General features: G+C 43.5%; 106 protein-coding genes (1 of these 106 running past the window's edge). 57 read left to right on the top strand and 49 right to left on the bottom strand.

Annotation, left to right across the window (positions count from 1 at the left end):
- The 3 genes from EO98_RS08245 to EO98_RS08235 form a co-directional block, all read right to left on the bottom strand.
- A protein-coding gene (locus EO98_RS08245) for an SRPBCC family protein (RefSeq protein ID WP_156161073.1) crosses the window boundary here: on the bottom strand, nt 1-354 show its 5' portion. It extends 141 nt beyond the left edge of the window; only the first 354 of its 495 coding nucleotides appear in the window; the start codon lies at nt 352-354; its stop codon lies off the left edge, out of view.
- Nucleotides 355-900: 546 nt separating this feature from the next.
- Nucleotides 901-2,670, bottom strand: a complete 1,770-nt coding sequence (locus EO98_RS08240; protein WP_048138385.1) for a chloride channel protein — start codon at nt 2,668-2,670, stop codon at nt 901-903.
- Between the two features lie 254 nt (nt 2,671-2,924).
- Nucleotides 2,925-3,491: a flavodoxin family protein gene (locus EO98_RS08235; protein WP_048138384.1), complete on the bottom strand. Its 567-nt coding sequence runs from the start codon at nt 3,489-3,491 to the stop codon at nt 2,925-2,927.
- A 257-nt stretch (nt 3,492-3,748) separates the two neighbouring features.
- Between EO98_RS08235 and pta the strand changes: the two genes are divergently transcribed.
- The 8 genes from pta to EO98_RS17475 all read left to right on the top strand — a co-directional run bounded on the left by pta (nt 3,749) and on the right by EO98_RS17475 (nt 12,879).
- Nucleotides 3,749-4,750: a phosphate acetyltransferase gene (gene pta / locus EO98_RS08230; protein WP_048138382.1), complete on the top strand. Its 1,002-nt coding sequence runs from the start codon at nt 3,749-3,751 to the stop codon at nt 4,748-4,750.
- Nucleotides 4,751-4,866: 116 nt separating this feature from the next.
- A complete protein-coding gene (locus EO98_RS08225; protein WP_048138380.1) occupies nt 4,867-6,093 on the top strand; it encodes an acetate kinase in 1,227 nt (408 codons plus the stop codon).
- Between the two features lie 209 nt (nt 6,094-6,302).
- Entirely contained in the window at nt 6,303-7,049 is a 747-nt protein-coding gene (locus EO98_RS08220) for an acetate--CoA ligase family protein (RefSeq protein ID WP_235283490.1), read from the top strand.
- Nucleotides 7,050-7,433: 384 nt separating this feature from the next.
- Nucleotides 7,434-8,078, top strand: a complete 645-nt coding sequence (locus EO98_RS08215) for a hypothetical protein (protein WP_235283489.1) — start codon at nt 7,434-7,436, stop codon at nt 8,076-8,078.
- 1 nt (nt 8,079) lies between these two features.
- Nucleotides 8,080-8,928 carry a hypothetical protein gene (locus tag EO98_RS08210; RefSeq protein ID WP_156161072.1) on the top strand — a complete coding sequence of 283 codons (849 nt, stop codon included), beginning with the start codon at nt 8,080-8,082 and terminating at the stop codon, nt 8,926-8,928.
- On the top strand, nt 8,928-10,409 hold the full coding sequence (locus tag EO98_RS08205) for a HEAT repeat domain-containing protein (RefSeq protein ID WP_156161071.1): 1,482 nt from the start codon (nt 8,928-8,930) through the stop codon (nt 10,407-10,409). The genes EO98_RS08210 and EO98_RS08205 overlap by 1 nt, the downstream gene beginning before the upstream one ends.
- 332 nt (nt 10,410-10,741) lie before the next feature.
- Complete coding sequence (locus EO98_RS08200; protein ID WP_048138456.1) at nt 10,742-12,178, top strand: S-layer protein domain-containing protein; 1,437 nt, start codon at nt 10,742-10,744, stop codon at nt 12,176-12,178.
- Between the two features lie 176 nt (nt 12,179-12,354).
- The gene (locus tag EO98_RS17475) at nt 12,355-12,879 is read left to right on the top strand and encodes a transcriptional regulator (protein WP_052734451.1); all 525 of its coding nucleotides are present in this window, start codon (nt 12,355-12,357) and stop codon (nt 12,877-12,879) included.
- 97 nt (nt 12,880-12,976) lie between these two features.
- Here EO98_RS17475 and EO98_RS08190 read toward each other — a convergent pair whose 3' ends face one another.
- The 4 genes from EO98_RS08190 to EO98_RS08175 form a co-directional block, all read right to left on the bottom strand.
- Nucleotides 12,977-13,171 carry a ferredoxin family protein gene (locus tag EO98_RS08190; protein ID WP_048138373.1) on the bottom strand — a complete coding sequence of 65 codons (195 nt, stop codon included), beginning with the start codon at nt 13,169-13,171 and terminating at the stop codon, nt 12,977-12,979.
- A 29-nt stretch (nt 13,172-13,200) separates the two neighbouring features.
- On the bottom strand, nt 13,201-13,395 hold the full coding sequence (locus EO98_RS08185) for a ferredoxin family protein (protein WP_048138371.1): 195 nt from the start codon (nt 13,393-13,395) through the stop codon (nt 13,201-13,203).
- Nucleotides 13,396-13,475: 80 nt separating this feature from the next.
- Nucleotides 13,476-13,772 carry an Hsp20/alpha crystallin family protein gene (locus EO98_RS08180; RefSeq protein WP_048132462.1) on the bottom strand — a complete coding sequence of 99 codons (297 nt, stop codon included), beginning with the start codon at nt 13,770-13,772 and terminating at the stop codon, nt 13,476-13,478.
- A 222-nt stretch (nt 13,773-13,994) separates the two neighbouring features.
- Nucleotides 13,995-14,588 carry a uracil-DNA glycosylase family protein gene (locus tag EO98_RS08175; RefSeq protein WP_048138370.1) on the bottom strand — a complete coding sequence of 198 codons (594 nt, stop codon included), beginning with the start codon at nt 14,586-14,588 and terminating at the stop codon, nt 13,995-13,997.
- A gap of 350 nt (nt 14,589-14,938) precedes the next feature.
- Between EO98_RS08175 and EO98_RS08170 the strand changes: the two genes are divergently transcribed.
- From EO98_RS08170 to EO98_RS08155, 3 genes are all read left to right on the top strand, one after another.
- Nucleotides 14,939-16,189, top strand: coding sequence for a phosphoglycerate kinase (locus tag EO98_RS08170; protein ID WP_048138368.1), 1,251 nt, complete (start codon nt 14,939-14,941; stop codon nt 16,187-16,189).
- 394 nt (nt 16,190-16,583) lie between these two features.
- A complete protein-coding gene (locus EO98_RS08160) occupies nt 16,584-17,183 on the top strand; it encodes a TIGR00296 family protein (protein WP_048138363.1) in 600 nt (199 codons plus the stop codon).
- A 180-nt stretch (nt 17,184-17,363) separates the two neighbouring features.
- Nucleotides 17,364-18,584: an MFS transporter gene (locus EO98_RS08155; RefSeq protein ID WP_048138361.1), complete on the top strand. Its 1,221-nt coding sequence runs from the start codon at nt 17,364-17,366 to the stop codon at nt 18,582-18,584.
- Nucleotides 18,585-18,927: 343 nt separating this feature from the next.
- On the opposite strand, the gene EO98_RS08150 is transcribed toward EO98_RS08155, so the two are convergent.
- The 15 genes from EO98_RS08150 to EO98_RS08095 all read right to left on the bottom strand — a co-directional run bounded on the left by EO98_RS08150 (nt 18,928) and on the right by EO98_RS08095 (nt 34,394).
- Entirely contained in the window at nt 18,928-19,386 is a 459-nt protein-coding gene (locus EO98_RS08150) for an Hsp20/alpha crystallin family protein (RefSeq protein ID WP_048138359.1), read from the bottom strand.
- A gap of 99 nt (nt 19,387-19,485) precedes the next feature.
- Nucleotides 19,486-19,647, bottom strand: coding sequence for a hypothetical protein (locus EO98_RS18375; protein WP_156161070.1), 162 nt, complete (start codon nt 19,645-19,647; stop codon nt 19,486-19,488).
- 434 nt (nt 19,648-20,081) lie between these two features.
- A complete protein-coding gene (locus EO98_RS08145; RefSeq protein ID WP_048138357.1) occupies nt 20,082-23,252 on the bottom strand; it encodes a type I restriction endonuclease subunit R in 3,171 nt (1,056 codons plus the stop codon).
- Nucleotides 23,253-23,402: 150 nt separating this feature from the next.
- The gene (locus EO98_RS19400; RefSeq protein WP_255350268.1) at nt 23,403-23,525 is read right to left on the bottom strand and encodes a hypothetical protein; all 123 of its coding nucleotides are present in this window, start codon (nt 23,523-23,525) and stop codon (nt 23,403-23,405) included.
- A gap of 347 nt (nt 23,526-23,872) precedes the next feature.
- On the bottom strand, nt 23,873-24,535 hold the full coding sequence (locus EO98_RS08140; protein ID WP_048138355.1) for a hypothetical protein: 663 nt from the start codon (nt 24,533-24,535) through the stop codon (nt 23,873-23,875).
- On the bottom strand, nt 24,528-24,947 hold the full coding sequence (locus EO98_RS08135) for a DUF6884 domain-containing protein (protein WP_048138354.1): 420 nt from the start codon (nt 24,945-24,947) through the stop codon (nt 24,528-24,530). The genes EO98_RS08140 and EO98_RS08135 overlap by 8 nt, the downstream gene beginning before the upstream one ends.
- Before the next feature lies 1 nt (nt 24,948).
- A complete protein-coding gene (locus tag EO98_RS08130) occupies nt 24,949-26,271 on the bottom strand; it encodes a restriction endonuclease subunit S (RefSeq protein ID WP_048138352.1) in 1,323 nt (440 codons plus the stop codon).
- A 281-nt stretch (nt 26,272-26,552) separates the two neighbouring features.
- A complete protein-coding gene (locus tag EO98_RS08125; protein ID WP_048138350.1) occupies nt 26,553-27,650 on the bottom strand; it encodes a hypothetical protein in 1,098 nt (365 codons plus the stop codon).
- A gap of 116 nt (nt 27,651-27,766) precedes the next feature.
- Nucleotides 27,767-29,227 (bottom strand): RNA-binding domain-containing protein, encoded by a 1,461-nt coding sequence (locus tag EO98_RS08120; RefSeq protein WP_048138348.1) that lies wholly within the window; start codon nt 29,225-29,227, stop codon nt 27,767-27,769.
- 176 nt (nt 29,228-29,403) lie between these two features.
- Nucleotides 29,404-30,966, bottom strand: coding sequence for a class I SAM-dependent DNA methyltransferase (locus EO98_RS08115; protein WP_048138346.1), 1,563 nt, complete (start codon nt 30,964-30,966; stop codon nt 29,404-29,406).
- 316 nt (nt 30,967-31,282) lie between these two features.
- Nucleotides 31,283-32,269, bottom strand: a complete 987-nt coding sequence (locus EO98_RS08110) for a hypothetical protein (RefSeq protein WP_048138344.1) — start codon at nt 32,267-32,269, stop codon at nt 31,283-31,285.
- Nucleotides 32,270-32,283: 14 nt separating this feature from the next.
- Nucleotides 32,284-32,445, bottom strand: coding sequence for a hypothetical protein (locus EO98_RS18370; RefSeq protein ID WP_156161069.1), 162 nt, complete (start codon nt 32,443-32,445; stop codon nt 32,284-32,286).
- A gap of 25 nt (nt 32,446-32,470) precedes the next feature.
- Nucleotides 32,471-32,893 (bottom strand): GNAT family N-acetyltransferase, encoded by a 423-nt coding sequence (locus tag EO98_RS08105; RefSeq protein WP_048138343.1) that lies wholly within the window; start codon nt 32,891-32,893, stop codon nt 32,471-32,473.
- 555 nt (nt 32,894-33,448) lie between these two features.
- Nucleotides 33,449-33,616 carry a hypothetical protein gene (locus tag EO98_RS18365; protein ID WP_156161068.1) on the bottom strand — a complete coding sequence of 56 codons (168 nt, stop codon included), beginning with the start codon at nt 33,614-33,616 and terminating at the stop codon, nt 33,449-33,451.
- 355 nt (nt 33,617-33,971) lie between these two features.
- Nucleotides 33,972-34,394, bottom strand: a complete 423-nt coding sequence (locus EO98_RS08095; RefSeq protein WP_048138340.1) for a nucleoside 2-deoxyribosyltransferase — start codon at nt 34,392-34,394, stop codon at nt 33,972-33,974.
- A 232-nt stretch (nt 34,395-34,626) separates the two neighbouring features.
- Here EO98_RS08095 and EO98_RS08090 point away from each other — a divergent pair, with 232 nt between their 5' ends.
- From EO98_RS08090 to EO98_RS08060, 7 genes are all read left to right on the top strand, one after another.
- On the top strand, nt 34,627-35,124 hold the full coding sequence (locus EO98_RS08090; RefSeq protein ID WP_048138338.1) for a type IV pilin: 498 nt from the start codon (nt 34,627-34,629) through the stop codon (nt 35,122-35,124).
- Nucleotides 35,125-35,228: 104 nt separating this feature from the next.
- On the top strand, nt 35,229-36,242 hold the full coding sequence (gene argC / locus EO98_RS08085) for an N-acetyl-gamma-glutamyl-phosphate reductase (RefSeq protein WP_048138336.1): 1,014 nt from the start codon (nt 35,229-35,231) through the stop codon (nt 36,240-36,242).
- A 74-nt stretch (nt 36,243-36,316) separates the two neighbouring features.
- Nucleotides 36,317-36,781 (top strand): CBS domain-containing protein, encoded by a 465-nt coding sequence (locus EO98_RS08080; RefSeq protein WP_048138334.1) that lies wholly within the window; start codon nt 36,317-36,319, stop codon nt 36,779-36,781.
- Nucleotides 36,782-36,796: 15 nt separating this feature from the next.
- Nucleotides 36,797-37,984 carry a bifunctional ornithine acetyltransferase/N-acetylglutamate synthase gene (gene argJ / locus EO98_RS08075; protein ID WP_048138332.1) on the top strand — a complete coding sequence of 396 codons (1,188 nt, stop codon included), beginning with the start codon at nt 36,797-36,799 and terminating at the stop codon, nt 37,982-37,984.
- Between the two features lie 341 nt (nt 37,985-38,325).
- On the top strand, nt 38,326-39,801 hold the full coding sequence (gene pfkC, locus EO98_RS08070) for an ADP-specific phosphofructokinase (RefSeq protein ID WP_048138330.1): 1,476 nt from the start codon (nt 38,326-38,328) through the stop codon (nt 39,799-39,801).
- 212 nt (nt 39,802-40,013) lie between these two features.
- Nucleotides 40,014-41,492: an ADP-dependent glucokinase/phosphofructokinase gene (locus tag EO98_RS08065; protein WP_048138328.1), complete on the top strand. Its 1,479-nt coding sequence runs from the start codon at nt 40,014-40,016 to the stop codon at nt 41,490-41,492.
- Nucleotides 41,479-42,327: a DNA-3-methyladenine glycosylase gene (locus EO98_RS08060; RefSeq protein ID WP_048138326.1), complete on the top strand. Its 849-nt coding sequence runs from the start codon at nt 41,479-41,481 to the stop codon at nt 42,325-42,327. The genes EO98_RS08065 and EO98_RS08060 overlap by 14 nt, the downstream gene beginning before the upstream one ends.
- Before the next feature lie 75 nt (nt 42,328-42,402).
- On the opposite strand, the gene cca is transcribed toward EO98_RS08060, so the two are convergent.
- Nucleotides 42,403-43,767: a CCA tRNA nucleotidyltransferase gene (gene cca / locus EO98_RS08055; RefSeq protein WP_048138324.1), complete on the bottom strand. Its 1,365-nt coding sequence runs from the start codon at nt 43,765-43,767 to the stop codon at nt 42,403-42,405.
- Between the two features lie 482 nt (nt 43,768-44,249).
- Here cca and EO98_RS08050 point away from each other — a divergent pair, with 482 nt between their 5' ends.
- The 7 genes from EO98_RS08050 (at nt 44,250) to EO98_RS08015 (ending at nt 52,757) form a co-directional block, all read left to right on the top strand.
- Nucleotides 44,250-44,969, top strand: coding sequence for a queuosine precursor transporter (locus EO98_RS08050; RefSeq protein WP_048138322.1), 720 nt, complete (start codon nt 44,250-44,252; stop codon nt 44,967-44,969).
- A 491-nt stretch (nt 44,970-45,460) separates the two neighbouring features.
- The gene (locus EO98_RS08040; protein WP_235283962.1) at nt 45,461-48,043 is read left to right on the top strand and encodes an S-layer protein domain-containing protein; all 2,583 of its coding nucleotides are present in this window, start codon (nt 45,461-45,463) and stop codon (nt 48,041-48,043) included.
- A gap of 234 nt (nt 48,044-48,277) precedes the next feature.
- Complete coding sequence (locus EO98_RS08035; RefSeq protein ID WP_048138314.1) at nt 48,278-48,739, top strand: YqaA family protein; 462 nt, start codon at nt 48,278-48,280, stop codon at nt 48,737-48,739.
- 700 nt (nt 48,740-49,439) lie between these two features.
- A complete protein-coding gene (locus EO98_RS08030) occupies nt 49,440-50,147 on the top strand; it encodes an energy-coupling factor ABC transporter permease (RefSeq protein ID WP_048138312.1) in 708 nt (235 codons plus the stop codon).
- Nucleotides 50,144-50,485 carry an energy-coupling factor ABC transporter substrate-binding protein gene (locus tag EO98_RS08025; protein ID WP_048138310.1) on the top strand — a complete coding sequence of 114 codons (342 nt, stop codon included), beginning with the start codon at nt 50,144-50,146 and terminating at the stop codon, nt 50,483-50,485. The genes EO98_RS08030 and EO98_RS08025 overlap by 4 nt, the downstream gene beginning before the upstream one ends.
- 116 nt (nt 50,486-50,601) lie before the next feature.
- Nucleotides 50,602-51,384 (top strand): cobalt ECF transporter T component CbiQ, encoded by a 783-nt coding sequence (cbiQ, locus tag EO98_RS08020; RefSeq protein WP_048138308.1) that lies wholly within the window; start codon nt 50,602-50,604, stop codon nt 51,382-51,384.
- An 11-nt stretch (nt 51,385-51,395) separates the two neighbouring features.
- Nucleotides 51,396-52,757, top strand: a complete 1,362-nt coding sequence (locus EO98_RS08015) for an energy-coupling factor ABC transporter ATP-binding protein (RefSeq protein WP_048138306.1) — start codon at nt 51,396-51,398, stop codon at nt 52,755-52,757.
- Between the two features lie 129 nt (nt 52,758-52,886).
- Here EO98_RS08015 and EO98_RS08010 read toward each other — a convergent pair whose 3' ends face one another.
- The 4 genes from EO98_RS08010 to EO98_RS08000 form a co-directional block, all read right to left on the bottom strand.
- Nucleotides 52,887-53,720: a TIM barrel protein gene (locus EO98_RS08010; RefSeq protein ID WP_048138304.1), complete on the bottom strand. Its 834-nt coding sequence runs from the start codon at nt 53,718-53,720 to the stop codon at nt 52,887-52,889.
- Nucleotides 53,710-53,859 carry a hypothetical protein gene (locus EO98_RS18360; protein WP_156161067.1) on the bottom strand — a complete coding sequence of 50 codons (150 nt, stop codon included), beginning with the start codon at nt 53,857-53,859 and terminating at the stop codon, nt 53,710-53,712. The genes EO98_RS08010 and EO98_RS18360 overlap by 11 nt, the downstream gene beginning before the upstream one ends.
- Nucleotides 53,843-54,175 (bottom strand): hypothetical protein, encoded by a 333-nt coding sequence (locus tag EO98_RS08005; protein ID WP_048132909.1) that lies wholly within the window; start codon nt 54,173-54,175, stop codon nt 53,843-53,845. The genes EO98_RS18360 and EO98_RS08005 overlap by 17 nt, the downstream gene beginning before the upstream one ends.
- Before the next feature lie 75 nt (nt 54,176-54,250).
- Nucleotides 54,251-54,715: a phosphopantetheine adenylyltransferase gene (locus EO98_RS08000; RefSeq protein ID WP_048138452.1), complete on the bottom strand. Its 465-nt coding sequence runs from the start codon at nt 54,713-54,715 to the stop codon at nt 54,251-54,253.
- Between the two features lie 275 nt (nt 54,716-54,990).
- Here EO98_RS08000 and radA point away from each other — a divergent pair, with 275 nt between their 5' ends.
- From radA to EO98_RS07985, 3 genes are all read left to right on the top strand, one after another.
- A complete protein-coding gene (radA, locus tag EO98_RS07995) occupies nt 54,991-55,968 on the top strand; it encodes a DNA repair and recombination protein RadA (RefSeq protein WP_048138302.1) in 978 nt (325 codons plus the stop codon).
- A 66-nt stretch (nt 55,969-56,034) separates the two neighbouring features.
- Nucleotides 56,035-56,715, top strand: a complete 681-nt coding sequence (locus EO98_RS07990) for a phosphoglycolate phosphatase (protein WP_048138300.1) — start codon at nt 56,035-56,037, stop codon at nt 56,713-56,715.
- 514 nt (nt 56,716-57,229) lie between these two features.
- Nucleotides 57,230-58,180, top strand: a complete 951-nt coding sequence (locus EO98_RS07985) for a tetratricopeptide repeat protein (RefSeq protein ID WP_052734450.1) — start codon at nt 57,230-57,232, stop codon at nt 58,178-58,180.
- A gap of 173 nt (nt 58,181-58,353) precedes the next feature.
- Here EO98_RS07985 and EO98_RS07980 read toward each other — a convergent pair whose 3' ends face one another.
- The gene (locus EO98_RS07980) at nt 58,354-58,977 is read right to left on the bottom strand and encodes a transglutaminase family protein (protein ID WP_048138298.1); all 624 of its coding nucleotides are present in this window, start codon (nt 58,975-58,977) and stop codon (nt 58,354-58,356) included.
- 149 nt (nt 58,978-59,126) lie between these two features.
- Here EO98_RS07980 and EO98_RS07975 point away from each other — a divergent pair, with 149 nt between their 5' ends.
- On the top strand, nt 59,127-59,651 hold the full coding sequence (locus tag EO98_RS07975; protein WP_048138296.1) for a hypothetical protein: 525 nt from the start codon (nt 59,127-59,129) through the stop codon (nt 59,649-59,651).
- Between the two features lie 211 nt (nt 59,652-59,862).
- Here EO98_RS07975 and EO98_RS07970 read toward each other — a convergent pair whose 3' ends face one another.
- From EO98_RS07970 to EO98_RS17470, 4 genes are all read right to left on the bottom strand, one after another.
- Complete coding sequence (locus EO98_RS07970; RefSeq protein WP_048138294.1) at nt 59,863-60,387, bottom strand: GrpB family protein; 525 nt, start codon at nt 60,385-60,387, stop codon at nt 59,863-59,865.
- 90 nt (nt 60,388-60,477) lie between these two features.
- Nucleotides 60,478-61,203, bottom strand: coding sequence for a bifunctional 2-polyprenyl-6-hydroxyphenol methylase/3-demethylubiquinol 3-O-methyltransferase UbiG (locus EO98_RS07965; protein WP_048138292.1), 726 nt, complete (start codon nt 61,201-61,203; stop codon nt 60,478-60,480).
- Between the two features lie 825 nt (nt 61,204-62,028).
- Entirely contained in the window at nt 62,029-62,775 is a 747-nt protein-coding gene (locus tag EO98_RS07960) for a cyclopropane-fatty-acyl-phospholipid synthase family protein (RefSeq protein WP_200895234.1), read from the bottom strand.
- Nucleotides 62,776-62,901: 126 nt separating this feature from the next.
- Nucleotides 62,902-63,855 carry an HNH endonuclease gene (locus tag EO98_RS17470; protein ID WP_052734449.1) on the bottom strand — a complete coding sequence of 318 codons (954 nt, stop codon included), beginning with the start codon at nt 63,853-63,855 and terminating at the stop codon, nt 62,902-62,904.
- A gap of 96 nt (nt 63,856-63,951) precedes the next feature.
- Between EO98_RS17470 and EO98_RS18735 the strand changes: the two genes are divergently transcribed.
- A complete protein-coding gene (locus EO98_RS18735) occupies nt 63,952-64,188 on the top strand; it encodes a hypothetical protein (RefSeq protein ID WP_156164100.1) in 237 nt (78 codons plus the stop codon).
- 352 nt (nt 64,189-64,540) lie between these two features.
- Here the strand turns inward: EO98_RS18735 and EO98_RS07950 are convergent, their stop codons facing one another.
- Together EO98_RS07950 and EO98_RS07945 are read right to left on the bottom strand one after the other, a co-directional pair.
- Complete coding sequence (locus EO98_RS07950) at nt 64,541-64,795, bottom strand: PRC-barrel domain-containing protein (RefSeq protein WP_048132927.1); 255 nt, start codon at nt 64,793-64,795, stop codon at nt 64,541-64,543.
- Nucleotides 64,796-65,057: 262 nt separating this feature from the next.
- Nucleotides 65,058-67,469 carry a CDC48 family AAA ATPase gene (locus tag EO98_RS07945; protein WP_048138290.1) on the bottom strand — a complete coding sequence of 804 codons (2,412 nt, stop codon included), beginning with the start codon at nt 67,467-67,469 and terminating at the stop codon, nt 65,058-65,060.
- Between EO98_RS07945 and EO98_RS18730 the strand changes: the two genes are divergently transcribed.
- Together EO98_RS18730 and EO98_RS07935 are read left to right on the top strand one after the other, a co-directional pair.
- Nucleotides 67,468-67,761 carry a hypothetical protein gene (locus tag EO98_RS18730; protein ID WP_048138288.1) on the top strand — a complete coding sequence of 98 codons (294 nt, stop codon included), beginning with the start codon at nt 67,468-67,470 and terminating at the stop codon, nt 67,759-67,761. The two genes, EO98_RS07945 and EO98_RS18730, sit on opposite strands and share 2 nt — an antisense overlap.
- Before the next feature lie 324 nt (nt 67,762-68,085).
- Nucleotides 68,086-68,856: an NAD+ synthase gene (locus tag EO98_RS07935; RefSeq protein WP_048138286.1), complete on the top strand. Its 771-nt coding sequence runs from the start codon at nt 68,086-68,088 to the stop codon at nt 68,854-68,856.
- Between the two features lie 70 nt (nt 68,857-68,926).
- Here the strand turns inward: EO98_RS07935 and EO98_RS07930 are convergent, their stop codons facing one another.
- Nucleotides 68,927-70,213 (bottom strand): tRNA(Ile)(2)-agmatinylcytidine synthase, encoded by a 1,287-nt coding sequence (locus tag EO98_RS07930; RefSeq protein WP_048138284.1) that lies wholly within the window; start codon nt 70,211-70,213, stop codon nt 68,927-68,929.
- Nucleotides 70,214-70,364: 151 nt separating this feature from the next.
- Between EO98_RS07930 and EO98_RS07925 the strand changes: the two genes are divergently transcribed.
- From EO98_RS07925 to EO98_RS07870, 11 genes are all read left to right on the top strand, one after another.
- A complete protein-coding gene (locus EO98_RS07925) occupies nt 70,365-71,351 on the top strand; it encodes a transcriptional regulator (RefSeq protein ID WP_048138282.1) in 987 nt (328 codons plus the stop codon).
- 220 nt (nt 71,352-71,571) lie between these two features.
- Complete coding sequence (purN, locus tag EO98_RS07920) at nt 71,572-72,180, top strand: phosphoribosylglycinamide formyltransferase (RefSeq protein WP_048138280.1); 609 nt, start codon at nt 71,572-71,574, stop codon at nt 72,178-72,180.
- A 673-nt stretch (nt 72,181-72,853) separates the two neighbouring features.
- A complete protein-coding gene (glyA, locus tag EO98_RS07915; RefSeq protein WP_048138278.1) occupies nt 72,854-74,092 on the top strand; it encodes a bifunctional serine hydroxymethyltransferase/L-allo-threonine aldolase in 1,239 nt (412 codons plus the stop codon).
- A 25-nt stretch (nt 74,093-74,117) separates the two neighbouring features.
- Nucleotides 74,118-74,981, top strand: a complete 864-nt coding sequence (locus EO98_RS07910; protein ID WP_048138277.1) for a bifunctional methylenetetrahydrofolate dehydrogenase/methenyltetrahydrofolate cyclohydrolase — start codon at nt 74,118-74,120, stop codon at nt 74,979-74,981.
- Between the two features lie 1,363 nt (nt 74,982-76,344).
- Nucleotides 76,345-77,571 (top strand): dihydropteroate synthase, encoded by a 1,227-nt coding sequence (gene folP, locus EO98_RS07900; RefSeq protein ID WP_048138274.1) that lies wholly within the window; start codon nt 76,345-76,347, stop codon nt 77,569-77,571.
- A 2-nt stretch (nt 77,572-77,573) separates the two neighbouring features.
- On the top strand, nt 77,574-78,188 hold the full coding sequence (locus tag EO98_RS07895) for a methylenetetrahydrofolate reductase C-terminal domain-containing protein (protein ID WP_048138272.1): 615 nt from the start codon (nt 77,574-77,576) through the stop codon (nt 78,186-78,188).
- 24 nt (nt 78,189-78,212) lie between these two features.
- Nucleotides 78,213-79,091, top strand: coding sequence for a methylenetetrahydrofolate reductase (locus EO98_RS07890; protein WP_048138270.1), 879 nt, complete (start codon nt 78,213-78,215; stop codon nt 79,089-79,091).
- Between the two features lie 367 nt (nt 79,092-79,458).
- Nucleotides 79,459-80,271, top strand: coding sequence for a DUF1638 domain-containing protein (locus EO98_RS07885; RefSeq protein WP_048138268.1), 813 nt, complete (start codon nt 79,459-79,461; stop codon nt 80,269-80,271).
- Between the two features lie 249 nt (nt 80,272-80,520).
- The gene (gene cofE, locus EO98_RS07880; RefSeq protein ID WP_200895233.1) at nt 80,521-81,327 is read left to right on the top strand and encodes a coenzyme F420-0:L-glutamate ligase; all 807 of its coding nucleotides are present in this window, start codon (nt 80,521-80,523) and stop codon (nt 81,325-81,327) included.
- A gap of 273 nt (nt 81,328-81,600) precedes the next feature.
- On the top strand, nt 81,601-81,867 hold the full coding sequence (gene trxA / locus EO98_RS07875) for a thioredoxin (RefSeq protein WP_048138263.1): 267 nt from the start codon (nt 81,601-81,603) through the stop codon (nt 81,865-81,867).
- Between the two features lie 641 nt (nt 81,868-82,508).
- Entirely contained in the window at nt 82,509-82,916 is a 408-nt protein-coding gene (locus EO98_RS07870) for a DUF1699 family protein (RefSeq protein WP_048138261.1), read from the top strand.
- Nucleotides 82,917-83,009: 93 nt separating this feature from the next.
- Here EO98_RS07870 and EO98_RS07865 read toward each other — a convergent pair whose 3' ends face one another.
- Nucleotides 83,010-83,915, bottom strand: a complete 906-nt coding sequence (locus EO98_RS07865) for a DUF1638 domain-containing protein (RefSeq protein WP_048138259.1) — start codon at nt 83,913-83,915, stop codon at nt 83,010-83,012.
- Nucleotides 83,916-84,175: 260 nt separating this feature from the next.
- On the opposite strand from EO98_RS07865, the gene EO98_RS07860 reads away from it, so the two are divergent.
- The 6 genes from EO98_RS07860 to EO98_RS07835 all read left to right on the top strand — a co-directional run bounded on the left by EO98_RS07860 (nt 84,176) and on the right by EO98_RS07835 (nt 93,016).
- Entirely contained in the window at nt 84,176-85,195 is a 1,020-nt protein-coding gene (locus EO98_RS07860; RefSeq protein WP_048138257.1) for an MBL fold metallo-hydrolase, read from the top strand.
- Between the two features lie 383 nt (nt 85,196-85,578).
- Nucleotides 85,579-85,992, top strand: a complete 414-nt coding sequence (locus EO98_RS07855; protein WP_235283487.1) for a hypothetical protein — start codon at nt 85,579-85,581, stop codon at nt 85,990-85,992.
- Between the two features lie 546 nt (nt 85,993-86,538).
- Complete coding sequence (locus EO98_RS07850; protein ID WP_048138253.1) at nt 86,539-88,305, top strand: ribosome biogenesis/translation initiation ATPase RLI; 1,767 nt, start codon at nt 86,539-86,541, stop codon at nt 88,303-88,305.
- A 193-nt stretch (nt 88,306-88,498) separates the two neighbouring features.
- Nucleotides 88,499-90,691: an ATP-dependent DNA helicase gene (locus EO98_RS07845; RefSeq protein ID WP_048138251.1), complete on the top strand. Its 2,193-nt coding sequence runs from the start codon at nt 88,499-88,501 to the stop codon at nt 90,689-90,691.
- Nucleotides 90,692-91,197: 506 nt separating this feature from the next.
- Complete coding sequence (gene hisD / locus EO98_RS07840) at nt 91,198-92,499, top strand: histidinol dehydrogenase (protein WP_048138249.1); 1,302 nt, start codon at nt 91,198-91,200, stop codon at nt 92,497-92,499.
- 103 nt (nt 92,500-92,602) lie between these two features.
- Entirely contained in the window at nt 92,603-93,016 is a 414-nt protein-coding gene (locus EO98_RS07835) for a DUF1699 family protein (RefSeq protein WP_048136335.1), read from the top strand.
- On the opposite strand, the gene EO98_RS19395 is transcribed toward EO98_RS07835, so the two are convergent.
- Nucleotides 92,980-93,114, bottom strand: coding sequence for a hypothetical protein (locus EO98_RS19395; protein WP_255350267.1), 135 nt, complete (start codon nt 93,112-93,114; stop codon nt 92,980-92,982). The two genes, EO98_RS07835 and EO98_RS19395, sit on opposite strands and share 37 nt — an antisense overlap.
- Nucleotides 93,115-93,788: 674 nt before the next feature.
- On the opposite strand from EO98_RS19395, the gene EO98_RS07830 reads away from it, so the two are divergent.
- Entirely contained in the window at nt 93,789-94,196 is a 408-nt protein-coding gene (locus EO98_RS07830; RefSeq protein ID WP_048138247.1) for a DUF1699 family protein, read from the top strand.
- Between the two features lie 300 nt (nt 94,197-94,496).
- On the opposite strand, the gene EO98_RS07825 is transcribed toward EO98_RS07830, so the two are convergent.
- The gene (locus tag EO98_RS07825; protein WP_048138246.1) at nt 94,497-95,795 is read right to left on the bottom strand and encodes a TrpB-like pyridoxal phosphate-dependent enzyme; all 1,299 of its coding nucleotides are present in this window, start codon (nt 95,793-95,795) and stop codon (nt 94,497-94,499) included.
- Nucleotides 95,796-96,033: 238 nt separating this feature from the next.
- On the bottom strand, nt 96,034-97,377 hold the full coding sequence (thiD, locus tag EO98_RS07820; protein WP_048138244.1) for a bifunctional hydroxymethylpyrimidine kinase/phosphomethylpyrimidine kinase: 1,344 nt from the start codon (nt 97,375-97,377) through the stop codon (nt 96,034-96,036).
- 551 nt (nt 97,378-97,928) lie between these two features.
- On the opposite strand from thiD, the gene EO98_RS07815 reads away from it, so the two are divergent.
- The 3 genes from EO98_RS07815 (at nt 97,929) to purF (ending at nt 99,971) form a co-directional block, all read left to right on the top strand.
- On the top strand, nt 97,929-98,147 hold the full coding sequence (locus tag EO98_RS07815; RefSeq protein WP_011032293.1) for an LSm family protein: 219 nt from the start codon (nt 97,929-97,931) through the stop codon (nt 98,145-98,147).
- A 146-nt stretch (nt 98,148-98,293) separates the two neighbouring features.
- On the top strand, nt 98,294-98,464 hold the full coding sequence (locus tag EO98_RS17835; protein WP_082098527.1) for a 50S ribosomal protein L37e: 171 nt from the start codon (nt 98,294-98,296) through the stop codon (nt 98,462-98,464).
- A 49-nt stretch (nt 98,465-98,513) separates the two neighbouring features.
- On the top strand, nt 98,514-99,971 hold the full coding sequence (gene purF, locus EO98_RS07810; RefSeq protein ID WP_048138240.1) for an amidophosphoribosyltransferase: 1,458 nt from the start codon (nt 98,514-98,516) through the stop codon (nt 99,969-99,971).
- Nucleotides 99,972-100,081: 110 nt separating this feature from the next.
- Here purF and EO98_RS07805 read toward each other — a convergent pair whose 3' ends face one another.
- From EO98_RS07805 to EO98_RS07785, 6 genes are all read right to left on the bottom strand, one after another.
- Nucleotides 100,082-100,288: a YjbQ family protein gene (locus EO98_RS07805; RefSeq protein WP_255350266.1), complete on the bottom strand. Its 207-nt coding sequence runs from the start codon at nt 100,286-100,288 to the stop codon at nt 100,082-100,084.
- On the bottom strand, nt 100,242-100,343 hold the full coding sequence (locus EO98_RS19390) for a hypothetical protein (RefSeq protein ID WP_255350269.1): 102 nt from the start codon (nt 100,341-100,343) through the stop codon (nt 100,242-100,244). The genes EO98_RS07805 and EO98_RS19390 overlap by 47 nt, the downstream gene beginning before the upstream one ends.
- Nucleotides 100,344-100,561: 218 nt before the next feature.
- The gene (locus EO98_RS07800) at nt 100,562-101,998 is read right to left on the bottom strand and encodes an MATE family efflux transporter (RefSeq protein ID WP_048138239.1); all 1,437 of its coding nucleotides are present in this window, start codon (nt 101,996-101,998) and stop codon (nt 100,562-100,564) included.
- A 187-nt stretch (nt 101,999-102,185) separates the two neighbouring features.
- Nucleotides 102,186-102,515 carry a TrmB family transcriptional regulator gene (locus tag EO98_RS07795; RefSeq protein ID WP_048138444.1) on the bottom strand — a complete coding sequence of 110 codons (330 nt, stop codon included), beginning with the start codon at nt 102,513-102,515 and terminating at the stop codon, nt 102,186-102,188.
- Between the two features lie 51 nt (nt 102,516-102,566).
- Nucleotides 102,567-103,025, bottom strand: a complete 459-nt coding sequence (locus tag EO98_RS07790) for a MarR family winged helix-turn-helix transcriptional regulator (RefSeq protein ID WP_048138237.1) — start codon at nt 103,023-103,025, stop codon at nt 102,567-102,569.
- A gap of 378 nt (nt 103,026-103,403) precedes the next feature.
- The gene (locus tag EO98_RS07785) at nt 103,404-104,876 is read right to left on the bottom strand and encodes an MATE family efflux transporter (RefSeq protein ID WP_048138235.1); all 1,473 of its coding nucleotides are present in this window, start codon (nt 104,874-104,876) and stop codon (nt 103,404-103,406) included.
- Nucleotides 104,877-105,458: 582 nt separating this feature from the next.
- Here EO98_RS07785 and EO98_RS07780 point away from each other — a divergent pair.
- A complete protein-coding gene (locus EO98_RS07780) occupies nt 105,459-107,270 on the top strand; it encodes a KUP/HAK/KT family potassium transporter (RefSeq protein ID WP_048138234.1) in 1,812 nt (603 codons plus the stop codon).
- A gap of 369 nt (nt 107,271-107,639) precedes the next feature.
- On the opposite strand, the gene EO98_RS07775 is transcribed toward EO98_RS07780, so the two are convergent.
- Nucleotides 107,640-108,908: an ATP-grasp domain-containing protein gene (locus EO98_RS07775; RefSeq protein ID WP_048138232.1), complete on the bottom strand. Its 1,269-nt coding sequence runs from the start codon at nt 108,906-108,908 to the stop codon at nt 107,640-107,642.
- A 295-nt stretch (nt 108,909-109,203) separates the two neighbouring features.
- Between EO98_RS07775 and EO98_RS07770 the strand changes: the two genes are divergently transcribed.
- Nucleotides 109,204-110,202 carry a hypothetical protein gene (locus EO98_RS07770; RefSeq protein ID WP_048138231.1) on the top strand — a complete coding sequence of 333 codons (999 nt, stop codon included), beginning with the start codon at nt 109,204-109,206 and terminating at the stop codon, nt 110,200-110,202.
- A 110-nt stretch (nt 110,203-110,312) separates the two neighbouring features.
- Here the strand turns inward: EO98_RS07770 and EO98_RS07765 are convergent, their stop codons facing one another.
- From EO98_RS07765 to EO98_RS07755, 3 genes are all read right to left on the bottom strand, one after another.
- Nucleotides 110,313-110,765 carry an SRPBCC family protein gene (locus EO98_RS07765; protein ID WP_048138229.1) on the bottom strand — a complete coding sequence of 151 codons (453 nt, stop codon included), beginning with the start codon at nt 110,763-110,765 and terminating at the stop codon, nt 110,313-110,315.
- A gap of 275 nt (nt 110,766-111,040) precedes the next feature.
- The gene (locus EO98_RS07760; protein ID WP_048138227.1) at nt 111,041-111,286 is read right to left on the bottom strand and encodes a hypothetical protein; all 246 of its coding nucleotides are present in this window, start codon (nt 111,284-111,286) and stop codon (nt 111,041-111,043) included.
- Between the two features lie 247 nt (nt 111,287-111,533).
- Nucleotides 111,534-112,496, bottom strand: coding sequence for a PGF-pre-PGF domain-containing protein (locus EO98_RS07755; RefSeq protein ID WP_048138226.1), 963 nt, complete (start codon nt 112,494-112,496; stop codon nt 111,534-111,536).
- Nucleotides 112,497-113,443: 947 nt separating this feature from the next.
- On the opposite strand from EO98_RS07755, the gene EO98_RS07750 reads away from it, so the two are divergent.
- Nucleotides 113,444-114,559: a hypothetical protein gene (locus tag EO98_RS07750; protein WP_235283486.1), complete on the top strand. Its 1,116-nt coding sequence runs from the start codon at nt 113,444-113,446 to the stop codon at nt 114,557-114,559.
- A gap of 278 nt (nt 114,560-114,837) precedes the next feature.
- Complete coding sequence (locus tag EO98_RS07745; protein ID WP_048138223.1) at nt 114,838-115,251, top strand: DUF356 domain-containing protein; 414 nt, start codon at nt 114,838-114,840, stop codon at nt 115,249-115,251.
- Nucleotides 115,252-115,343: the final 92 nt, after the last annotated feature.

The raw sequence follows: 115,343 nt of genomic DNA, 5'->3' as shown, positions 1-115,343 counted from the left end.
CGGTAATGCTTCAAATCTCGCGGTTTCAAAAACAACATGTCCTTTTTCCGGAAGCCCTTCAAACTCAAAAGTGCTGATGATTCTCTCAGGTGCTGTGACCTCATGATTTACTCCATGAAACGCATACTTGTTGCCCTCTTGATCTTTCTGGATATACCGCCAGGACCCGCCGCTTTTCGGTTCAAATGTCTCCAGATTCATTGTAAAGCTTCGAGGTCCAAGCCACTGACTGTAAAGCTTCGGATCTGTGAAGGCTTTAAAAACGAGCTCTCTTGGAGCATCAAACTCCCGCGTAATGATGATCTCCTGTTTTCCTGGTTCTGCAGCAATCTTGGTAGGATTATCTGTTGTCATGTACCGATACCTCTTTATCAAAACTCATTCCTTAGTTCGTCGCCGGAACCATCTTACTCTACTCTCCTGTAAAAAAGAACCAGTCATGACGAGCTTTTCCAGCGGAGCGATTTTGTGATAGGCGCCTGCGGATCAGTAATTGTTATCCTCTTGAGATCATGTAATTAAGATAAACGCCATTAAACAAGATCTCTTCTGGAAACAGGAAGCTTGAAGCCTTTTTATGTGAAGCTTCTTTTACCCTCAAGCGCTTCACACATTAGAGTCAGTCCATGCTTTCCACATGAGTCCTCATGATACATTGAAAGACCAGAACTAAGTGTTATTTTTAGTAAAATCAGGATCCATGTATGAAAACTTAAGTATCCCTTTCAGGTCATCCGATAAAGGTCGTCTGATAATACGTTATATGGCCTACTCTGTATCCTATCCCCCTTATAATTATAAACAGCGTCCTACAAAAAAGCTACTATACTGGGGAAAGGAAGTACCTTGAAGAGATTAAATGAAACGTTTTTTGTCCGGGGCTTTTACAGGCTATTGTTTTCAGTCTGTGTCCCTGACTTTTTCCACGACTTTCTTGTTATACGAATTTACTATGTCACTCCGGGTGATGAGGCCGAGAAGTTTTGTTTTGTCCAGGCGGTCCACAACGGGGAGCCTGCCGATTTGCTTTGAGGCAAGGCGTCTGAGGACGGCTTCAAGGGTTTCGTCGGGGTAGGCGACTTCCACATCGCGAGTGGCAACATCCCCTATCTTTTTGTCGACTTCTCCGTACTTTACTTTGCTCCGGAGGTCAGAGAGTGTCACTATCCCTGAAAGTTTGCCTTTTGAATCAAGGACTGGAAAACCGGCGTGGCGGCTTGCCTGCATGAGGGCTATAAGGATACCTACATTCTTTTCTTCGGAGACGGTCTGGACATGTGTGACCATGGCATCTTTTACAAGCATGGAAACCATGATATCCACTTCCCGGCCTTTTCGGATCTTGAATCCTTTCCTGCGGAGCCCCTCCGTGAAAATGGACTCCGGATACAGGGCATTGGACATCACGTTGCTAAGCACACAGGCAAACATGAGAGGGAGGATGAGACTGTAATCCCTTGTGATCTCAAAAAGGATCAGGATGGCAGTAAGGGGAGCCCGGGCAGTCCCGGCAAAGACCGCGCCCATCCCAACCATAGCATAGGCCCCTGACTCTGCCGTCATCCCCGGAAAAAACAGGTTTGCGGCTGTCCCGAAGGCTCCCCCTAACATTGCACCTGTGAAAAGGGAGGGGACAATCGTCCCACCCGATCCTCCGGAGCCCAGGCTCAGGGAAAAGGCGAGGATCTTCAGAAAGAGCAGGATCAGCAGGATATTGAAAGTAAACTGGTTGTTCAGGGCGTCCATAATCACATCATAGCCCATCCCCAGGACACGGGGGTAAAAAAGGCCGATTACACCTACTGCAAGCCCTCCCAGGGCAGGCTTGAAGACGGGATGGAGGGGGATTCCCGAGAAAAGATCTTTTGTGTAGTAAAGCGTCCGGATCAGGATTGTAGAGACGAGCCCTGCAAGGAGTCCGAGGACAAGGTAGAGCCCTAATTCTTTGTAGGGGCTGACCAGCTGGTAGGGAGATATCTGGATAGGTTTTATCCCGAAAACAGTGCTCGAGACAAGGGTTGCAAAGACTGAAGAGATAACTATCGGAATAAAGGTCTTGGTTTCAAGTTCCCCGTAAATTACCTCTACTACAAAGACCACACCTGCAAGCGGGGCGCTGAATGCAGCTGCAATCCCGCCGGCAGCCCCGCAGCCGAGAAGGATCTGGAGCTGCCTTTCCGGGCTTTTCAGGATTCTCCCCACAAGAGCGCCTGTCCCGGCTCCGGCAAGGACTCCCGGGGCTTCCTTTCCCAGGGCACCTCCCGAACTGATAGTGATTATTGAGGTAAAGACCTCCAGAAAAGCATCCTTGAGCTTTATCCTTGCTCCGCGGAGGGTTACGGTTTCTATAAGCCCTTCAACACCGTATTTCTGTTTTATCAGGAAGTGGGTGATTAACCCCACTAGCAGCCCTCCAAGGGCAGGCGTGAGTATTACATAATAGAATGGAAGCTCGTGTAATGAGTATCCCTGCTGCATTCCAAAAAAAACGTTACTGTATTGGAGAATGCGGTCATAAACTCCTATTACGAGCCCTGTCAGGAGCCCGATTATAATGGCAATTGAGTTGACCCTGGTAGTTTCGGTGTCAAACCGGCTGATGTACTCCGTTAGCCTGGGGTATTCTTTGATGCTATGGAATCTGAATCTGGACTCTGGATCAACTTCCAAATGTTCGCGCCTCTTGGGGACTTTTTTTATGTGTCAAATATTTCCCTGAAATCTTCTTAAGCACAAAATAAATATTCGGATCTTCGGGTTTTATTCTGTTTGAAAGACCTTTGTTGTCCAAAGATTTCGAGCATTTATTTAAATGTATGTTTTCAAAATATTGCCCCAAGAGAGATCCAATCTTTTATTCAGGGAAATTTCATACTTTTCTTTTTATCTGACTTATTTTTTTAAATATGTTGCGGTTATTTCTTTTATTTTTTATAGATAAGTTCCAGGACATCACAGAGCTTTTTTGCAGTTTCGGAAACGGTTTGCATCCCGATGGTATCCTCTTCTGCCGGGTTCCACGTAATTCCGCCGAAGTGGGCATTATCGCCGACCACAATCATCCCGTGAATATGCATCCAGTCGTGGATGGCCTGAATGGTCTTTTCCTGTCCTCCGTTTCTTGAGCCTCCAACTGAGAGAGCTGCCCCGACTTTATTTTTGAGTGCAAAGTTTTTGCGGCGAAGCAGGACACTCCTGTCAAAAAGGGCTTTGAGCTGAGCAGGATAATTTCCCATATATACGGGAGCTGCAACAATTATACCGTCTGCAACTCTCATTTTTTCATAAATTTCTTCCATACTGTCATCAATCACACAGAAATCATTATCTCTGCAAGCCCCGCACGCTTTGCAGGGGGCAACTTCCTCGTTTGAGATAAAAACGGTATCGGTTTCAAAACCCCTTTCTTTTGCAACTTCGAGGGCAGCTACAATCATTTTCTCACAGTTCTGGCCCTTTCGAGGGCTGCCTGAAATTCCTATAATTTTCATTGTAATCATTCCGGAATTCTTTTATATTAATTTGTCACTTATATTCAGTACTAATTGTTTTAAGTTACCTTACCTTTGCCGTAAAAATTATTTATATCTTCATATATTTTCAGGATAAATATTTACGTACTGATATATGTCTACAACCAAAAATATATATTTTTGATTTTTATATATCTCTCTATGCATTTTACGTAAATTTATATATCAAGACCCAGCTAACTTAAACTACTCCAATTATATAGGAGGTTGGTCGATTGGTAACATTTTTAGAAAAGATTAGTGAAAGAGCAAAGAAACTTAACAAGACAATCGCTTTACCTGAAACTGAAGATATCAGAACCCTCCAGGCAGCTGCCAAGATCCTTGAAAGAGGTATTGCAAAAGTTGTCCTTGTCGGTAATGAGGCCGATATTAAGGCGCTCGCAGGAGATCTGGATCTCTCAAAAGCAAAAATTGTAGATCCTAAAACCTATGAGAAAAGAGATGAATACATTAACACTTTCTACGAGTTGAGAAAGCACAAAGGCGTCACACTCGAAAGTGCAGCCGAAATTATTAGCGATTACGTTTACTTCGCTGTTATGATGGCCAAACTCGGGGAAGTAGACGGAGTAGTATCAGGCGCTGCCCACTCTTCTTCAGACACCCTCAGACCTGCTGTCCAGATCGTGAAAACAGCCAAGGGTGCAGCTCTTGCATCCGCTTTCTTCATAATCTCTGTGCCTGACTGTGAATATGGGTCCGACGGTACATTCCTTTTCGCTGACTCGGGCATGGTTGAAATGCCGAGTGTAGAAGACGTTGCAAACATTGCAGTTATTTCCGCAAAGACCTTCGAATTGCTGGTTCAGGACGTTCCAAAGGTTGCAATGCTCTCCTACTCCACCAAGGGAAGCGCCAAGAGCCCGCTGACTGAGGCGACAATAGCCGCTACAAAGCGTGCACAGGAACTTGCTCCTGACATCGCAATCGATGGTGAACTCCAGGTAGACGCAGCAATTGTTCCGAAAGTTGCCGCTTCAAAGGCTCCCGGAAGCCCTGTTGCAGGAAAGGCTAATGTCTTTATCTTCCCTGACCTGAACTGCGGAAACATAGCATACAAGATTGCTCAGAGACTTGCCAAAGCTGAAGCCTATGGCCCTATCACCCAGGGACTGGCAAAGCCAATTAATGACCTTTCCAGGGGCTGCAGTGACGAAGATATTGTCGGTGCCGTTGCAATTACCTGTGTCCAGGCTGCAGCGCAGGACAAATAATCGGAAACGTTTCGGAAACGTTTCGGAAGCGTTTTATTAACTTTCATATATAGTATTATTCTATCCGGAAACTCTAAATGTGATTGGAAATCAATGGATTGAACTGGGGTTTACACATGAAAGTACTGGTTATAAACGCAGGGAGTTCGTCTCTCAAATATCAATTAATTGATATGAAGAATGAGTCCGCTCTTGCAGTAGGTCTTTGCGAGAGGATAGGCATTGACAACTCGATCATTACCCAGAAGAGGTTTGACGGCAAGAAGCTGGAAAAACAAACCGACCTCCCTACCCACAAGACCGCCCTTGAGGAAGTAGTCAAGGCTCTTACCGACTCTGAATTCGGTGTCATCAAAGGCATGGACGAAATCAATGCAGTCGGGCACAGGGTTGTTCACGGTGGGGAAAAGTTCACAACTTCGGCTTTGATCGACGAGGGTGTAGAAAAGGCAATCAAGGATTGCTTCGAACTGGCTCCTCTCCACAACCCTCCAAACATGATGGGAATTTCTGCCTGTCAGGAGATCATGCCCAGCACCCCGATGGTTGCCGTCTTTGATACAGCATTCCACCAGACAATGCCGGCATATGCCTACATGTATGCTCTCCCGTACGAACTGTACGAGAAGCATGGGGTCAGGAAATATGGCTTCCACGGTACCTCCCACAAGTACGTTGCCGAAAGAGCTGCCCTTATGCTCGGAAAGCCTGCAGAAGAAACCAAGATCATCACCTGCCACCTTGGAAACGGCTCAAGCATTACGGCTGTAGAAGGAGGAAAATCTGTTGAAACCAGCATGGGCTTTACTCCTCTCGAAGGGCTCGCAATGGGTACCAGGTGCGGTTCGATTGACCCGGCAGTAGTTCCCTTCATTATGGAAAAAGAAGGCCTGACAACCAGGGAAATCGATACTCTTATGAACAAGAAGTCAGGTGTGCTTGGAGTTTCCGGGCTCAGCAACGACTTCAGAGACCTCGATGAAGCAGCTTCCCAGGGTAACAGGAGAGCTGAACTTGCCCTTGAAATTTTTGCATACAAGGTCAAGAAGTTCATCGGTGAATATTCAGCTGTGCTCAACGGTGCAGATGCAGTTGTCTTCACAGCAGGCATAGGAGAAAACAGTGCAAGCATCAGGAAGAGAATCCTCTCCGGCCTGGATGGTATTGGCATAACGCTCGATGAGGAAAAGAACAAAATCAGAGGCCAGGAAATCGATATCAGTACTCCGGATGCAACAGTAAGGGTCTTTGTTATCCCGACCAATGAAGAACTTGCAATTGCAAGGGAAACAAAGGAAATCTGTGAGACCGAAGTGAAGTTACGCAGCTCAGTACCTATTTGATGGTAAAGGGAAATTTTCCTTTTCCTTTTCCTTTTATTCTGTTTCTGTTTCTGTTTCTGTTTCTGTTTCTGTTTCTGTTTCTGTTTCTGTTTCTGTTTATACAGGTCGAAAAAACGTTTTCAGCCTTAAAACAGGAACTCAAAATTTTATCACATATTTGCAAAATTAATACTCTCAAAGAATAACTGTCCTGAAGATGTCATATGATTATGAAGCAGGTAGATCTCATCTCTCCTGAGCCCGGGACAGACAGGGCTACAGCAGCTGGAATTCTTGAGGGTGCCAGAGAAAAAGGTCAGCATACACTGGGCATTGAATCCTTCGGCATCCTGAAAGCTTATGGCATCTCTACAGTGAAAACCGTTTTTGTACAGACTGAAGAGGAAGCCATTAAAGCTGCAGAGGAGATAGGTTATCCTCTTGTAATGAAGGTCATCTCTCCGCAGATTTCCCATAAATCTGATGTTGGAGGGATCAGGCTCTCCCTGCAAAACGGAGATGATGTGAGGGTTGCCTACCGGGAAATGATTGAAAGCATCCCGAAGAAAAGGCCGGATGCATTTCTTGAAGGAGTCCAGCTGCAGCAAATGCTCTCCGGAGGAAAAGAAGTAATTATCGGGATGATCCGCGATCCGACCTTTGGACCCATGTTGATGTTCGGGCTTGGCGGCGTTTATGTGGAAATCCTCAAGGACGTAAGGTTTGCCATTGCCCCGGTGAATGAAGATGAAGCCAGGGAGATGGTCACCGAAATCAAAACCTACTCTCTCCTTACCGGAGCCCGGGGCGCAAAGCCTTCGGATATTGATGCTCTGGTAGATACCATTTTAAGAGTTTCAAGGCTTGTCTGCGATTTTCCGGAAATCGAGGAATTTGAGATTAACCCCCTGATGGTTTTGGAAGAGGGAAAGGGAGCCGTGGCTGTGGACATGAGGCTTAAGTTGAAGAAAAACTAACACTTTGAAGGAAAAATTCTACTTTGAAATAAACTGGTAGTTTGAAGAAAAAAAGATTGAATTGATTACTTTTTTCAGGAGCAGTCTGTTTTCTCTTTCTTTTCTTCTTAATCTCTCCATAACATGCCTGTTTTTCGGCTCTATTCATTTACCTGTATTTTCATCTGGCCTATTTGCCTGGTTCTTTGCCCCATTCATTTACTATTTCAGCCTATTCTCTGTCCCCTGCACGGCAGATCCTCTTATTTTTTATATGCCATCTCAAATTAATTTTCGTTATCATCTGCCGGTGGTTTCAGAATTATGAGACGTCTCGGGTTCAGGTCAAACTAAAATTATAACATTTGTTTCGTACATAGTGAAGGTAGTAAATGAGGTGGTAGTATGACCCGGGAACGGAAAAGATTCATGCTGGCTGTGGGTATCCTGCTTCTTTCGAGCACTGTCGCCATCAATCTCCTGCTTGAAGACTCACCGGTGGTGATCCAGCTGGAAGGGGACACTTTCAAGGTTGTGGATATTCCGTATGTATATACTGTAAAAGAAGCATATATTCTCCTTTTTTCCGGATTTTTGGGAGGGCTGGCGCTGGCTCAGGTTCTGCCGTCCCTGGGGGTTCAGACCTCTGTTTTTTCCGTAATGGACTCTGCAGCACAGGTAAAATCTCTCAATATCACAGCGGAGGAAGCACCGGAGAAGATTTTAGAAGTCTCCCTTGAGAATGCCCCGTGTGAAGAATTCCAGCCTGCCAGGACTAACATTGACCCTACGGATGTTCTTTTGCGGGCCCTTGAAGGAGATGAAAGGAAAGCTGTTGAACTGATTGCAGCAAAAGGAGGAAGGATTCTCCAGAATGAGCTTGTGAATTCCCTTGATTTTTCCAAAGCCAAGGTCTCCAGGGTCCTTATGAACCTGGAACGGAGGGGCATAATTATAAAGAAAAAGTACGGGCTTACCAATTGCATTTCGATTGCTGATGAGCTTAAGGATAATGCCGGAATGAAGGAAAAAGGGAAGGAGGGGGAATAAAGTGAGGAAAAACACCTTGATTTATGCTTCAGTTACCTTCCTTATACTGTTATTGGGAATTTTCTGGTATTACGGAACAGGGCCTGATGTGAAAATTGTTGATATGCATGCTCCCCCCGTTGGGGTCAGGGAGTCCGGGCAGCTGGACATGGTGCTTCAGAACAATGGCTCAAAACCTGTGGACGTGTGGCTCGAGGTCGAGAATGCTTTTGTGGACAAAAACGGAGATGCACGTTCTACATCAAGGCTGATTATTTCCAGTGATTCTGAAAATCCATGGGATGTTGAATTAGTTTCGCTCCAGAAGCCGATTCATCTTCTTCCGGGAAACAACTCAGTCAGCGTGTGGCTAGGATATGAGCTTTCAGGGGAATACCCGGTAAACGTAAAGGTTGTCGAGAACAGCAGGATTCTGGATGAAGGAACCTGCCTTGTACAGATCCCGATGCCTGAACTTCACCTCAAGCTGGAATATGAAATGGAAAGCAGAAATAATTCTGATATTTACAGGATCTACGGCTATCTTATTAACAACGGATCAGGATCGGCAAGAGATGTATCAACGAACCTGACAGTGACAGATGAACAAACAGGAAAGACGGTGCTCACATCTTCCGTTATTCATTACGTGAGAAGTCAGGATAAAACAGCCCTGTGGACCTGGCCTGATTATCCCTATGCAATTGTGGAACTTGCACATGGAGATCCTTCAGGTGAGTCCTATATGCCTGTTCAGAATGTAGTAATTGGAACCGGTGGTGATCAATTCCTGATTAATGTGACTTCAACGTGGCAGGATCAGGTGGTTTCTGCTGAATTGCTGATACCTTCTGAGGAGGGGAGCAGGTGATGCATATGACAAAGCGATATGAACTTTTCAGTTGCCGGTATGCAAAATTTTTTATTCTCTTGCTTTTGTTTTCAGGAATCTGTTCCGGTTGCCTTGGTCATGACCCTCTTGAGGCAAGGGTAGAGAAACTGGTCAAGAGTCTCGGGGATGAAGATCAGAACATCAGTTCTGCTTCATCTTATGCACTTGTTGATATCGGGGAGCCTGCAGTGAACTCTTTAATAAAAGCTCTAAAAGATGATGATCCCCAGGTGCGAAGCCTTGCTGCTTATGCCCTTGGGGAAATCGGAGATCAAAAAGCTGCAGCCCCTCTGATTGAAGTTCTGGACGACCCTTCTCCTGAGGTTCGCATGCGTGCAGCTTCTTCACTCGGCTGGCTTAGGGCTTCCGAAGCTGTCGGGCCTCTTATTGGGCTCCTAAAGGATGAAAATGAAACGGTAGTTCTTAGTGCAGTGTGTGCTCTTGGAGCATTGAAGGATCCAAGGGCAGTTGAACCTCTTCTTGAAGTTCTCAACAATGATGATTACACTGTTCACATTAGTGATGATTACACTATGCACATGGACGTTATACTTGCTTTAACAGATATCGGAGATCCCAGGGCAGTTGATCCCCTTCTGGATCTTTTGGATGACACATACGTTGGATCCAGGGCAGCTAATGCCCTTGGCCACTTTGAAAGTGAAGAGGTTTTTGGAAAACTTACTAAATTTCTGCGCAGTAGTAACCCCACAACTCGGGTAAACGCTGTAAAGGTGTGTTATGGTCTCCAGGACCCTGCTTCTATCCCTTACCTGATTGAAATGCTGGATGATAAGGCTCCAGATGTAAGAAAAGAGGCCGCTTATGCCCTGATCTATTTTATAGAACCAGAAGAAGTTGCTCAAACAGAGTTACCTCTTATCGATGCTCTTGGGGACAGAGATCCCGAGGTACAGGAAGTCGCTGCTCGTTCTCTTGGAAGGATTGAGAGTAAAGATTCGATTCCTTATCTTAAGGAGCTACTTCAAGCCAAAAACCAGAATGTCCAGATTGCGGCCGTTGCAGCTCTGGGAAATATTGGAGATCCCGAAGCTGTGGATTCTCTTACTGCCATTCTTGGGGATGATTCATGGCTGGTGAGGAAGGGTATTGTAGATTCCCTTGTGAAAATCGGAGATCCTCGAGCTATTGATCCTCTTATTTCTTCTCTCGGAGATGAAAACTATAGAGTAAGGCAAAGTGCTGCAGACGGTCTGGGACAACTTGGAGATCAGAGGGCCGTTGAACCTCTCCTCAAAGCTCTGGAAACTGAAAGGGAAAGGGAGGTTCGGGTTGCGGAAGTCCGGGCTCTCGGGGAACTTGGAGGGCCTGAAGCTATCGAAGGTTTGCGCCGGATCAGCACCGATATGGAAGAATACGGGTACGTCAGGAATGCTGCGGAGGAGTTACTCATAAAAATAGAGGAAGGTGGGGAGGCGAATGTCTCCTCTACTTCTTGATTTGATTGTTTGAATTATGAATATATGAATAACACGAAGCAAGTTTCGGAGCGAAATCATTTCTAGATAAAATCAATCCCAAAAATACCTCAAATACACATCAAATACACATCAAATACCATTGAATATAAAGAAAAAGGCAAACAGTTTCCTTACTTCACGTTTATATTAGTCTAGCAATATTTCCAAAAGTTTGGGGTTCTGGAGAGATAACTTAAAAATTCCAGGTTTTTGATCGTTAGCAGTCAACTGTTAGCGGAAGCCATGCTAGATATTTGAAAATCCCAACAAAATCTGAAATGTTTTGTAAATAATACGGAGGAATGAACAAAATGAAGAAATATATAGCAGTTTCACTGGCTGCTCTTGCTGTCTTAATTGCAGTTGCAGCAGGCACTGCAAGTGCAGCAGACAATAGCAGTAGAATCAGCATTTGTAACGTTGTCGGCACCAGTTATGAATGCGATAGCTGGTCCGATGAACAGTATCCAGTAATTGATTTATTTGGAGACGAATATGTCCCGCTGTTCTCCAATAATGATGATGTCTGGGACGTGCATGTTAACAAGCTTGCCAAATTGGTTCTTGACAGTAATGAAACGCACACCCTCAAACCTGGAGAAAATGTTGACCTTGGTCACGGTTACGTGCTCAAAGTCAAGCAGATCAATATTGATGATGTGGAGGTCTGGCTTGAATTAACCAGAAACGGGCAATACATCACTGACCAAATAGTCTCAGTCAGTACTGATGACAATAAGACATGGACTGTTAACCTTGACAACGTCCAGGGTGAAAACAACGTGGTTGTCATGAAAGTCTATGTCAACAACATATTCGTGGGTGCGGAAGACTGCATCGTTAGAATCGACGGCATATGGCTTATTGATTATGCAAATGCTATAACTCTCAATGTCGGGGATAAATTCGGAGGATTCACACTTGAGAAAATCGTCCGCGGAGTCGATGCATCTAACCTGGGTAGTCTTGTTTTTGAAAATACTACAGAATCTACTACAGAATCTTCCGCAATCTGTAGTGTTGTCGGAACCAATTATGAATGCAATAACTGGTCCAATGAACAGTACCCAGTAATCGATTTATTTGGAGAAGAATATGTTCCGCTGTTTAGCACTAACGGAAACATCTGGGACTCTCACGTGAATAAGCTTGCCAGTTTGGTTCTTGACAGTAATGAAACGAACACTCTCAAACCCGGCGAAAATGTCGACCTTGGCAATGGTTACGCTCTTGAGGTCCGCGAAATCGATATTGACTCCGAGAAAGTCTGGCTTGAACTCACCAGGGGCGGACAACATGTTGCAAATAAAACGGTCTCAATCGATACTGATGAAAACCAGACATGGACTATTACCCTTGACAATGTTCAGGGTGAAAACAATGTTGTTGTCATGAAAGTCCATGTCAAACAGTTATTCGTGGGTGCAGAAATCAGCATCGTCCAGATTGATGGGATCTGGCTTATTGATTATGCAAATGCCAGAACCCTCAATATCGGAGATAAATTCGGAGAGTTTACACTTGAACAAATCCTCAGCGGAGTAGACGAATCTAACCTCGGAGGTCTTGTTTTCAAGAATGCTTCAGTTGCTGATAATGCTTCAGTTGCTGATAATGCTTCAGTTGCTGATTTCTCTGCATCCCCCTCTCCGGAAAAGGGACTGGTTAAGTTCACTGACAAAAGTACAGTATCGCCCATTTCATGGTACCGGAACTTTTGGAGATCCATCACTATGAAAAACAAATGAACATTTTAATTGTAAGGGTTGCAGATGTTCGGGCTCTGGGAGATCTGTGAGGGCCTGAAGCTCCATAATAAGTCGGGAAATAAGAGAAGGAATAAGAATAAGGAGATTATAATGCTCTTGAGTTCTTTGGTTTTTGAGTTATTTGCTTCAGGGAACTGGAAAGGAGGTCGAAAGGTTTGGAGATAACTGAGGATTTAGTTCCCGTACCTGTCCTGTCGCTGCCGGACGAGGTGTCTCTGCTTGCAAGGACTCTTTCAAGGACCCTTCCTATGCAAATCCTTAAACAGCTTCAGAAAAAACAGATGTCTGCAGGTGAACTTGCATCAGAGCTTGGGCTCCGCCTGAATACACTGACATACAACCTTGCCGTGCTGGAAAAGGTTGGCCTGATAAAGGTCAGGCAGGTAAAATGGAGCTGTAAAGGCCGTGAAGTTAAAATCTATGCCCCGGCGGAGCAGCCGGTTTTGCTGGTACCCCGGGCAAATAGAGATCGCGACCCTTTCGTCCTGGATAGTCTGGAAAAAACTCTGGAAAACTGCCGGGCAAATCTTTTTGGCCAGGCAGTTGCCCTTTCTGAGGGCTCAGGAATAAATGAGGAGCGCGTATCCTCCGACAAAAAGCACAATGATCAGGAAGCTCTCCCGGCCTATGCTCGCTATGCCGTGCTTTTCCCTGTAAAGGAGGCCCATGACCAGGATTGAAACTTGCATCCGGTTCCTGGCGATTATGAGCATCCGGGCCCTGACAAGCACATGGTAAATGGAACCGTTTTAATTGGGTCTTACTTCCCCAAACTTTTTAATCCTCTACCAGCTCTATTGCGTCGGTAGGGCAGACCTGTATGCACTGCTCGCACTCTATGCAGTCCTCAGGACGTGCCACTACTGCTCTTTTTCCTTCTTCTGTCTCTTTTGCATCAAACACGTCCACAGGGCAGACATCATAGCATTCGAGTGAGCCTACACATTTGTCGTAGTCAATTCTGGGATACACTCTTTTCACCACCTTTTTGGGATTTGAACTCAGCCCTCAACAAGTTCGATAGCATCTTCCGGACAGGCTTCCACACACTGCTCGCACTCTATGCAATTTTCCTTGCTGGCTACTACTGCCTTTTTTACTTCATCTATCATTTCAATATCAAAAACTTCCGCAGGACAAACTTCATAGCAAGCAAGAGCTCCGGTACATTTGTTATAATCAATTACTGGATACATCTTTCCTCCATCTTATCAGTCCCTGAAATAAGGCATTTCAACTTCCAGTGCTGGCGTTAACCTTATTACTCTTCAGTTTTTCACTGAATTTTGATATCTACTGTTTCTACGGCTTCCCTATAAGGTACTGTCACATACAGTTTGCCGTTAAGATACTTTGCAACAGCTTTTTCAGGGACAATCCCGCAGCAGAATGCGTAAGTTCCGGCGTATTCAACTCCGGTCTCTTCTCTTTTTGCTCTTATGAAAAAGCCGTCCTCAACCATCTTCAATTCGATGCTCTCTTTCTTGACTCCCGGCAGATCAATTTCGATGTCCAGGTTTCCCTGGTCATCTGAACATGAAAACACATCCGGTGACATTTTCACCATTGACATACTTCCCCCTCCTGATGTATTATATAAAAAGTCCAAATAATAATAGCTGGATCGTTTTATTTATAATTTATGAATTAAAAAATGGCACCTCAGTTTCCTGAAGCCCAATTCTTAATTATTTCTCCGAGGGCCGTTTTCCCTGGCCGTTTTCCCTGGCCGTTTTCTCTGGCTGTTTTCCCTGGCTGTTTTCCCTGACTGGATATTCGTAAGTTTCTGTCTTTTTTACTGCCACATATCCCTGTTTTTATCTATAAAAGCCCTCTGAACTTCTATTTTCGAAGCCGTGTAAATCAGCGCTGCAGGGTGGTAGAGTTTCAGGATCATTCTTCCTTCGTGTTCTACAGGGACCCCCCATTCCAGTTTTCTTTCGGGGCAGTAGGACTTCTCAGCTGTGTTGCCGAGGAGAATTATGATCTCGGGGTCAAGCAGGGTTATCTGGGCAGCAAGGAAGGGTTTGCAGCATTCTATTTCACTCGCCGTTGGGTTTCTGTTTTCCGGAGGGCGGCATTTGACAGTATTTACCACCGTCCAGTCCGTTTCAGTAAGCCCCATGTATTCTATCATTTTATCCAGCTTTTTTCCTGCCCTTCCGCAGAATGGAATCCCTGTTTCATTCTCGTTTTTTCCCGGTGCCTCTCCTATGAAGAGTACTTTCGGATTGCAGGACCCCTTTCCTATTACTCTTTTGATTGCATTTTTATGGAGCTGGCATCGTGTACAGGCGGTTATTTCCCTGCCAATAGCGGCATACCCGGCTTCCACCAGTTTTCGAACCCTCTCTTCAAAATTCCCACAGTCTTCTTCCTCTACTGCCATAACTTTGTCTCCTTCGTATTTTCCTGTTATCCTGAGAGTACAGTTTTTTCCTGAAACCGGTACTTAATCAATAGCTTTTTTCTTCCGGTGTTAGCTGCCTTTTCCTCTGGTAATAATTGTTTTTTTCTCTTGAATTAATTGCCTTTTTTCTTGTTTTTCATATAAAATTAGTGATACATCTCTTGGGGCCCATCTCTTGAGACACATCTCTTGAGGCGTGAACGGGAACAAACTTATTTATGGAAAAAATTCCATGACAAAGATAACCAATACTGAATGAATAAAATTTTCTACAATATTATATTTTAAGTTTTATTCTCCTATCTATATAAAATTTTGTTTACAAAGGTGTGCTGAGGGTAATGACTTCCAGAAACTTTCTTACGATCGATGATTTTGACATAAGCGGAAAGACGATTCTTGTAAGGGTCGACATGAACTCTCCTATGGACACCCAGGGCCACATTCTGGATGATATGAGGATCCGGAGCCATATTGCGACCTTGAAAGACCTTGAAAGTGCAAAAGTTGTTCTGCTTGCGCACCAGAGCAGGCCCGGAAAAAAAGATTTCACTACGATGAAACCTCACGCTCACCTGCTGTCCAGATATCTTGGCAGGCAAGTTACTTACGTGGATGACATTTTCGGGACATTTGCAAAAACCCAGATTGCCTCTATGGAAAATGGGGACGTTATCATGCTCGAAAACGTCCGGTTTTATTCGGAAGAAAGTCTTGAAAGAACGACCGAAGAACAGGCCAATACCTATATGGTTAAAAAACTGTCACCTTTTGTCGATATTTTCCTGAATGATGCATTTGCAGTATCCCACAGGTCCCATCTCTCTGTTGTCGGATTTACCGAGGTCCTTCCATCGGGAGCTGGCAGAGTAATGGAAAAAGAACTCACGTCTCTTGACAGAGGGGTCAAAGGAGGGGAACGGCCAAGCATTTTCGTGCTGGGTGGGGCAAAGGTGGACGACTCCCTTAGAGTGACTGAAAACGTCCTCACAAATGGAGGGGCTGACAGAGTGCTTCTTACCGGAGTGGTTGCAAATGTTGGTCTTGCTGCCTCGGGAGTAAACATTGGAAAAGCAAATATGGATTTCATCATATCTCAGGGCTATGAAGACCAGATTGAAAAGGCGAGAGGCTTGCTTGCGAAGTTCGAAGGCCGGATTGGCCTTCCGAAGGATGTAGCCTTAAACGATGACAAGAAACGCGTCGAAGTTCATATCTCTGAGCTTAACTCCAATTCTCTGCCTATTAACGATATAGGGCTCGAAACTATTGTGGAGTTCACAAATGAAATTCAGAACGCCAAAACCGTTGTCTTAAATGGCCCTGCAGGAGTTTCCGAGGTCGATACTTTTGCCCTCGGGACCCATGAAATTATAAAAGCTGCTGTTAAATCCGATTTCTCAATCATTGGTGGCGGACACATCTCGGTTGAGGTTTCACACCTTGGTCTGGAACACCGCTTCTCACATATCAGCACAGGTGGTGGAGCCTGTATTGATTACCTTGCGGGGGAAAAGCTGCCCGGAGTCGAGGCTCTGAAGGCTGCCTACAATAAATATCAGGAAGCTAAAAATCTTTAAGGTTTTGTTTCCTGCGAGTTCCGGCAGTAAGAAAGGATTTTTGTCTGTCATTTTCTGCCGGGATTTTCTGATTTTTCTTTTCATTAATTATTTTCCAAATCTTTTTTTATTTTTCCATCTTTTTTCAATTTCTTTTTCCAGTCTTTTTTCCTCTTTTTTCTATTTCTTTTCCAATCCTTTTTTCATTCTCTTTCCCTTTTCAAGACTTCATACAGTACCGGAAATGTACTTTAACCAGCTTCAATAACATATTGTTATACCAGCTTCCATACATACCATCATACTAACCAGTGGTTGAGAGTACTGGCTGATATTCACAGCTTAATTGGCTGGTATTTACAGCTTAAACGCATAATTAACAGGTTAAACGCAGTTTACAGGTGTTGGTTCAAGCATGCTTACAGAAACAGAAGGTAGGGCCGCAGTCAAGCTTGCAAGAAAATCAATTGAAACATTTTTATCGGAGGGCAGGCTTCCCGGGCCGCAGGAGTCAGGCATTGATCTTTCTCCGGTCTTTGGGGAGAATAGGGGCGTTTTTGTCACACTGACGGAAGATGGGCTTTTAAGGGGCTGTATAGGCCATCCTTATCCTGACTCAAGCCTTAAGGAAGCAATTCTGGACTCCGCAGTCTCTGCGGCAACCCGGGACCCGCGCTTTCCCCCGGTCGAGAAGGAGGAGCTGGACAGCATAGTCGTTGAGGTTACGATACTGACTCAACCTGAAAAGATCAATGTAGCTCCAAAGGAACTCCCGGATAATGTGGAGATCGGCAAGCACGGGCTCATCGTGAAACAGGGCTACTATCAGGGGCTGCTGCTTCCTCAGGTCGCTCCTGAGAACAATATGGATCCTATCGACTTCCTGAGCCATACCTGCATGAAAGCCGGTCTTTCTCCGGATGCCTGGGTTAAAGGAGCAGAGGTATATCGTTTCGAGGGGCAGATCTTCAAGGAAACGGAGCCAGGAGGCGAAGTCATAGAGGAGAAGTTTTGAGGCTTCTGAGAGCCTCCTCATTTTTGAGACCCATACAAGGCTGGTTGTCCACTGTTATTTACCACTCATTTTCAGATTTTCTTTATCACGTTCGAGTAAAACGATTTCAATATCGTTTTATATTGTAAGATCTTTTTTATTTTTTGGATATAACTCACTTTTAAGTTAAGTTGAGCAAACATGAATACCTGTAACCTGCAGAAAAATTCGTTTCCGGGATGTTCCGGTAATATTAATCCTGAGCTCTATGTTCTCTCTCTGTCCAGGTTCTGCGAAGACCTGGGGTCCGGGATGCTGGTTGCTCTGATTCCTTTATATATCTCTGACCTTGGGGTATCCTTTTTTTCCGGGCTTCCCCTTGTTGCCAGGGCAGGGCTTGTAATGACGGTTTTCGGGCTTTTCAGCGCCCTTACGCAGCCCCTTATGGGCAGGCTCTCGGACAGGCTTAACTGCAGGAGGCCTTTCATCCTCTTCGGGCTGATAGGGTATACCTTCTTTTCTTTCTTTTACTCGCAGGTAACAAGCTATGAGCAATTGCTCTTTATCCGGCTGCTGCAGGGGATTACTGTAGGGGCGACCATACCTGCGGTTATCGCAATGGTTACGCATATCTCGACCTCTGAGACCCGGGGAAAAGCCGTAGGAGTCTATACAACTATCAGAGGGGTCGGCTTCGGGCTCGGGCCTGTTGTTGGGGGAGCAATAGCCAGATACTGGGGTTTTGATGCCGGATTTTACTCCTGTGCCCTGCTCGGAGTGGTAAGCCTGGTTCTTGTGACCTTTTTCGTAAAAGAAACCAGAGGCTCTCATGTGCCGGTTTCTGAAAACAAAAGCTGCAAAAAAAGTTACGCTTCAGTTTATTCTCTTGCAGGTGCCATGCTAATGATGATGGTTGGGATAATGATGGTAGTTGCCCTTATCCCGGAATACGAGATAAGGCTTGAAGCGTCCGAGCTTTCCCTGGGAGTTGCGGTCTCAGCTTACATTTTCGCAAGGCTGCTTTTCCAGGCTCCTCTCGGCAGCCTCTCGGACAGGATAGGCAGGAAAAAATTGATAGTTGGCGGCCTTTTCCTGAGCGTCCCGCTGGTTGTCGGCATGGGCTATATCACAAGCATAAACCAGCTCATCTTTTTCAGGGCTTTTCAGGGGCTGCTTGTAGCCTCAATAGATACGCCTGCAATGGCGCTTGCAGCCGATCTCTCGGACGGCTCTTCTTTAAGCTCAAGGCTCAGCATAATCACAACTGCCCAAGCAGCAGGAATGGCTTTTGGCCCTATCTTCGGAGGCTTCCTTGCAGGATATGTGACTTTTGTAACACCCTTTTACGCCTGCGCCCTGCTTATGCTCCTGGCTGGCTTTTTGGTAATCAAAAAAGTAGAAGAGCCTGCAAAGAACCTGTAAAAGAAGGACACCCCGGATAAAAATTCGGGGTTATTTAAATAATTGTTTGAATAAAGTTTTAGAAACAGTTTAACACAGTTTGACACAGTTTGACACAGTTTGACACAGTTTGACACAGTTTTAAAAAAGGCTGATTTTTAACTTATGGACGATTCTTAATTTTTCGTTTTTATGGAACCTGCAGGCTTAATATGAACCGAGTTGGATGCATCAGTTCGCCCGCAGGTTCTTTCTTATAGACAGTTTTGAAAGATGGAGGTTACCTTTTTTAGTTTTTCAGGCTAACTTCAGGATATGGCAGCTCTGAACAGAATCCGTTTTACCGGTTTATTCAATCTGAGGTTTATTCAATCTGAATTCTTCTTCCGGTCACGGATTTTGTTTTTGGCAGGGTAACTGTTAAGACGCCGTTTTTGAGCTGAGCAGTTGCCCCTTCTTCGGTTACGCCTTCCGGAAGAGGAATTTCACGGTAGTAGCGCATGAAAGACCGCTCTTTTCTGAGGTAGCCTTCTTTTTCTGTTTCCTCTTCTTTCCCTTTCGCTGCACTGATTACAAGGAAGTTATCCCTCAGGCTCAGCTCGACATTTTCTCTGTCAGTGCCCGGCAGGTCTGTTGTAACAATTACCCTGTCATCTTCTTCTGCCACATCGGTCAGTGGGGATAAGGTCTCGCTTACGTATCTGTTTTCCAGTGCAGGAAATGTTCTTAACATCTGTTCCATATGTTCCTGCATTCTTCTAAGCTCATCAAACGGGTCCCAGCTGTAAACGTCACGGGATGGTCTCTTTACTGGCAGTTTCATGTACAAATTCCTCCTTACTTGACTCCAGGTTATCTTCAGATCCCAGTTCTGCTGGTTTCTTTTCGGATTTCCCTGGGTTGTGTATTTCTTATTTATATCTTATTTCAGTTGGCTGATGACCTTCAGCTTGATCTGTAAGTGGTTCTGGAGGTGTTGAACAGTTCCTATCCTTTCTTCGCAGGAAGCTGCCTGAAAGACGTGGAAACCCTGCCAGGGGTGGAAATTTGAGAGTGGAGTTTTTGTTTTGTTCGCTCTGTCCATGTCTCTCAGGATAGATGAGAGTTTCAGGTTCTCATCCTCTTTCTCGCGGAGGAAATAAAGCCGTTTTTAGGTGATACTGTTCACCTTTTGTCTGTTCGCAGGTCTTTGCTTTTACAGGTCTTTGAGAGGGTAACTGGTAGTCTCATTCTGCAGTTAATATGTTGAAGTTACTGTAGAGTGGGTATTATTACTCAGTTACTATCCTTTAGTTAGTAATCATCATATTTATATTTTTCGTTCCCTTGCCTGCTTTCAGTCTTCTCAAAGCAGGATATTTTTCAGGAAAATCGTAGAATTTACAGGCAGAAAGAGCTTTTTCGTGCGGCGCAGAACCCTGGAATTCAGATAATAAATTCACCCCGTAAAGATGGAGGAATTAAAAACGAAGTCTGCACTAAAGAAACTGAGTTTATGCAAAAAAGTTAAATATGAATTTATGCTGCCGAAACACCCGCATCCCTGCAAATCAGTTCAGCCTGTTTGAGGATATTTTCAGTAGCGAGTTTCTGCATGTCCGGGGGATAGCCGTACTTTTTTAACAGCCGTTTTACACTGACTTTCATCTTTGCCTGGATGTTTTTTCGGAGGGTCCAGTCAACACCTGCGTTTTGCCTGATGATTTTTACCAGTTCTGCAGCCATGAGCTTTAATGTCTCATTTCCCAGGACATCCACAGCGCTTTCGTTGTCTGCAAGTGCGTCATAAAATGCGATCTCCTCTTCGCTGAGGCCAGCTTCTTCGCCTCTTTTGTCGGCTTCACTAATCTTTTTTGCCAGGTCGAGGAGTTCTTCTATGACCTGAACTGTATCAATGCCCCTGTTTTTGTATTCGTTGATTGCCCGTTCAAGCATTTCGGCAAAAGACTTCCCCTGAATCAGGTTTCTGCGTGACCGTATTTTGATTTCGTCGTAAAGCAGTTTTTTCAGGACTTCATAAGCAAGGTTCTTTTGTGGCAGGTCTCTAACTTCGGTGAGGAAATCCTCAGAAAGTATCGAGATATCAGGCCTTTTTATCCCAACTGCGTCAAAGACATCGATGATTTCTTCATTTGCAATCGATTTTGAGACAAGCTCTTTTATTGCCGAATTCATTTCATACTTTGATTTTGCAGGTTTTCTGTCCACCTTTACAAGAATGGATCTTACAGCCTGGAAATATGCAAGTTCATCCCTTATCCGGTCTGCATCCAGGTGTGGGACTGAGAGGGCGAAGGCTTTGGAAAGTTCGGTTACGTGCTGGATAAAGCGCTTTTTCTCCTGCGTCCTTTCATCTTCCGTCCGGCCCTGTGAAATTATGAAATCCGCGCCTTCCCTTACGATTGTAAGTTTTTCTTTCGGGGATGCTGAAAAGATGCGCATGTAATCAAAGCCGTAGAACATATCCTGTACGATTTCGTATTTTTCGAGCATCAGCTCAACGGCTTCGTCCTTGTAGTCCGCAGGACTGCCCCGGCCTCCGCTTCGAGTATAGTTTGCCATGGCGTACTTGAGATCGTAAAGGAGCCCCACGTAGTCAACTATAAGCCCTCCCGGTTTGTCCCTGAAAACACGGTTTACGCGGGCTATTGCCTGCATGAGGTTGTGCCCCTGCAGCCATTTCAGGAAATACATGGTGTGAAGGCAGGGAGCGTCAAAACCTGTAAGCCACATATCGCAGACAATGACGAGCTTCAGGGAATCAGCCGGGTCCTGCATCCTGTCCCGGATCTTGGTTCTGCGGCTCTTGTTCCGGATATGCGGTTGCAGAATTTCGTCATCTGCGGCACTGCCGGTAATGATCACTTTTATTTCGCCTTTGAGGTCATCCTCATTATGCCATTCCGGCCTGAGGGCGGTTATTTCGTTATAGAGATCGGCACAGATCCGCCTGCTCATGCAGACGATCATGCCTTTTCCGTCCATGGCATCTTCAAGCCTTTTTTCAAAATGGAAGACAATGTCGGATGCAAGTTTTTTCAGGTTATCTTCACTTCCGACCACGACTTCGAGCCGAGACCAGCGAGACTTGAGCTTTTCGGCTTCGTATGAATCCCTGTCGTCGGTTATTTTTGAGAACTCCGTATCCAGAGTCTCTCTTGCCTCTTTTACCAGGTCAAGCTTTGAGAGGCGGCTCTCGTAGAAGATGCGCACCGTCACTCCATCGTTTACAGCCTGCTCAATATCGTAAATGTCGATATAGTCTCCAAAGACCGCAGGTGTGCTCCGGTCATCGAGTTCGATGGGTGTGCCGGTAAACCCGATGAAAGAAGCATTTGGAAGGGCATCTCTCATATGCTTTGCAAAGCCGTAGGAGATTTCCGCAACCTTTTCATCTTCCACAACCCTTTCCCGAAATTTTGCATCAAACCCGTACTGGCTGCGGTGAGCTTCGTCAGCAATTACAATGATATTTCTCCTTTCCGAAAGGGTCGGAAACTGGTCCTCTTCATCTTCGGGTGAGAACTTCTGGATCGTCGTAAACACAATCCCGCCCGAGGCAACTGCGAGGAGTTCCCGGAGGTGCGCCCTGTTTTCCGCCTGTACAGGCTGCTGGCGCAGGATTTCGCTGCAGCGGGCAAAGTTATCAAAGAGCTGCCCGTCAAGGTCGTTTCTGTCCGTGATCACTACAATGGTCGGGTTGTCGAGTTCAAGTGCCAGTTTTCCCGTGTAAAAGACCATTGAAAGGCTCTTTCCCGACCCCTGCGTATGCCAGACAACCCCGCATTTCCTATCCCCTTCAGGCCTGGAAGCAAGTTTCGTCTTCTCCACAGCCCTGTTAACTGCATGGTACTGGTGATACCGGGCAAGTTTCTTGATTATCCTCCCCCGGTCGTCTTCAAAAACAATAAAGTGCCTGATAAGGTCAAGGAGAATTTCCGGCCTGCACATCCCCCGGAGCAGGACCTCCATTGGCGGTACCTTAAAATCCGCAACCTTTTCCCCGTCAACCGTTTTCCAGGGCACGAACCACTCCCGGTTCGAAGTGAGCGTCCCTGCCATAGCGTCCTGCCCGTCACTGATCAGCAGGAATGAATTGTACCGGAAAAGCGCTGGAATTTCTTTTTTGTAGGTCTGGAACTGCTTGTAAGCATCCCAGATAATTTCCTCATCTTCAAACCCGTTATCCTCGTCCGGCTTCTTTAACTCGACAACCACAAGCGGCAGCCCGTTAACAAAGAGTATGATGTCAGGCCGCCTGTTGTTCCCGTCTTCTATAATGGTAAACTGGTTAACTGCAAGAAACTCATTTTCCAGAGGTTTCCCAAAGTCAAAAAGCCAGACTTTGTCATAGACGGTTTCCCCATCCTGGCCCTGAAACTCAACATCAACCCCATTTACCAGCATATTGTGAAAAGCCCGGTTGTTGTGTACGAGGTCCTGACTCTCTTCCCGAAGCACCTTTTTTACTGCCTCTTCCCTGGCTTCTGCCGGGATTTTCGGGTTCAGCCTGTCAACTGCAGCCCTGAGCCGGAAAGGAAGCACAACGGTCCCGAAGTCCCCCCTTTCGGCATCTTCCGTTTCGGGCGCAATGTCCGGGCCGTAAAGGTAATCGTAGCCGAGTTCTGAGAGGATTTCAAGGGCTGCGGCTTCTACTTCAGATTCGGGAATGATGGTGGGAATAGACATTTCTCCTTTCTGTTTTGTCTTTTTTGTCTGGTTTTTCGGGTTTTGCCTTTTTGTCTGATTTTTTCTTTATCAGGGCAGTTTTTTGCTTAAAAGAGAGACTCTGTCTTTAAAACACAAGTCTAAAAATTATAATTGTGTATTCCGGTAAATTTATTTAAGTGTAGCTATTTCGTTGTGCCACCCGAGTTTCGCGTCGGGATCACAGAAAATCGGAGATTTTCTGGGAGTTGCGATGTAATCGCAACAGTACGAGGTCCTTTTCGCTTCGCTCAAGAGGACTACTCAATAAATATTTTTGTAGCAAATTAACCTGCTCATATCCGTTTTAATATATTTTTTTGTCAGCGGTGCAGTCTACCGCTTTCAAAAACTCATTGAATAAATCGGAGCCGGCAAAAAAAATTTATTTGGAATAAATCTGGCAGGCAGCTTTGAAGAAAAGTTTTTTGGAAAACTGGGAAACCGTATTAGCTATACAGGGTCGTTTTTGTCACGCTCGAAGAGCGGCCTTTCCGTGAAATCACAAAAGAAGAAAAATAAATTGAGGTTCTTTACGCAAGGAACTGAATTTAAAATTTAATGGATTCATTTCACGAGCTTGAAGCCTTACGTTTTTTATTTCAGTCAAATACATCATTGATTGAAGTGGGGTGAGCCAGCGAAATTTTGATTAGTCGCATATCCTCATCAGACAAAGGCTCTTTGAATAACCCATTTACCAACCAGAGTCCACTCTTTCGTATTTTTTCTTTTGGGGAAAACAAACCCAGCCAGTCAGATGAAGGGCAGCATTCATCACACAGAGAAATTGTAGAGATTATTTTTGATTCGAGTTCAAGCCTTTTTTCCTGAGATTCTACTTCAAATACGACAAAGCTGATATTTGCCTGGATATACTGGCTTACTCCCTTTTCTACTTCTTTTTGTTTCTCAAAGTCAATCAAGGCAGAATATATTTCTTTTTTCTTCCTGCTGGTCAAATCTATTTCCCACTGATCCAGAAAAGGGTCTTTATCTCTGTTCAGTAAAGCTCGCCCTATATTTTTCCTGAAAATGCTCCGATCCTTGTTTTCTTTAATGAAATGTTGTTTTAACCTTGATCTTAACTGGTTTTTACCAGTATGAGTCCCTATGCGGACGATTCTGTCCATGCCGTGGGCAGTTTCTCCTTTTTCAAACAAAATATAGATTCCATTGCGAGGAATTTTCCTCTCATCAAACGGAAAATTTATCCTTTCCAGATTATTGAACCATTGATGCAGTTGCTTGCATTTTTCACTCATTTGAACATCTCATTTTAAGGTACTGTAGCTGTTCCCCGATTTTCAGTCCCTCAAGAGGGATTTGATATTTTGAAATATGAGGCAGCAAATATTTTCTGTATTTCTCACCTGCAAGGAAAATGAATTCATCCTCTTCCGGATTTGCTTCCTTTTTTATTTGACCTATTACGCAATCCGCCCATTTTTTGATCTCTTTAGATGGCATATTGTTCAATGTTTTATCATAAGGCTCAATTTCCCTTTCCAGATCTACCAGACCATATTTTGCAGAAAGAACGAGGATTTTGTCAGGGTTCAAAGATTTTGCATATTTAAGGTTGTATTTGAAAAGAGGACTAACGTACAGATCTTTCGCCTTTGTTTTATAGGGTAATTTTTTACTCACGCAAGATATCAAAACAATTTTTGACATTTCAGCACTCAACCCTAATTTTTCCTGACATGAGTTTTGGAAGAAGAAAGTCTCTTATTTTTGATAGGTTTAATGATTCCTTTGAATTTAAGTCTTTTTTTATGAGTAACGATGATGTTATTTTATCAAATTCCTTTAGTATTGTCTGCTTTGGCACCAATACTTTCGCTTCCTTGAACCGTTCTGCTGTAACTGCGGGATAGGCACTTCCATCAGCAGATAAACTCAAATAACTCACAAAAGAGTCTGTTGTTAACCAAAGGTACAGATATGGATAAGGAACAACTTTAGGTGATATGACCGCAAATCCAGTTGAAACAACAAGATTTTTTTGTGGATCAAGTATTAGCAAAAAGGATCTTCTGTTAGGTCTAACCATAGACCAGATTATATCTCCATTTTTTACGATTCTTCTTGCTCTGCTTGGTGCTTTTTCAATATCATACTTTGTCGTTTCTAACAACTTTCCCTTATCTACAGAAGAGATATCAACGTAAAGTATTTCTTCGTAAAGATAGTCTTTCTTGATACTACCTTCATTAATGGCAGCGATGTCCTCAAGTTTCTTTACTTCCCACCCCTCCGGAATCTCCCCCAATTCCGAATCAACCATCCTGCCGCCGCTTGATTTGTAAGGGTTTTCATTTTCATCCGGGAACTCGAAATCGATGAACCAGCGTTTGAAGAGGGTTTGGGCGATTTGTTCGAGGGTGGAGTTCATCTGGTTGTTGAGGTCGATTTTGTCGTCCAAAGTTCCGAGAATGTTAGCGATAACAGTTTGTTCTTTTAGTGGCGGCAGTGGTATCTTAAATTTGTAGCAGTCGCCAACTCTTATGTGGCTGACAACTGAACCCGAGCCTTCATGCACCCCAAATTGGTAACGTAAGGCTGGAGACAAAAATACATAGTGAAGATATCGATAATCCAAAACTTTTGGGTTTGCTCGGTACTGCATGATGCGTTGTCCAAGAAATACAGTGTCATCGAGGCTAATATAACCAACTTCACCAAGAGGGGCTTCCCGTGTAAGTAAAACGTCACCAGCCTTGACTTTTGCACGCCGAGTCCATTTCTCGTATGTATCCGCTTCAACATATCGACAAACAGTAAGATCTGCTTTTCCAGATCTTATGTTAGTAGTACGAATCATTTTGTAGGGAGTTATATGGTCAACAGTTGGAGCTGTTTTGTTGACACAGTCCACAATTAGATCGCATACTTTTTGCACTTCAACAACTGGCCAAGGTTTTGAGTTCACATTTGTATTCATCTTTTCAGGAGTTAACCTTGTCCTATCTTCTTTGTATTTCGTTTCAGAGGCCAATTGCTCTTCCCCATATCATTTTTTATTACTTTTGTGGAATTAGAATCCAAACTTATTATTCAGGGTGGATTTTTACACTTCGGTTTTGGCAGGCTGGCGTTTAGTTCTGTTTTTTCTTCTTCTGTGATTTCATCGGAAAGGCCGCTCGCGAAGCGAGCGGACAAGACACGTTAAAGACAGCTATTACGGCTCCCCTGTTTTTGAGTTCACTGAACTTTTTTCCGGCGCTTGTTGGATAGTCTTTTGAGGTAGTTGTCCTTTCAAGCCCCTATAATTATTTTTCAAACATTGGTTTTGCTCTCAGAATCCTTTTTTGGTGTTTTTTTGCCGCTTTTGCATGTCTTTTTGCCTTTTTTGCCTTCACCTGCTTTTTCCTCTACTTTCTCAGTAGCTTCTTCGAGGAGGAGGCTCGTTAGAAGGTCTATATGACTTTTCAAGTCCTCTTTTATTTCTTCAGGGAACTCTTTTGATTCCTGTACGGACCTTAGAGCTTCCTCAAAATAGGATTTTGCAAGAGCAGGATCTTTACCAACATAGGCGGTTCCAATTATAAGATGAAGAGGAGGAAAGTTTCTGTGTTTTTCATTGAACTTTTTGTAAAAGTCCTGGATTTTATCAAAGTTTTCTTTTCCCTCAAGTTCCATAATATAATCCTGGACAAGTTCAATATAATCCGGGCCTTTGTCCAGCAGAAAATCAAATTTTTCTTCATCGGTCATTAAACAGAAACCTGTTTCAAGGTCATCTGCCGTCCTGTCCTCTCCAAAAATATCTTCCGGGCTCAGGTTTTCGAATAAGCTTCCTTCTTCAAAAAGGTCTCCATCCTCAAAGAGGTCTTCAGCATCTTTTTTCATGAGGAGCATATCAACCTGAGCCCCTGAAACGCCCATTTTGCGTGCAAATTTTTTGAACTGGCTTTCGTATTTTTTCTCTTCGCTTTCTGATAAAAAGCCAAGCACGTATGTAATCCACTTCACATAAGCCTGTTTGCCTTCCAGCCAGGACCTGTTATCAATGACCCACAAAACATAGTCAAGGACAAGGGTGAATTCATGGTCGTAAAGCGGGTTTTCCTCAAGAGGTTCGAACAGGCTTTTTACAATTTCTTTCTCAAGGGGTTTTTCGAAGAAACTGATTGGTTTGTCACGGTTCTGCTTTATATTCTTCAGTGCCCTTATGAAATCTTTATCCGTTACTTTCCGGTTCTCGTTGTAGTAATAGTCGGCAATTGAAAATTCGATTTCACCCAGATACTCGCTGTACTCGTGTTCTCTCTCGTAAATGCTTTTAATTTCCTTTATTTCCGGAGTATCCGGCACGAGAAATTCGGACAAGGATAAATCTTCTTCAACTAACTGATTGTTTTCATCAGGACTCATAAACACCGTTCTCTGATTATTGGCTTATATGGATTTCTAATGATCGGAAATAACGAACTCCTCTGTTTTTTAGTTCACTGAATCTTTTTCCCAGCGCTTTTGGGTATTTTTTCCACTCATTTTCCAATTATTTCCCAGTATCCGCCTTTATCAGGACCCATTCTTTTAAGAATTCCCTGTTCTCTCAGATTCCTGAGTTGCCATTCAATACCTTTAACGGAAATGTTCAGTTTTTCTGCCATCTCATTTGTTGTAATTTCAGGTTTTTCTTTAATCAAGGAAATGATTTTCTCCCTAGTTTTCTCCCTAGTTTTCTCCCTAGTTTTCTCCCTAGTTTTCTCCCTAGTTTTCTCCTCGGTTTCGGGTTCTTTGCTGGTTGTTTCTTTTTCGGTTTCATCTTTTTTCAGGGGGAACTCTATCTTGTAGAAGTCAATGCCGCCGGTTACTATTGGCTCCATTCCGTAGTGGGCTTTCCAGCCGGAAAACATTTTATCAAAGCCAGAGCCGGCATTTTCGGAGAGTTTTATGGCGCGGAAGATCCTGGCGATTGTGGGGTTCCGGGGCATTGTGAAGTCTTCCTTCATTATTGAAGCCAGGTCTTTTGGGAGGGGACCGGGGTTCATGAACTCGATCCGGTTGAGGAATACACGGATTCTGGGCTTCATAGGACTGAAGTAGTCGGAATGCATAAGGAGGTTTACCAGAGCTTCCCGGACGGCTACAAGCTGGGGCTGGCGGTCGGTTGCAAAACCGTCCGGGCGGAGGGTGAAAGGAAGCTCTATCTTTTTAATCAGGCGCTCGAAAATGCTGAAATAAAAACGGAACAGGTTTTCTTCTTCCGAGAGGCGGTAGCTGTACCGTGTAGGGGCGTCAGAGTAAGAAGTGCCAAGGATTTCCAGATAATCGATCCTGAAATCGGTGAGCAGGTGGTTGATATTATCTTCAGTCCCAAAGATCAGCAGGCCGCCGGCAGTTACCTTGCCGTTGACAAGGGCCTGTAGTTTTTCAAGCAGGGCTTCGGATGAAAGCTTATTGTACCTGTGTTCGGGATTTACGTTTCCCAGGTATATTTTGTAATCCTCTACCGTTTTTGGGTCAAGATCTTTAAATGTGAATTCCGTAAGCTCCCTGTCTTTCGTCCCAAAAGCGGAGTCTCTGTACAGCGCATCAATTTCTGCATCAGTTGCCCGCTGGTCTCCGCTTCCTGTTCTTATAAATGTGTTTTTCCTCGAATTAAAATAAACAGGCTTCTTTTCTGAAGCCGGGATATAGAAAGCAAGTATCGTTTTTCCTTCAATACTGTATCTCCTGCTGGAAACCTGATTTTTCTGGTTGAACTTCTCACCACGCAGAACAGTTGTAAAATCCTGTTCTATTTTTTCGGCGTCCTCAACGCCAGTAATTTCAAATTTCTTTCCTGATTGCTTTACTCCAAAAACCAGCCAACCACCGTTTGTATTTGCAAAGGCACTTACAGTTTCAAAACTGTTCTTTGGAACGGAATCTCTGGCTTCTTTTACTTCGAAGTCTTCCCACTCAAGTTCTTCCAGCCTTTCCAGCAGCTTTTTCTTGTCCATAAAATTTACTCACTACTCTCCATTCAAATTTACAATTGTTTTTGGATTCCTGACCACCTTTTTGACCACCTTTTTGACCACCTTTTTGACCACCTTTCTGACCACCTTTCAGATCATTTGTGAATCTTTTTCATCGGATTTTCAGTTCAAGAGTCTCGGATTCTTTCAACCTTTCTTCAGAGTTCATACCCGAGCCCTGCCAGATTCTCCTTAATCTTCTTCTCCAGCTCCCCGGATTTCCTGAACTGCTCCGAAAGTTCAGCAGTCAGTCTTTCCATTTTCTCTTCAAACTCCTCGTCATCCTCTTCGGCTTCTTCAAAACCCACATAACGGCCAGGGGTCAGGATATAATCGTGCTTCTTGATCTCTTCAAGGGTTGCTGACTTGCAGAAGCCCGGCACATCTTCATATTCCCCGCTTTCTATGGTTTCGACTTTTTCCCCTCGCCAGGCGTGGTAAGTGTCGGCAATTTTCCGGACTTCTTCATCTGTAAGTTCGCGGTGGGTGCGGTCCCGCAAAACTCCCATGTTCCGGGCGTCAATAAAAAGGACTTCCCCGCGCCGGTCCCGAAAACCGCTGTTCTGCTTGTCGCGGGCAAGGAACCAGAGGCAGGCCGGGATTGCGGTGTTGTAAAAGAGCTGGCCGGGAAGCGCTATCATGCAGTCCACAAGGTCGGCTTCGATGATGTTTTTCCGGATCTCGCCTTCGCCGGAGGTGTTTGAAGACATTGAGCCGTTCGCCAGGACGAAGCCTGCAATTCCGGTCGGGGAGAGGTGGTGGATGTAGTGCTGGACCCAGGCGAAATTGGCGTTGCCTCTGGGTGGGATTCCGAATTTCCAGCGGGCGTCTTCAGCCAGGAGTTCGCCTTTCCAGTCGGAATCGTTGAAAGGCGGGTTTGAGAGAATAAAATCGGCTTTCAGGTCTTTGTGCAGGTCATTATGGAAGGTGTCGCCCCATTTGATTCCGTCGTTGTCTATGCCCCGGATAGCGAGGTTCATTTTGCAGAGGCGCCAGGTGGTCTGGTTTGATTCCTGGCCGGAAACGGAGATGTTTTCAAGGCGGCCGTCGTGGGCTTCAATGAATTTCTCGCTCTGGACAAACATCCCTCCCGAGCCGCAGCAGGGGTCATAAATCCTGCCTCTGTAGGGCTCAATCATCTCGACAAGGACCCGTACTATGCTCCTTGGGGTGTAGAACTGGCCGCCGCGCTTTCCTTCTGCATCTGCAAACATGCCGAGGAAATATTCGTAGACCCTGCCGAGTACGTCTTTGCTGCGGCTCTCCTTATCACCGAGGCCGATTGTGCCCACAAGGTCGATCAGCTCGCCCAGGCGCTGCTTGTCAAGCCCTTCCCGCGCGTAGTTTTTCGGGAGCACGCCTTTCAGGGTGTTATTATCCCTTTCTATTGCGGTCATGGCATCGTCCACGATTTTTCCTATCGTGGGCTGCTTTGCGTTCTTTTTCAGGTGGCTCCAGCGGGCTTCGGGAGGCACCCAGAAGACGTTTTCTGCGAGGTATTCTTCCGGGTCTTCCGGGTCAGCACCTTCTTCGACTTCCGAGAGCAATTTTTCATGCATCTCCTCAAAAGCATCCGATATGTATTTCAGAAAAATAAGGCCGAGTACGACGTGCTTGTACTCCGCTGCGTCCATGTTGTTTCTGAGCTTATCTGCTGTCTGCCAGAGTTTTTCTTCAAAACCGAGGTTTGCGCCGTTTGAGCTTGCTGTGTTTTTTGCCATTGATGATCAACACTGTAATGATGGCTTATGATGGCTCAGGATAAGCCGTGAACTGTTATAAAATTGCTGATTATGAGCAGTGGTCAGTGCTTTACATATTGTAGTTTACATAGTGCAGTGATCTATCAGACGCTGCTGTATTTTTAGACAAAAGACCCCCTTTTCAGGCAGTGAATCATAATTTTCCTGATGAGAAAAGATTTATCGGGCAAGTTGCCCTCATAAAAAATATCTTCGGATAAGGCTATCTTCGGATAAAGGCTATCCGGCTTTTCACCTGTTTATACCGGGTCCTTAAATCCGGATCCGTTTGTAATCAGTTTATTTTCTCGATCAGGGCGAGGAAGTTTGTTCTTAATCTTTCTTTTGTGGAGTCCGAAAGGTCATTGAGTTTATCGAGGGCTCTTAGTGCCTGTTCAAAATAGGATTTTGCAAGGGCAGGGTCCATTTCGAGGTAGGTTGCTCCCATGAAAACGTACAGGTAAATGAAGTCGTCGTATTTCTCAGTGAGTTTGCTGTAAATTTCCTGAATCCTCCCAAATTCACCTTTTTCTGACAGTTCGGAGATGTAAAGTCCTGCAAGTTCGTAAAACTCCGGGCCGTTTTCCAGCAGGAAATCGAATTTTTCGGGGTCTTCCATTGAAAGGAACCTGCTTTCCACTTCTGCCATCATCTCTTTTTCGGTCAGCTCTTCTCTTTCATCCCTTTCCTCTACTTCATTTTCTTCTCCATATTCCTCTACAAATTCGAAATAATCTTCCTCGTCCCCTTTCATGAGAATGAGTTCCGCGTGTTTACCGGACAAACCCAGTTTAGCAGCAAGCTGTTTTATGCTCTTCTCATACTCTTCATTCTCTTCTTCTGTGAATAGGTTCATGACGTAAGCTACCCACTTTATGTATGCCTGTTCATCTTCCATCCATGATCTGTTCTCGATAACCTCTAAAATGTAGTCTATTACCAGCTTTAACTCATGGTGGGTTATTGGTTTTTCTTCAAGGAGTTCTATCAGGTTTTTGACAATTTCTTTTTCAAGGTCCTGTTTAAAAAAAGAAACATCTTTGTTGTCGTTTTTTCTGATATTCTTTAATGCCGATACTGCATCCTTATCCTTTATTTTTCTGTCAGCCTCGCAAAAATGCCTGGCAATCGAATATTCTGTTATTCCTATATGCTCGGCGTATTCATACTCTATACCCTGCAGGCTTTTTATCTTCTTCACTGCCGGCGTATCGGGTGCAAGATGCCGGAAAAGTGAGTCTTCCCCCCCTTTAATGGATCGATCTCCAGTTTCATGGTTCATGGCCTTTCTCTCCTTTACTCCTTTCCGTCCTTCTTTTCTTCTTTCTTTTTTTCTTCTCTTCCTTCCTTTTTCTCTTTCTTCTCTTTCTTCTCTTCCTTCCTTTTCTTTCGTGACACCCCATTGTGTTCAGTAAGTGCCCTTAAAACTGAACATGCATCAAAGCCTTCATACATCAAAGTCTTGAAGCCCCGGATTGGAACTTTATTCCCACTCCATCAAAATCTGGTAGCAGCCCGTATGCTCATCAACCTCTTCCCCGGCTGCTCTAAGCCCGCTCTTTTCATAAAAGAGGATAGCTTTTTTGTTATCCCTGTAGGCCTTAAGGGAAAGCCTGCCTTTCAGGGCTTTTGCGTGCTCGAGAAGAGCTTTCCCTGTTCCTTTCCCCTGCGCTTCGGGAGCTACGAAGAGGGCACATACCCTCTCTCCGGCAAGCGACATAAAGCCTGTAATCTTTCCTTCCCGTTCAAAAACATAATTTTCTGCAAGAGGCAGGTACTTTTCCTTCATTGCGGATTTATAAGAAGCCCAGAAAGAAGCTGGCATAAAGGGATGGGCAATGATGGATGCATCGTACCAGATCCTTACCATCTCTTCAAGGTCTGTTTCCCTGTAAGTTCTGATCAATTTATCCTATTCCTCTCTTTTGTTAGGATTATTTTATTGATATAAAATTGAAATTATATCCTTATATCTTGGATGGTGGAATCTATTGGCGATGTGTTACTTTATAGGGCTACATCCTCATCTCCGGTTAAGAGGTTCCTGCTGAGATGATTTCAAAATTCCGATTATTCATGTTTTTGACCTAACGCAGATTTTCCATTAGGCTTGATGATCTTGAATTCTTCACTCTAAAAAATTGGTATGGAAGGATAGAGGTAGTTTTGAAATAAGCTCGCTGGAAAAATATACGGTTAACAGATTCCACGTAGATAGTTCAGTTTATTCAGTTTAATAAGTGCCAGACTGGAGAATTCAGGACAGGATGGTGTTGAAAAAAAGCTCGGTACACTATGTAGAAGTTATGCAGAAAAGAATGGACCGAAAGTGGTTCGGCCGAAAAAGGTTTTTCACGAAAATGGTCCGAGTCAAAAAGAAAAAGTCGGATAATTTCTTTTCGGATAATTTCTTTTCGGATAATTTCTTTTCAGATAATTTCTTATCTTTGATTCTTATCTTTTAATCTGACTCGATCTGCCTGATCAAGTTACTTGCATAGCTTTCGGATATTTTCACCTGCGGGCTGCAGGGTACAACCTTTACCAGTTTTCCAAACTGGGTCACGTACATCTCAGGCCCGTGTGATGTCTTCACTTTTGTGAAAGTGTATCCTTTTGGAAAGGTCATTTTTTTAACCTCCTATACGTAATATGTCGGGCCTGCCATATATACATTTTTCAAATTAATAATCATTATAAATTATGGCTACAGACGTTGAATCTTTTTTAATATTTATCTCATTTGGGAGATAATATATATAAAATAAAAACGACTATTTGTGAGTTATCTGTAAACCTGAAGGTTATTTTTAAGACTCAGTTCACAGGCTTTATCCCTCTCTTTTTTTGTGAAATGATTTCAGAAACCGGTAAATGGACTGACCTTTAATGGTAAACCGGGGAGACAAATAGGGAGCCAAATAAGACAAATAAGACAAATAAGATGTGCACCCGGTATAAACATACAATAAAAAAGAAATAAATTATCGGAATTTTTCCGTTACTTTCAACAGTTCTTCTTCATCTTTTGCCAGGGAGACTATAGCCATTTCCACCATCAGGTTCACGATTCCGTCCGAAAATGCCCTGAAATCAGTCCTGAGTCCTATAACAGGTTTTCCTTTTGCATAGGCATAACCTATTTCCCAGGCTGTCCCGGAATCCACATCCACACCGTCAAGGACTGCGACAACCAGGTCTGATGCATCCACACCTTCCACGCATTTCGTAAATATACATTCCTGATTTTGTCTTTCGCGCTCATGTGCCGCATCTTCTGCGTCTTCCTGGGGCAAAAAAACGGAAAAGCCATTGTTGAGCAGCATATCCTTCAATTTCAGGTTATATTCGAGTTCGGCATGCGTGAAGAGTGGGCCTGCAAGGTATATTCTCTTTTTTTTGCTCAAGTTTCTTTCCTCCTGTCACTCCGGAAGTCAGCACTTATATGAATTTTCTTGCAGGAAATAAGGTTGATAAAGGTAAAATAGTTTGCCTTTTACTACAGTTTTTTCATATCTTTGCTCTTGATTGAAGCTGATATGAACCTGTCCGGAACTGTCTGGAATAAACTTATATATCTATAAATTTAAACTACACTGTCTTAATATTATTTGTACGATTTTCTGTTCAGGGGGTAATATGACGGCCAAACATTTTTCCGTAGTCGCGTTCTCAGATGAAAAAGGAACCGCTCCTGTCATCGGGACGGCACTCTCAATTGCAATTGTTTTCATTCTAGCAGGCCTCGTTTCAGCAGTCATTTTTTCGGGATATGCGGATTCCTTCCACAAAGGGTCACCAGCAGCAAAACTCACGGTGTATTTTTCGGATGATGACAGTTCACTTGAGTTCAAACATGATGGGGGAGATCATCTCTTTTTCGACAGTTCCTCACTATCTGTTATCATGGATATTAATGGGACTTCATACCCGCTCAATGACTCTGCACTGGGCACCCTTGGAGTCGGGGATCACAGGGTGCTTGCTCTGAATAAGAGTGGACTGCCTGCAATGAAACTGGATCCGGAGGATAGGGTTTCTGTAAAGGTGGTTGATTATGAAAGCGGTGCCCTTATTGCAAAGCGTGATCTTGAAGTCAAAAGGCAGATGGTTATAAAGCCGGAATTACCTTTATGAGCGTATTCTTTTCCCCGGTCAATAGTCCTTAGAGCCATCTCTCTGGTTTTTTCGATAACAAGCTTAATTATCTTGTATTGACATTACACTAGCAGTGAGTACTTATGATTAAGGCAGGAATTATAGGAGCTTCCGGATATACAGGAGGAGAACTCCTCCGCTTACTGGTAAACCATCCCGATATCAGGCTCGAGCTGGCAACTTCGCGGAGTCTTGCAGGAAAACCCGTAACAAGCACCCACAGGCATCTCGAAGGTTTTCTGGACTTAAAGTATGAAAATCCGGATCCCGAAGAAATCAGGGAGCGCTGTGATGTTGTGTTTGTGGCGGTGCCTCACGGGACTGCTATGAATTATGTACCTGAACTGCTCGACGGCAGCACAAAGGTGATCGATCTCAGTGCAGACTACAGGCTTGATATCCCGGTATTTGAAAAAATTTATGGAATGGAGCACAAAGACCCCAGAAAGACAGTTTACGGACTGGTAGAACTTCACCCTGAAGCTGCAAAGGAAGAGCTTGTGGCAAATCCGGGCTGTTTTCCTACCGGAGCAACCCTTGCAGCAGCCCCTCTTGCGGCAGCAGGGTTAATCGATATTGCAGTCTTTGATTCCAAAACAGGGATCTCAGGGGCCGGGATTTCGCCTACGGGAACCTCTCATTATCCGAACCTCGCTGAAAACATTATCCCATATAAGCTTACAGCCCACAGGCACAGGGCTGAGATTTTCCAGGAATTGACAAGACTGGACGGAAAGCTTCGGAACATCAGCTTCACTCCCCATGTAATCCCATCCGTCAGGGGGATCTTTACAACTGCTCACCTCTTTACGAAAGAGCCTCTTTCTACTGAAGATGTGCAGGGGATTTATGAGGAGTTTTACAGGAGTAAACCCTTTGTCCGGCTTCCGGGAGGAGTCCCTTCCCTTACTGCTGTCAGGGGATCTAACTTCTGTGACATAGGTTTTGAGGCGGATAAAGAAAATAACAGGGTTGTAGTGCTCTCGGCAATCGATAATCTTGTCAAAGGCGCATCAGGCCAGGCTATCCAGAACATGAACCTTATGTTCGGACTGGCTGAGACTCGCGGACTCTGGCTGCCTGCGGCAGCGCCGTAAAGGTAGAACAGGCGAGAACATATAACTGGTGACGGATTAAAATAAAGAATGGAATTTATCTCTGGGGTAGTCCGATGAAAGTAAAAGATGTCATGAATTCTGACGTTGTCTTCTGCAAGCCTGACAACACAGTCCGGGAAGCTGCAAAGGTTCTGAAGGAAAACAATATCAGTGGAGCTCCTGTCCTTGAGAATGGACAGCTTGTAGGGATAGTAAGTGAGGCTGACCTGCTTGAGCTGCTCGTAATTCCAGAAAAAGGAAACCTCTGGCTTCCAAGCCCTTTTGAAGTTATAGAGGTCCCAATAAGGGAACTCCTTAGCTGGGAAGAAACTAAAAAAATGCTTTCTGATGTTGGTTCTACAAAGGTTGAAGAGATGATGACAAAGGACGTGCACACAATCTCTTCCGAAGCATCTGTTGAAGAAGCCTCTGAACTTATGGTCAGGCACAGGATCAACAGGCTTCCAGTAATGGAAAATAACCATGTGGTTGGAATTGTCACGCGCGGAGATATTATTGAAGGCCTTGCAAAGCTTTGAATGAGGAGTGTTTTCATGAAGCAAATCGAGGGTGGAATATGTGCAGTAAGGGGCGTAACTGCAAACGGGATAAAACCCGGAAAAATGGGAATTGCGGTCATCCTTGCGGAAGGCCCTGCAGCAGGTGTTTTTACAAAGAATAAGGTGGTTGCAGCTCCGGTTATTCTGAGCAAAAAACTGATCGAAACCGAGCAGAGGCTTTCGGCTATAATTGTAAATAGCGGGAATGCCAATGCTTTTACAGGCGATGACGGGTTTCTGGACGCTATAGAAATGGCTTCGACGCTCGCTGAAAAGCTTGACCTCGATCCCGATTCTGTTGCTGTTGCCTCAACCGGGGTGATTGGCAGAAGGCTTGATGTTTCCTGGATCAGGGAACATCTTCCTGAAGTCCTTGAGGGGCTTGGCAGTTCCCCTGAATGCAGCCGGGCAGCTGCAAAGGCGATTATGACCACTGATAAAACCTTAAAAGAGGCGGCTGTGGAACTCGACTGCGGGGTCAGGATAGGGGCAATTGCAAAAGGTTCGGGCATGATCGAGCCCAATATGGGGACCATGCTCTGCTTTGCATACACCGATGCAAAAGTGCCTGCGGATGTCCTTGATGCGGCTCTCAGGAAAGCTGTGGATAAAACCTTCAACATGGTTGTTGTCGACGGCGACACAAGCACAAATGATATGGCGCTTTTCACCTCCACCTGCAAGTCCGGAGTCAAGCCCTGTATGGAGTGCCTCGACGAGTTTGAGGAAGGGCTGATTTACGTGTTCACGGACCTTGCAAAAAAGATGGCAAGGGATGGGGAAGGAGCCACGAAACTTATCGAAGCCAGGGTCATAGGCGCAAAAACTTATGAAGACGCCAGGCTTGCTGCAAAATCTATTGTACGCTCACCTCTGGTCAAGTCCGCAATCTTCGGAAAGGACCCTAACTGGGGTAGGGTTGTGGCTGCTGCCGGATACTCGGGTGCCGAACTTGAGCAGGAAAGGCTTTCCCTATCTTTCTCAGGAGGGGGAGAAGAAGTCGAACTTGTGAAGTCCGGAGAAATTTCCAGGGCTTCAGATCTTGCGCTCCTGAAAAAGATAATGGCAAATGAGGAAATTATCATTACCCTTGACTTTGGAATGGGGGAGGAGTCCGCAACTGCCTGGGGATGCGATCTGACTTACGACTATGTAAGGATTAATGCAGAATATACTACATGATCTAATGTAAAATATACAGCCGGATCTAATGTAAAATGTACAGCCGGATCTAATGTAAAATGTACAGCCGGATCTAATGTAAAATGTACAGCAGGATCTCGAATTCAGATCAACCTGACCTGCCCTCAGGTCTCCAATCTGCACAAAGTTAAATAAAATAAACGTAAAATGGGAAATAGGGAAAATATAAGCAGGATAACCCAGGGTACTCAAAAACCCTGATTTAATTTCCTTTATTTTTTCCTTTATTTTGATTTATTTCCCTTTATTTTCCTTTATTCAAGGTCAATTAAACTTCTTAATTCCGGATACTTTGTTTTATTCCCAGGGGGTTTACGTAAGTGGACATAGAAGAATGGGAACAGCGTCACAAAGAAGCGTTTTACGATGCAAAAGAAGCACTTCCTTATCTGGACGGGATGTTTGTAGCTTATAACAGCAATATCGATGCTATCAGGCACCTGACTGAAGAAGACCTGTCAAAGCTTGTCGGGCTTTTTGATGAGGCTGAAATTCAGGACAGGGTTGCGGTATACCCGAGAGAGATTGCAGAACCTCTGGACTTTGTTGCCCGCCTGCTCATTTCTATGCGGGAAGGGAAAGCCGCAGAAGTGCCTGCATATACCGCAGATACTCATGAATGGCTGAAGGAGCACCTGGGTTTTGACTATGCCCGCATGGGCGGCCAGGCAGGGATTATTTCAAATCTCCTTGCCCGGTTAGAGCTGAAAAAGGTGGTAGCTTATGTTCCCTGGCTTTCTGAGGAGCAGGCAGAATACTTTGCAGCTACGGGCAATCTCCTGCACCCAATGGTGGAAAATGGAAAAGTCTTCCTGAAGCCCCCTGGAGAAGCCTTCAAGCCCGGGACCGGCTCAAAGGTTAACTGGATATTTGAATATTCCAAAGACCTGAATGTGGCCTGCGCCGGGAGCACTTTCAAGGTCCCGAGGGATAATCGCCTGATCATCTCCTCCCGCCCCAAATGGCTTCGCCTGGACATGGATAAACAGATTTACGAACACCTTGACTCCCTCCTCCCGGTTGACGGGGCAATGCTTTCCGGTTATCAGATGATTAAGGAAGAATACGAGGACGGGTCCACCTATAAAGATTATGTTGAACATTCCGTAAAGGTTATTGAAAAGCTGAAGTCCCTGAACCCCGAACTCCGCATTCATGTGGAACTTACATCCATCCAGAACCGGCTGATAAGAAAAGCCATCCTTACGGAAATTGTTGCCATGCATGTCCATTCCCTAGGCCTTGACACCGTGGAGGTGGCAAATGCCCTGAACGTGCTGGGATATGAGGAACTATCGTATTCCGTGATCAAGAAAGGAGAAAACGGGATTATGTCCCTCTACCAGGGGGCTGTCCAGCTCATGAAGGACCTGGACCTTGAGAGAGTCCATGTGCACTCTCTTGGCTTTTACATCTGCATCCTTGCAAAAGGCCACCCTCTAACCCTGAAAGAACAGAGGGACGCCCTGCTCTTTTCCTCGGTTCTGGCAGCTGCCCAGGCCCTCAATGGAAATATCGAGAACCTTACGGAAGCCGAAGCCGGGCTGGAAGTGCCTGTCTCAGTTAAAGGGTTAGAAGATCTCGAAAACTTCAAGCTTTACTGCACAGGAAGAAAGCTCTGCAGTTCGGATGAGTTTGAGTACGGATATATCTACGGGCCGGACCATGATGCTATTCTTATCCCTTCCAAGGTAGTAGACAGGCCTAAAGCTACGGTAGGGATAGGAGATACGATTTCAGCAGGCGCTTTTGCTGCCATGCTTGCGAAGATGAAACAAAAACAGGCAGGAAAATAAATTCTCTGAAAGTTCTCTAAACAAAACTCTCTAAAAATAAATTCCCTAAAAATAAATTCTCTAAACAAAATTCTCTACAAATAAATTCTCTAAAATAAGCCTCATGAGGCAGATTTTCTATCTGCCTCGTCTTGTAATGGATCGAAAAATTCCCAATCTGAGTGCCTGAAAAAGAGGCTGCTTTTCCATTTGAATCTACAGGAACCGGTTAGATGAACATACTTTGCGGTTATAATGTAAACATAGATTCCGTATACCGGATAAGCGGAGCCGAAATCTCGGAGCTGCTGAGTGCTTTTGAAAGGACCGAAATCCTTGAAAAAATAGAAAATCCTCCCGGAAAAATCCTTTCGGAATCCGATTTTGCGGCAGGGCTCGCCTATTGTATGAAAAACGGGTGCGGAGCCGAATGGCTTGTTTTTGAGCAGGCTGTATTTGAGTTTCTGAAGAACCGTTATTTTGATAAATCCCTTGTAAGGATGGGCGGAAACGCCGGGATAATGGCAAATGCCCTTTCCGAACTCGGGGCTTCGAGAGTAGTCCCGAATGTTGCAGTTCCTTCAAAGACCCAGCTTTCTCTATTCTCAGAAAAAGCAGTATATTTCCCGGATGTCCCTCTGCAAACAGAGGAAAAATCGGATTCCGGGTCTGGAAATAACACCTCTTCTCCTTCTTCTTCTTCTTCTCCTTCTTCTTTCAGCAACCAGGATCCCATACATTTCGTTTTTGATTTCTCTGAAGGTGAAACCTTTTCCCTTTACGGGACAGAAATAAGGGCTCCGAGGGAAAACCGTTTCATAGCAACCTGCGACCATTTGAATTTCAGGCTCTTTACCAGCCCTGCTTTTGAGAGCTATGCCCTGAAGCATGCCGGAGAGATGGACGGAGCACTTATCTCAGGTTTTCACCTTCTGCTTGAGACCTATCCTGACGGCAGCACCTACAAAGAGGTCCTTGATAATTCGTTTTCCCGGCTCAAGGCCTGGAAGGCAAAGAACGAAAAGCTCAGGGTCCACGTAGAATTCGGGCATTTTGCAAGCGGGGAAGTTGCAAATGCTGTCTTTCTAAAGTTTGCCGGGACATCAGACAGCATCGGAATGAACGAGGACGAGCTTGCAATGCTTCACAACCTGCACGGAATTCCGGCTGAAGGGATTTTGCGTATGGAAGCCGAAGCTGTAGGAATGGCAGCTTGTAAACTTGCTTCCCTACATGGGCTCGGCAAACTTTTCATTCACACAAGGGAGTTTGTCCTGGCTGCCTTTAAGCCGGATTCCGGAAGCTCTGGTGGTTCTGAAATTTCGGACGAGGGTGAGATTTCAGGGAAATGGGGAGACCGAAAAAGCCCTGCCCTGTTAAAAGCAGCCGAAAAAAATCTTGAAGCCATGGGCTTCGGGCTCAGGTGTGCTGGAGCATATGCGGCTTCAGGCAGGCTCGAAGGGCGGAAATTTGTAGAAAAGGAAGCTTCAAAACTTCAGGAGAGCCCGTTTGGAAGGCAGCAGGTGCGGCTTTTCCTTGAAGCATTCGGCGGAGAAACCTGTGGGCAGGGCGCTTTTGCTCTAATGGAAGGCTACATAATCTGCATACTCCCCACACTGCTCTGCAAATCTCCTCTAACTACTGTGGGGCTCGGGGACACGCTAACTGCAGGAACTTTTCTAAGGGGGCTTGAACTGGATGTACAGGCTTAAGCCCGAAATCTTTAACCTGAACTATACTCTCGATTGCGGACAGGTTTTCCGCTGGAAACAGGATGGGGACTGGTGGACAGGAGTTGTCGGAGACCAGGTTATCCGGCTTTCTCAGGAGGAAGACAGCGGGGAACTGCTTGTCAATTCCAAACTTCCTCCAGAATTTTTATCTCATTATTTCCGGCTGGATGACAACCTGCCTTCGATCTATGAAAGCATAAACAAAGACCTTTTGATAAACAGGGCGATCAGCAAATACAGAGGTCTGCATCTTATCAGACAGGACCCCTGGGAATGCCTGATTTCTTACATGCTCGCAACAGCTTCAAGCATCCCCACAATTCAGAAAAGGATCTGCCTTCTGAGCCAGTTTTTCGGACAGGAGCTCGAAGAAGGATATTTCAGTTTTCCGGACTCCGAGGCTCTTGCAAATGCAGATCTGTCCCTGCTTGACAAATGCAAGCTCGGCTTCAGGGCTGAGCGCATAAAAGAGGCAGCCAGAGAAGTGGCTTCAGGTGAACTTGACCTTAACGTCCTTTTCCGTCTGGAATACAGGTATGCGCGGGAACGCCTTATGAGGATTCGCGGCATAGGGGAAAAGGTTGCTGACTGCGTCCTTCTTTTCGCCTTCGAGAAAATGGAAGCCTTTCCCGTAGATACCCACGTCAGGCAGATTATCCAGCATTACCACATCGATGACAGCTACTTTGAAACCTGCACAAACCTGAGCTGTATGGGAGAATGGGGGCGAGAATACTTCGGCTCCTATTGCGGGTATGCCCAGCAGTACCTCTTTTACCAGAAAAGGATGGAGGGTTTTGTCCCTCTGTATTAATTTCTCTTTACTACCTCTTTTTTATTAATTTCTTTTTAAGCATTTTCCTTAGAATCTGATGAATAAAAATTCTTTTTACAACCATTTCCTCAAAAAAACCCTGAAATCAGAATCCTTTAACCTGCAAATCTCTGCGTCTCCAATGACCTCAAAGCCCTCACTCACGCTCTGATGCACCTGTTTCCCGAGGGAGCAGTTTACAAGCTGTTCTTCAAGAAGCCCTTTTGCCGTGGGGTATTTGCGCTGGATTTCAAAGACATATTTTCCATTTTCGATATAGCCTCCGAAAACATTTTCAGCTCCTTCGTACTTGTCTTTGAACTTCTCAGCGTGCTCTCTGACCCAGACCGGAGGACCAATTCGTTTTTTGATGTTGGGGAGGGTGCCTGAGATAAGTTCGAGCATGATTACTGTCTCGGGGTTCCCTGACCAGACCCCGGTTTTGATCACTGAAAAATCGTATTCGTTCAGGAGGGCAGCTGTCGCCTGTTCCATTTTATAGAGCTGCGGGTAGAGCACGTCTTCGACCACGTCCGGGGTTTTGAAGACAACTGCAAGCTGGGAACTTTTCCGGCTTTCCAGCTTCTCAAGGATTTCTTTGTCTTCAAGCGGCAGGAGCGGGGCAGGGAAAAAGAATTTGAGTTCAGGGTTTGCCAGAAACTCCCTGCAGTGGTCTATAAACATACAGAATTTGTCAAGGGAGAGGGCTGCTGCAACATTCCGCTTCGGGTCGGTCGGGTCTACTATAACAAGAGGCTCGTTATGTCCCATTTCCGAGTGCTGCATAATGTCTATTTTCTGTCCGGGTTTCCAGGTACAGGCTGCTTTTACGGCATTTTCGAAAGAGCCGTAGTGAATGATCAGGAGTTCGGTCAGGTAGCCTGAAAAGCCCTGCGTCCTCAATTCCGAGCCGTAGACTCCGCCTCCGCGCATGAATTGCTTCATAAGCAGGACCTCGTCTTCCCGCCCTTTTATGTGGGTTTTTACAAATTCATTGTGAAAAGGCGTCCTGTCAACTGCGGATTTGAGCTGGCATGCCGAAGCAACCCGGAAGCAGGGGACAAGGTCCACGTCAAAGCCTTTGAAAATAATGTTCAGGTAAGGATGTTCGGCATGGCGGTCTTCGGCATGTTCTGCGTGTTTTGCCACTTCCCTTGCAATTTCCATGCCACTGATTTCCAGTTCTTTTCTCTGTGTTTCTTCAGGAAAGCTGATAAAAACATCAATGTCATGGGTGCCTGAGAGCCAGGTGCCTCTTGCAGCAGAACCGACCATTTTTACTAAAATATCCGATACACAAAGTTTCTCAGCTGCCGCTATTACCTCTGCGGCAAGTTCCTCCTGAACTGCTGTGAGTTTTTTTCTTTCGGCTTCCGTGGGTTTAACCTTTTCAAGTACGGCAAGCTTCAGATCTTCTGGAATGCTGGTGTACGTTTCCATGCCCGGGACGGCTCCATATGTTATTTCTTGATTCTGCAGGATTCTGCAGTTCAGTTATTGATGATTCTGAGATTATTGATGATTCTGAGATTATTGATGATTCTGAGATTAGTAATGGTTATGGAGTTAATTCGTGATTCTGAAATTAATTTGTGATTCTACAGGTCAGAAATCTTCTCTTTTAACTTATAATTTATGGGTCTCCGGGTAGAATTTTAAAAAGGATGGCTATTTCCCAGATTGGAGGGCTGAGGAACCTCTCGAGCGGGATGAATTCTCGGGTATAAAGGTATTCTCCGGAGACTCCGGGGGTACGAATATATGCACACTTTAAATAAAATGGGCAGTATTTCTATTTCCCGAATCTTGCAGGTTTGCAGATTTACCTTCTCTTAATTTTTAGCTCATTTCATGTCCTTGTCATTCTATTTCAAGTCTCATCGGTTCATTCCAAGCTCTATAAAACCCGGTTGTGTTAAAAAATGTTCGTCTGGTTGTACTGGATTATCACTCTAACAATTGCTACCTATGCGTCTGTCTATGTTATAAAAAAAATGCCTGAAAACGGTTTTACCGTGCTCACTGCTTTCTATGTGGTTTATCTGGCGGCTTCCCAGGTCCTTGCCACGCGCATTATTGTATTTGACCTTGGTTTTTACTCTTTCTACGCTCCTGCGGCAGTTTTCATCTATCCTTTTATTGCGCAGGTAGTGGATATGATTAACGAGGTCTACGGGGAGCGGAGAACGCATATTTCCATCCTTATCGCTTTTGCGACCCAGGTATTGTTCGTGCTCTTCATAGGCATGGTTACAAATCTCAGCCCTGCCCCTTTCTTTGAACTGGAGGATGCCTGGAAAAGCCTCTTTGGGCTGAGCATCAGGATTACAATTGCAAGCTGGGTCTCTTTTATGGTCTGTTCGAACCTTGACGCCTGGGTCTTTGCAGCCCTTAAAAAACGCTTTTTTGATAAAGAAAAGAACTTCAAGCATGATACCCTGATAAATCCTTACATCTGGCTCCGTTCAAGTGCAAGTGACATTGTAAATCTCACTCTGGATTCTCTGATCTTTGTTTTCATTGCTTTTTATGGAGTTATGCCAGTTCTCCCTCTGTTTATAGGGCAGCTTATCAGTAAGAATATAATCGGTTTTCTGGATAATCCCTGGTTTGTGCTCTACAAAAAAATGCTTGAAAGGTAAAATATAATGCTTAACGGGAAAAATGTAATATACATTTTATCCCTCCCAATTTTTCTTTTTAAGCTCTTTTAGCTCACAATTTTTCTTTTTAAATTATTTTGTCAAGATATGTTACTTTTTAATCTCTTTTATGCCCTTATTTCTCTTTTATGCCCTTATTTCTCTTTTATGTCCTTATTTCTTTTTTATCTCCTTATTTCTCTTTTTCCGCTATTCTCCTGCCTTTTCCATTATTTCTTATTTCGTTTTTCATTTAATGCTTACAATTACCCAAAAATCTTTATCTTATCCATACAATATCTTTAACTGTATCCAGTTAAATGTTTTAATATTTCTAAAAGTAAACGGGGGCAGCCGGATCCAGGAAAACTTCCGGGGAGTGTTCAGGAAACTTTTTTGTTTCTGTTTTTCTCTCGGGCTTCCGGACGGCTGCACCCTTGCTCCATTATATTAAAAGGAGGGCTAATTTGGGGATTAAAAATTATATAAAAATGTTATGTCTACTTATAGTGCTCGGATTGTTGTGTGAAACGGCAGCTGCACAGGTTTCAAGTTCAGAAGGCAACCGTATATGGGACGAAAACTCAAACCAGAACTTTACTTACACCTGGACGCCCCAGACGTACTCGGGTTTTTACTATGACCTGGATACCGGAGTAGGCTCCGAGAATATGACGATCCAGCTTACTGAAGGCAGCCGGAGTGTCCAGAGAAATGAATTGCAATATGAGACAAGACCCATTAAAACGGAATTCGAATTTGGGGACTGGGACTCTTATCAGGTTATAGGGTTCATGGCTGAGAAGTATTTTGCGGGGTACACAGAAAATTCCAGCTTTGTAAAGGACGATATAAGTGTTATTTCGGAAGGACAGCTTTCGAAGATCCTGACTGATAGTGATGACAGGAAATCCCTGTACACGGGCTCTTCTCTCATACTCGAAGAAGGTTATTCCCTGAACATTGTGGAAGTGGACATTAATGGGGATACCGTATGGGTACAGCTCGAAAAGGACGGAGATGTGGTGGATGAAGACTTCCTCTCCTCCAACAGTGACTATGTTTATGAAACCAAGCTTGGGGCTGCAGAAGATGTACCTCTCATTGCAGTCCATTTAGCTCAGATCTTCAGTGGTAGAGAGACCAATGCGGTTTTTGTTGAAGGTATTTTCCAGATATCGGATGAATACGTCCAGATTGAGAATGGGGACAGATTCGGGAAAATGGAAATAAGTTCCACTTCAAGTTCAGGGATCACAATGAAAAACCGTGATTCTATCACTCTTAGCAAGGGAGATACTATCGACATAATGGGAAAACTTAGCTTTGTTGTGGCTGATGCCAATGAACTCCGCTTTGCTCCCATAGTCGAGACTTCCGAGCCCGGAACCTATGAATTAAGAGGAACGGTCTACGATGAAGTGTTTAAGACAACTGTCTGGACACCTTTCAACTTTGAAGGATTCTATTACAGCATCGATGAAAATGTCTCCACCGAAAGCCTGACCCTCAAAGAAGGAATCAGTGGAAGGTCAATTAATGACGAAGCGCTTGTTTATTCCACCAGCCCGGCACTTGTGAAATTTGAGCATGACGGCTGGGGAAGCTATGAGGTTATCGGGTTCATGGCTGAGAAGTATTTCGCGGGCTATCCTGCGAATACCTTTGGAAATTCAAAGAGCGTGAGTGTGCTTTCGGACAATATCCTCGCAAAAGTCCTGATTGACGACGATAACAAAAAGTCGATGTCTACGGGCTCTTCAATAGTTCTCGAGAACGGCTACTCGCTCAAGGCTTCAGAAGTCGATATTAACGGAAAAAGTGTGCTTTTTGAGCTGTATAAAGATGGGAAGCTGCTGGATTCGGGAATCGTTTCCCAGAATGGGGACTATATCTACGAAGCCGACATCGGAGGAGCTGAAGAAGTCCCGATGATCGCAGTCCACTTAAGCACTGTCTTCCGGTCGCGGGAAACCGATGCTGTGTTTATAGAGGGGGTCTTCCAGATCTCAGACGATTACAGTGAGCTTTCCCAGGGCGAGTCTTTCGACAGGATGGAAATAAGCACTATTTCCAGCTCAGGAATCACAATGAGAAACGAGGATTCTATTTCCCTTTCAAAGGGCAATACCATTGACCTGATGGGCAACGTTAAGTTCAAGGTGGCTGATTCGTCTGTCCTGCGCTTCTATCCCTTTGTTGAAGTCGAGAGCGCTGCCCAGGATCAGCTGGAAATTGAAGCTCCAGATGTCCTTGTGGTCGGACAGGCGGCAGAAATTCAGGTCATGGCAAGAAATGTTTCAGTCAGCGATGTTGAAATCTTCCTTGAGGATGAGCGCATCGGGACTACAGGAGATGACGGAACTCTTACGTACACCCCCAATCAGGAAGGCAAATTCACATTATCTGCAAACAAGGCAGGATATATCTCCGGAAGTAAGGATGTGGATGTTGTCGGAGCAGGTGTCCTGAAGCTGTTGCTCTCAATCTCTCCGGAAACCGTCAGGATAGGAGACCAGATTAACATAGTGGTTACTGACTCTGTAGAAAAGAAACCTGTCTCCGGGGCAGATGTCTTCTTCGGAGGACTGAAAGTTGAAGGACAGACGGGTACAGATGGCACTGTGTCTTACTGGGTAACTGCTCCAGGTACATATACGGTAAATGCTACAAAGGCAGGTTATGAGGAAGGAGAAACGGTTATTGAGGTTTCTGAAGACAGAGCCAATTTTGAATATTCGGACTTCTCAATTGAGCCTGCTTCTGTTAAGGGCGGAGATGCAGTTACAATCCAGGTGAAAGTTGAAAACACCGGCAATATTGCAGGAGAAACCGAAGTTGAACTGCTGGTCAACAATGAATCCGTTGATTCCAAAGCAGTGAGTTTGGAAGCTGGTGCAAGTACGGTGGTCGACTTCTCTCATACTGAGGAAGAAGCAGGGACATATAATGTTGAGGTAGGAGATATGAGCGGAAGTTATGAAGTAACGAAGTCAACTCCTTTCCTCAGCGGCATTGCGACTCTTGGAATACTCGCCACGGCATTTATACTGCTCCGGAAACGAAGGAACTAAACAGGTTTGATAATTCTTCTGCAGCAGGGGCCGGAAATTAATTTTTTTTGATTCCGGTCTTTTTCTTCTCTTTTTCTTCGCATCTTTCAACCTGATAGCTTTCCGGATCTTCATTTGATAGTTCTCTGGATATCTTAACCGGACACTTTCCTTGATATTTTACTGGAGGCTTCCTCACGCAGGCATAAAATAATATAATAGAATAGTAAGCAGGAATGTAAGAGAAGGAGTACTATGCTTGAAACCCTGAGTGCTTTTATTACTGACTACGGTTACCTGAACCTTTTTATCCTGAGTTTTCTGGCTTCTACAGTCTTGCCTTTCGGGTCGGAGGCTCTGGTAATCGCTCTAGTTTACCAGGGGTTTAGCCCTTTTACTGTCGTTATGGTAGCCACCACTGGCAACTTTCTCGGGTCATGCACCACTTACTACCTCGGTTTAAAAGGGAGGCATGTGCTTGAGAAGTATCTTTCTCCTTCCCCGGAAAAGCTCGAAAAAAGTGAAAGGCTTTTTAATAAATATGGAGTCTATACTCTTCTTTTCACCTGGGTGCCAGGTATAGGGGATGTGATTACCATGGTTGCGGGGCTTATGCAACTTTCTTTCAGGTCTTTTTCAATCCTGGTCTTTCTGGGGAAATTCGCGCGTTATTTCGTACTTGCTTATTCGGTAGTGTTTTTTAATGGCGGATTTTAAGTTTTTCCAGTGGCAAAAAGAATCTAAACTTCTCACCGGTAATATGGAATTTTTATCTTAAAAATTGTAATTCCTTATTCCGGCAGGTTCTCCTTTTAAATCTTCTTATGTTTATTCTACACTACGCCCGATCTGGCGATCTTGTTTCAAAACCATTTCTCTAAACGAACTAGATGGATATATTTATATAGCTATGGTTACAATACTTTTTTGCTAAAGCAATTTTAGTTGATTTTTATTTGCTTTGCTTGCCATTCTGACCTGTTTTCCGGGTCCTCAAAACGGAGCATATGCTCGGTTATAACCTCCATTTTTATTTTTTTATTTTTTTTATTTTTCATTTTATTATTCCTATTTATACGCAATTTCACTTTATATCTTATACTTTCTTGATTTATTTACAATGTTTCTCATCGTCTTTTTCTTCAGTTATTCTCATGGACTTCTACAGGTATGGATTTCTGTCGTGTTTATTGCATATTCTATATAACGCATTTCCTGAATTATATTTTCAATTGATACAAGTTTGCTTGTTTTGTTTTTTGTGCTCTCAGTTTTGAGGACATCATTACCTCTAAACTAATTTGTATAGGCTCTCACGCATCTGCTTCTCTCTCACCGTAACCTTTATGTATCCATTAACTCAATTTAACTTGTCTTGTTCACAATAATATTTACTTGATATCCTTATGGTGATCCTATGCATATAATGGAAGGTTTTTTACCGAGCCCCTGGTGGCAGGCCTGGTTTGCAGTGTCAATTCCGGTGATAATGTACGGCATCTATAAAATGAATAAGCTGGTGAACGAAAAACGCGAGATTTTGCCTCTCCTTGCTGTCGCAGGTGCATTTGTTTTCGTGCTATCTTCCCTTAAACTGCCTTCGGTAACCGGGAGCTGTTCCCACCCCACAGGAACAGGGGTCGCAGCAATTATATTCGGTCCGGCAATCTCCGCAGTCCTCGGAACCATCGTGCTTCTCTATCAGGCACTTTTCCTTGCACACGGAGGACTTACAACTCTTGGAGCAAATGTCTTTTCCATGGGCATCGTTGGTCCTGTGGTGGCATACCTGGTCTATAAGGCAGGGATGAAAGCAAATCTCAATTTCTATATTGTGGTTTTCCTTGCTACAGCCTTCGGGGACTGGGCAACTTATGTGACCACCTCTGTGGAACTTGCTCTGGCATATCCTGCAGGAGGAGTACTCACCGTTGCAGGTTTTATGAGTTCATTCGGCAAATTTGCCACTGTCTTTGCAGTTACCCAGGTGCCTCTCGCAATCATGGAAGGCGCTATCAGTGCCCTGCTCTTCAAGTATGTGGTCAACGTCAAGAGCGATATCCTGATTGAAATGAAAGTCATTGAAGCTGCAGTCGTGAAAAAACTGAGAGGGATTTCCGCATGAGCAGAAAACTGGAACTTATTGTGCTTGCAATTGTTCTTATCTTCGCAGTTCAGTTCGTTCATATGTCGTCCACAACGGACGCTGAGTATGGGGGAGCTGACGGCGAAGCTGAAAATGTGATTAACGAGATCACTGGCGGAACCTACGAACCAATTGCAGAACCTTTCTGGGAGCCTCCAAGCGGGGAAATCGAAAGCCTCCTCTTTGGTCTTCAGGCAGCTATAGGCGCAGGGATCATCGGTTACTTCCTTGGCTATTACAATGCTAAAAAAAACTATGAAAACGAGCTTGGATACAAAGGAAAGAATAAGCCTGATAGCGACAGGCAATCTTTATAATTTCTTCTTCTACTCTTTTACTTATCCTCCCCACAGGGGAGGAAAGTTTTTATCTTTTGCCTTTTATTTTTAACCCTTGATTTTTGCTTTCATCTACCTATCTGCAGGTTCCCCACATGACCAATATCCTTGATGATTATGCCCTTATGAGCCCTCTAAGGCATCGAAACAACTGGTTGAAGCTGGTAATAGTTCTCTTCGGGCTGCTTGTAGGAGTATCATCCACATCCCCTATAACTCCTCTTTTCATAGCCCTTTGCATGAGCTTTACAACAGTTGCTCTCGGCAGGGCTCCCCTTAAATTATACCTGAAACTCCTGCTCGCCCCTGTAGGCTTTGCACTAACAGGTGTGGTTATCATTGCTTTTTTCTCAGGATCGGGGCAGGAGCTTCTGTCCTTCAACCTTGCAGGTTATCCTCTCTCGGTAAGGGCAGATGGGCTTGAGCTTGCTCTCCTGGTACTTTCACGGTCCTTAAGCGGGATGTGCTGCCTTTACTTCCTTTCGCTTACAACTCCTATGATAGAACTCTTTGCCGTGCTCAAGGCTACCAGGCTTCCGGAATCCCTCATCGAGCTTTCCATGCTGATTTACCGGTACATCTTTGTTTTCCTGGACATGGCCCTTTCAATAAAGTATGCCCAGACTGTGAGGTTAGGCTACTCGAACTTCAGGCGCTCCCTTAATTCAATGGGTATGCTTGGAAGTACACTTTTTATAAGGTCCTGGGAGCAGGGAGATAAGCTCTTTCTTGCCATGAATTCCAGGTGTTATGACGGAAAAATGACTCTCTTTGAAGTGCACAGGCCTGTAAGGGCAATAGAACTACTGCTGACTTCTGTTTACTTCCTTTCAGCTCTTGCACTTTTTTATTTTACAAAAAACATATCCATCATTTGAGGTAACAGATCATGATCATTCTTGAGACCAGGGGCCTTAAATACACATACCCGGACGGGACTGCAGCTGTCCAGGATATAAACATCGAGATCAAAAAAGGAAAAAAGATTGCCTTTGTAGGGCAGAACGGCTCCGGAAAGTCCACGCTTTTCCTGCTTCTGAACGGGACTTTAAAGCCAAACGAGGGTGAAATCCTCTTCCATGGAGCCCCTATTAAGTACGATTCAAAGTCCCTCCGGGAAATCCGGAAATCCGTAGGAATAGTTTTTCAGAATTCCGATGACCAGATCTTTGCTCCCACAGTGTATCAGGATATAGCTTTCGGGCCTGCAAACCTGGGTTACTCAAAAGAAAGGGTCGATGCCTGCGTACAGCAAGCCATTGAACAGGTAGGGCTCTCCCGCCTGAAGGACAAGCCCCCCCATCATCTCAGCGGAGGACAGAAAAAGAGGGTTGCAATTGCAGGGGTTATGGCTATGGAGCCTGAAGTGATTGTCCTTGATGAGCCTCTTTCAAATCTTGATCCGGTGGGTGCGGATGAAATAATGGATCTGCTCAACGAATTTAACCAATTCGGAAGCACTATCATCATCTCCACGCATGATGTGGATCTGGCTTACCGCTGGTCCGACTATGTGTTCCTCATGTCAAACAGCAAACTTATAGGGCAGGGGACACCTGTGGAGGTCTTCAAAGAGCAGGAGCTTCTTAAAAAAACAGGTCTGCGCCAGCCCACTACCCTTGAAATTTATCATGAAATTGAGAGGAGGGGACTTGCATACGGCAAAAACTCCCCTAAAAGCATACCTGACCTTGTCAACACTTTAAAGCCGCTTGATCTTATGTGGGTTGAGGTCCCTCCCGGAGTCCGGGAAGGCGACAACCTGAATCTCGGGGTTATGTATGGGGAATATGCGACCCATTCTCCTTATGAAGCGGTTAATGCCACGGTTCTGCACATCCACCCTGACGGCAGGGCTATTGTTGAGCTGAAGCGCAAAGGGATAAAAGCTGGTGGGGTGCTGCTTTATGATACTGATAGCTATTCCCTGCCAGAAATCAGGCAGATCCTGAAAGATGGAGAAATTGCCTTTGTGGGGGCAATGGGCAAGAAAAGCAAGACTCTTGCCGAACAGGACGGAATCCGCCTGGACGTTACCTCAGGCGTTATAGACAAGTCGATCCTGATGGCCCTCTGTGGAAAACGCTGCCTTATCCTCACAACAGGCGGAATGGTGGATCATGCTCTGAAAAGAACCCGGGAGTATGTGGAAAAAAGCGGGATAGAATTTACTGTTGGCGTGGTTAACAGGGAAGACGGATGCAAATGGACTGAAGAAACGGATAGTAACCCTGAGGCTTTTAAGGTCTGATTTTTTCCTTTTTCATCTTTCTTTTTCATCCTTCTTTTTCATCCTTCTTTTTCATCCTTCTTTTTCATCCTTCTTTTTTGTCCTTCTTTTTCATCCTTCTTTTTTGTCCTTCTTTTTTCTTCCCTTTCCTTATATTTCTTTATATGTCGTTTTGAGTAGAAGCGCATCTTCTTCCAGGATAGGGCTTTCGCAAATGATCCGTCCCCTAACTTCGAATTCTTTTAGGGCTTTTAAAAGTTCAGGATAATTAAAGTCCGATTCTTTAAGGGCCAGGTGTCTCTTTTCCCCGTTCCTGTTATATTCTATTCCCGAAACATGCATGTGCATGTTTTCAAGCCCTTCTTTTCCAAGAGTATCTTCTACTTTCGAGAGGATTGCCGTAAATTCGGGATAGGAGTTTTCCTTTCCTTCTCTTGCGTGCATGTGGGAAAAGTCCAGGCAGGGCATAACCCCTTCGATTTCTTCGCTTAAGGCAAGCACTTCTTCAAGAGTTCCAAACTGGGTACGTTTGCCCATGGTCTCAGGACGAAGGACTGCAGGTATCCCTTCATCCAGGAGCTGTTCTGTGAGTTCTCTGAGGGCTTTTGAGACATTCTCATAGACAGCTTGCTTGCTGCTCTTCTGGTAAAAGGCTGCGTGCAGTACGATTGACTCTGCTCCGCAGAGGCTGCCTATCTTTGAAGCCCTGTAAATCCTTTCCATGCTGGCTTTTAATTTCTCTTTTTCCGGGGAGTTCAGGTTGATATAATAAGGTGCATGTACGCTCAGGGCTATGTTTTCTTTTCCGGCTGTTTCCAGAACATTTCCTGCACCTTTTTCGCTCATGCGTACTCCCTGCACGAACTCCAGTTCCATGCAGTCGAGACCCAGTTCCCTGACACGCTCAATTCCTGCAGTACTATTGCTGGCTTTTGCGCTTCTGGGAACCCCTGCAGTCCCAAATAAAAGTTTTTCAGATGACATGTTTTTCAAAATTTCCCTTTTCAGGATACTTCTTTCCAGAATACTTTTTTCCAGACTTTTTTCCAGAATACTTCTTTTCAGGATCTTTTTTCCAGAATCCCCCTTTAGAATATTTTTCCTGTTTAGAAAATTCCCACAAAGTCCTTTAACTGCTTTGCCCTTTCCGGAGATACCTTTTCCTCGACTACCGCCACCAGTTCCTCAAGGTCTTCGTCCAGGGACTGGACATCTTCCTTTCCTTCAAGGGCAAGTCCCACAAGGTAGTCAAGTTCTTCCGCGTTCAGCCTCTCTAGCCTTTCTCTGAAGTCTTCCGGAGATTCGGCAAACTTGTGTGATATCGGGCGCAGGATGAATGGAAAATGGTGCCCCGCTTCCCTTGAGATCTGATTTCCTCCTGCTTCGGGGGCAAGCTTGTTAAAAATCTCAATGTCTTTTTGTGTAAATTCTCTGGACATGTTATCACTTTATGATTCGGTCTTGATTTATACCTTTTTAAGGGGGTATGCCTGAAAGATGCAGCTATTCAGACCTCAAATCTCTTTTTTTAGCCTGCCGTGCCTGTCAATCTCCCCTTTTGCAATCCGTGTGGATGAAATCGGGGTCCCGTCTTCAGCCATCACATATTCAACGTACACAATTTCAAGAAGTTTTTTCCCCTTTTCCTTTCTGATGCCGTTAATTTTCAGGGCAACCGGATAGGTCTCAGGGGAGACTACTATGTAGTCAAAGTCCTCTTCCAGAGTCGGGCCGTAGGGATCGTTCAGCCTCGTAACCTCATATTTTTCTTTCGGAACCCCCATTTTTTCTATGTATTCCAGCAGCCGCCCCCTTCTGTTTTCATACATATCGACGCTGTGGTTTTTTTGTAACATTTCGTCCGAAGTGAGTCCTATGTGGACTTTTCCGCCCCCGGCTATTTCAAACGCTTTTTCAATTAATCTGGCGTGTCCGTCATGAAGATACTGAAACGTACCGCCTAAGGCGACCTTTGGCATGATGGGTGATAATCTACTAAAGTAAAAAGAAGTTTTGGTTTTTTTCGGTTTTCGGGAAGATTTCTTTATTTTTCTCCTTTCTTTTGTAAGTGTAACTGTCAGAAAAATACCTCTTATTTTCCTCCTTTTTGCCAGGTTTTGCAGCATTATAACTGCGTTTTACAGGGCCTTCTGAATACTTTCACCCCGCTTACTCTAGCTATATATACCTGCAAACCATAGTGAAGCAACTGTCATGCACCTTATACAAACATGTGCATCTAGGAGAATCTGTAATGAGCGAAATAGCACTTGAAGACCTGCCAGGAGTTGGCCCTGCAACTGCAGAAAAACTCAAAGAAGCCGGATTTAACACAATTGAAGCAGTGGCCGTAGCCTCTCCTTCTGAACTTGCAACTACAGCCGAAATAGGGGAATCGACTGCCGCAAAAATCATCAATGCTGCAAGGCAGGCTGCTGATATCGGGGGATTTGAAACCGGAGATATTGTGCTTGAAAGAAGGAAACTTGTAGGCAAGCTGACTACCGGTTGTACGGAATTTGACGAAATGATGGGCGGGGGCATAGAAACCCAGGCTATTACCGAACTGTACGGAGAATTCGGTTCCGGAAAGACCCAGGTGGCTCACCAGCTCGCAGTGAATGTCCAGATGGACCGGGAACACGGAGGTCTCGGCGGGTCCGTCATTATAATCGACACTGAAAATACCTTCAGGCCGGAAAGGATCACCCAGATGGTAAAGGGGCTTTCCGAGAAGTACGGAATGGAACTTAATCCTGAAGAATTCCTGCAGAACATCCATGTTGCCAGGGCATACAATTCCAATCACCAGATACTTCTTGTAGACTCTGCAACAGACCTGGCAAACGAGCTCAAGGAAATGGGAAAACCCGTTCGCCTGTTGATCGTTGACTCTCTTATGGCTCACTTCAGAGCTGAATATGTAGGAAGGGGAACCCTTGCAGACAGGCAGCAAAAGCTAAATAAGCATATGCACGGCCTGCTCCGCTTCGGAGATCTGTTCAATGCCTGCGTGGTTGTTACAAATCAGGTCATGGCAAAACCAGATGCCTTCTTTGGTGACCCCACAAGGCCTGTCGGAGGACATATTGTGGGACACACGGCAACCTTCAGACTCTACCTCCGGAAGTCCAAAGGAGAAAAGAGAATTATCCGCCTGGTAGACTCCCCCAACCTGCCCGAAGGGGAAGCTGTTGTTGCAGTCACCACAGCCGGAATTACTGACCAGTGAAGGTTGAAATCAATTAATAACTATGAATGGGGAAACATTTTATCTCCCCGTTCCCATATCTTTTTAATGAAATTCAAAGCTATTGTCGTTGACATTGACGGGACAATTACCTGCGAAAACAGGGAACTCCACCTTGGAGCCGTCAAAAAAATCCGTTCCCTTAAAGTTCCGGTAGTTCTTGCCACAGGCAACATCCTCTGTTATGCAAGGACAACATCAAAGCTTATAGGCCTGGACGGGGCTGTGATCGCCGAAAACGGAGGCGCGGTTACCGTCCGCTACGATCTGAACGGCACTTTTGAAGAAAGCCTGGAAGAATGTGAAAAAGCCTTTTCTTTCCTCTCCGAACATTTCCAGCTCACCAAACTCGACCCTTTCTACCGGAAAACCGAAATCGCCCTCCGCCGGAACTTTGACCTCGAAAAAGCCAGAGCCCTCCTGAAAACCCAGCCCTTCGATGTCGAAATGGTTGACACCAAATACGCAGTCCACATCAAAAGCACCAAGATCGACAAAGGCTCAGGCCTCCGGAAGCTTGCAGGAATGATGGGACTCGAAGCTTCGGACTTTGTGGCAATAGGGGATTCTGCAAATGATGTTGAACTGTTTGAGGCTGCCGGTTTCGGGATTGCGGTTGCAAACGGCGATGAAAAAATAAAGGAAGCTGCCAATTACGTGACAGAAGCCTCATTTGGGGAAGGGGCAGTAGAAGCCTTCGAGTATCTGGAATTGAAAGGCTGGATTTAAGAATTCGTGTTTGAAACTCATAGAAATATTTTGAGTTTTGAGGTCAGTTTATATCGTAACCGCATTCATCAGAAACTAAAATAAGAAAAATGATTGAAAATAATTCAGTTATAAATCAGCTAGATATCTATTGTTTTTTATCTTGAATTTGCTATAGAATCCTAGTTTAACAGAAGCATATAGATTATAATGTATAAATGAACTTCATACTTCTATTTTCTTCATACAATTCAAAGTTTTGTCTTGTGTTTTATGATTTCTGACGTGTTTCATTTCTTAGATATGATGTACCGAAGCAATGCATTTTTTGTAAGGAATTACTGTACTAATTAGTAGAATCTGTCAAAGCAGGATAGAGATAAATAGCTGTAAATTTTCTGAGGGGTAAATTGAAGTTCAAAATAAAATTTATGTTACCATCTTAGCCAAAATAAATTTAAATATTAACTTTTATTTTTTTAGTATGTTAAATCGATTGAATCTGAAATTTATTTTTTATTTTGCTATATTGGTAATGATTCTATTTGCAGGATGTATTGATTCCGATGTGGAAGAATCTGCTGAAGAAGAATCTGTAGGGGGATCTAGGGAAGAAGTAGTAGGAGAGATTCCAAAATACTCTGATGATGTTAATTCCAGCAATGTAAATGCAACTGCAATGCTCAATAAAGGGAATGATCTGTATGATTCGGGCAACTATGAGGAAGCAATAGAAGCTTACGATAAAGCAATAGAAATAGATCCACAAAATTCAGACAGTTGGTTTAATAAAGGGAATGTTCTTTATGATTTATGCGAGTATGAGGAAGCAATATATGCATATGAGGAAGCAATAAAAAACGATCCTCAATACTATGGCGCCTGGGGCAATAAAGGAAATTGCCTTGTAATATTAAGCAAACATGAAGAAGCTATAGAAGCTTATGAGAAAGCAATAGAAATCAACCCCCAATATTTTGAAGCATGGAGTAACAAAGGTATTGCTCTTGGATATTTAAGAAATACTGAGGAAGAAATTGAAGCATATGAGAAAGCAATAGAAATCAACCCTCAATACGCAAAGGCTTGGTACAACAAAGGAAGTACACTTAACAGTTTAGGCAAATCAGAGGAAGCGCTAGAGGCTTATGAGAAAGCGACAGAGGTTAATCCTCAGTTCTTTGAGGCCTGGTATAATAAAGGAAATTTACTTTCGAAATTAGGAAAGTATGAGGAAGCAATAGAGGCTTATGAGAAAGTAACAGAGATTAATCCACAGTTTTACGCTGCTTGGTTCAACAAAGGAAATGCTCTATATAATCTGGGAAATTATGAGGAAGCAGTAGTAGTATACGATAAAGCAATAGAGATTAATCCTCAATTCGCAGATGCATGGGGCAATAAGGCAGATGCTCTGTATAAGTTAGGCGAATCTGTAGAAGCGTTAAAAGCTTTCAAAAAAGCAGTTGAACTTAAAAGCTTCTAATAGGTTTATATAAAATTTTTGTGGTGTGGCATTTTAGAGCCGCACATTTTATAAATTTATAATTCATCAGCCCTATATCATTTTGTGTGATGCTATTCTTTATTTACGTGTTGAGTTTTTCGAAGCTGAAGTTACATTCGGATGGATAATAACTATCTTCCTAGAATTAATTTTTAATCTCGAAACAGGTGTTTCAGCCCAAGATCCCACTGCGCCCACATCTCTTTCCTGTTATTACTTTTCTTTAATATCTCAACGACAGTCGGATTCGGCTCTACGAATATTACCGGATGGTCTTCTTCCCCGCGCTCTTCATTTACCGGCCAGGCAATTTTCTCTCCCTCTATGGAAAACTGAGCGTCAACACCCGGCTTATTTCCTCTTGCATCCAGCCTGACCCATTTGTTTAAGTCTTTTAAATATACAGCGTTCAAGCCGTGCAGGACTTTCCTGTTAATGCCTTCCTGACCTGAACAAAGTTTCTGATAGCAGAACCCTGTCGGTATCCCGAAATATCTCAGCATGGCTGCAAGCAGGTGAGATTTAGCACAGCAGATCCCGTGCCCGGCTTCCAGAACCTCCGATGCCTTACAGGTGACCTCCTGTGTACCGACGTCCCCCGAATGATGAACGTCATCCCGGACAAATTCATAGATTTTCCTGATCAGGCCGAGTTCGTCTTCCTCTTTAACACCTTTCCGTAATTCAAGACATTTCTCAACAATCAGCTTATGGTCATAATCTATGACCTCACTCTTTTTGAGGTAATCCTGAAGATTATTGCTTTCAGCGTGCATTTTGGCCACCTGTAAATGAATAATACAAATCCTGTATAAAATTTAAGCTAATACGGGACTACTTTTTTATTGTCCACCGTCCATAAATATTCCATAAATGCTGCGATTTTTCTGAATTTAAGGGAGATATTGAGGTAGGGGGCAAGGGTATGGAAGAGGATGAAGTCCAAACTATACAAAGAAATGTTGAAAAAGATCTATTCGATGAACAAAACAAAATTATGGATCGATTTTACTCGCTGATGCTCCTGACATTTACAGTATTCGGTTTTTCTGTTACAGCTCTTTCTTTCATTTTCGGCAGAGGAGTCCCTAACATCCTTGAAGCCCTTGGTTCCCGTCACATCTCTTTTTCTTTTTTTTGTATGCTCATGGCTTTTTTAATCTCAATTTTTAATTTGCTGGTGTTATTTCACCATAGAAGGTTGGTACATAGGGGCGGCATGATAGGATATCGAGAAGGCAATGAACTCATAAATAATAATTTGAAATTATATCGTTCTAATGCAAGGCATAAAAATTACTATGTAATCGCGATTACTTTTGTCGGACTTGCACTCACGTCCTTCTTTAATAGTTTTGCACAGCATCATATTTTGACCCTAGTAATTACTATCGGATTTGTTGTGGTAGTGGTGTTCTTAGTAATCAATATCCGCCGGAATCTATCCTGAATATGGCTTGATGGAACATGCTGGGAAATGGTAAGAGGGTGAAAAAAGGAGAATCTAAAATTGCTGAAGTGAGTAAGAAGTTATCTTTTCCCACTGTTCTGTTCCTTTCGGGATGAATAATTCGTCCCCCTGATTAAGGACAAACTCCTCGTCATTCAAAAACGCTGTATATTGCCCGCTAACGCAAATAACAAATAAGCAAATTCTTCATTCAGGGATCATTTGTTTTTTCAAGAATGTTTTGTACAAATTCATGCTTTGCATTTACATAACTTATAATATCAGTCCTGAACTGTTCAGCTAATCTCATTTTGAGTTCCCCATAAGCTTTCACAGCTTCCGGATGATTCCTTAAATAATCACGAAAAGCAATATGCTCAAGATGACCTTTACCATTCTTCGGACATACGTACATATGGTATGGCATGAAATCATCTACAAAGGTTCTTTTGAAAGCTTCTCTGCCTTCAACGCCCAAATTTCCTTCGTGTTCAAACCCAATTTTTGAAAGCCTGTCTTTTACAGCCGGAAAAATATCATACGAATCAATGACCACATCAATATCAATAATAGGTTTTGAGGCAAGACCTTTAACCGCTGTGCTTCCTACATGCTCAACACCAATTAAAAGGTCACCAGCACAATCAACAATCATCGCTTTTATTTTCAAGAATTCGTTTTTCCACTCAGGATCGTATAGCACAACTCTTACAATGCCTTTCATTTTTGCATCCATACTTACTGCCCCTAAATACAAAAGAATAGTAATTAAAAGCCCGAAACTTTGCACTGAAGCCGTTGTTATACGAATATAGGGGCATTTTTCTTAAATTGATTTTGCCCTGATAACTACAAATGACGGAATTCTATAATGATACTCCTGTTCCGGGTGTAATTCTATTAATTCTCTTGAAGGAACCGGTTCTCTAAATGAACTTACGTACATCCCGGCTTTTTCAATCGCATCCATATATTTTGATAAAGGTCTGTGGTAATGTAAGGTTTTACCCCAAAAATTTAGTTCTTCTACTCTTTCATCCAGATAGTTTCCAATTTTTTTATACATTTTTATGTTGTTTTCGTCTTCCTCCCAGTTGCCTGAAAAGAAGCATGGATGTGTTATCGAAAAAATAAAATCGCCAGGCTTTTTCAATACCCGTGCTACTTCAAAAATAAATAATTCGATTTCAGGAATATCCATTAATAGCATATTCGCCACAACAACGTCAAATAATCTATTTTCAAAAGTTAACGTTCTGGTCAAATCCATTTTATTGTATTGAATATTAACATGAGAATGCTTGCGCTTTGCTATATTTAACATCGCGTCAGAACCGTCGATAGCTGTGATTATTGCTCCTTTTTGTGCAAGTTCTAACGAAAAAAAGCCATCACCACATCCTGCATCAAGGATATGTTTTCCGTTTATATTTCCTAATAATTCATTGACAGCAGCCAGGTATATCTGGGAATGAATATTTTTTCCCGGATTATTTTCCGCACTATAATTTTCAGCAACAATATTCCAGTGGTTTATGCTATCCGTTCTCATAAATCAGCAGATCCCTTTCAAATATGATTCATCTTACTAAACCAAAAATGTTCGTATTCCGGATACATTTTAATATCTTCCGGGATCGCCAAACCTGACCATTAATTTCACTGGTAGTTGATTGCAATAAATTCAAAATCCCGAAAATAATTAAAAGTCTCAAAATTGGTTTTGGGAGGAGCTTTTACATAATTGAATTGTCGTGACATGAGGGACTGAAACTGATATTTCCTATAGCACTTCTTACACAAAAAAACCAATAACTCAGGATAAATTGAAAAATACCGAAAATGCTAAAAAGGATGTTACTATCACCTAATATTCAATATCACGGGAAAATCAATAGGAGCAAGTAAAACGTCACCATTAGAAGTACAAATGTCAGTAAGTGTATTATTTTTTTCGTCCATATGTGTAATAGTGTTATTCGTCGCCCACAAGGTTTTTGCCTGGCAGAGTTCAAAATATCATCAGGTGAATCCTTTTGTGAATACCTTGAAGAGGATTAAGATAATGAAGATTTCACGGTAAAGAGGGAACATGGTGAAATTTATGAGTAATATTCATGGAGGGATGAAAGAAAGGAACTAGTTTTTGGTTTTCTGGCTCAGTTAGTTAAAGCATTTAAATCACATTTGAAATATAAGTGCTTTGAGTCCATAATCAAACACTTATCTAAAAAAGTTAAAAATCGTGTTGCTCAAAATTAATAAAAACAGCAAAAATGCTGTTCACTTTAGAGCCTATCCGAAAAGTGGTCACCTACTGTAACTTTTACAATATGCAATTATGTAAAACCGAAAAGGATAATCTGATATTATAGACTTATTGTGACTTTTCAACATGCATTACTGACTTTTCGGATAGGCTCTTAGTAGCTACGATTGAAACCAGATTAAAGTAATTCCCACCCTCGGCTTTCATCATTCCAATATCTCTGCGGGCATAGTCATTGTCGCACGAAAGCCAATCCTGCCAGGCCTCTTCTAAACACTTTAATTCCTTACATTCTTCTATGCGGACCGAATCTGAATTTTTCCATAACTTATACCACCAGTCGCATGAGTAGAAATTCATATCATCAAACCAGTATGGCTGCAGTTCTGCCGGAACTCCATCCGTAAACTCCTTTTTCAACCCCGGGACTGCAACTGCTATTTGTCCTCCTTTTTTTACAAGAGGGGCAAAATGGTTTGTTAAATAATCTTCTTCAATTCCAAAATAGTGATAGGCATCTACACTTATAGCGACATCAAAATATTCCTGTGCAAATGGCAAATCGTGTGCCTCTGCATGTATTGGAATTATTTTGTCCTCCAGGCCCATTGATTTGATTCTTTCATAGTTCTCTGTTGCACTGATCCAGAGGTCAGTCGCAAAAACAGTAACTCCATATTCTTTTGCCAGGAAGATTGAAGTTAATCCTTTCCCGCAGCCAAGGTCAAGTACTCGCATGTCCTTTTCAAGATTTAAAGACTCTGCCAATTCCTCAATGATCTTCATTGAGTTTGGTCCCATCATATTCTCTTTAACAAAAGCAGTATCATATTTACTGGATTTTGTATATATCATCCTGAACACCTATCAAAAGTTTTATCCAATTAAACTTCTTTAATTTGTCCATGAAGGAAGTATTGTTTGGCGAGGCATCCGAAAAACTTTGAGTATATAATCTTCAAATTATTTCTACAGAACCAATTATTTTAAGAAAATTTCCTGCTTGTGGTATTCTAAATACTTAATATGTTTCTCTTCTATTTTTCTTATTCTCATTTCAGAGTGAATATCAAGTTTAATCCTGTCATCTTCACTCAGTAGATTACTGATAATTATTTTCCCTTCATCATCAAAACTGATATAACCCTTATCAAAAACGCTATCTAAGTTTGGAATAAGTAATAAACCGTTGTATAAATCAAGGCGTTCTGTATTATTTGAATGACTCCATGGCTTAATATGGGATGCTTTCAGTATCTTAATTAACTTACATCCTGTAACAGCACATTTTTCTCCCCAGTACTTTTTTAAATCAGAACGGAATATTCCCTGACCAATACGACTTTGTACTATTGCTTCACGTTCCGTCTCAGACAACTCTTTATGAGTTATATTATAATCTTTAATTTCTTGAAGGATGTTGTCATCTTGAAGAATTTTATCTTCCTGGATTCCATATTTTGGGACAGGAATACTTTGCCCAAGTTCTTTTTCTAAGTAAGTCAATAGTTCAGGAGTACTTTTTGACTGGCTTTTAATATTTAACCACTCATATTTGTTTGCAACCTTTTTTACATACTCAAAGTGAAAATCACGTATTATAGGCCAGATTTCTAAGTTCTCACTGGAAGGAGTATAATATCCATTCATCGATGGAACTGCTTTATACTCAGACCACTTGCCATCATCCCACTGCCACAGTTTATTTATTCCTAATGATTCCCGAGTATCTTTCCTTTCATTTAATAACTGTTTGTCAAGAGCTAACCAGATACCATTTTTGTGAATGGTAAAAACAATGAGACTACCAACTAGGAGCCGAATGCCATCACGACGATAATGTACACCCCACTTGTTACTACCATATGAATTTGCTTGATTAATTGACTGTAGGAATAAAGACAAGCAAACCTTTCTAAATTTTTCGTCAGGCAAAAGTGATTTTATTGTCTCTTCAACTTAATCATTTTTTGTTTCAGTCAGAGTAATTCCTCCACAATAATCAATTAGATCTTGTTTACATTTTAGAACATGGAAGCCACCATTGCCTCTGATAACTCTTCTTGGAAAAGGTCAGCTTTATACATCGGACGTAACAAGAACGATCCAGTATTACATAAGGCTCTAAAGAGCAAGAAAATATTCTACTCCCTGAAAAAGGCTTCTAAATTAACATGGTATTGGAGCCTCCGCCAGCTTGCTTGGCGGCCCTACCCAAAAAGGCAGGAGGATTTGGAAGGGGGTGAAGTAGAAGGAAGAAAAAGATAGACACAGCTTGGAAATGAGATAAAAGCAGAAGTAGATATTATTTTATTTTTTGTTCTCTTCTTTTTTGTTATGGGAAAGCCGCTCTCCTTCGTCGAGCGTGACAAGAATGACTCGGTATAGCTGAATACTGTTATGCAGGCAGAGTTTTGTTAATTCTCTTGAGCTCAGCTCATTGGTAGAGTCGATTAATTAACCTTTATAAGAGTCCTCTTGAACGAGCGAAGCGAGCGAAAAGAACCGCGTACTCCCGAGGCGCAATTCGGGAAGAGTTCCTCTGGCTGAATTAAATGTATACTGAAAATGAAAACAGGATCTGAAAGGAAAGGAGATTTCTTTCTTTCCCTTTTCCAATTCATGCCCTTGCTTTCATTTTGTCTATTATAATATAGTCCTTGATGGCGCTTACGGATTCGAAAGGAATCAGGATATAATTATCTTCTTTTTTGTATCTTGAAATATCAAATGTGGGATTGGGGCTGACCACAAGGTCAATGACCTTTCCTCCTTTGATTTCAACTACAATGTTGCTCAGCGTTCCTATCTCCGTTCCGTCGGTAGCCATCACTTGCTTGTTGAAGAGGAGGTTTCTTGCAAATACTTTAGACATTATTATCTTGTCTCCGTGCTCAGTGTTATGCGGAATTTGGGTAAAGTCGGCTTTTCAGTTTAAATACTTTTACTTTAAATATTTTATTCAATTTGAAACTCTCTTCTTTATAAACTCTTCCCTTTTATGAGTTAATTCATAAAACCTCAGCTGGAACCCCCTGAGTCTTTAGCTCAGGGGATGAATGCATCAACTTCCCCGTCCTGCTCTGTTCAATTAGTTTTTTATTAATGTAATGTTCGGGGGTAGTTGACTTAAATTCTTACCTGTATCCCACAAGTCCAGCTGTCTCGACCGGTTTCTGACCTCCCTTAAACTGCTCCTCTATCTTCTCATAGAACTGAGCAATGTTTTCGTTAATTGTGGGTTTTACTTTTTTAAGGGCTTCTCTGAAGTGCCTCATCTCAATCTCTTCGATGTTGAAGTTCTCCCTCAGGGCAATCATTACAGCCTCTCTACATATCGCTTCTATGTCAGCGCCCACATATCCCTCTGTTACACTGGCAAGGTTCTCAAGGTCCACGTCCTCTGCAAGAGGCGTATTCTTTGTGTGGATCTTAAAGATTCTCATCCTGCCCTTACGGTCAGGTGCCCCAACGTAAACCAGCCTGTCAAAACGCCCAGGCCGGATGATCGCAGGGTCAAGCAGGTTAGGGCGGTTAGTTGCAGCAATTATGACCACGTCTTTGAGAGTCTCAAGCCCGTCCATTTCTGTAAGCAGCTGGTTGAGTACCCTTTCCGAAGTCCGGCTGTCCGTATCCATACCCTGCATCGCAGCAATGGAATCGATCTCATCAAAAAAGACAACACAAGGAGCAACCTGCCTTGCTTTCTTGAAAGTTTCCCGAATTGCCTTTTCCGACTCTCCAAGCCATTTCGAAAACATCTCCGGCCCTTTGACGCTTATGAAATTGGCGTTTGACTCTTTGGCAACAGCCTGCGCGATCAGGGTCTTTCCCGTCCCGGGCGGGCCGTAAAGCAGGATTCCCTTTGGAGCTTTTATGCCCATCTGGACAAACTTTTCCGGGTTTTTAATAGGCCACTCGACAGCTTCAACAATCGAATGCTTTGCTTCATCCAGGCCTCCAACATCTTCCCAGCTAACCGAAGGCATCTCAACAAAGATCTCTCTCAGAGCTGAGGGTTCGGCTTCCATCAGGGCATCTTCGAAGTTCTTTTTAGTTACAACAATCTTTTCCAGCCTTTCAGGAGGAATTGTTTCTTTTTCGAGGTCAAGGTCAGGCAGGCTTTCCCTGAGGCAGCGCATTGCTGCTTCCTGCACGAGAGCCAGAAGATCTGCACCCACAAAGCCCTGCGTCTTCTCAGCCAGGTACATAAGGTACAGGTTTGTCTCCTCTTTCTTTTCCCTCTCTATGGCAGCTTCATCAATTTCGGCTTCAGCTTCGATTTCAGCTCCGATTCCGGTTCCAGCTTCAATTCCGGTTCCTGCTTCGATTTCAGTTCTTTCTTCAATTTCGGCTTCAGTTTCGGGCTCGGTTAGCCTGGTTTCTTTGTCTTTCTCAATTGGCATGCCCCGTGTGTGAATCTGCAGGATCTCGTACCTGTCTTTGGTATCCGGCACTCCAATATGAATTTCCCTATCAAAGCGGCCGGGTCTCCTGAGTGCGGGGTCAATTGCATCCACACGGTTAGTAGCCCCTATAACCACGACCTGCCCTCTTTCCTCCATCCCGTCAAGAAGGGTCAGGAGCTGGGCAACCACTCGTCTTTCCACTTCCCCTGTTACGTTTTCCCTTTTAGGGGCAATGGAATCAATTTCATCAATGAAAATAACTGAAGGCGCGTCCTGGGTTGCATCTTCAAAGATCTTCCTTAACCTTTCCTCACTTTCTCCGTAGAACTTCCCCACAATTTCGGGACCCGCAATGTAATGGAAGCTTGCCCCCGATTCGTTTGCCACGGCTTTTGCAATCAGGGTCTTTCCGGTTCCTGGTGGGCCGTAGAGGATAACTCCCTTTGGGGGCTCTATATTAAGGTGAGCAAAGAGCTCCGGGTGTTTCATCGGCATTTCTATTATTTCCCGGACGCGCATAATCTCCTGTCCCAACCCTCCTATATCTTCATAGGTAGTGACACCCCTGGTCGCTTTTTCGTAGCCCTGTACCGGCTTTTTCCGGAGCTCAATAATTGTTGCTTCCGTAATCAGGACAATGGTGTTTGTAGGGTCTGTTTCAACGGCAACCAGAGGAATTACCTGGCTTGTTGTCAGGGACTCAGTCATTGGCTGAGACATTGAGTTTATAATTGGAATTATGTCTCCCCTGAACACAGGCCTTTTCAGGATATGCCGCTTTATGATCTCATTTGCATGTTCCCCAAACTGCATTTCAGGTCCACCCTGGGTCATGCTTTCCGGAAGTGCCAGAATAATCTTTTTTGCTTCCGGGGCTTCGACCTTTTTAATGGTCACCTTCTCCCCTATGGAAACTCCGGCGTTTTGCCGGATGAAATTATCAATGCGCACGATTCCCTGTTCCCAATCCTGCCGGTCTGCTCTCCATACCTTTGCTGTGGTCTTTTTCTTCCCCCTAATCTCCACAATGTCACCGGGGGAGAGCTGAAGTTTCAGTAGCGCTGTAGGGTCAAGCCGGATAATTCCTCTTCCAAGGTCAATAGGATATGCCTTTTCAACCTTCAACTGTATTTCTTCCATGGGTCATCCCGAAAATAGTTTCTTTTTGATTGTAATTTTATCTGGTTATAAAATAAAATTAACTGATGCCGGTTTTTTCCCGAATTTTCCGGATCGTGTAATTCTGGAATATCTACTTTCTATATTAGATGCTCTTTTTATTTTAATGCCTGTCATCCGGGAAAATTTGTCCCGTATACGCATTTACTCTGGACCATTACGGGCATTTAATCAGTGTTTGAAAGTTCTCGCCTGGCAATGTCCAGCTATTTTTGTTTTTGCACTCCAGGAAAATATACTTTCGCTAGCTTAAGGCACCTTTAGCACCCTGATGCCAGGATACTCAAGTAATGGGCAATTACTGAATACTTTTAATACTCAAGTATTTCTATTATTATGTTCGGATGATAAACCTTCTATATTCTCTATTTATTAAATAAGTTTACCCTTAACTCTGTTTTTCTGGAAGATTAATATATTTACAGCTTCTGTGTATCAAACTGTTTAATACAATCTGAATTAGCCTTTCAGATAATATATTATTCAGGCTTTCCGATGAACAAGAGTTTAAATCATATTTTTAACTTCGAGATAACCGGATTTCATATGATTCACAAAATTCCAGGAATTTGAAAGCATGGACCTTGAAAAAGCACAGAACAGGATTATTGATTTTATCCGGAATGAGACTGGCAAAGCAGGTGTAAACGAGGCAGTTGTAGGCATTAGCGGGGGAATTGATTCCGCTCTTTCCGCAACTCTTGCCGTAAAAGCTCTTGGTAAAGACAGGGTTCTTGGCATCCATATGCCCGAAAGCGGCCTTACTCCTGCTACTGAGTGTGAAGATGCGAAAACTCTTGCCGACTGGCTCGGGATTGAGTATAGGACAATTGACATCTCAGGCATTGTATCGGCTTTCATGGCTGCTGTTCCCGAGAGCGAATCTGCAGACCGGCTCACCAGAGGCAACCTGAAGGCAAGAACCCGGATGTCTCTTCTGTACTTCCACGCAAACCAGCTGAACCGAATGGTCCTCGGTACAGGAAATAAATCCGAGATCCTTCTTGGCTATTACACAAAGTACGGGGATGGAGGCGTCGACCTTGAACCTATAGGCGGGCTTTACAAGACTGAGGTATGGGAGCTTTCCCGAAGGCTCGGAATCCCGGAACCTCTCATTACCAAAAAGCCGTCTGCGGGGTTATGGGCAGGTCAGACCGATGAAGACGATCTTGGAATTTCTTACGTAAAGGTTGACGAGGTGCTCAAGATGCTTGAAAAAGGAGTGGAGCCTGAAAAAATTCTGAATGCTTCCGGGGTATCCGTTGAGCAGCTCAGCTCCGTTACCAGACGTATTGAGAGAAACGAACATAAACGAAAAGTTCCGCCTGTTCCGGAACTGTACTGAGTTCCTCAGGTGAGGGAAAGCCCGGTACAGGCGTAAGGCTCCGGGAATTTAAGTTTTATAGCCTTTCCCTTCACCGGGATGGATAAATCCTTATGTCCTGACATTTTTCCCTTGCCAGCGGCTTCGCGAGATGTCTCCTGGCACAGGGGGGGACTTCATAGAGTCCGGGCTCAAGGTCTCTTTCCGCTTCACACCTGACTTTTGAGAGCGCCTGTGTCCCACATTTTTTGCAGCGGAAACCCTGTCCCTGACCTGCAGACTTCATGTTTTTTCCGCACTCCGGACACTTCGGGTTCTCTTCCCTGTAAATGGGGGTAGGAGTTTTAATTTCTATTTTTTCAATGTTCAGGGTTCCGGAAGTGACACTTCCTGAAAGGATGACCTGGTCTCCGGGCACCAATTTTCGGATAAGCGACCTGAAATTCTTTGTTGGTTCGAAGGCTGCACAGTCGATTTCGTCTCCTTCCCGGTCCCGGACAGCAAAGATGACGTGTCCTCCTTCAATGGTTTTCGGGGCTGCCGAGACCGTACCTTCAAGCCTGTAAGAATGCATGTCCGTGATTTCAGTGATATTCTGTGCCGGCAGGAGGTGCATATCCGTTCCCTGGTTTGTCCTGTATACAGCAAAGCGCTCAACAGGCTCTGCCCTGATCAGGGATGCAGCTTTATTAACGATCTCAGGACTTTCTCCTCTTATCCCGAATAATACAGGGTCTCCCGAGCGAGGCACGCAGACTACGAGCCGGTTTGTAAGATCTACAGTATCCCAGGTTCCGGGGTATGTCTGCCTGTCAGCCTCAAAAAAACTTTCCTTATCCACATCACGCAGAGTTCCCCATCTTGCCTTCTGCCTGTATGCCAGATGTTCGAAAGTGCAGTCCCACTTCTCAGGGTTCAGCATTGCCCCGCAGGCTGCAAGAGCGCCTATAAGCCCCCTTCCGTTTTTGAAGCTTTTCGAGGCAATCCCGAGCTCCGAAATAAGGTTCTTTGCTTTTTCTATTTCGATTACTTCTTTTACAGCCCCTTCCAGAAAACTCATGAGGACGGGTTTGAGGTTTTCGTAATCTTTCTCCAGAATAAATACGGTTCCGGGATTGGTTTTTTCACACTCCATGCGTGCAAGTTCCCCTATTCTGGATGTTACATGCGCAATTACTTTTTCAGGACAGTCAGTTTTAAGTTTCAGGGCAACTGCCGCGTTACCTCTTGTTTTATAAGGAATGGTAGGGTTCAGGCGCACAAGGAGGGGCAGGGCTTCCACAGTCCCGTATTCCTGCAGTTCTTCAAGCAGCAGGGCTCCCAGATATGTGGTGCACATGCCTTCATTTGAGTCCGTATCGTCAATTCCAATGATCATTTTTCCATATCCCGTTTTCTCCCTTAATATTTCTGCAATTCTGAGGGGATGCCGCAGTTTTTCGGGAGTCTCCGGCTTGTTTTTCCCCTGTATACGTTACCAATGTCGGAGAAATATATATATAGATGCTCAAACAGAGATTGGTACTGGAATGACAAAAGAAGTTCTCATACATCAAATTATTGATGTATTGTCGCGTGCGGGTTTTGCACTCTCTGATCGATGTAATATACGTCCCAGGAGCTTTGATGTTGCCGCACGGAAATATGACACACTATTACTTTGCAAGGTTTTATTTAACATTGACGGCCTGAACGAAGAAACAGCCCGGGAGATGAAATATCTTGCTGAGTATCTCGGAGGTTCCGCTATCGTTGTTGGAGCCAAGACAAGGGACCAGATGCTTGAAGACAGTGTTGTCTACATGCGCTATGATATCCTTGCACTGAGCGTCCAGACCCTCCATGACTACTTTGTAGAAAATATCCCGCCTCTGGTTTCAGCAGCACCCGGAGGTCTTTATGTCGCAATAGAAGGAGATCTTCTGAGGAAGTCAAGGACAGACCAGTCCATGTCCCTCGGGACCCTGGCTTCCATGGTAGGGGTTTCAAGAAGGACTATCAGCAAATATGAAGAAGAAGGTATGGATGCGTCCATTGATGTCGTGCTCCAGCTTGAGGACATTTTCGGGATCGAACTGGCAAGGCCCATAGATATCCTGAAATCCTGCGGGAGCAGAAAGCCCAGGAAGAAGGCAGAGCCTGAAAAGGAAGAACCACAGGTAAAACATAATGTGCTTTTGCCGGAAGACCTGATCCTCAATACGATTTCAATGCTCGGATATGATGTCCTTCCTACGGCGCAGGCACCTTTCAAGGCTATCTCACGGGATAAGTCTTCAGTTATCCTTACAGGTGTCAGCGAGTTTAACACAACAGTAATCAAACGGGCTCATCTGATGAGCAGCATTTCTTGCATTACGGAAACTCAGTCCGTGTTCATTATTAACGGGCATTCCAAACTGAAGTCAGTCGAAAATACGGTACTGATCGAAAAGAAAGAACTTGACAAGATAAGCGATTCTCAGGAACTCCTTGAGTTCATAGAGGAGCGTAAGGAACCCCAGAGTGACGGGTAAACTGCTCTTGTCTTCCCTTCTGGCTAATCGGTAGACTAAAAAATGTTTTCTTTTTTCCTCTGAGCTTCTTCTTCTTCTTCTTCTTCTTCTTCTTCTTCTAGTTAATGATATCCTCTTCTTGAACTCTCTAACTATTTGATGGGTATTCACTCTCAGTTTGTCACGGATGCCCCAAAGATGCAAAAACCTAATATATCACTGTTTCAATCTAAACGCTTCAATGACGGTAAAGATTGCAGTGCTGGTTTCCGGACGGGGTTCAAATCTCCAGGCGATCATAGACAGCATTGAAAAGGGCTACATAAAAAATGCGGCAGTTAATGTGGTTATCTCCAACAAGGCCGATGCTTATGCGCTCAAACGTGCAGGAAAACACGGAATAAGTGCTGTTTTTCTTGATCCCGAAGGGCATGACAGAGCCGGATACGATAGGGAAATCCTGAATGTCCTCAAACAGTATGATACGGATCTTCTTCTGCTTGCAGGCTATTTCAGGATCTTAGGAAGCGAGATCATTGAGGCATACAGGCATAGGATTCTGAACATACATCCGTCTCTTCTTCCGGCTTTCAAAGGGCTTCATGCCCAGAAACAGGCTTTTGAGTACGGAGTAAAAGTTGCAGGCTGTACCGTACATTTTGTAGATGAAGGACTCGATTCCGGGCCTATTATCCTTCAGAATTGCGTGCCTGTGCTTCCGGAAGATACCGACGAAACTCTCACTGCCAGGATTCTCGAGCAGGAGCATATTATCTATCCCGAAGCTGTCAGGCTCTTTGTCGAGGGTAAACTTAAAGTTGAGGGTAGAAATGTAATAGCCCTTAAGTAATAGCCCTTAAATGACCAGGAACTCTGCAGAAGTCCCGGAATTGCATTACTCTGGATTGCATTAGTTTTATCAGGCAGATCTGAGCCGATAAGGCAGAAGTCCGGATCGAAAGATAAAGTATTAATATTGGGCAACTTCCGGTGGGATAAGTTTTGAGAACTTGCTCAAAAATAGAATGTAGTCCCAAACCGGAATAGATTTTACCCATTAGTATACTCATTAATACTCTGATGGTTATAAGTACTTGAATTATATTACTCACACGAAACTATACTGGCCAACTGAATACGTTCCATATTCCAGAATCTCCTGAGTCCTTAATATGCTCGGGATATTTTTCCTGGGATCTTAACCTCAGTATTAGAGTTCTCTTCAATTAGAGTTCTCTTCAATTAGAGTTCTCTTTAATTAGAGTTCTCTTCAATTAGAGCTACTTTCAGTCCGGAAGGTTGTAAAACTGTTTGATAATTCCCGTTTATCGAGGACCGCCCGGACGGTTGAGAACTTTCAGTCCGTCCGGCTTTTAGTTTGTCAGGCAGTTCTTACAGCTTTCAACACATTAATGTAAGTAAATACCAGAATCGTAAGCATATTAACAGTTAATCAATTCACGCTAACGAGAAACCCTTGATTTCGAATAAGTTTTAAATGCATGGATTATGAGGTGACAGTAATGTCTTATATTGAAAAAATTGATCCGGAATTGTTCGAGGCTATTGAAAAGGAAGCCGAACGTCAGGAATTCAAACTGAACCTGATTGCGTCAGAAAACTATGCGAGCAAGGCTGTTATGGAAGCCCAGGGCTCAATCATGACCAATAAGTATGCCGAAGGATATTCCGGCAAGCGCTATTACGGTGGCTGTGATTTCGTTGATGTTGCCGAAAACCTCGCGATTTCCAGAGCAAAGGAAATATTCGGGGCAAAGTACGTAAATGTCCAGCCTCACTCAGGTTCAGGCTCCAACATGGCTGTCTACTTCTCTGTACTGCAGCCTGGAGACACAATCATGTCCATGGACCTTTCTCACGGCGGACACCTTTCTCACGGCAGCCCGGTAAGTTTTTCCGGAAAGCTCTATAACATTGTGCCCTATGGGGTCAGCAAAGAGACAGAAGCCCTGGACTATGACGCACTCCTGAAATTGGCAAAAGAATGCAAACCGAAAATGATCGTATGCGGAGCTTCAGCCTACCCCCGCGAGATCGATTTCAAGAAGTTCAGGGAAATTGCAGATGAAGTCGGAGCTTACCTTCTTGCAGATATTGCCCACATTGCAGGGCTTGTAGTTGCAGGCGTGCATCCGAGCCCTGTACCTTATGCAGACTTTGTCACCACCACAACCCACAAGACCCTCCGGGGACCCAGGGGCGGAATGATTATCTCCAGGACCGAAGAGCTTGCAATGGGGGTAAACAAAGCAGTTTTCCCGGGCATTCAGGGCGGTCCCCTCATGCATATCATAGCTGCAAAGGCAGTCGCCTTTAAGGAAGCCATGAGTGAACAGTTCAGGCAGGACCAGGCTCAGACCGTAAAGAATGCAAAGGTTCTTTGTTCCTGTTTGAAGCAGAAGGGTTTTGATATTGTTTCTGGTGGCACTGACAACCACCTTATGCTCGTAAACCTTAATAATATGAATATTACAGGCAAGGATGCGGAAGCTGCAATGAGCAAAGCCGGAATCATTGCCAACAAAAACACAGTTCCTTTCGAGACCCGCAGCCCCTTTGTAACCAGTGGGGTAAGGCTTGGAACCCCTGCCTGTACCACAAGGGGTATGAAAGAAAAAGAAATGGAACTGGTTGCCGACTACATCGAGACAGCAATCAAGAATGCAGGAAATGATGCTCTGCTGTCAGAAGTCAATGGTAAGGTAAGGGAACTCTGTTCAAGGTTCCCGATTTACAGCTAATTGAGGAGATAGGGGGTTTTACAAGTTGTCAGATGAAAGCTATGAATCACGGATCATAGATGGAAAAGTCCTTGCACAGCAGGTTGAAGAAGAAGTGAGGTCAGGAGTCGAGGACCTCGAAAGCAACCGGGGAGTTACCCCCGGGCTTGCTACAATCCTTGTAGGTGACGACCCTGCATCAAAGATGTACGTCCGCCTGAAGCACAGGGCCTGCGAGCGTGTGGGTATCAAAGCAGAAGATTACCTTCTTCCGGCAGAAGCCACCCAGGAAGAACTTCTTGCCCTGATTGATTCCCTTAATAAAAACCGGGATGTGCACGCAATCCTGCTTCAACTTCCGCTACCGAAGCACTTCTCCCCGCAGGAAGCGATGGAAGCCATATCTCCTGCAAAGGATGCAGATGGCTTTCACCCCTATAACATGGGAAAACTCATGATCGGGGATGAAGGTCTTGTTCCTTGCACCCCTCACGGGATAATCAGGGCACTTGAAGAGTACAATGTGCCTGTTCAGGGGAAAAATGCGGTTATTGTCGGGCACAGCAATGTTGTGGGTAAACCCATGGCAGCAATGCTTCTGAACAGAAACGCAACCGTTTCGGTCTGCCATATCTTTACCGATGACCTGAAGAAGTACACCCTTGGTGCCGATCTCATAGTGGTTGCGGTAGGGGTTAAGCACCTTATCAAAGCAGACATGGTTAAAGAAGGGGCTGTAATCTTTGACGTGGGAATCACCAAAGAAGAAGACGGTGTTTATGGGGATGTTGATTTTGAAAACGTAATCAAAAAAGCTTCTCTTGTAACTCCTGTCCCCGGCGGCGTAGGTCCCATGACAATTGCCATGCTAATGAAGCATGTGCTCATGTGTGCGGAGAAAAGCCTTTAAATCCTCTATTTTAACATAAAGCTGGAAGTCCCCTTCCTCGACCTTTCGGATTTGTCCGAGCTGGCAGGTGGGGGATGAAAGCCGTCAATTCTCAAAAACTTGAGCCTTCGGGCGAAAGTTTTAGGGAGTGGTAGTTCATGGCTTTTTCTCATTTTGTTTTTTATTTGTGCTCCCTGATTAATTGGTTGGTATTATTCCGAAATGACCGCAAATGGCATCTCGTGTTCTTTCTTTTCACGCGCCGCGCAAGGCTTGAGCCCGCCTGCGTACAGTAGATAATTACGAGATCAATAGCCTTGCTGGAGCTTTCATACCAAAATCTCAGCCATGTAGCAGGGGACTAACAAATTTTTTACTCGAATTTTTTAAAACTTTTGCCGGGTCTTTTATTCTGATGCTTCTTTAATTGTGGATTAGGCACAAAACAATCTTCTCAATCTTTTTGTACCAGGACAAGTAAATTTGTTTTTTAATTTTATCCTATTCGGATATTTTACTCTGTTTTCTTTCACATGTCTATTTGGGTTATCGTATTTGATTCCTATATATACTTTTTATTAATCCGCAGTAAAGTTTGCCTAATTGTGGTAACATAATTTTACACATCAATATTTTTATGTATCATTGAAGCCTATTTTACTATAATCCTGTCTGCCATCAATAAATAGTAAAAATGGTTTATGAAGTCTTAATTAAATAGTCAGGTTTTCATAAAATATCCGGGCGCTAAAATGAGTTATTTGTAATCTCTAAACAAATCTATCTGATATACATTGATGGCATTGAGTTCCAGTAATACTCCGCCCGTTTTCCATAATTGCATACATTCCAGTTAGATATCACATTATCCGGAATTCTGATTGTAATTATCCATTATCGATAATTGCAGTGGAAAAATCACTACAGTTAGATATGTATTTCCCATAACCTTAAACTCCATCCCCTTCCATATATAAGGTCTCAGGAGGCCTGAACTCCTGAAGCTCTTAAACTTAACCGGACTTGCATCCCCCAGTTCCTTTTCAAGTCCTCCAGTGTTTAGCTTCGCAGCCGGAAAAATTGTTTTGTTTTTTCTTGCCTGCAGGGAGCTTTTCAGGTGATGGGGCAGAAAAGGCTTTTTCAGGGAATGTTAGCGGATGGTTGAATGAACAGCGTTTGCAGTTACGATCCAACGAAATGATGCTGAGGGTATTTCTTTACGGAAGTAAAGGCATCTGCAGATCGGTTCCAAATTTCATTCTTCAAATTTCATTACTGATTAAAAATACTGTAATTGTTGTTTAAGTAAATTGTTTGCTCACTCATATTTATCAAGCGCTGTTGCGCCAACTGAGTTAAAAGCGATATAGCCTGGTTGTCAAAAATGGTAGTTAATACTGATATCTGTGGTATAAAAGTAGGAGATCAATATCCTGCACATGTAATGGGCATTATTAACGTGAGCCCTGAGTCTTTTTACAAAGGTTCGATTTCAAGCCCGGGATCTGCACTGGATGTTGCCCGGAAAATGGTTGAGGACGGAGCAACTTTCCTGGATCTGGGTGCGCGGTCAACGTGGCTCTTTGCAGAACCTATAAGCAGAAAAGAAGAACTTGAGCGCTTACTGCCTGTGCTTGAAGCGCTGGAAGGCAATGTGGATGCGGTAATTTCCGTTGATACGATGTTTTCTGAAATCGCAGAAGAGGCTCTCAAAAGAGGGGCAGATGTCATTAATGATGTTTCCGGTTTTACAGCAGACCCTCGAATGATAGAAGTGGTGGCAGATCACGGCTGTCCGGCTGTGGTTATGGCTTCAAATAAAATTCCCGGAGACCCTCTGGGAATGGATTCCATTATTGAAGCACTTGACTCCATTATACAGGCTGCCGAGGCTGGAGGTATAGTGCCTGAAAGCCTCATCCTTGACCCTGCAATAGGCAGGTGGACAGAAGAAAAGCTGCCTATGTATGATTTTGAAACCCTGGATGATTTCGAGCGCCTGAAAATTTTTGAAAAGCCTTTGCTTGCCGCCCTTTCAAGGAAGTCCTTCATAGGGGACGTGCTGGGCAAACCAGCCGCTGAAAGGCTCTACGGCAGCCTGGCTGCAGCAGCAATTGCGGTTTACAAAGGTGCACATATTATTCGTACACATGATGTACCCGAGACGTCTGACGTTATTAAGCTTTCAGGAGCCCTGAGAAGCCGGACAAGTGTTGTAAAGGAGGGCAGGTATGAAGTTTCGGTGCTTGATGTAAAAACCCCTCAGGATGCAGGTATTGCAATGAGAAATATCGGGTCTACACAAGTCGGTTCGCAGGTAATGCAGGGAAAAAGCATCCATCTTATGTTAAAGATCAGGAACCTTACAACCACGGAAGCTCTGATAATAAAACAGGAGATGCTTGCAAGGGGAGGAGATGCAGCCCTTGCAAGAGAGGCAGTTTCCCATGAAACGGAAACTACTGACGTGCTTGTGATGGGTACCCTGCTGCAATTTGAACGCCTTGCCAGAAAACTGGATGGGCAGGCCCGTTCCCTCCCAGCTATTGCAGAAATGATCCGCGAATGTATTTCAAATCGGACTGATCTGGAATACCGATATTTGAGGTAATTATGATCATAACTTCAGCAAAAACCTTTGAAGAAATCCTTGGCCTGTTAAAAGATGAGGACAATATCTTTGTTATAGGATGCAACGTATGTGCTGCAAAACTGAAAACCGGAGGAGAACCTGAAGTTCTTGAGATGTGCAGGCGGCTTGAAGAGAGCGGAAAGCACGTGGTAGGCTGGGCTCTTCCAACTGCAGCCTGCAGTATCCGGTCCTTTGAATCACTGGCTGAGAAAAACGAGAAAATAAAGGAAGCGCGTTGCATTCTTGTTATGGGTTGTGGCAGTGGAGTTTCTGCTGTTGCCAGTGTTGTTGATTTGCCTATATACGGTTCGAACAACACTCTTTCACTTGGCGGCTCCAGTGGGGGCAAGCTTCTTTCCAACCAGTGCGTTATGTGCGGGGACTGTACCATAAGTGAATATGGTGGTCTCTGCCCGAAATCTCAATGCCCGAAAGCCCTTCTCAATGGGCCCTGCGGAGGGTCTGTGGACGGAATGTGCGAGGTCAACAGGGAGATGAATTGTGTATGGACTCTTATCTATGAACGTTTGAAAAGGATCAACAGGCTTGACCTTCTTTACGTTATCCATGCCCCTAAGGAGCATGGTTTTAAATAATTTCATTCCTAATATTCTTATTTAATGCTTTTTAATTTTCGTGAAAAACTGAACTCCAGGAAATTTCTGGTTACTGTTGAAGTCTCTCCCCCCAAGGGGACTATGTTTTCAGCTCCCCTGGAAGATGCCTGCCAGTTAAAAGGTGTTGCAGACGCTCTGAACGTTACTGATAATCAGTGTTCAATTATGCACATGAGTTCACTGGCTTTCAGCAAGCTTTTGCTAGATCAGGGACATGAACCTATCATGCAGCTTACCTGTCGGGATAGGAACAGAATCGGGCTTCAATCCGATCTTCTGGGAGCATACGCTCTGGGAATCCGGAACATCTGCTTGATGACCGGAGATCATCCTGCCTGTGGAGACCATCCGGGCTCAAAACCCGTTTATGACCTTGACTCCGTACAGCTCATTGAACTCGTCAGGAAGCTTGATTCAGGCATTGATTTTGCAGGAAAAAGGCTGGATGGGGGCACTTCTTTTTGTGCAGGCGCAGTCTCAGGCATAGATCCTGAAAATACCTTGCAGCTAATAAAGCTTGAAAAAAAGGTCAGATGCGGAGCCGATTTTATCCAGACGCAGGCTGTGTATGACGTGGGCATGTTCGAGGAGTTTATGGAAGCAGTAAACCATCTTGAAGTACCCGTAATTGCAGGTTTGATTCCTCTCAAATCCCTGAGTATGGCTGAATATATGAATAAAAACATCTCAGGAATTCATGTGCCTGAAGAAATCAGGCTTCGGATGAAAGATGCATCTTCCCCTATAGAAGAAGGTCTTTCGATAGCTTCCGATACTATAAAAGAACTGACAAAACTCTCTCGAGGGGTTCACATTATGCCAATCGGATCTCACAAAAACACTCCGAGATTGCTTTCAATGGCAGGAATTTCAGGAAAATAAAGGAATCTCAAAAATTCCCTTTAACCGGGAGGTTTCTTCTCTTTTTCTTCCATTGCTAAGGCTTCATTCTCTTTTTCTTCCATTGCTAAGGCTTCAGATCCTGTGTATTTTGTGCCGCTGTCTTCTTTTTTTATAAAAAATTTCTTTGTATACTTCTTTTTTGTATACTTCTTACATCGTTCTATTTACCTACTTTTAAATACTCACAGGAAATACATTATAATCGACACTGCCCTTAATTTATTGTATCTGGTGTGGGTTTTTTGGGGTGTTGGTGATGGGTGTTTTTCTGTTTCTTTCTGGAATCTGGATTTGCTGGTGAATTTAGAGTTTTTCCAGAGCCAGGGGACCAGATAAGGAGGTCACAATGAGGATAATGGGTATCATATCATGCAAAATCTTTGAGGATGAAATTGTTCATCTCGTGGAGCATGATGAAGAGGTGGATGAAGTTCTAATACTGAAAAACGGGAGTTCGGAGGACATTGTACGGAAGTTTGGTGAAATTGGCTGTCCCTGCCGGGAATTGACTCTCAATAATGTCGAGGCGCACAGGTGCCTTAAGGATGTGAAGCATGTGGACGGCGAGGGCCTCATGCTTGTGCTCAACATCCTTGAAGTCGTTGGCATGGGAAAAAAGCGTACTATGCTGAAAACGAACGTATATGATGCGATTCTGAGGATGTCGCTCTTCTCAGACGGGATGCTTTTGTTCTATGGGCTTTGCGGTAACTTGTTCAAAGATATCGAGAACGATTTCAAGTACCTTGAATGTCCTCTCGCATTGCTCAGGGATCCAGATGGAAACATCGTTGATGACTGCATCTGTGCGACCCTGGGGGGCAAAAGAGCTTTCGTGGAAAAAATAAAGGGTTTCGGGGGTGAAAGGTTTTTCATGATTACTCCCATGTGGGCTGCCAACTGGGAAAAAATGGTCGTAGCTAATGGGTTTGCCCGGAGCCTGGAAAATCTTGAAGAGTCAAAGCTGGTATTTCGGGCTGCCAGATATACTCAAGTAGCAAAGATTAATACCGGCTTAAACTATCAGCAGAATTTCGATTCCAGGGCAAGGGAATTTGCAGCTTTCTATGGGTTTGGAATTACAGAAATCGAAACTGATCAGGCTATCTTCGAAATGTGTTACAGTGAACTGAAGCATTCGCTTACGGCAACTGTCTGAATATAGTTCCTCTGGGTAAATGTTATCTTAGGTCCGATTTTGATCTTTCAGTAAATCACTTTTAGTTTATAAGGTTCATTTTCCAGGGGGATTTCTTTATTTCAAAATTTTTTTATTCTGCCGTAGGGTTTTTCCGGAGCCTTTGGATACATTTATCAATACCTTTCGGTATTTTACGGTTTGATTCTGTCCATATTGATTTTATGTTTCTGAATATCGAGATTAATCACAGTTTTTAAAGGCATCAAAATGAGTCCAGAAATCACTTCCATCCAGATGTTCGGGATTAAGACCCCTATCATCAGAGCAGGGGACGATATCGTGCAGACCCTTGAAGCTTCGCTGCAGGACGCTGGCATTATTCCAGTTGACGGGGATGTTATTGTGCTGGCTGAATCTGCTGTTGCCACAGCGGAAAATAGAATTGTCGAGCTTGCCAGCGTCATGCCAGGAGAAAGGGCATTATCTCTCGGGGAAAAATACGGGATAGACCCGAGGGAAATGGAGCTTGTGCTTCAGGAATGTGATGAGCTTTTCGGTGGCGTTCCCGGCGCCGCACTTACTATCACAAAAGGTATCCTCTCTCCCAATGCTGGAATAGATGCTTCAAACGCTCCTGACGGCCACGTAGTCCTGCTCCCGAAGGACCCGAGAAGAAGTTCCGAGAACATCCGGAAAAGGCTTGAGCAGCGTTACTCCTGCAGGCTGGGAGTGATTATAGGGGACAGCAGGACTCAGCCCCTGCGGTTAGGCTGCACAGGGATTGCACTCGGAGTTTCAGGCTTTGTGCCTGTGGAGGATGCAAGGGGCACTTTTGATATTTATGAAAAGCCCCTCATCCTGACTCACAAAGCAGCGGCAGACAACCTGGTTTCCGCAGCTGAACTCCTTATGGGGGAAGCCGGAGAAAGGGTTCCCTGCGTGCTTATCCGGGGCGCTCCGGTAAAAATGGTTGATGAGTCTTCGGAGATGCCAACAATTTCAATGGAAGGGTGCATGTATTTCGGCAACATTATTAAAGGCCGGAAAGAATATCCGGAAAAAGAGAATCAGTAGAAAGCTTGCCTGAACTTCCTTTTCGAAATATGTTTTAAAGCGAGCTCGCAGGACTGAGATAAGCGTTATATATCCTCGGCGATAATATATACAATAAATTGAGTCCCGATCCTGTATCTGGTAATTCCATCTTCAGGTCATTTATCGTTCTGGGTTGGGTTCTGGCATCTGTGCCGTACGGACGCATATGTACGATTCCTCTGCACGTTTACCAGAGTAGATAAACTAAGAACTGAAAAAGTCTCAGACGTTTCAAGTATTGCAGGTGATTTTATGAAACCTATGTTATTGGACTTTTCCGCAACATGGTGTGGACCTTGTAGGATGCAAAAACCTATTCTTGAAGAGCTCGAAAAAAAGTACGGAGATAAGGTTGAATTCAAGGTTGTCGATGTGGATGAAAACCAGGAGCTTGCCTCAAAGTACAGCATACACGCTGTCCCGACCCTGATCATTGAGAAGGACGGGACTGAAGTAAAGCGCTTTATGGGTGTAACCCAGGGCAGTGTACTGGCATCTGAACTCGATAAAATTCTCTGATCCCTGTATTTTTTCTGAAAACAGCCGCCCGGGGTTCAGGGAACCTGAGGGCGCACAACTTTTTAACCGAGTTTTTTTAGAAGACTTCTTTTACAGCTCCCTCAGCCGGAGGTTTTTATTCCTGAAATATTTCTCCCGATATTTCTCCCGATATTTCTCCCGATATTTCTCCCGATATTTCTCCCGATATTTCTCCCGATATTTCTCCCGATATTTCTCCTTATATCTCTTCTGAAGTTCTTTCTTTTTGATGCACGGAGCACAATATATTTTTTACCAATCCTGATTGGAGCTTAATTTTTCCTTCTTTCTATAAAATCTCAGTTAAGCTTCAAGTTGAAAATAATATATCAGGAGCTCAAATCAGAATAATTCAAGTAGTATTCAAAAATATTTTTAGCATGAAACCTGGTAAAAACTGACGTGAAATCAAAAAATCTACCTGCAAAAAGCGGTTTTAATCTTTTTTAAGGCTTTTTAAGGCTATTTCTCAGGGTCCTAATGTCAGTAAACAACTAATATACTATCTAAATAATGTTAGTGCAATGAGATAACTATTTATAATAAGTATAAGTACTTTCTAATATAGTAAAAACATAAAACAACTTAAAACATAAAACAACCTATAGTGGGGGAAAAACATGAGAATAAGAGTAGTTAGTTCCAGAGAAGAAATCTTTACACTTAATCCGAATGAGCGTATCGTACACCTGGCTTTCAGGCCTTCTAACAAGGACATCTTTGGATTGGTTGAAACCTGCCCGAAGATTGAGGTAATCCAGTTACCGAAATCTTACATGCGTACAGTCTCCAAATCCATAGAAATGTTCCTTCAGATGCAGAGAATCCAGCTTCTCGAAGGAGATGTCTGGGGGCACAGGAAGGATATAAACGAATACTACAGCATTCCAATCTCAGTGATTGAAAAGATTAAGGAGATGAAAATCGAAGGTAAATCCACTGAGGAGATTGAGAAAAAGGTTTCAAGGGAAAGCAAGCTGAACCCTGAAATGGTCGGGTATATCCTGAATAAGGAAGCTACTGCCTGATTTCCCCTTGGGGCATACCCTTAAAACTTTGCTGGAGATTAGATTATAAAGCTAATCGATTCCACATTTCGTATTTAGTATCTAATCTCCAGGTTAAATCTTCTTTTTAAGCGAATTGGAACATTTTTTGCAGATATTGTTCCTGGCATTCAGATAGGATTTACTTGCAATTTCCATACTGCCTTTCTTTTCAACAATGCTCATATCAAAAGTCCGGGCAAAATTTAAGACATTTTTGTCGAATTCGTCTCCTCTGGAGATTTCATTACTGATTTTGACAACTTTTTTATACAAAGGATTTTTCAAAAAACTTTCATCGACGTCAGAAGTACCGCCGGATTCATTTTTCATCTCTTTCCAGCTGGAGGCCCACATCGGGGTCAGGTAGAACATACCTGTGCCGTTTCCACTCTGCATAACTTCAGCATAGGCATCGTTGCCTCCAAGAGCTACACTAATACAGTCATCCACAATGTCTCCCTTTTCATCTTCGAGAAAATAGAGGGGGCAATTAAAATCTTTGAAATTAGCTTCCAGGCTCCTTAACGAGCGCCCGCAGTTCCCATAAAAAATAAGAATACCATCTGAAAAATCTGCCATTTCCTTCATATTTCGGTAGATTTCAGACTTTAAAAGGTCACAATCTGCATGCAGGCCAAGCTTCAGAATGTTTACCACTACGGTGATTGTTTCTCTGGTTTTTGCCTTCACTCTGTTCTTTTCCTTCATATTCTCATGTATTTCTCCAAAAAATGGAACCTTCAATAGAAAATTCGGAATTTTCATGGATACGGGACTATGCATCTGTTTTATGAAAAAAGATATCCGGTCCGGAGGAAAAAGCCTGACCTGGCAATTTCTGGATTTAAGCTTTCGAACAAACCTGAAACATTGCCTGTTTTCTACTATGATCAACCGTACGGCATTCTGATCTTTAGAGAGGACATAAACAAGTTCATCTTCAAGCATTTTACAGGCAATTATGCTCAGTACAGGCATCGGTGAACCTTCTCTCATGTTATGTTACTTTTGATAAGTTACAAATGCGGTGCTTCCTGGTTAATTGGTTGGTATTGCACAAAAATAACCAAAATGACCTCTTCAGTTATTTCTTGCCATGCTCCCGGTTCAGCTTGAGCCCACCTGTATTAAAAGTGTACTTACTTCGTGAGTTTATTATAGTAATATAATACGTCACTAATCTACACGCCTTTTCCCTACTCTTAAATACCTTAAGTATTATCTCCTCAGAGATTGGCGTGATTTCTAAAAAGTTAATTGACCTTGGTGTACTCGCGCTCAGGCAGCGCAACTCCCGAGGAACCTTTAAACCCCATGTCTCAATCCGTTTCAGGGGAAATGAGGGGGATTTACGTACCTTTTCTATTGATACTACCCGGACTCTAGGAAAGTACCCCCAGCCCGATGCCTATCTTATTACCCATGCCCATTCCGATCATCACGGAAAATCAGCTATGCTCTCTCCGCGTGCAGTCTGTACGGAAAAGACAGCAACTGCTCTTGAAATCAGGCACGAAAAAAAGTACGTGGGCAGCATGTGCAGGCTCGGGGATGAAATTGATATTGAGGGGGTCAGGGTAAGGACTTGCCCTACGGAACACACTGTCGGCGCCACGGCTTTTTACTGGGAAAACGATGTAGGGACAAGAATCCTGGTCACGGGGGATGTCAAGGATGCCAGCAAGCTTCCTCCCTGTGATGTTCTTATTACTGAAGCTAACTACGGGGACCCCGAAGACCCTTCCTGCCATTTTGCGGATGACCTTGAAAGCATGAAATGTGCCCTTTTTGAGAGCGGGCCTGTTGCCTTCGGGGCATATGAGTTCGGAAAAGCCCAGCGTGCTGTTGAATTAATGAGAGGTTTCGGGTACGACGGCGCAATCCGTATGGAGGCCCGGACCAGGGCGCTTACGCGGAGCATGCTTGAGGATGCAGGAGAACTTGCAGGACTTGACTCCGGGGGCGAGGATGATGTTTTTGTGGTGGCTCCCTGGGACCTTAACAAGCTTCCGTGGAATGTAAAAAAGTACGTGCTGAGCTGCCGTGCTGATTATCCATATCCCATTATCAAGATAAGTGACCACCTCGATGCGTGCGGGCTTGAGGATATGGTCAGAAAACTCAATCCCGAGGTTACTCTTGTTTACCACCCGGGAGGACACAGGCCTTCAAAATTTTCAAAACATTTAAATTCAATAGGGATCGATTCGATATCCATAGATCAGATCGGTAATGTTTTAAGCAATGAATTTATTTAAATCCCTTAATTCAGTCCTAATAATTTAATTCTAAAAATTTAAATATGATGATCTAAATCTGGTACTTTAATCTTATAACTTCGGTCTGACAGGTTTTCAATTCAAATTTCAGACTCCAGTCTAATAATCTAATCCAATAATTTAAGTTTCAGTCCAATAATTTAAGTTATGGTCGCATGATTTAAGTTATGGTCTAATGATTTAAGTTATGGTCTAATGATTTAAGTCTACAGGATCAAATTTAACTCTAATTTAACTATTAACTAATATCACCGAATCAAATATGATCATTGAAATCTATAATTCCATTTTTAATCATTTTAAGCTTTTAATTTATACTACATTCCCAGGAAGGATAATTGCCGTTCAGGAGAGAATGCAGGTTGAGTAAACAAACCCCAAAGTCAAAGTCCAGAAAGGAACTCGTAAATGTTACAGAGGCTTCCGTAGAAAGTGTTCCAACAAGTGTTGAGGTTCCAGAAAAAAAGATCCTTGCCAAGCAAAAGACACCTGAAGAAAAGCAGAAAGCTCACAGGGATGGAATTATAAAAACAATTGTTTCTTCAATACTTGGAATTATCGCCGGGGTTGTAATGTTCAGCCAGTATGGGGCGGGAGAAGACCGGATCTGGTATGCCATACTCATGATAATTATCGGAATCACATATTACGTCCAGAGGCTTGTTTACCCCCTGATTAAGATAGATGTCAAGGAATTCAAGGCTAAGGACTGGTTTTACGTCGAGTTTATAGTTGTAGACTTCTTCCTTGTGACCTGGACGCTGCTCCTAAATTGAAAAAACTCTTTTCCTGGGCTTCAAAAAAGGCTTTTCCCTTAAAAAAGAGCCTTTTTACCCCGGCTCTTTTGCTATCGGTTTTTATCTTCATTTTTTATTATGCTCTTTACCACGATGACATTTTTTACTAAGGTGGTATTTCATGCCTGCAGCATTCCAACGGTTCATATACCAGAGCAGGCATTTCATAACCGATAACTGCTGTATATGCTTGATTGCTTTATATGCGTTATAACCTCGATCATAATTACCATTACTGATTTGTGTGATTACTAAGTTATTGCGATAATTATATGAAAAATTGCGGAAATTAAATGAAAACGAATACTGAATGCCTGATGCCTGTTTACTCTGATTGTAAAAGGCGTCTCAGTATCGCGCTTGAATAACAAAGACAACTCACAAAACTGAACTCAGATACTAACTTAAACCAGATAACTATACCACATTACTTAATTCATACAACCGGGTTTACACGAATGAACCCATATTACTAAATTCATTTATACTTCAACCAATCAAAAAACGGAATTTCCGGGGACTATTATGAGAATAGCTATACTTAACAAAGATAGGTGCCAGCCCAGAAGGTGCAGCAAGGAGTGCGAAAAGTACTGTCCCAGAGTCAGGACAGGAGACGAGACCATTGTTTTTGAAGCCGACGGAAAGCCGGTTATCTCCGAGGAACTCTGTGTGGGCTGCGGAATATGCGTTAACAAATGTCCTTTTGATGCCATCATGATCATAGGGCTTCCTGAAGCCCTGAAGGAACCCACTCATAGGTACGGGACAAACGGTTTTGCCCTTTTCGGGCTTCCTGTGCCGAGGACAGGAAAGGTGACCGGTATTCTGGGTCCGAACGGGATAGGGAAGAGTACCTCTGTCCAGATCCTTTCCGGAACCCTGATCCCCAATTTCGGGCAGGAGAAAGGAGATTGGGATACGGTACTCGAACACTATTCCGGCACGGCACTTCACGACTATTTCAAAGCCGTTGTGGACGGAAAGGTAAAGGTTTCCCAAAAGCCCCAGTACGTTGACCTGATTCCTAAAGCTTTCAAAGGCAAGACCTCAGAGCTCCTTGAAAAAACCGATGAAAGAGGGGTTATGGATGAGCTTGTCGATTATCTTGACCTGAAAGGCGTAGTCGAGCGAAAAATCTCGGAATTAAGTGGTGGAGAACTTCAGAGGGTTGCAATTGCAGCCTGTGCGGCAAGGGATGCCCAGTTCTATTTCTTTGACGAAATAAGCCCCTATCTCGATATCTACCAGAGGATTAACGTAGCCCGCCTTATCCAGGATATTTCAAAGGATAGGGCAGTGCTTGTAGTCGAGCACGACCTTGCAGTCCTGGATATGCTCACAGACGTAATTCATATCGCCTATGGTGAACCTGCAGGGTTTGGTGTGATTACTCTTCCGAAAAGTGTGCGTGTAGGGATCAACCAGTACCTTAAAGGCTACCTCCCTGAAGAAAATATCAGGATCCGGCCGGAAGCTATCAAGTTCGAGGTCCATCCTCCAAGAGAAGACGCCCAGTTTAAGTCTGCGGTCTCTTTTAACAGCTTTTCAACGAAGTACGGCGATGGCTTCTCCCTCAAAGCAACAGGCGGAAGCCTGCGTGAAGGGGAAGTGCTCGGGATAGTTGGCCCTAACGGAATAGGAAAGTCAACTTTCGTAAAAGTCCTGGCAGGAGAAATCAAGCCTGAAGAAGGGGACCCCGGAATCGAGGTCAAAATCTCCTACAAGCCTCAGTACATTAAAGCAGATACTCCTGTGAGTGTTCAGGACTTCCTGAGAGGTATTTCTAAGCGGTTCGGGACCAGTTATTATGAGGTTGAGATCTCAAACCCACTCCAGCTTGAAAGGATCTATGACAGCCTGCTTACAGACCTCAGTGGTGGAGAACTGCAGAGGGTAGCGATTGCCGCCTGCCTGTCCCAGGAAGCAGACCTCTATATCCTGGACGAGCCAAGTGCTCACCTTGATGTGGAGCAGCGTTCCATGGTCACCAGAGTCATAAACCGTTTTGCCGAAAACAACCAGAAGACAGCTATGGTCGTTGACCACGACATCTATATGATAGATCTGCTCAGCCAGCGCCTCCTTGTTTTTGAAGGCAAGCCCTCGGTATACGGTGAGGCTCACGGCCCGTTCAGTATGGAAAGCGGTATGAACAGGTTCCTGAAAAACCTGAGCATTACCTTCCGCAGAGATGAAGAGACGAGGCGCCCACGCGTAAACAACCTTGGATCAAGGCTTGACCGGGAGCAGAAGGAAAGCGGAAACTACTATTATTCTGCAAAAGACTGATTCTGTAAAAGACTATTCTGTAAAAGACTGAGTTTTTCCAGATTTTCCACTGAATATTCTGAAAAGAATATCCTGAAAAACTCCGGGGTTCCCTTAAAAGGGGGCCTCAACCTTTTGCAGGAAAGCAGTTTTTGGCACTGGTATCGTGGTTTCAAAATAGTTTTTTATCTTATGTGGGAGTTTCTGGTTTTCAATGAAGATAGAAAGTCTCGACCTGCCCGCTGAAGTAAAGCGCTTTTATGAAAACTCCGGGATTCTTGAACTATATCCTCCCCAGGCAGAGGCTGTTGAAAAGGGACTGCTTGAAGGGAAAAACCTGCTTGCTGCAATCCCTACGGCTTCGGGAAAGACTCTGCTTGCAGAGCTTGCAATGTTGAAGTCCGTGCTCGCAGGAGGAAAGGCACTCTATATCGTGCCCCTGAGAGCTCTGGCTTCCGAGAAGTTCAGGCGGTTTCAGGAGTTCTCCGAACTGGGAATCAGGGTCGGGATCTCAACAGGGGACTATGACAGGCGGGATGAAGGAATCGGCATTAACGACATCATTGTAGCCACATCGGAAAAAACCGATTCCCTGCTCAGGAACGAGACTGCCTGGATGCAGGAGATCTCGGTTGTTGTGGCAGATGAAGTCCATCTTATCGATTCTGCTGACCGGGGGCCCACCCTTGAGGTCACTCTGGCAAAGCTTCGGAAAATGAACCCTTCCTGCCAGATCCTTGCACTTTCGGCAACAGTCGGGAATGCCGATGAGCTTGCAGCCTGGCTTGATGCCGAACTTGTGTTGAGCGAATGGAGGCCCACCGAACTTATGGAGGGGGTACTGTTTAACGGGACTTTCTTCTGCAGGGACAGGGAAAAACCTGTTGGGCAGCCCACAAAAGATGAAGCCATAAACCTTGTGCTCGATACCCTAAAGGAAGGCGGACAGTGCCTTGTTTTCGAAAGCAGCAGGAAAAACTGCGTGGGCTTTGCAAAGAAAGCGACTTCTGCAGTTAAAAAGACTCTTTCCGCAGAAGACAGGGAAGCTCTTGCAGGGATTGCAGATGAGGTCCTGGAAAACAGTGAAACCGATACCTCCTCAGTTCTTGCAGCCTGCATTCGTTCAGGGACGGCATTTCACCACGCAGGCCTTACCTCCCCTCTGAGGGAGCTTGTAGAAGCCGGCTTTCGGGAAGGGCTCATAAAGCTTATCTCAAGTACTCCAACCCTTGCAGCAGGGCTGAACCTGCCTGCCAGGCGTGTAGTTATAAGGAGTTATCGGCGTTATTCTTCCGAAGCAGGCATGCAGCCTATCCCGGTGCTCGAATACAAGCAGATGGCAGGAAGAGCCGGAAGGCCGAGGCTTGATCCCTACGGAGAGGCTGTATTGCTTGCAAAAACATCCGAGGAATTGGTTTTCCTTTTTGAGAAATATATTGAAGCCGGAGCCGAGGATATCTGGTCCAAGCTTGGGACGGAAAACGCTCTCAGGACGCACGTGCTTTCAACTATCTCGAACGGATTTGCCCGGACAAGGGAAGAACTTATGGATTTTCTGGAGGCGACTTTTTTCGCTTTCCAGTACTCAAATTTCGGGCTTTCCACGGTTGTGGATGAATGCCTGAACTTTTTACGGCAGGAGGGAATGCTTGAGAAGGATTCCGATTCCCTTATTTCCACGGGTTTCGGAAAACTTGTTTCCAGGCTCTATATTGACCCACTTTCCGCATCCCTTATTGCAAAGGGTCTAAGAGAAGCCGGAACTCTTACCGAGCTTACTCTCCTGCACCTGGTCTGCAGTACGCCTGATATGCGCCTGATGTATATGCGGAGCCAGGACTATCAGGATATCAATGATTACGTGATGGCACATGCAGAAGAGTTCTCAAAGGTTCCAAGCCCCTTCAATGTTGTTGAGTATGAGTGGTTCCTGAGCGAGGTAAAGACCGCTCTCCTGCTGATGGACTGGATCCATGAAAAGCCTGAAAATGAGCTCTGTTTAAAATTCAACATAGGGGAAGGAGACATCCGTGCAACTGCAGACATTGCCGAGTGGATCATGCACGTGGCTGCCCAGCTTGCCAGACTCCTTGACCTGAAAGGGGCAAAAGAAGCGGCAGAACTTGAAAAACGGATCCATTACGGCGCAGGCCCTGAACTGATGGGGCTGCTAGACATCAGGAGCATCGGACGTGTAAGGGCAAGGAAACTTTATGAGGCAGGCTTCAAGTCCACAGCAGACCTTGCAGAGGCTTCTCCTGAACAGGTGGCTGCTCTTGTAGGGCCGAAGATTGCTGCAAGGATCTTCAAGCAGATCGGAAGAAGAGATGTAGTGCCCGAAGCCCTTGATGCCCGATCTCTTGAAAAAGGTTCTCCTGAATGGCAGAAGACAATCAATGATTTTTGATCTTTTCCTTATGATCATTGATCTTTCCTTTTTTATTTTTCACTTATTGGTGTCCTGATTAATCGGTTTGTCTCTTCCGGAATCCCGGAGGAAATCTTTCAGTTTTCTTCTTTTGCGCCGCGCAGGGCTTAGGCCAGCCTGCCCGAAAGATAAAAGGTGCCCGATAAAACGCCGCTTCAGTTACGAGAAACAATACACTTGAGAAATATTCCCGGGGCTGAATACAATCCTTTTCCAAAAAACCGTTTCCAATTCACGGGTCAATATAAGCGCCTCCGCCAGCTTGTCTGGCGGCCCTATAAAAAAGAACGACCTAATATAGCTAATATGGTTGTACAGGACAGAATTCTTATTTTTTGTTCTTTTATGCCCGGAACCTGAGGTAAAATATTAAATGAGATCAGGGATTTAATGAAAGCAGATTATATCAGATTATATCATTTATACAAGGCTTATACCAAACTTATTGATCAATTTGGATCATGTTTTACCAGGTAATCTCAGAGATGGTCACAATGTTATTCAAAAAATTGTCTGATGTTTCGGAAGCTGAAATGCAGAAATTACTTTCCCGGGGGTCCGGGCTTGCAGATGTTGGGAAAACTGTTTCCTCCGTACTTTCTGATGTGCGCACGAGGGGAGATTCCGCGCTCAGGGAATATACCGAAAAGTTTGATAAAGTTATACTTGCTGATTTTGAAGTAAGCGAGGAGGAATTTGAAGAAGCCCTGTCAGGTATCGGTCCTGAACTTATGGGACACCTTAAAACTGCAGCAGCAAATATCATGGCTTTCCATGAAGCCCAGATGCCTGAAACTACCTGGTTTATGGAACTTCAACCCGGGGTTATTCTGGGGCAGAAGGCAACACCCCTCGAAAGTGTGGGTGCCTATGCTCCGGGGGGCCGGGCTTCCTATCCTTCAACAGTACTGATGACAGTAATCCCTGCCAGGGTTGCGGGGGTCGGACAGGTTATCGTATGCACTCCTCCGAGGGCTGACGGTTCTGTTCATCCTCTTACGCTTGCTGCTGCGAAAGTTGCAGGGGCAGATAAGGTCTTCAAGCTTGGAGGCGTGCAGGCAATAGGGGCAATGGCTTACGGAACCGAAACTGTCCCGAAGGTGGATAAAATCGTAGGTCCTGGAAACGTTTTTGTGACAGCTGCCAAAATGCAGGTAAGGGATGTTGCCGAGATTGATTTTCCGGCGGGTCCAAGTGAAGTTCTTATCCTGGCAGACGATTCTGCCGATGCTGTCATGGTTGCCTCGGATATCATAGCCCAGGCAGAACACGATCCGAGTGCAGTTTCGGTGCTTGTGACCACTTCCGGGACTCTTGCAGAAGCTGTAAATAAAGAGGTATTTGTTCAGGCTGAAAACACTGCAAGAATTGAGATTGTAAAAGCTTCTCTTGAAAATGCAGCAGTCCTGATTGCAGACTCTCTTGAACAGGGCATTGACTTCAGCAATAAGTTCGCTCCTGAGCACCTGGAGATTATGGTGGAAGACTCCGATTTCGTACTTGACAGGATTAAAAATGCCGGATCGATTTTTATAGGGAACTATGCTCCTGTTCCGGTTGGAGATTATGCCTCCGGTACCAATCACGTGCTTCCCACTGCAGGATATGCCAGGATTTATTCCGGTCTGAATATCAACCACTTTCTTAAATATTCAAGTATCCAGAAAATCAGTAAGAGTGGGCTTGAAAGTCTGAAAGAAACTATAATCGCATTAGCTGAGGAAGAAGGTCTGCAGGCACATGCTGATGCTATTAGAACCCGTTTCGGGTACAAACCCTCTAAATAATATTTCTGCTAGTCGATATGTATATAAAATGTAAATGCGTAAACAAAATTTGATATTTAAATAAAAAAGATTTAATTTTTAAATAAGGAGAGTGGGGATTAATATGAAAATCAGAGTGGTTAGTTCACGGGAGGAAATTCCTACCCTAAACCCGAATGAGAAGGTTATCCACCTTGCTTTCAGGCCGTCTAATAGGGATGTATTCATGCTTGCCGAAACATGCCCTAAAATTGAAGCCATACAGCTTCCTAAATCCTACAGAAGGACTGTTTCAAAGTCAATAGAAATGTTCCTGGAAATGCAGAAGATTAATCTCCTTGAAGGGGATGTATGGGGACATCGGAAAGACATTAACGAATACTACAATGTTTCTCAGAATGTTATGGAGAAAATTCAGGAATTAAAAGCCGATCGTTTCTCCAATGAGATGATTGCCGAAAAGCTTTCGAGAGAAAGCAAGCTTAATTCGGACATGATACTCTATATTCTGAGCAAAAGAAACATGGAATTGTCCTGAAGCATGGAATTGTCCTGAAGCATGGAATTGTCCTGAAGCATGGAATTGTCCTGAAGCATGGATTCATCTACCCTTTCAATCATAACTTTTCGGGGCAAATCGGTTTTTCTTCTGTACACCCGTGAAGGATAACTTAACTGAAGGGGGTAGTCAACTTTTTAAGACTCTGTCTTAAAAAGTTTTCCATATATTTCCAGATCTATTTTTTGAAGGGGTTTACGGGGTGGAACTCTCAGCCGTAATAATATTTTCTCTAATTTGCCTATGTTTTTCTCAATTATTTTCCTTAATCAAATACGGTGTTCTTTTTCATCGAGATGTAAAGGAGCTCGTACTCTCCCCTTTAAATCATAAAACCTTAGTATGAAACCCGTTAAATCTTTAGATTTAGAGGGTAGTTGACTTCCTGTATATCTATTATGTTTACTTTTTTGTGTAGCTATTATCTTTACTTTTTTAAAATTATTTTAACAGACGGGTGCGACGGTCAAAGAGTTTCAGTTTATATCAATTCCATAAAAAATTATTGATTTCTATATTACTATATTTTTATATTTATATGATCTCTATATAAAAATTAAGCTGTTTTTTATGCCTTAAATCCTGCATTTTTGTTTCTATATTTTTATTTTTGCTTTTACATATCTCTCTTTTTTAAATATATCTTGTTCTACAAAACAAACCTTTCATACATAACAGAGAAACATTTTTAAATATTGCCGTATAACTTATTTTATTAATTCTTAAACTTAATTAGGGTCTGGGGAATGGTATGAAAATAAGAGTTGTTAGTTCAAGAGATGAAATTCTCTCCTTAAACCCGAACGAAAAGGTAATTCACCTTGCGTTCAGGCCTTCAAATAAAGATATTTTCTTGCTTGTTGAAATCTGTCCGAGGCTCGAAATAGTCCAGCTTCCGAAATCATATCAAAAGACGATTTCGAAGTCTATGGAGATGTTTTTGGGAATGCAAAAGATCCAGCTGATTGAAGGAGATGTATGGGGGCACAGAAAGGACATAAACGAGTATTACACCGTCCCTCCTTCAGTAATGAGTAAAATAAGGAAGATGAAAGCAGAAGGAGTTCCGGACGAAAATATTTCCGAAAAAATAACGAAGGAAAGCAAGCTCAGCCCAAAGATGATCCTTTATATCCTGAACAGAAAGCAGTTTGAGTAATAAGCTTTATTGAAAGTGCAGCCAGAGTGTACCAGTAACACGGTGCAAGGAAATATCTGTATAAAAACATTTTTAAAAAACACATTATCTGGAAAACGTTTTCTCTAAAAAGCACAGGACACCTGAAGGGCATACCTGTCCGATTCTATACTCTTTAACCTTTATAGAACAAAGCGTAAAACCCCCGGGTTTTTAGCCCAGGGGCAGTTTACGTTTTAGCCCGTATATGTTAGCACGTATATTTCAGGCTTTATTTTTTGTGTGTTTTTTAGCTTATGCTCTTTATTATCCCCGGTTATTTCAGACAAGTTCCCTGCTGAAATATTTGTCATAGGAAGCCATGTCAAAGTGACCATGCCCGCTCAGGTTGAAGAGAATGGTCTTTTCTTCCCCCGTCTGTTTGGCTGCAAGGGCTTCATCAATTGCACAGCGAATAGCATGGGAAGATTCAGGTGCAGGCACTATTCCTTCCGTCCTGGCAAACTGTACGGCTGCATCAAAAACTTCCTGCTGGTCATATGAAACCGCTTCCATAAGCCCTTCGGCATAGAGTTTACTTATGATCGGAGAGTCGCCGTGGTAGCGGAGTCCTCCGGCATGGATAGCAGGAGGCGTATGCTTGTGGCCGAGGGTATACATCTTAAGGAGGGGTGTCATCTCGGCAGTGTCTCCGAAATCGTACCTGTACTCTCCTTTTGTGAGGGTAGGGCAGGCTGAGGGTTCGACTGCGACCACTCTTGCACTGTGTTTTCCTTCAAGCCTGTCTTTTATGAACTCAATCCCAATTCCACCTAAGTTGCTTCCTCCTCCGCAGCACCCGATAACCACATCAGGGTATTCTTCGACCTGCTCAAGCTGCTTTTTGCACTCTGCGCCTATTACGGTCTGATGGAGTACAACGTGGTTAAGCACACTTCCAAGGGAATACTTTGTGTTCTCGTGGGCTACTGCATCCTCTACAGCCTCACTGATTGCAATCCCGAGGCTTCCTGGGGTGTCAGGCTGCTCCTGCAGGATCTTTCTTCCGAACTCCGTATCCGGGCTTGGGGAAGGCACTACATTTCCTCCCCAGAGGGTCATGAGGGATTTTCTGTAAGGTTTCTGGTAGTAACTGGAACGGACCATATAGACCTTGCATTCGAGGTCGAAGTAGTTGCAGGCAAGAGAAAGAGCACTTCCCCACTGCCCTGCTCCTGTCTCTGTTGTGAGCCTCTCGGTACCCTCTTTCATGTTATAGTAAGCCTGGGCAATGGAGGTATTTGTTTTGTGGCTGCCTGCAGGGCTAACTCCTTCGTACTTATAATAGATCTTTGCAGGGGTCTTGAGAACTTTCTCCAGCTGATGGGCTCTGAATAGGGGGCTTGGTCTCCAGAGCCTGTAAATATCAAGCACTTCCTCGGGAATATCAATATACCGATCGCTGCTCATTTCCTGCCTGATCAGTTCCTTCGGGAAAATAGGCTCAAGAGCATCCGGGCTTATAGGCTGCCAGGTTCTGGGGTCAAGAGATGGATCAATTGGAGTGGGAAGGTCGGAAAGGACATTGTACCATTTCTTCGGCATCTCATTTTCATCAAGGATAATCTTTGTCTGTTCCATGAAAATCTCCTTCACATTATTTCTGTACAAAATCGTACCTTGATGTATTTAAGCGTTATCTGTTTTGCATGTCTGAACTCCAAACCACACCTTTATACTTTGTGAATCTTAGAATCACCCTCGAAATTACGGAAACGAAAAAAAGAAAACGTGTGCCGGCTTTCCGCCGGTTGTTGTTTACGATTGTTGTTTACGATTGTTGATTATGATTGTTGATTATGATTGTTGATTACAGTTGTCATCTCAATCTTCCGGCAAGTTTCACTGCAACTTTTGCAACCTCTGAAGCATCCGGACCGAGAAGCCTGACCATAGGTTCTTTTCCCATTCCTCCTTCATCATAGATTACTTCAGGCATTCCTCCGTATTCTTTAATTGCCTCAGAAGTGCCCCAGTCCATGGTACTGACCTCTTCAGGCTCTTTAGATCTGTCAAAAGAGGAAATCTCAAGCCCCATTTCCCTGCAGGCTTCAAGGATCTCTTCTGAATATTTTACATTCATGGCAGCTCTGATGTCAGGATTCTCGCGAAGAGCTGCAAAAACGACCCTTGCTACATGCCTGCTGGCTCCAAAGTCAACACATCCAACAGGATTTGTCCTTCCTCTGTACCTTACTATCCTGCCGTCCACAGCCGCAATGTCCTCATAGTTTCGGGCGCCCGGAATTGCCCTTCCTATGTTACATCCAACCTCAGGAATGAGCTTTGCAAACTCAGGGTTGTCTGCAAGGATTGATACCGCTTCTTTTACATCCTTCAGGGCAAGGTAGCGCTCTTTTTCCTCAAGGGTCTTTCCGAGGGGGTTTACAGGGTCCGCTCCTCTGCCCGCAGGCAGGCTCCTCTGGATTGCCTGCTCCACGAATTTCTTTGCCTTCCTGGCAGCGGTTTCCAGACTGTTCCCATAGGAAAGGCAGGCAGTCATCGATGCAGAGTAGGTACAGCCCGAGCCGTGGGTTCCTCCTCTGACAAAAGTTCCGGGAACGCGGGTAAAGGTGCCGGAAACGGATTCATAGAGCAGGTCAGTCGCATCAAGGTGCCCTCCTGTAACAATAACGGCTTCAACTCCAAGGTCTGCAATTTTTCTTGCCGCGAGTTTTGCATCCTCATGGGTTTTGACAGGAATTCCTGCAATTGCACCTGCCTCAGAGGCGTTTGGAGTCGTAACCTTACAGAGGGGCAGCAGTTCTTCGATAAGGACCAAAAGCGCTTCTTTTCGCAGGAGGTCTCCTCCGGCTTCAGCAGCCATGACAGGGTCGATCACCAGGGAAAGTCTGTGCTTTTTTACCTGCTTTGCAACCTCCTTTACGATTTCCGATGAGGCAAGCATTCCGGTCTTTACCCATTTGATATTCATATCCGTACAGACAGCTTCGATCTGGCTTGCAACAGCTTCAGGGGCAAGGTCAAATGTCTTAAGAACTCCTGTTGTATTCTGGGCAGTTACGGAAGTTATGGCACAGGTACCGTGAACTCCAAATGCGGCAAAGGTCTTCAGGTCAGCAGCAATTCCGGCTCCTCCTCCTGAATCCGAGCCTGCAATCGTCATCACAATAGGGGTTTTTGATAAGGGATTTCCTGTCATTATACTCCTCTTTTTTATATTTTCTTTATATGTTTAATATACTGGCATATACTGCCTTTTTCCAGAATGACTTTTTCCAGAGCTTGCTTTTCTGTTTCTCGGGCAAAGGAATTTTTATTTTATTCTATAGAGTGATCTGTATAATTCTGCAGAGATTTCTATACTGCAGATACTTCCGGGCAGCTGGCTTTTGAAGAAACCGTCTTTCGAAAAACTGGATTACATAATGTTTCTGCAAGCTTATGAAGGACTGTTTTTTGCAGGTTTTATTTTCTGCAAACTTTTTAAATCATTTCTGAAAGCGTTGAGTGAAAGTGTTTTAGTAATATTGTATTTTTCCCCTGAAAAGAGTATTTTTCTTCTATTTTGGGTTCGTTTATATATTGGAACCTGAAAAGGATATATTGCTTCGATACATTTATATATTGTATTTGCGACTTTGATGCAAATAATCAAATACTTAAGCGCGGCGATCAGTTTAAGTCTGGATTAACTATTTATATTGATATAGATAATGAATTGATTTATAATGTTTTAAGGGGATTGTAAGGATGGCAAACCGACCTCTGGATATTTTGAACAACGCACTGGACACACCTGTAATTGTTAGATTGAAAGGCGCACGTGAGTTTAGGGGCGAGCTGAAAGGATACGATATTCACATGAACCTCGTGCTTGACAACGCTGAAGAATTAAGAGAAGGAGAAGTTGTAAGTAAATTCAGCAGTGTCGTTATTCGCGGTGATAACGTGGTATACGTATCTCCGTAATCTATATCAAGCACTTCATCTATTAACGTTAAACCTCGGTGAGCAGCAGAATCTGTATGACTGAGAATTAATTCCAAAAAACAAAATTGCTTCGAATTATCGAATATCACACACTAATAAGTTGATTTTTATAAGGAGATCTAGGAATGAGTAAAGGCACGGCATCAATGGGAAAAAGACAGAAGCGCACTCACGCCAAATGCAGAAGATGCGGCAGCGTTTCATTAAACATACATACAAAAGAGTGTACTTCATGCGGTTTCGGAAAAACAACCCGCATGAGATCTTACAAATGGCAGGCAAAGTGCAAGTATTAAACTTTCCTGCTCAATTTTCTTTATTTTTTACCTGCACCGGAGGTTAAGATTGAAAGAAGAATGCGGGGTTGCAGGCATAATCCTCCCTGACGACAGGCCTCAGTCAAATGCTGTCGCATTCAAGCTTTATTACGCTCTGTATGCCCTCCAGCATAGAGGACAGGAGTCCACAGGCATAATGGTGCATGACGGTACGTCTCCTAAGTCCATCAAGGGCATGGGGCTTGTGCCTGATGTGTACAACAAGGAATCCCTGGGGCATCTCATAGGGAACGCAGGAGTCGGGCATGTCCGCTACTCCACGACTGGCGGGTCAAAGATTGAAAACTGTCAGCCTTTTATCCTGAACTTCAAGGGTGGAACAGTTGCCATCGCCCATAATGGGAATCTGGTAAATGCCAGAGAACTTAAGGATGAGCTGGAAAACGAAGGCCGGATTTTTATAAGCGACTCCGATACTGAGGTTATCGGTCACCTGCTTGTGAAAGAACTGATAAAACATGATCCTATCGAGTCTATCAGGATCGTAATGCGCAAGCTTGTTGGCTCTTATTCCCTTGTTATCTTCATTAACGGCACTGTGTATGCTGTCAGGGACTCCTTCGGCTTCAAACCCCTCTGTTTTGGAGAAGTTGACGGTGGATACGGAGTTTTTTCGGAGAGCGTGGCCATCGATACTCTGAACGGCACTCTTATTAGAGACGTCAGACCAGGCGAGGTTATGGTCTTCACGGGTTCAGGCTTTGAGAGCTACCAGCTCACAAGTGAGCCCCATCCTGCACATTGCGTTTTCGAGTTCATTTACTTTGCAAGGCCCGATTCCGTCATAGATGGTAAACTCGTCTACAAGGTCCGGGAAAGAATCGGAAGGGAGCTTGCCCGCGAGCATAATGTAGACGCAGATATAGTTTCTCCTGTCCCTGACTCGGGAATCACGTCTGCAATCGGCTATGCAAGGGAATCCAAAATCATGTACCTGGAAGGTCTTATGAAGAACCGCTACATAGGGCGCACATTTATTCTTCCGGGACAGGACCTGCGTGAAACTGCAGTCAGGCTCAAGATGAACGCCATTCAGGATAACATCAAAGGCAAGCGTGTAGTCCTGGTTGACGACAGTATTGTCCGCGGCACGACTTCCAGGCGTATCATAGATATGGTCAGGAAGGCGGGAGCTTCAGAAGTCCATGCAAGGGTCGGAAGTCCGGCAATTATTGCCCCCTGCTATCTAGGGATCGATATGGCAACCAGGCAGGAACTTATCGCCTCGTACAAGACTACAAAAGAGGTTGAAGGGCTTATAAACGCTGATTCTCTCGGTTATCTCAGCATTGAAGGGCTTATGAGAGCTCTTGAATGCGATAGGAACGACATGTGTGTCGGCTGCCTTACAGGTGAATATCCTGTAGAAATCCCGGGTGAGATCTGCAGAAAAAAACAGACCCGTCTGGACGATTTCAGTAAGGCTAAAAACTCTTCTCAGTCAGTCTCTTCAGGCAGCCCTTAAGGGACTTTCTTTTTCTTTTATTATTTTATTGTTCTCATTTTTTTTCTTTGGCTGTTCTGCGCTACTTTTCGGTTCGATCCTGTATTTTAACTCGTCCGGGTTCCCTTTCCTTATTCTATCTTTAAAATCGTCAAATTTACTATCCTGTGCCCTGGGCCGTCCATCTCGGCAAAAAATATGCTCTGCCAGGTGCCGAGTTCCAGTTTTCCATGTACAATTTGCAGGGCTTCGCTTGCTCCGAGCAGCACGGCTTTGAAATGGGCATCAGCATTATTGTCTATGCCGGTCGTGCCTGTGCCCGGCTCCAGGAGGAACAAGTCTGTCCAGCAGATTCAGAATATCTTCCCTGAGCCCGCTTTCATTCTCATTAATTATAATGCCTGCAGTCGTATGCTTGGTACTGATCCTCTTAACTTTATACGGTCTGCTGTATTTTTTTCCTGAAAACCCGGTTGACTGGAATTAATATCTCTTCGCTTCAGGCCTTTTATCTTTATGGTCTAATTTTATCTATCTATCTATTTTTTCCGGATTTTTCCGCTTCTCAGGTTTATATCTTGTTTTTCAAACTACTTCCCCAAAAGATCTTTTCAAACTCCCTGTTCCAGAGGTTTGTTCAAAGATCCTGTTTTCAGAATTGTGTTGAGGTAGAGCCTTGCCCAGACAAAGGTTATTCCGGCTCCGATTCCGTTCCCTACGACAATTCCCCACCAGGCACCTACCTGGCCCATATCCAGATTGAAGGCGAAAAAGGCTGCAAAGATCGGGGTAAATACTATGGTTCTCAGGAGGTTTGCGGTAAGCGCACTCATGCCTTTTCCTGCTCCCTGGAAAAAAGATGTCGAGAGCATTCCGAGAGAAACTGACGGGTAGAAGATACAGATCACACGCAGGAAGTGGGTGAGGTCTGGCGCTATATGGGCGGCTTCTGCTGTCTGCGTGAAAATTGCTGCAATCTGCGGGGCAAAAATAAACGTAAATACAGCAACCACACTTTCGATGAGGAGGCCCAGTTTTATTGCATAGGTGTGGGCAATTTCTGCTTTTTCAAAGTCCTTTGCTCCGAAAGCGGCTCCTGAAACCGAAACTACAGCTGTTGCAATCCCTATAAGGGGAGCAATTGCAATTGTTGCAATCCGCCAGCCAGTAGAGTAGACAGCAACTCCGTCGGTATTGCTTACTTTTACAATAATAAGGTTGAGTACAAGCATGGATAATGACATAGAAAGCTGCTGGGCGGAGGCGGGGATTGTAATCCTGAAGATGTCATTTACAATATTTCTTTCAAAGCTGAAGTCTTTAAAATCGAAGGAAACGAAAGTATCCTTCCTGAAAAAGAGCCAGTTCAGCATCATAACCGAAGAGACTGCAAGAGACAGCAGGGTCGCCCAGGCTGCCCCCGCAATTCCCATCTTTAAGGTGTATATGAAAATAGGGTCAAGGATAATATTCAGGACTGCGCCAAAGATCATTGCCTGCATTGCGCGCTTTGAATCCCCCTCGGCTCTCAGGATGGAGTTAGCTACATTCGTAAAAAAAACTACTAAGCTCCCGAGGAATATCACCCTTGCGTAAGCTACTGCAAGATCGGTTGTTTTTCCTGCTCCTGCCAGAGTGAAGATCTGGGGGGCAAAAACATAGAATGGTATGGTAAATATCAGAACGAGAAACAGCATCATTATAATCGTATGTACGGCTACGTTGTCTGCCCCTGCTTTATCCCGTGCTCCAATCTTTCGGGAGATGGCTGCTCCTCCCCCTATACCCAGCCCGTTGGATAAAGCCATGCTTATGAAAAAGAAAGGAAATACGAAGCCCATTGCAGCAAGCGCATCCGCTCCAAGCCCTGAAACCCAGAAAGTATCTACCAGCTGGTAAATGGTCTGGACGGACATCGCAACAATCATCGGGACCGCAAGTTTGATAATGGCTTTTTTTGGGTCTCCTTCAAGGATCTTTACGCCGCTTGTTTCCGGACTTTTTTCAGGATTGACGGGATTTGAATTTACGACTGCTCTGGTTTTCATTTCGTGATCTTCCTTTTAATACGTCTTTTTTCCTTTTCCTTTTTTTCAGGAATGGAATCTTTTTCAGGAATAGAATCTTTTTCAGGAATAGAATCTTTTTCAGGAGCTCAGAATAGAATCTTTTTTCCTTTTCCTCTTTTTCAGGAATAGAATTTTTTTCAGGAGCTCAGGGGACTCAGATCAAACATTAAATGAACCTGTTTTTTATCCCGTAACCTGCAGAATTAAGTTCCTTCAATGTTTCATTCAGGGAGAAAAGAAATTCGTCTCTAAGCCTTTCGGTCAGCTGCTCCGGACTAATGCACTTGAAATATGCTGGAGTTCCTTCGATGACTTCCACATACTTCTTTTTTGACATTCTCTCCAGCGTAGCATAAATCTTTGGCCTGGGAACGTGCGTAAATTCATGGATTTCCCTTGCTGTCGCCTCACCTATGCTGAGGAGTCCCAAATAGATCTTCGCCTCGTTTTCTGTGAATCCGAGTTTCTTCAGTTTGCCTATGAGCTCCGTGTACATTTCAGACCTCAGCATCCAGTATCGTTTCCCGGGGTCCGGGGCTTTTCCTTTTCAGGTACTTCCATCCAGTTCCTTCAGTGTACCAAGCATTGTCTTCAGGCTTTCCTTGTAGGCTGCAATATCTTCTTCAGCAAGCCTGTTAAGGACTTCAGATACACTTTTTTCAAGTTCCTCTGTGAACCAGTCCCTGTAAACCTTTCCTTTTTCCGTAAGTGAAATCAGGGTCTTTCTGCGGTCCCCCGGATCTCCTTTTCTGAAGACAAGCTCTTCTCTTTCCAGAGCATCGATCATGCTGGTCAGGCTCCCTTTCTGAAGGTCCAGGCATTTCCCAAGAGTCGTAGGCATTATCTCACCTACTGAACCTATAATCAGGATAGCTTTATTTTGATTCTTGTTAAGACTGTATGGGCTATTTCCTGCCTGGTGAAAAGTTTTGGCAAAATTTTTATGGAAGAGATGGATCATCTCAAACTGAAGTTTTACCGTCTCTTTTATTATTTCTTCTTTCATTGGTTATCACAGTGAGGTGCTTTTTTCCAGTCCTGATCCGGATGATAAAGCCAGGGATAGTAGCCATGGATCTATTTGTGAGGCGTTTTTGATCCAGAAGATCTGTTTTGCGAGGCGTGCTTGATTCAATCTTCTGACTGGTTTCTGGCGGGTGTTTTCCCGATCTTATCGGGTTTGACTTTTTTTGTTGGGTTTATCGAAGCTTATCGGGTTTGACTGGGTTTTAATTTATATTTATCATCCGAATCATGACTGTCTTTAATCTTACTATCTACTTTTCGTACTGTTCGATTTCAAACTAAATACTGAATAGGTTTTATTTATATTTTATGATCTGATAATCGAAGATATCTGCGAGTATCAGGCATTCTTACGTAATCAACATTTTTCCTCGGGTTTTGTAGCATGGATCATACGTCTCAGATAGAACTGGGCCCAGACAAAAGTAATCACCGACCCGATAACCGTACCCGCAACCAGCCCCCACCAGACTCCGGTAAGCCCCCAGCCGAATTCATAGGCAAAGAGCAAGGCAAAGAGGGGAGTCATTATAAGGCTCCGGAGAAGAGTTGCAATAAGGGCGCTTGTACCTTTTCCTGCACCCTGGAGAAGAGAGGCAGAGAGTATTCCGAAGGCAACCGCCGGATAGAATACGGTCATAATTTTCAGGAGCCTTGTTAGTTCCGGAGCGATACGGGCGGCAGTTTCTGCCTGGGTGAAAATGGCTGCAATCTGCGGGGCAAATGCGAATACAGCAATGCCTATGGCGGCTTCTACCAGAAAGCCTATTTCTGTTGCATAAATAAGGGCTTGCCGGGCTTTTTTGAAGTTCAGCTCTCCGAAGGCAGCTCCGCTAATCGAGACCAAGGAAACTGAAATTCCTATCAAGGGAGCAACCGCAATGCTTGCTACTCTCCAGCCAGTGGCGTAGATTGCAACCCCATCGGTGCTGCTGACATTGACAATTATCAGGTTCATGAGGAGGGCGGTCATTGCCAGAGCGACCTGCTCGACTGATGACGGTATTCCGACCCTGAAGATGTCCCGGACGATGGCCCTGTCGAATTTGAAGGAGTGGAACCTAAATGAGATGTATGTGTCCTTCTTGATAAAAAACCAGTAAAACATCAGCAGGCCCGAGCTGGCAAAAGAAATCACAGTCGCAAGAGCAGCTCCTGCAACCCCAAGCCCCAGTGTATAGATGAAAATTGGGTCAAGCACTATGTTCAGGACAGACCCCAGGATCATGGACTGCATTGCCCGCTTTGAGTCCCCTTCGCTCCTGAGAATGGAGTTTGCAACGTTTGTAAAAAAGAACACAAAACTGCCTGCAAAGATAACCCGGGCATATGAAACCCCTAATCCGGTTGTATCTCCGGCCCCACTGTACACAAAGAGGTCTTTTACAAAGGCAAGGGCGAGCACGGTAAGGGCAACTGTGAGGATGAACATTATCACGAAGGTATGCACTGCAACGTTATCCACGCCTGCCTTGTCCCTTGCCCCTATCCGCCGGGAAACCGCAGCTCCTCCTCCAACTCCAAGGCCGCCCGTAAGCGCCATCTGGATTACGAAAAAAGGAAAGGCAAACCCGACTGCAGCAAGGGCATCCGCACCAAGACCTGCAACCCAGAAAGTATCGGTCAGGCTGTAGATGGTCTGTACGGACATTGCAACTATAATAGGAATTGAGAGCTTGACCACGGCTTTTTTAGGGTCTCCGAGGAGGACATCCACACCTTCCGTAACTTTTTGATGTGTGAGGACTTCTGTTTTTTTCATCTCATTCCTGCTTTCATTTGCCTCTTTCTCTCCGGTGTTCCATTTTTCTTCTGCCGGTTCCTTGCTCATTTTTCCCGCCGTTTTTTGACTCATATATTTTTCATTCTATCACATATTTTTTATTCTATTCTTCTTTGATCTCTCTGCCTTTTACATTTTCTTATTCGCAGTAAAATGTTTTTTACTTACTTTCCAGATGCAGGGATAAAAAGTACGAACCTGAGAAACATATTTTGTGGATTAGATTAATTAAATTCGATTAATCGGCTTGATCACTGTCTAATATCGATTAATCAGCTTGATCACTGTTCAATATCAATTAATCGGCTTGATCACTGGCTAATATCGATTTTTCGGGATAATGGGTCAAGATCTTTATATATGAAAAAGTAATTTTCAGCACATGCTTTATTATAAATCAATATTTACTTTAAATTAATTAAATAAAAAGCTGAAAATCAAAAGATAGAAACGAATTTTAAATGAAAACGGGAAATTGGAGAGTTAAAAAATCTGTAAATTCAATTCCTTTTCACTCTTTTTGGGCAAAGTAAAATCCTGATTTGTTGCCACAGGATTCAAGTACCTATAACCTTTCATCCCAAATCATACTTTTTGCCAAAAATTCCCGGAACAAATAGGAGATAGATTATGTTTTCAAAATCCGATTTCAGGGGAATAGTAAACTCTATGGGTCTTGTCTTTGGAGATATCGGGACAAGTCCCATCTATACCCTTACAGTTATATTCCTTCTCACAAGACCTACGGAAGTTCACGTAATAGGAGTTTTATCTTTAATCATCTGGACACTTATTATACTGGTGACTATGGAATATGCCTGGCTTGCTATGAGCTTGGGAAAAAAAGGAGAAGGAGGCACTATAGTCTTAAAAGAGATCCTTATTCCCCTGCTGAAATCAAGTAGAAATGTTTCTTTAATTACGATATTGGCCTATATTGGGACTTCGTTCCTTCTTGGGGACGGAGTAATTACGCCTGCAATAAGCATACTGAGTGCCGTTGAGGGAGTACGCATTATTTCCGGATTTGAAAATATAGGACAGGGTACTCTTATGTTAATTGCCAGCCTGATTGCAATAGGCCTTTTTTCCTTCCAGAATAAAGGATCTGAAAAAATTGCATGGGCATTTGGACCAATAATGGTTGTCTGGTTTTTAGCTCTTGCAGTTTCAGGTATTGCCTCAATATTTTATACCCCGGCTGTATTAAAGGCTATAAATCCGTATTATGCTATTGACTTTCTCTCACATAACGGACTTGTAGGCTTCTTTGTATTATCTGAAGTTACTCTTTGTTGTACCGGTGGAGAGGCATTATATGCTGATATGGGTCATCTTGGGAGAGAGCCTATCTTAAAAGCCTGGAAGTTGATATTTTTCGCATTGGTTTTCAATTATCTTGGGCAGGGAGCATTCCTTATTAGAAATCCTGATTCTAAAAATGTTTTATTTGAGATGATCAATCATCAGGCACATATTATATTTATTCCATTCCTTATCCTGAGCATCATAGCTACGATTATTGCCTCTCAGGCTATGATTAGCGGCGTGTTCTCAATAGTTTATCAGGGAATAACGACCCGAATAATGCCAATGTTAAAAATAGATTATACATCCGGGGAATTAAAGTCACAGATATATATAAGTGCGATAAATTGGATGCTCCTTATTTCCGTATTATGCATGATATTTGTGTTTAAAGAATCGAGCAAACTTGCGGCTGCATATGGACTGGCAGTTACCGGGACCATGACGATTACGGGTATGTTGATGACTTCGATATTTTATCACAAAAAACAGACGTCAAAGGTTATTATTTCGCTATTTATAACATTCATCGACATAGTATTCCTCCTCTCAAATACCTATAAAATACCGCATGGAGGTTACTGGTCCGTTATTATAGCAGCTGTTGTCTTTGCTCTTATAGTTATATACACTTCCGGGCAAAAAAAGCTTTATGAACTGATGAAGCCCGCTAAATTTGAGGATTTCCTTGAAAAATATAATAAGGTATATACCACCGAAAATAAAATCAGTGGAACTGCCCTTTTCTTTTCACGAGACATAAACAGAATCCCTCAATACATTTCCCACGTAATGTTCAGGAATAACATTATTTATGAAAATAACATTTTTATTTCAATTATTAAGTCAGACAGTCCATTTGGAGTCGAGAGCTCGTTCACAAAAGAATTGGCAAAAGGATTGAGGTTATTTGAAATAAAGATGGGTTACATGGAAATTATTGATGTGGAACAAATTCTGAAAGACAATGGAGTTACTGAAAAAACAATTTTTTACGGAATCGAAGACATATTTACCAGTAATTTAATATGGAAAACTTTTTCCGTAATAAAGAAACTATCCCCGTCGTTTGTCCAGTTCTACAGGCTTCCTGCTGATGAGCTTCATGGAGTTATGACAAGGTTTGAAATGTGAACATAAGAAGGCAGCTTAAGAAGACAGCTAAGAAGACAGCTTAAAAATATAGCTTAAGACTGCTTAAGAAGACAGCTTAAAAATATAGCTTAAGACTGCTTAAGAAGACAGCTTAAAAATATAGCTTAAGACTGCTCAAGAAGACAGCTTAAAAATATAGCTTAAGACTGCTTAAGAAGACAGCTTAAGAAGGTGGCTTCACTGAAGCCCCTTAATTATTGGATTTGAGCATAATCAGGATATACAGGCCGGAAAGGAATTTCATGGTCTGAATTCTTTTTATGCCATTTTTTACGTGGTTTAAATATTCATTATTCATTCTGGTTCTGCATTTTTCGTTTTCTCCTTTAAGGCTTTGAGATCTGGTTCTCAACTACAATTCTTATTTTTTACCTTTATATACTCCTTCAAATCTGCCCTTAAATACCTGTCAATCTCTCCAGGGTTACTGGTCCTTGTTTCAGTAAAGAGGAATGCAAAGACCGGATACTGCCTGTAATCAAGCTTCCGCAGTTCCAGAGGTTTTTCAAAGTGAGAAACAAAACCTTCGTAATCAAACGCTTCAATATCTTCTGTTTTAAGGTCATCCGGCTTTTTGGCAATCAAAAGGCAGTATGTACTGTTATCTTTCCCCCTCTCCTGAGCTTCATCCTTATCCTTCAGGATCTCCTTCCAGTCCGGCTCCAGCCCCTCTAAAAAATACCTGTGGACATTGATTCCGTAAGCATAATACGCGATATCGGCAGTGCACCACCCCGCAAACCTGATCGGGTTCACCTCTATAGGTATTAACCTGTTGTTTTTGTCCACCCGCAGCTCGATATGCAGCGGGAAATCCCGCAGTCCGGGTCCCTGCCGCCCCGCATCCGGCAACTCAGAACCTTGCACCTCATAATCCCACAGCTTTGCAGCTTCATTTATTTGCTGTAGAAGTTTCAGGGCTGCTTCCAGATAGGTCTCAATGGTCTTTTTTGAAGTCACATAGACCTTGTCTTCAACATCATTTTCCGCCGGAAACAGATGCTTCAGGATATTCAGGACCACCGGCTTTCCCTCGCCGTTGTAGTAAGCATCCACAGCCAGCTCCGGCCCTTCGATGCAATCTTCAAGCACAAATTTCCCTGAACTGAACACCTGAGCCGGGAACAGCCCCTTGATTGCTTCCATTTCCTGCTTTAAGGCTGGCAGGATCTTTTCCCATTCTTCCCCGGTACTGACCTTATAAACTCCTGCACTGAAGAATCCGACTGCCGGTTTGATTATGAAAGGCTTTTTAACGGCTCCGATATCCAGTTCGTCCAGGTTTTCAAATTTCATTCCCTGATAGGAAAAGTCAGGATAGATGTGCTCAATCAGCTGCCTGAACCTGAACTTATCCTTAAAGAGCCCTATTTTTTCAGGGATGCCGGTGAATCCGAGGTTGTTTGCTATCCAGACGAGGGAAATTTCAGAATTGCTGTATAGTTTGCAGGTTTTCTGGCTTTTGAGGAGTTCTATGAATTCAGTGTCTTCAAGAAGTTTTACGTCTTTGTTGAAACCCAGGCTTTCAGAGGTTTTGTTTTTCAGGACAGGTAATTTCATCTCTGTGATGATGTCCTTCAGAATTTGAGAAACGTATGGCTCTTCAAGTATGATCAACTATCCCACCCCTCTTATATGAATTTTCAGTTATCCTACTTCCCTTTTATGAATTTTGTTTTTCAGCTTATATTGGTCCAGCAGTTTTGCCTGAAACACCAGGTTTTATTTGCTGATTCGGAAGAATCTCAGTTTTTTATATTCTTTTATATTGTAATACAAAAATGCAATTTCGTATGAATAAGTATTTATCTTTAGAATGCCTCTATTATTTGTTACTATTATTCTCAAATATCTTATTACAAATTAACTTGATAATATGGGGAAAACGGGGTCAATTGTGAGGGGTGGCTTTATGAAGCAGGAAATTCAGGGAACAGGAACAAAAAAGACTTCGCCCAGGGAAAAAACCGGTTTGCATGTTGGAATAAGGGGGGAATTATCTTCTGCAGCTTCACCGTTCCCCTATCTTATTCCGGCGTTTGCTCCTGTTTCTTTTCCTGCTTCTGAGTACCTGTTTTTTTCTCCCGGGCTTCTCCAGCTTGATCTGAACATTTACCGGGAGCCTATGATAAAAGCGCTTATTAAAGAACAAAGTGAGGACCTTTACCGGCTGATAAAAAAGGTGCACTTTGATGGAAAATACTACCGGGTAAAAAGTGTACATTCCGGAGAATGGGAACACTGCTGGGAACTGGCGGTCAGGATACAGTTTTTCGGAAAGCTGCAGGGGTTAGCCTTCGAGCCGAAGAGGGTCGTTTCCGGAAAAGATAAGAAAATAATCTACAGGTCCCTCATTCTGGTAAATCCTCATGAACTGTGGGACGAGGAGCTGGTCGAAAGGTTATGGAACCTTCAGGAGAGAATCGAGTTTCTGATTGCAAAAATCCTCTTTCACGAATGCATCCATGTCCTCATCTTCCTCGGAAAAACTCTGCCTTCAGGTTTCGGGCAGACGGATATTTTCCTTGAATTCAAGGAGATTCTTGAGTTTGCAAACTCGAAAAAACTGTGCCCCGAAAGTTGTGGTGTCAAGTCCCACCTTCAGAATCTGGCTGACCTTTCCCCGGACTTTCCCGAAAGCTCCGGAGAAAAGCTGGATAAGGTCCCTGAACTCTATGAGTTCCTGATCCACGAAAAATACAGCATCAAAAAAACCGATCAGGCTTTCGGCCTTTCCTGGAGCAACAGGAAAGTTTCCCGCAACTACGCGAAGATGGCAGCTTTGAAGATGGGCTCCTGCCCGGGGTCCAGTAAAAAGGATTGGGAAAAGGAAGTCTTCAGACTGCACAGGGATTTGAAAGAGCTGTATGACAGGATTGATGACAAGCGGGGCTCTGCGGAGGGCTGTTAAAAAATTCCTTGAGATACTTGAATCACAAAAAACTGGTTAATATAAGAGCAAGAGCTGAAAACCCCGGGAAATTAAGGCTGTCAGGACATTTTGTCATTCTTCATAGGTACTTACATTTTTTCTCCATTTTCCAATAACATTTTCAGGTTCTCCCCTTCTTCTTTCATATGCCCCCTGATATCTTCAACCCTCTTCCCCGCAACCTTTGAAAGTAACCCTCCAAACCGAAATGAAAGCGCAGCAGTAAAAACACTTCCGCCATTTGAAGGCTTTATGGAAAACGAGCCGCCGGAACAAATAAGAGACTCCGGAAACAGCACCTTATACTCGATCAATTCATTCCGTACACAGCTGGTAATCTCAAAGCTTAATTTTTCCAGTTTGCCCCCGAGGTATTCCTCGGCATAAAGCACAGAGCCTTTTTCAAAATTCTGTCCTTTAACCCACTTAGCAAGTATGTGGTCTTTGTGCCAGGCTCTGTAGTTTTCCGTAAAATGGGTGAACCATTCAAAAACAGCTTCAGGTGATCTGTTTATTACTACGGAATCTTTCAGCGTTGCCATGGTTTGAGTCCCCATTCTCCCTTTGCTTATATTGGTGGCTAAAATACATGTTTTTATCTCTAAAATCACTCGGACGAGAAATCTTTAAAAAGAACAGCAGTCTTAAAAATAAGGTTTTTACTTTCGCGGGAATATGAGATTGATGCACCTTTTTCAGGAGCAACTTCCTCATGTCTCAGGTGGTAAAAAAGGTATATCCTGTAATTTTTATAGCCTGCAGTATCCTGTAATTTTCATAACCTGCAGTATCCTGTAATTTTTATAGCTTCTGCAGTTTATAGCCAGATTTCATCCCTTTTTAAGATAAATACGGCCATTAATAAGAACGTTAAATTTGCTGCCCCGAACCCGGGCATGGTTCTCTCCGGGAGATATGATTCTGTTTTTACCTGGATTGGAAGGTTAAGCGTGTAGTCTTCTGCATTCTCAATATCTTCCCCGAAATAGTAAACGACTCTGCCTTGAACATTGAAGTTCCATAAATTACTGGGATAAGGAAGTTTTTTAGATCGTTTTGACATTAAAGAATAAGCCGGAAACAAGGATTATTTAAATTTAAGACAGCCTCTAAGAGGATGCTAAATGACATCAAATGGAATACTATGAAATTTATTTAAATAAATTAAAATCAAAATTAACCCATAAACAAATATATTAATTGAGGTATTGTGCCAACCACAAAATAAATTTAGAATACAAGTGAAAAGAAAAAGTCATGCTAATTTTATGTGTTTATGCATGATACCTCATCAAAAAAAATAAGGGAAATTAGTTTCCCTTAAGATATGCGAGAATCATTTCAAGTATATGTATTATCTCACTTCTTTTTAGACCGTTTGTTTCTTCTGTATTATTATTATTATTATTATCCAAAGATGTTGATGTAAGAGTATTATTTACAGTTATTGTTTTGCTTGTAATTGCAAATGTGGAATATTCAGATACTTCAGCTGTAAAGTACACATACGTTGAATCCTGTCCTGTTATTGTAATTGGTACTGCTACCCATTTACTATTATCATACATATTCAGGACAATGGACGATTTATCAAGACCATTTGCTTGAAGCCATGTCTTTTCAACTTTAAAATTAACAGCTGCATCTTCAATATCATTTACATTATCACTGTCGATCCATATGTTAAATGACTTGTAAATATCACCTGTTGGTTTCTCAACTAAAGATGTATCATCTTTCAGATCTTCGATAACAACTTTTGCCTTGCCTGAATCTGTTGTTGATTCAAAATATATATTGTTGACAACTGAATTGTCATTCTTAACATCAACAGTTACCTTCTGGCTATTATCCATGTTTACCTGTGTTGTTTCTACATACTGGATATTAGTCTGTGATGAATCACCTATAATTGTGACATCACCATTATATACAGAAGAATTGTTAGCTGTGATGTAATCCTCGTCTGTGTTTACAGATGTAATAATATCATCATCTGAAGACTCATAATTATAGTCATCGTCAGAATTGTAAATATCGTTATCTGTTGATATTACTGTAGTATCAACTACAACAGAATCATCTGCAACGATAGTACCTTCTTTTTCAACAGAATTTTCATTAGTGTCATCAGAAACATCAACAACAGTAGTTTCATCTTCAATAGTCGAATTGTCTCCTGATGAATTTGCCTTCGCCCCTGCAGTAGCGCATGGGAGTACAGCCCCAAAAATAAGGACTGAAACTAATAGTATTGACAGATATTTTTTCATCCTCTATACCTCTTCCAGGGGATTACCTGTAGAATTGTTTTGCAAAATATGTTTTTCAAAATTTTTTCTTTTGATCTCACCAGGAACTATTTTTCTCCAATAAGTACGTCTTGGTTTATCGAGCCTATGGTTTAATTCACTTTCGGCTGGCTTACTGCAGTAAAATTATGTGAAGTTTGCCTTCCAATTACGATATTGTTGAAATCAGGATATAGCTTCTGTATTTCTCCCGTCTTTTCCTTTGTATCATTTGTTAAAACTCAATAAAAAAATAGATTTTAGGGATGGCAATATAACTGGCAGTTTATTAAGAGTTGAGAAACACTACTTTTCTTGACTCTTTTTCAGGTCTCCCGCTTACCTTAAAAGTATTTTAGGTATAGAATTATTCCTAACACTATAAAAAAATCAAACTTAAAATTAAAATCGCAATTCTTATCTGTAAAAATTATATTTATTTGAGAAGTAGTGTTTTGAGGGCATAAGGAGCACAGGAATATAATCGGTGAGATAACTTTTCCAGTGAGAAAGCCTTTTCGTCAGCTATCCCCAAGGCTAATCTTAAAAAGCCGGCTGGAGCTTTATCCGTCCTTGTGCTGCGACTTTTAGCTATCTGGCTTATTCTTATTGTCTTACACTGCTCTCTTTGACGTTAAAACGGGAATAACAGGTCTTCTTTTAAAACGCATGATTCTCAAGTCCGTACCTTCGTTTTATACTCTTAAAAAGGTGAGCTCATGAAAATGCGAATTTTTCTAATAACTGTCTTATTTGTTCTATTAGCAGTTTCTTCTCCGGCTTCAGACGTTGTTCCTGATTTACGAATAGATAATATTTACAATCAAGCGAGTAGTCCCGAAACCTCGTACACTTCTTCTCAGTCCACTGTTTCAAAACCAGATTTGTCTCTAACTGAAAGCAATAGATTAGGACTTGTTTCCGGGGATGTGGCAGAGTATAAAATCAAGTTATACGTTGGGCCCGGAGAATATGACAGTATCACTCTTACCAACTATGTGCAGGAGAAAAGTCCCTGGACTACAAAAGCGGATAAAAATCTGGTGATTCTGCCAGGGCATGCTTTGACTGAGAAATTCTATTCCGACATGGCGATATACTATGCTCAGCAGGGGTACAGCGCATATATCCTGGATAGGAGAGAGACAAATATTCCAGTGGATGAAACTGATTTCAGTTTTATGCAGGACTGGACTTTTGAGGAATACCTTAAGGACACATACAAAGGTATCAATGTCTCAAGAAGCCATACAGCTCTCTTAAACGGAAAATCTGCAGAAAGCATAGAGGTTATAGTAATTGGCCACAGTCATGGAGCACTGCTTCTAACGGCTTATGAGGCAAGTGAGTATGACGATCTCCCTGCAGGCTCTGTTGACAGAGTCGTGCCTGTTGATATTATTATCAAATATAATCCAAAAAATTCGGAATTAATACCGAATCAGACTCAGGAATTTGCTTCCATTTCCGAAAGTATCGAAAAAGGAGGTTATAATGATAGTAGTATGGCAGGTATGATGTACAGAGGCTACAAGGCTTCTACAGAGCCTGAAGGGCATGATTTCAATCTTACATTCACAAACAGGCAGTTTTTCAGGCTCATGGCAAGCCAGACATATAGTTTTTCCGAATATCCCTATACTCCGGACTATCACTACTGGAGCGGGGATCTTAGCGGCCTCTATCATGTTGACGAAAACCGGCTGCTTAATTTGACTTTAACCGGGGGAGCTGTCCCTTATACGCCAAAGTATCTGGACCAGTATATGGCCGGCCTGATGGGCAATGTGGAGGGGTATGAGATAAATTCTTCCAGAATAGACTCTCCGGTACTTTATATCGGACTCGGAGGAGGCTTTGGCGATTACGGCGCATGGTGGTACGAAGATGAGGTCGGAGAAACGAATAGCAGGGTTACTACTATAAGCTGGAATAACCAGGGGCACGGTAGCCTGTTGATCGATCGCAATTCCTCTGAGTTATGGGCACTCATAGATGATTGGGTGGATGGAAAACAACCAATAAAAAGATCACATGAAATCTGAAAACAATCCTGTGTCAAATCAATAAGGCAGTGCACAGCAAAAAAGGATTATTGATTCGCACCGCCTTTTGATTGATTAGTTTACTTTTCTTTTCCAGAAAATATACTGAACTCTACTAATATTTAAATTGAAGATGGTTATGCAGATAACGTCTGATATAAGGCGACCTGCTGAACATTCTACACTCATTTTTCACTGAAAATCTGCTTTTTCGAGTAAAAATTGGAAAAAAGTTATATGGTTTGGGAGTGACTTAAAAGCTTGTTGGTGTGTTAAAAATGAAATCTTTTGCATTAGTCCGGGCAGACGACCCGGCAAAAGTAAGAATCGCATTACACGACCTGGAAATCTACGGAGACATTCAGTTTTCAACGAGTCCCAGGTGTATCGAAAACGACTATGCAGATGCGCTTCTTGTTAGTGTTATGGGGGTGCCTCTCAGGTCAAAATGTAACTTTGCTGCACTTGTGGAACTGAGTAATAATGCAGGGACAGCGATTAGCAGGTTGAAGAAAATTCATCCTCCGGCACATGTAGTTATCATCAGTCCGAAACACCATGTATTTGAGGAGATTACCGGCAAGTTCCAGAACTATCCTGAATATGATCGGTTGTTCAATCAGAAAGGCTTGAAGGAGGCTCATGGAATATTGGACGCAGGCAAAAAAAATGACGAATTAGTAAATAACTAAATAATTAAATAAATAAATAACTAAATAAATAACTAAATAAATAACTAAATCTGTCTCTTATACACATCTCCGAGCCCACGAGACAGGCAGAA

Origin of the sequence: Methanosarcina sp. 2.H.T.1A.6, assembly GCF_000979455.1 — an archaeon.
In the GTDB taxonomy this organism is placed as follows: Archaea; Halobacteriota; Methanosarcinia; order Methanosarcinales; family Methanosarcinaceae; genus Methanosarcina.
The sequence above is the reverse complement of the archived record's forward strand: the minus strand, read 5'-3'. Positions and strand labels throughout refer to the sequence as shown.

Excerpts from the sequence above, each read along its gene's own strand:
- EO98_RS08235 (WP_048138384.1), bottom strand. The coding sequence starts at position 3,491 with ATGAAAATTATAGGAATTTCAGGCAGCCCTCGAAAGGGCCAGAACTGT.
- EO98_RS08225 (WP_048138380.1), top strand. The coding sequence starts at position 4,867 with ATGAAAGTACTGGTTATAAACGCAGGGAGTTCGTCTCTCAAATATCAA.
- EO98_RS08220 (WP_235283490.1), top strand. The coding sequence starts at position 6,303 with ATGAAGCAGGTAGATCTCATCTCTCCTGAGCCCGGGACAGACAGGGCT.
- EO98_RS08215 (WP_235283489.1), top strand. The coding sequence starts at position 7,434 with ATGACCCGGGAACGGAAAAGATTCATGCTGGCTGTGGGTATCCTGCTT.
- EO98_RS08205 (WP_156161071.1), top strand. The coding sequence starts at position 8,928 with ATGCATATGACAAAGCGATATGAACTTTTCAGTTGCCGGTATGCAAAA.
- EO98_RS08200 (WP_048138456.1), top strand. The coding sequence starts at position 10,742 with ATGAAGAAATATATAGCAGTTTCACTGGCTGCTCTTGCTGTCTTAATT.
- EO98_RS08185 (WP_048138371.1), bottom strand. The coding sequence starts at position 13,395 with ATGTATCCAGTAATTGATTATAACAAATGTACCGGAGCTCTTGCTTGC.
- EO98_RS08180 (WP_048132462.1), bottom strand. The coding sequence starts at position 13,772 with ATGTCAATGGTGAAAATGTCACCGGATGTGTTTTCATGTTCAGATGAC.
- EO98_RS08175 (WP_048138370.1), bottom strand. The coding sequence starts at position 14,588 with ATGGCAGTAGAGGAAGAAGACTGTGGGAATTTTGAAGAGAGGGTTCGA.
- EO98_RS08160 (WP_048138363.1), top strand. The coding sequence starts at position 16,584 with ATGCTTACAGAAACAGAAGGTAGGGCCGCAGTCAAGCTTGCAAGAAAA.
- EO98_RS08155 (WP_048138361.1), top strand. The coding sequence starts at position 17,364 with ATGAATACCTGTAACCTGCAGAAAAATTCGTTTCCGGGATGTTCCGGT.
- EO98_RS08150 (WP_048138359.1), bottom strand. The coding sequence starts at position 19,386 with ATGAAACTGCCAGTAAAGAGACCATCCCGTGACGTTTACAGCTGGGAC.
- EO98_RS18375 (WP_156161070.1), bottom strand. The coding sequence starts at position 19,647 with ATGGACAGAGCGAACAAAACAAAAACTCCACTCTCAAATTTCCACCCC.
- EO98_RS08145 (WP_048138357.1), bottom strand. The coding sequence starts at position 23,252 with ATGTCTATTCCCACCATCATTCCCGAATCTGAAGTAGAAGCCGCAGCC.
- EO98_RS08140 (WP_048138355.1), bottom strand. The coding sequence starts at position 24,535 with ATGAGTGAAAAATGCAAGCAACTGCATCAATGGTTCAATAATCTGGAA.
- EO98_RS08135 (WP_048138354.1), bottom strand. The coding sequence starts at position 24,947 with ATGTCAAAAATTGTTTTGATATCTTGCGTGAGTAAAAAATTACCCTAT.
- EO98_RS08125 (WP_048138350.1), bottom strand. The coding sequence starts at position 27,650 with ATGAGTCCTGATGAAAACAATCAGTTAGTTGAAGAAGATTTATCCTTG.
- EO98_RS08120 (WP_048138348.1), bottom strand. The coding sequence starts at position 29,227 with ATGGACAAGAAAAAGCTGCTGGAAAGGCTGGAAGAACTTGAGTGGGAA.
- EO98_RS08115 (WP_048138346.1), bottom strand. The coding sequence starts at position 30,966 with ATGGCAAAAAACACAGCAAGCTCAAACGGCGCAAACCTCGGTTTTGAA.
- EO98_RS08110 (WP_048138344.1), bottom strand. The coding sequence starts at position 32,269 with ATGAACCATGAAACTGGAGATCGATCCATTAAAGGGGGGGAAGACTCA.
- EO98_RS18365 (WP_156161068.1), bottom strand. The coding sequence starts at position 33,616 with ATGACCTTTCCAAAAGGATACACTTTCACAAAAGTGAAGACATCACAC.
- EO98_RS08090 (WP_048138338.1), top strand. The coding sequence starts at position 34,627 with ATGACGGCCAAACATTTTTCCGTAGTCGCGTTCTCAGATGAAAAAGGA.
- argC (WP_048138336.1), top strand. The coding sequence starts at position 35,229 with ATGATTAAGGCAGGAATTATAGGAGCTTCCGGATATACAGGAGGAGAA.
- EO98_RS08080 (WP_048138334.1), top strand. The coding sequence starts at position 36,317 with ATGAAAGTAAAAGATGTCATGAATTCTGACGTTGTCTTCTGCAAGCCT.
- argJ (WP_048138332.1), top strand. The coding sequence starts at position 36,797 with ATGAAGCAAATCGAGGGTGGAATATGTGCAGTAAGGGGCGTAACTGCA.
- EO98_RS08065 (WP_048138328.1), top strand. The coding sequence starts at position 40,014 with ATGAACATACTTTGCGGTTATAATGTAAACATAGATTCCGTATACCGG.
- EO98_RS08060 (WP_048138326.1), top strand. The coding sequence starts at position 41,479 with ATGTACAGGCTTAAGCCCGAAATCTTTAACCTGAACTATACTCTCGAT.
- cca (WP_048138324.1), bottom strand. The coding sequence starts at position 43,767 with ATGGAAACGTACACCAGCATTCCAGAAGATCTGAAGCTTGCCGTACTT.
- EO98_RS08050 (WP_048138322.1), top strand. The coding sequence starts at position 44,250 with ATGTTCGTCTGGTTGTACTGGATTATCACTCTAACAATTGCTACCTAT.
- EO98_RS08040 (WP_235283962.1), top strand. The coding sequence starts at position 45,461 with ATGTTATGTCTACTTATAGTGCTCGGATTGTTGTGTGAAACGGCAGCT.
- EO98_RS08035 (WP_048138314.1), top strand. The coding sequence starts at position 48,278 with ATGCTTGAAACCCTGAGTGCTTTTATTACTGACTACGGTTACCTGAAC.
- EO98_RS08030 (WP_048138312.1), top strand. The coding sequence starts at position 49,440 with ATGCATATAATGGAAGGTTTTTTACCGAGCCCCTGGTGGCAGGCCTGG.
- EO98_RS08025 (WP_048138310.1), top strand. The coding sequence starts at position 50,144 with ATGAGCAGAAAACTGGAACTTATTGTGCTTGCAATTGTTCTTATCTTC.
- cbiQ (WP_048138308.1), top strand. The coding sequence starts at position 50,602 with ATGACCAATATCCTTGATGATTATGCCCTTATGAGCCCTCTAAGGCAT.
- EO98_RS08015 (WP_048138306.1), top strand. The coding sequence starts at position 51,396 with ATGATCATTCTTGAGACCAGGGGCCTTAAATACACATACCCGGACGGG.
- EO98_RS08010 (WP_048138304.1), bottom strand. The coding sequence starts at position 53,720 with ATGTCATCTGAAAAACTTTTATTTGGGACTGCAGGGGTTCCCAGAAGC.
- EO98_RS08005 (WP_048132909.1), bottom strand. The coding sequence starts at position 54,175 with ATGTCCAGAGAATTTACACAAAAAGACATTGAGATTTTTAACAAGCTT.
- EO98_RS08000 (WP_048138452.1), bottom strand. The coding sequence starts at position 54,715 with ATGCCAAAGGTCGCCTTAGGCGGTACGTTTCAGTATCTTCATGACGGA.
- radA (WP_048138302.1), top strand. The coding sequence starts at position 54,991 with ATGAGCGAAATAGCACTTGAAGACCTGCCAGGAGTTGGCCCTGCAACT.
- EO98_RS07990 (WP_048138300.1), top strand. The coding sequence starts at position 56,035 with ATGAAATTCAAAGCTATTGTCGTTGACATTGACGGGACAATTACCTGC.
- EO98_RS07985 (WP_052734450.1), top strand. The coding sequence starts at position 57,230 with ATGATTCTATTTGCAGGATGTATTGATTCCGATGTGGAAGAATCTGCT.
- EO98_RS07980 (WP_048138298.1), bottom strand. The coding sequence starts at position 58,977 with ATGCACGCTGAAAGCAATAATCTTCAGGATTACCTCAAAAAGAGTGAG.
- EO98_RS07975 (WP_048138296.1), top strand. The coding sequence starts at position 59,127 with ATGGAAGAGGATGAAGTCCAAACTATACAAAGAAATGTTGAAAAAGAT.
- EO98_RS07970 (WP_048138294.1), bottom strand. The coding sequence starts at position 60,387 with ATGGATGCAAAAATGAAAGGCATTGTAAGAGTTGTGCTATACGATCCT.
- EO98_RS07965 (WP_048138292.1), bottom strand. The coding sequence starts at position 61,203 with ATGAGAACGGATAGCATAAACCACTGGAATATTGTTGCTGAAAATTAT.
- EO98_RS07960 (WP_200895234.1), bottom strand. The coding sequence starts at position 62,775 with ATGATATATACAAAATCCAGTAAATATGATACTGCTTTTGTTAAAGAG.
- EO98_RS18735 (WP_156164100.1), top strand. The coding sequence starts at position 63,952 with ATGGAAGCCACCATTGCCTCTGATAACTCTTCTTGGAAAAGGTCAGCT.
- EO98_RS07950 (WP_048132927.1), bottom strand. The coding sequence starts at position 64,795 with ATGTCTAAAGTATTTGCAAGAAACCTCCTCTTCAACAAGCAAGTGATG.
- EO98_RS18730 (WP_048138288.1), top strand. The coding sequence starts at position 67,468 with ATGGGTCATCCCGAAAATAGTTTCTTTTTGATTGTAATTTTATCTGGT.
- EO98_RS07945 (WP_048138290.1), bottom strand. The coding sequence starts at position 67,469 with ATGGAAGAAATACAGTTGAAGGTTGAAAAGGCATATCCTATTGACCTT.
- EO98_RS07935 (WP_048138286.1), top strand. The coding sequence starts at position 68,086 with ATGGACCTTGAAAAAGCACAGAACAGGATTATTGATTTTATCCGGAAT.
- EO98_RS07930 (WP_048138284.1), bottom strand. The coding sequence starts at position 70,213 with ATGATCATTGGAATTGACGATACGGACTCAAATGAAGGCATGTGCACC.
- EO98_RS07925 (WP_048138282.1), top strand. The coding sequence starts at position 70,365 with ATGACAAAAGAAGTTCTCATACATCAAATTATTGATGTATTGTCGCGT.
- purN (WP_048138280.1), top strand. The coding sequence starts at position 71,572 with ATGACGGTAAAGATTGCAGTGCTGGTTTCCGGACGGGGTTCAAATCTC.
- glyA (WP_048138278.1), top strand. The coding sequence starts at position 72,854 with ATGTCTTATATTGAAAAAATTGATCCGGAATTGTTCGAGGCTATTGAA.
- folP (WP_048138274.1), top strand. The coding sequence starts at position 76,345 with ATGGTAGTTAATACTGATATCTGTGGTATAAAAGTAGGAGATCAATAT.
- EO98_RS07895 (WP_048138272.1), top strand. The coding sequence starts at position 77,574 with ATGATCATAACTTCAGCAAAAACCTTTGAAGAAATCCTTGGCCTGTTA.
- EO98_RS07890 (WP_048138270.1), top strand. The coding sequence starts at position 78,213 with ATGCTTTTTAATTTTCGTGAAAAACTGAACTCCAGGAAATTTCTGGTT.
- EO98_RS07885 (WP_048138268.1), top strand. The coding sequence starts at position 79,459 with ATGAGGATAATGGGTATCATATCATGCAAAATCTTTGAGGATGAAATT.
- cofE (WP_200895233.1), top strand. The coding sequence starts at position 80,521 with ATGAGTCCAGAAATCACTTCCATCCAGATGTTCGGGATTAAGACCCCT.
- trxA (WP_048138263.1), top strand. The coding sequence starts at position 81,601 with ATGAAACCTATGTTATTGGACTTTTCCGCAACATGGTGTGGACCTTGT.
- EO98_RS07870 (WP_048138261.1), top strand. The coding sequence starts at position 82,509 with ATGAGAATAAGAGTAGTTAGTTCCAGAGAAGAAATCTTTACACTTAAT.
- EO98_RS07865 (WP_048138259.1), bottom strand. The coding sequence starts at position 83,915 with ATGCCTGTACTGAGCATAATTGCCTGTAAAATGCTTGAAGATGAACTT.
- EO98_RS07850 (WP_048138253.1), top strand. The coding sequence starts at position 86,539 with ATGAGAATAGCTATACTTAACAAAGATAGGTGCCAGCCCAGAAGGTGC.
- EO98_RS07845 (WP_048138251.1), top strand. The coding sequence starts at position 88,499 with ATGAAGATAGAAAGTCTCGACCTGCCCGCTGAAGTAAAGCGCTTTTAT.
- hisD (WP_048138249.1), top strand. The coding sequence starts at position 91,198 with ATGGTCACAATGTTATTCAAAAAATTGTCTGATGTTTCGGAAGCTGAA.
- EO98_RS07835 (WP_048136335.1), top strand. The coding sequence starts at position 92,603 with ATGAAAATCAGAGTGGTTAGTTCACGGGAGGAAATTCCTACCCTAAAC.
- EO98_RS07830 (WP_048138247.1), top strand. The coding sequence starts at position 93,789 with ATGAAAATAAGAGTTGTTAGTTCAAGAGATGAAATTCTCTCCTTAAAC.
- EO98_RS07825 (WP_048138246.1), bottom strand. The coding sequence starts at position 95,795 with ATGGAACAGACAAAGATTATCCTTGATGAAAATGAGATGCCGAAGAAA.
- thiD (WP_048138244.1), bottom strand. The coding sequence starts at position 97,377 with ATGACAGGAAATCCCTTATCAAAAACCCCTATTGTGATGACGATTGCA.
- EO98_RS07815 (WP_011032293.1), top strand. The coding sequence starts at position 97,929 with ATGGCAAACCGACCTCTGGATATTTTGAACAACGCACTGGACACACCT.
- EO98_RS17835 (WP_082098527.1), top strand. The coding sequence starts at position 98,294 with ATGAGTAAAGGCACGGCATCAATGGGAAAAAGACAGAAGCGCACTCAC.
- EO98_RS07800 (WP_048138239.1), bottom strand. The coding sequence starts at position 101,998 with ATGAAAACCAGAGCAGTCGTAAATTCAAATCCCGTCAATCCTGAAAAA.
- EO98_RS07795 (WP_048138444.1), bottom strand. The coding sequence starts at position 102,515 with ATGTACACGGAGCTCATAGGCAAACTGAAGAAACTCGGATTCACAGAA.
- EO98_RS07790 (WP_048138237.1), bottom strand. The coding sequence starts at position 103,025 with ATGAAAGAAGAAATAATAAAAGAGACGGTAAAACTTCAGTTTGAGATG.
- EO98_RS07785 (WP_048138235.1), bottom strand. The coding sequence starts at position 104,876 with ATGAGCAAGGAACCGGCAGAAGAAAAATGGAACACCGGAGAGAAAGAG.
- EO98_RS07780 (WP_048138234.1), top strand. The coding sequence starts at position 105,459 with ATGTTTTCAAAATCCGATTTCAGGGGAATAGTAAACTCTATGGGTCTT.
- EO98_RS07770 (WP_048138231.1), top strand. The coding sequence starts at position 109,204 with ATGAAGCAGGAAATTCAGGGAACAGGAACAAAAAAGACTTCGCCCAGG.
- EO98_RS07765 (WP_048138229.1), bottom strand. The coding sequence starts at position 110,765 with ATGGCAACGCTGAAAGATTCCGTAGTAATAAACAGATCACCTGAAGCT.
- EO98_RS07760 (WP_048138227.1), bottom strand. The coding sequence starts at position 111,286 with ATGTCAAAACGATCTAAAAAACTTCCTTATCCCAGTAATTTATGGAAC.
- EO98_RS07755 (WP_048138226.1), bottom strand. The coding sequence starts at position 112,496 with ATGAAAAAATATCTGTCAATACTATTAGTTTCAGTCCTTATTTTTGGG.
- EO98_RS07745 (WP_048138223.1), top strand. The coding sequence starts at position 114,838 with ATGAAATCTTTTGCATTAGTCCGGGCAGACGACCCGGCAAAAGTAAGA.